General features: G+C 63.2%; 102 protein-coding genes. 48 read left to right on the top strand and 54 right to left on the bottom strand.

What is annotated here, in order from left to right; translation table 11 throughout:
* Positions 1–104: 104 nt before the first annotated feature.
* From KUV45_RS00510 to KUV45_RS00455, 12 genes are all read left to right on the top strand, one after another.
* Positions 105–1,829: a nitrite reductase gene (locus KUV45_RS00510; RefSeq protein WP_222162428.1), complete on the top strand. Its 1,725-nt coding sequence runs from the start codon at positions 105–107 to the stop codon at positions 1,827–1,829.
* A gap of 62 nt (positions 1,830–1,891) precedes the next feature.
* Positions 1,892–2,383, top strand: a complete 492-nt coding sequence (locus KUV45_RS00505; protein ID WP_224851949.1) for an Lrp/AsnC family transcriptional regulator — start codon at positions 1,892–1,894, stop codon at positions 2,381–2,383.
* Positions 2,380–3,000 carry an Lrp/AsnC family transcriptional regulator gene (locus KUV45_RS00500; protein ID WP_222162429.1) on the top strand — a complete coding sequence of 207 codons (621 nt, stop codon included), beginning with the start codon at positions 2,380–2,382 and terminating at the stop codon, positions 2,998–3,000. Before KUV45_RS00505 ends, KUV45_RS00500 begins: the two co-directional genes overlap by 4 nt.
* 38 nt (positions 3,001–3,038) lie before the next feature.
* On the top strand, positions 3,039–3,548 hold the full coding sequence (locus tag KUV45_RS00495) for an Lrp/AsnC family transcriptional regulator (RefSeq protein WP_222162430.1): 510 nt from the start codon (positions 3,039–3,041) through the stop codon (positions 3,546–3,548).
* On the top strand, positions 3,523–4,080 hold the full coding sequence (locus KUV45_RS00490) for an Lrp/AsnC family transcriptional regulator (protein ID WP_222162431.1): 558 nt from the start codon (positions 3,523–3,525) through the stop codon (positions 4,078–4,080). Before KUV45_RS00495 ends, KUV45_RS00490 begins: the two co-directional genes overlap by 26 nt.
* Entirely contained in the window at positions 4,068–5,243 is a 1,176-nt protein-coding gene (gene nirJ / locus KUV45_RS00485) for a heme d1 biosynthesis radical SAM protein NirJ (protein ID WP_222162432.1), read from the top strand. Before KUV45_RS00490 ends, nirJ begins: the two co-directional genes overlap by 13 nt.
* Before the next feature lie 13 nt (positions 5,244–5,256).
* Positions 5,257–6,060, top strand: coding sequence for a uroporphyrinogen-III C-methyltransferase (gene cobA, locus KUV45_RS00480; RefSeq protein ID WP_222162433.1), 804 nt, complete (start codon positions 5,257–5,259; stop codon positions 6,058–6,060).
* Positions 6,057–7,625 (top strand): nitrite reductase, encoded by a 1,569-nt coding sequence (locus KUV45_RS00475; RefSeq protein ID WP_222162434.1) that lies wholly within the window; start codon positions 6,057–6,059, stop codon positions 7,623–7,625. Before cobA ends, KUV45_RS00475 begins: the two co-directional genes overlap by 4 nt.
* 237 nt (positions 7,626–7,862) lie before the next feature.
* Positions 7,863–8,900 carry an amino acid ABC transporter substrate-binding protein gene (locus KUV45_RS00470; protein ID WP_206943790.1) on the top strand — a complete coding sequence of 346 codons (1,038 nt, stop codon included), beginning with the start codon at positions 7,863–7,865 and terminating at the stop codon, positions 8,898–8,900.
* Between the two features lie 153 nt (positions 8,901–9,053).
* Positions 9,054–10,229, top strand: coding sequence for an amino acid ABC transporter permease (locus tag KUV45_RS00465; protein ID WP_222162435.1), 1,176 nt, complete (start codon positions 9,054–9,056; stop codon positions 10,227–10,229).
* Positions 10,230–10,323: 94 nt separating this feature from the next.
* On the top strand, positions 10,324–11,400 hold the full coding sequence (locus KUV45_RS00460; RefSeq protein WP_222162534.1) for an amino acid ABC transporter permease: 1,077 nt from the start codon (positions 10,324–10,326) through the stop codon (positions 11,398–11,400).
* A 115-nt stretch (positions 11,401–11,515) separates the two neighbouring features.
* The gene (locus tag KUV45_RS00455; RefSeq protein WP_206943953.1) at positions 11,516–12,244 is read left to right on the top strand and encodes an amino acid ABC transporter ATP-binding protein; all 729 of its coding nucleotides are present in this window, start codon (positions 11,516–11,518) and stop codon (positions 12,242–12,244) included.
* On the opposite strand, the gene KUV45_RS00450 is transcribed toward KUV45_RS00455, so the two are convergent.
* The gene (locus KUV45_RS00450; RefSeq protein WP_206943794.1) at positions 12,222–13,145 is read right to left on the bottom strand and encodes a LysR substrate-binding domain-containing protein; all 924 of its coding nucleotides are present in this window, start codon (positions 13,143–13,145) and stop codon (positions 12,222–12,224) included. The genes KUV45_RS00455 and KUV45_RS00450 overlap by 23 nt on opposite strands.
* A gap of 194 nt (positions 13,146–13,339) precedes the next feature.
* Between KUV45_RS00450 and KUV45_RS00445 the strand changes: the two genes are divergently transcribed.
* The 7 genes from KUV45_RS00445 (at position 13,340) to KUV45_RS00415 (ending at position 25,423) form a co-directional block, all read left to right on the top strand.
* Positions 13,340–14,677, top strand: a complete 1,338-nt coding sequence (locus KUV45_RS00445) for a VOC family protein (RefSeq protein ID WP_222162436.1) — start codon at positions 13,340–13,342, stop codon at positions 14,675–14,677.
* A 159-nt stretch (positions 14,678–14,836) separates the two neighbouring features.
* Positions 14,837–15,598, top strand: coding sequence for a sulfite exporter TauE/SafE family protein (locus KUV45_RS00440; protein ID WP_222162437.1), 762 nt, complete (start codon positions 14,837–14,839; stop codon positions 15,596–15,598).
* Between the two features lie 173 nt (positions 15,599–15,771).
* The gene (locus KUV45_RS00435) at positions 15,772–18,669 is read left to right on the top strand and encodes an HD domain-containing phosphohydrolase (protein WP_222162438.1); all 2,898 of its coding nucleotides are present in this window, start codon (positions 15,772–15,774) and stop codon (positions 18,667–18,669) included.
* 136 nt (positions 18,670–18,805) lie between these two features.
* Positions 18,806–21,844 (top strand): HD domain-containing phosphohydrolase, encoded by a 3,039-nt coding sequence (locus KUV45_RS20220; protein WP_224851950.1) that lies wholly within the window; start codon positions 18,806–18,808, stop codon positions 21,842–21,844.
* 142 nt (positions 21,845–21,986) lie between these two features.
* The gene (locus tag KUV45_RS00425; RefSeq protein ID WP_222162439.1) at positions 21,987–23,447 is read left to right on the top strand and encodes a serine hydrolase; all 1,461 of its coding nucleotides are present in this window, start codon (positions 21,987–21,989) and stop codon (positions 23,445–23,447) included.
* Between the two features lie 444 nt (positions 23,448–23,891).
* Positions 23,892–24,767, top strand: a complete 876-nt coding sequence (locus KUV45_RS00420; RefSeq protein ID WP_206943799.1) for a DMT family transporter — start codon at positions 23,892–23,894, stop codon at positions 24,765–24,767.
* A gap of 122 nt (positions 24,768–24,889) precedes the next feature.
* Positions 24,890–25,423 carry a cytochrome b/b6 domain-containing protein gene (locus KUV45_RS00415; protein WP_222162440.1) on the top strand — a complete coding sequence of 178 codons (534 nt, stop codon included), beginning with the start codon at positions 24,890–24,892 and terminating at the stop codon, positions 25,421–25,423.
* 30 nt (positions 25,424–25,453) lie between these two features.
* On the opposite strand, the gene thiE is transcribed toward KUV45_RS00415, so the two are convergent.
* From thiE to KUV45_RS00390, 5 genes are all read right to left on the bottom strand, one after another.
* Entirely contained in the window at positions 25,454–26,101 is a 648-nt protein-coding gene (gene thiE / locus KUV45_RS00410) for a thiamine phosphate synthase (protein WP_224851951.1), read from the bottom strand.
* Positions 26,102–26,147: 46 nt separating this feature from the next.
* Positions 26,148–26,966, bottom strand: coding sequence for a hydroxyethylthiazole kinase (thiM, locus tag KUV45_RS00405; RefSeq protein WP_222162442.1), 819 nt, complete (start codon positions 26,964–26,966; stop codon positions 26,148–26,150).
* Positions 26,967–27,098: 132 nt separating this feature from the next.
* A complete protein-coding gene (locus KUV45_RS00400; protein ID WP_222162443.1) occupies positions 27,099–27,413 on the bottom strand; it encodes a hypothetical protein in 315 nt (104 codons plus the stop codon).
* Between the two features lie 265 nt (positions 27,414–27,678).
* The gene (locus KUV45_RS00395) at positions 27,679–28,164 is read right to left on the bottom strand and encodes a C40 family peptidase (RefSeq protein WP_222162444.1); all 486 of its coding nucleotides are present in this window, start codon (positions 28,162–28,164) and stop codon (positions 27,679–27,681) included.
* 215 nt (positions 28,165–28,379) lie between these two features.
* On the bottom strand, positions 28,380–28,724 hold the full coding sequence (locus tag KUV45_RS00390) for a hypothetical protein (RefSeq protein ID WP_206943808.1): 345 nt from the start codon (positions 28,722–28,724) through the stop codon (positions 28,380–28,382).
* A 205-nt stretch (positions 28,725–28,929) separates the two neighbouring features.
* Here KUV45_RS00390 and KUV45_RS00385 point away from each other — a divergent pair, with 205 nt between their 5' ends.
* The gene (locus tag KUV45_RS00385) at positions 28,930–29,907 is read left to right on the top strand and encodes an ABC transporter substrate-binding protein (RefSeq protein WP_206943810.1); all 978 of its coding nucleotides are present in this window, start codon (positions 28,930–28,932) and stop codon (positions 29,905–29,907) included.
* A gap of 139 nt (positions 29,908–30,046) precedes the next feature.
* Here KUV45_RS00385 and KUV45_RS00380 read toward each other — a convergent pair whose 3' ends face one another.
* The 4 genes from KUV45_RS00380 to KUV45_RS00365 are packed head-to-tail and all read right to left on the bottom strand — an operon-like array spanning position 30,047 to position 33,089.
* On the bottom strand, positions 30,047–31,285 hold the full coding sequence (locus KUV45_RS00380; RefSeq protein WP_222162445.1) for a metal ABC transporter solute-binding protein, Zn/Mn family: 1,239 nt from the start codon (positions 31,283–31,285) through the stop codon (positions 30,047–30,049).
* A gap of 41 nt (positions 31,286–31,326) precedes the next feature.
* A complete protein-coding gene (locus tag KUV45_RS00375; protein ID WP_222162446.1) occupies positions 31,327–32,229 on the bottom strand; it encodes a metal ABC transporter permease in 903 nt (300 codons plus the stop codon).
* Positions 32,230–32,949, bottom strand: a complete 720-nt coding sequence (locus KUV45_RS00370) for a metal ABC transporter ATP-binding protein (protein WP_206943816.1) — start codon at positions 32,947–32,949, stop codon at positions 32,230–32,232. It lies immediately after the preceding gene.
* A complete protein-coding gene (locus KUV45_RS00365) occupies positions 32,949–33,089 on the bottom strand; it encodes a hypothetical protein (RefSeq protein WP_206943818.1) in 141 nt (46 codons plus the stop codon). Before KUV45_RS00365 ends, KUV45_RS00370 begins: the two co-directional genes overlap by 1 nt.
* 287 nt (positions 33,090–33,376) lie before the next feature.
* On the opposite strand from KUV45_RS00365, the gene KUV45_RS00360 reads away from it, so the two are divergent.
* The 3 genes from KUV45_RS00360 (at position 33,377) to KUV45_RS00350 (ending at position 35,193) form a co-directional block, all read left to right on the top strand.
* Positions 33,377–33,925 carry a porin family protein gene (locus tag KUV45_RS00360; protein WP_222162447.1) on the top strand — a complete coding sequence of 183 codons (549 nt, stop codon included), beginning with the start codon at positions 33,377–33,379 and terminating at the stop codon, positions 33,923–33,925.
* A 255-nt stretch (positions 33,926–34,180) separates the two neighbouring features.
* The gene (locus tag KUV45_RS00355; RefSeq protein ID WP_222162448.1) at positions 34,181–34,552 is read left to right on the top strand and encodes a hypothetical protein; all 372 of its coding nucleotides are present in this window, start codon (positions 34,181–34,183) and stop codon (positions 34,550–34,552) included.
* A 56-nt stretch (positions 34,553–34,608) separates the two neighbouring features.
* Entirely contained in the window at positions 34,609–35,193 is a 585-nt protein-coding gene (locus KUV45_RS00350; protein WP_222162449.1) for a DUF4202 domain-containing protein, read from the top strand.
* Between the two features lie 88 nt (positions 35,194–35,281).
* On the opposite strand, the gene hydA is transcribed toward KUV45_RS00350, so the two are convergent.
* The 5 genes from hydA to KUV45_RS00325 all read right to left on the bottom strand — a co-directional run bounded on the left by hydA (position 35,282) and on the right by KUV45_RS00325 (position 40,709).
* A complete protein-coding gene (hydA, locus tag KUV45_RS00345) occupies positions 35,282–36,724 on the bottom strand; it encodes a dihydropyrimidinase (protein ID WP_222162450.1) in 1,443 nt (480 codons plus the stop codon).
* Positions 36,725–36,782: 58 nt separating this feature from the next.
* The gene (locus tag KUV45_RS00340) at positions 36,783–38,084 is read right to left on the bottom strand and encodes a TRAP transporter large permease (RefSeq protein WP_222162451.1); all 1,302 of its coding nucleotides are present in this window, start codon (positions 38,082–38,084) and stop codon (positions 36,783–36,785) included.
* A complete protein-coding gene (locus tag KUV45_RS00335) occupies positions 38,081–38,782 on the bottom strand; it encodes a TRAP transporter small permease subunit (protein ID WP_222162452.1) in 702 nt (233 codons plus the stop codon). Before KUV45_RS00335 ends, KUV45_RS00340 begins: the two co-directional genes overlap by 4 nt.
* Positions 38,783–38,844: 62 nt before the next feature.
* Positions 38,845–39,918: a TRAP transporter substrate-binding protein gene (locus tag KUV45_RS00330; protein ID WP_206943831.1), complete on the bottom strand. Its 1,074-nt coding sequence runs from the start codon at positions 39,916–39,918 to the stop codon at positions 38,845–38,847.
* Between the two features lie 56 nt (positions 39,919–39,974).
* The gene (locus KUV45_RS00325) at positions 39,975–40,709 is read right to left on the bottom strand and encodes an aspartate/glutamate racemase family protein (RefSeq protein ID WP_222162453.1); all 735 of its coding nucleotides are present in this window, start codon (positions 40,707–40,709) and stop codon (positions 39,975–39,977) included.
* Between the two features lie 254 nt (positions 40,710–40,963).
* Here KUV45_RS00325 and KUV45_RS00320 point away from each other — a divergent pair, with 254 nt between their 5' ends.
* The 6 genes from KUV45_RS00320 to KUV45_RS00295 all read left to right on the top strand — a co-directional run bounded on the left by KUV45_RS00320 (position 40,964) and on the right by KUV45_RS00295 (position 46,582).
* The gene (locus tag KUV45_RS00320; RefSeq protein ID WP_206943834.1) at positions 40,964–41,662 is read left to right on the top strand and encodes a GntR family transcriptional regulator; all 699 of its coding nucleotides are present in this window, start codon (positions 40,964–40,966) and stop codon (positions 41,660–41,662) included.
* A 358-nt stretch (positions 41,663–42,020) separates the two neighbouring features.
* Positions 42,021–43,016: a TRAP transporter substrate-binding protein gene (locus tag KUV45_RS00315; RefSeq protein ID WP_206943835.1), complete on the top strand. Its 996-nt coding sequence runs from the start codon at positions 42,021–42,023 to the stop codon at positions 43,014–43,016.
* Complete coding sequence (locus tag KUV45_RS00310) at positions 43,013–43,621, top strand: TRAP transporter small permease (RefSeq protein ID WP_222162454.1); 609 nt, start codon at positions 43,013–43,015, stop codon at positions 43,619–43,621. The genes KUV45_RS00315 and KUV45_RS00310 overlap by 4 nt, the downstream gene beginning before the upstream one ends.
* On the top strand, positions 43,618–44,898 hold the full coding sequence (locus KUV45_RS00305; RefSeq protein WP_206943837.1) for a TRAP transporter large permease: 1,281 nt from the start codon (positions 43,618–43,620) through the stop codon (positions 44,896–44,898). Before KUV45_RS00310 ends, KUV45_RS00305 begins: the two co-directional genes overlap by 4 nt.
* An 80-nt stretch (positions 44,899–44,978) precedes the next feature.
* Entirely contained in the window at positions 44,979–45,737 is a 759-nt protein-coding gene (locus tag KUV45_RS00300; protein WP_222162455.1) for an aspartate/glutamate racemase family protein, read from the top strand.
* A gap of 137 nt (positions 45,738–45,874) precedes the next feature.
* Positions 45,875–46,582 carry a GntR family transcriptional regulator gene (locus KUV45_RS00295; RefSeq protein WP_222162456.1) on the top strand — a complete coding sequence of 236 codons (708 nt, stop codon included), beginning with the start codon at positions 45,875–45,877 and terminating at the stop codon, positions 46,580–46,582.
* Positions 46,583–46,597: 15 nt separating this feature from the next.
* On the opposite strand, the gene KUV45_RS00290 is transcribed toward KUV45_RS00295, so the two are convergent.
* The 6 genes from KUV45_RS00290 to hemP all read right to left on the bottom strand — a co-directional run bounded on the left by KUV45_RS00290 (position 46,598) and on the right by hemP (position 52,771).
* Positions 46,598–47,341 (bottom strand): ABC transporter ATP-binding protein, encoded by a 744-nt coding sequence (locus tag KUV45_RS00290; protein WP_222162457.1) that lies wholly within the window; start codon positions 47,339–47,341, stop codon positions 46,598–46,600.
* The gene (locus tag KUV45_RS00285; protein WP_222162458.1) at positions 47,335–48,459 is read right to left on the bottom strand and encodes an iron ABC transporter permease; all 1,125 of its coding nucleotides are present in this window, start codon (positions 48,457–48,459) and stop codon (positions 47,335–47,337) included. The genes KUV45_RS00290 and KUV45_RS00285 overlap by 7 nt, the downstream gene beginning before the upstream one ends.
* A complete protein-coding gene (locus KUV45_RS00280; RefSeq protein ID WP_222162459.1) occupies positions 48,456–49,334 on the bottom strand; it encodes a hemin ABC transporter substrate-binding protein in 879 nt (292 codons plus the stop codon). Before KUV45_RS00280 ends, KUV45_RS00285 begins: the two co-directional genes overlap by 4 nt.
* 11 nt (positions 49,335–49,345) lie before the next feature.
* Positions 49,346–50,386 (bottom strand): ChuX/HutX family heme-like substrate-binding protein, encoded by a 1,041-nt coding sequence (locus tag KUV45_RS00275; protein ID WP_222162460.1) that lies wholly within the window; start codon positions 50,384–50,386, stop codon positions 49,346–49,348.
* 10 nt (positions 50,387–50,396) lie between these two features.
* A complete protein-coding gene (locus KUV45_RS00270; RefSeq protein WP_224851952.1) occupies positions 50,397–52,454 on the bottom strand; it encodes a TonB-dependent receptor domain-containing protein in 2,058 nt (685 codons plus the stop codon).
* A gap of 116 nt (positions 52,455–52,570) precedes the next feature.
* Positions 52,571–52,771 (bottom strand): hemin uptake protein HemP, encoded by a 201-nt coding sequence (hemP, locus tag KUV45_RS00265; RefSeq protein WP_222162461.1) that lies wholly within the window; start codon positions 52,769–52,771, stop codon positions 52,571–52,573.
* Between the two features lie 347 nt (positions 52,772–53,118).
* Between hemP and KUV45_RS00260 the strand changes: the two genes are divergently transcribed.
* Positions 53,119–53,364 (top strand): hypothetical protein, encoded by a 246-nt coding sequence (locus tag KUV45_RS00260; protein ID WP_206943848.1) that lies wholly within the window; start codon positions 53,119–53,121, stop codon positions 53,362–53,364.
* Between the two features lie 46 nt (positions 53,365–53,410).
* Here KUV45_RS00260 and KUV45_RS00255 read toward each other — a convergent pair whose 3' ends face one another.
* From KUV45_RS00255 to KUV45_RS00245, 3 genes are all read right to left on the bottom strand, one after another.
* A complete protein-coding gene (locus tag KUV45_RS00255; RefSeq protein ID WP_222162462.1) occupies positions 53,411–54,484 on the bottom strand; it encodes a C45 family peptidase in 1,074 nt (357 codons plus the stop codon).
* A gap of 55 nt (positions 54,485–54,539) precedes the next feature.
* Complete coding sequence (locus tag KUV45_RS00250) at positions 54,540–55,793, bottom strand: dicarboxylate/amino acid:cation symporter (protein WP_206943851.1); 1,254 nt, start codon at positions 55,791–55,793, stop codon at positions 54,540–54,542.
* Positions 55,794–56,035: 242 nt separating this feature from the next.
* Positions 56,036–56,827, bottom strand: a complete 792-nt coding sequence (locus KUV45_RS00245; RefSeq protein WP_222162463.1) for a dienelactone hydrolase family protein — start codon at positions 56,825–56,827, stop codon at positions 56,036–56,038.
* A 287-nt stretch (positions 56,828–57,114) separates the two neighbouring features.
* Here KUV45_RS00245 and KUV45_RS00240 point away from each other — a divergent pair, with 287 nt between their 5' ends.
* Entirely contained in the window at positions 57,115–58,320 is a 1,206-nt protein-coding gene (locus tag KUV45_RS00240; protein ID WP_206943959.1) for an ABC transporter substrate-binding protein, read from the top strand.
* Positions 58,321–58,625: 305 nt separating this feature from the next.
* Here the strand turns inward: KUV45_RS00240 and KUV45_RS00235 are convergent, their stop codons facing one another.
* From KUV45_RS00235 to KUV45_RS00200, 8 genes are all read right to left on the bottom strand, one after another.
* Positions 58,626–59,942: a branched-chain amino acid ABC transporter permease gene (locus tag KUV45_RS00235; protein WP_222162464.1), complete on the bottom strand. Its 1,317-nt coding sequence runs from the start codon at positions 59,940–59,942 to the stop codon at positions 58,626–58,628.
* Positions 59,942–60,946, bottom strand: a complete 1,005-nt coding sequence (locus KUV45_RS00230) for a branched-chain amino acid ABC transporter permease (RefSeq protein WP_206943855.1) — start codon at positions 60,944–60,946, stop codon at positions 59,942–59,944. Before KUV45_RS00230 ends, KUV45_RS00235 begins: the two co-directional genes overlap by 1 nt.
* A 28-nt stretch (positions 60,947–60,974) precedes the next feature.
* On the bottom strand, positions 60,975–61,679 hold the full coding sequence (locus tag KUV45_RS00225; protein ID WP_206943856.1) for an ABC transporter ATP-binding protein: 705 nt from the start codon (positions 61,677–61,679) through the stop codon (positions 60,975–60,977).
* Positions 61,680–61,756: 77 nt separating this feature from the next.
* A complete protein-coding gene (locus KUV45_RS00220) occupies positions 61,757–62,527 on the bottom strand; it encodes an ABC transporter ATP-binding protein (protein WP_206943857.1) in 771 nt (256 codons plus the stop codon).
* Between the two features lie 59 nt (positions 62,528–62,586).
* A complete protein-coding gene (locus KUV45_RS00215; RefSeq protein ID WP_222162465.1) occupies positions 62,587–64,035 on the bottom strand; it encodes a sodium-dependent transporter in 1,449 nt (482 codons plus the stop codon).
* A 176-nt stretch (positions 64,036–64,211) separates the two neighbouring features.
* Complete coding sequence (locus KUV45_RS00210) at positions 64,212–64,517, bottom strand: hypothetical protein (RefSeq protein WP_206943859.1); 306 nt, start codon at positions 64,515–64,517, stop codon at positions 64,212–64,214.
* A gap of 249 nt (positions 64,518–64,766) precedes the next feature.
* Entirely contained in the window at positions 64,767–66,593 is a 1,827-nt protein-coding gene (typA, locus tag KUV45_RS00205) for a translational GTPase TypA (RefSeq protein ID WP_206943861.1), read from the bottom strand.
* A gap of 550 nt (positions 66,594–67,143) precedes the next feature.
* Complete coding sequence (locus tag KUV45_RS00200) at positions 67,144–67,662, bottom strand: glycosyltransferase family 2 protein (protein ID WP_206943862.1); 519 nt, start codon at positions 67,660–67,662, stop codon at positions 67,144–67,146.
* Positions 67,663–68,175: 513 nt separating this feature from the next.
* Here KUV45_RS00200 and glnA point away from each other — a divergent pair.
* From glnA to KUV45_RS00175, 5 genes are all read left to right on the top strand, one after another.
* Positions 68,176–69,582: a glutamate--ammonia ligase gene (gene glnA, locus KUV45_RS00195; protein WP_222162466.1), complete on the top strand. Its 1,407-nt coding sequence runs from the start codon at positions 68,176–68,178 to the stop codon at positions 69,580–69,582.
* Between the two features lie 151 nt (positions 69,583–69,733).
* The gene (locus KUV45_RS00190) at positions 69,734–70,420 is read left to right on the top strand and encodes a hypothetical protein (RefSeq protein WP_222162467.1); all 687 of its coding nucleotides are present in this window, start codon (positions 69,734–69,736) and stop codon (positions 70,418–70,420) included.
* 405 nt (positions 70,421–70,825) lie between these two features.
* On the top strand, positions 70,826–71,875 hold the full coding sequence (gene glnL, locus KUV45_RS00185) for a nitrogen regulation protein NR(II) (RefSeq protein WP_222162468.1): 1,050 nt from the start codon (positions 70,826–70,828) through the stop codon (positions 71,873–71,875).
* Positions 71,868–73,280, top strand: a complete 1,413-nt coding sequence (ntrC, locus tag KUV45_RS00180; RefSeq protein WP_206943869.1) for a nitrogen regulation protein NR(I) — start codon at positions 71,868–71,870, stop codon at positions 73,278–73,280. Before glnL ends, ntrC begins: the two co-directional genes overlap by 8 nt.
* Positions 73,281–73,478: 198 nt before the next feature.
* A complete protein-coding gene (locus KUV45_RS00175) occupies positions 73,479–74,450 on the top strand; it encodes a hypothetical protein (RefSeq protein ID WP_222162469.1) in 972 nt (323 codons plus the stop codon).
* Between the two features lie 108 nt (positions 74,451–74,558).
* On the opposite strand, the gene KUV45_RS00170 is transcribed toward KUV45_RS00175, so the two are convergent.
* A complete protein-coding gene (locus KUV45_RS00170; protein WP_222162470.1) occupies positions 74,559–76,376 on the bottom strand; it encodes an aminopeptidase P family protein in 1,818 nt (605 codons plus the stop codon).
* 2 nt (positions 76,377–76,378) lie between these two features.
* Positions 76,379–77,962, bottom strand: coding sequence for a peptide MFS transporter (locus KUV45_RS00165; protein ID WP_222162471.1), 1,584 nt, complete (start codon positions 77,960–77,962; stop codon positions 76,379–76,381).
* A gap of 325 nt (positions 77,963–78,287) precedes the next feature.
* On the opposite strand from KUV45_RS00165, the gene KUV45_RS00160 reads away from it, so the two are divergent.
* From KUV45_RS00160 to KUV45_RS00135, 6 genes are all read left to right on the top strand, one after another.
* Positions 78,288–79,502 (top strand): CaiB/BaiF CoA-transferase family protein, encoded by a 1,215-nt coding sequence (locus KUV45_RS00160; RefSeq protein WP_222162472.1) that lies wholly within the window; start codon positions 78,288–78,290, stop codon positions 79,500–79,502.
* Positions 79,503–79,774: 272 nt separating this feature from the next.
* A complete protein-coding gene (locus tag KUV45_RS00155) occupies positions 79,775–80,761 on the top strand; it encodes a tripartite tricarboxylate transporter substrate binding protein (protein WP_206943879.1) in 987 nt (328 codons plus the stop codon).
* Positions 80,758–81,243, top strand: a complete 486-nt coding sequence (locus KUV45_RS00150; protein WP_206943881.1) for a tripartite tricarboxylate transporter TctB family protein — start codon at positions 80,758–80,760, stop codon at positions 81,241–81,243. Before KUV45_RS00155 ends, KUV45_RS00150 begins: the two co-directional genes overlap by 4 nt.
* 1 nt (position 81,244) lies before the next feature.
* Entirely contained in the window at positions 81,245–82,741 is a 1,497-nt protein-coding gene (locus tag KUV45_RS00145; RefSeq protein WP_206943883.1) for a tripartite tricarboxylate transporter permease, read from the top strand.
* A gap of 123 nt (positions 82,742–82,864) precedes the next feature.
* Positions 82,865–84,202 (top strand): deoxyguanosinetriphosphate triphosphohydrolase, encoded by a 1,338-nt coding sequence (locus KUV45_RS00140; protein ID WP_222162473.1) that lies wholly within the window; start codon positions 82,865–82,867, stop codon positions 84,200–84,202.
* Between the two features lie 149 nt (positions 84,203–84,351).
* Positions 84,352–86,067, top strand: a complete 1,716-nt coding sequence (locus KUV45_RS00135) for a BCCT family transporter (protein WP_222162474.1) — start codon at positions 84,352–84,354, stop codon at positions 86,065–86,067.
* Positions 86,068–86,105: 38 nt separating this feature from the next.
* Here KUV45_RS00135 and KUV45_RS00130 read toward each other — a convergent pair whose 3' ends face one another.
* On the bottom strand, positions 86,106–86,885 hold the full coding sequence (locus KUV45_RS00130) for a RimK family alpha-L-glutamate ligase (RefSeq protein ID WP_222162475.1): 780 nt from the start codon (positions 86,883–86,885) through the stop codon (positions 86,106–86,108).
* 97 nt (positions 86,886–86,982) lie between these two features.
* On the opposite strand from KUV45_RS00130, the gene KUV45_RS00125 reads away from it, so the two are divergent.
* A complete protein-coding gene (locus tag KUV45_RS00125) occupies positions 86,983–87,831 on the top strand; it encodes a ribonuclease I (protein ID WP_222162476.1) in 849 nt (282 codons plus the stop codon).
* A gap of 11 nt (positions 87,832–87,842) precedes the next feature.
* Here KUV45_RS00125 and KUV45_RS00120 read toward each other — a convergent pair whose 3' ends face one another.
* Positions 87,843–88,760, bottom strand: coding sequence for a nuclease-related domain-containing protein (locus KUV45_RS00120; protein WP_206943893.1), 918 nt, complete (start codon positions 88,758–88,760; stop codon positions 87,843–87,845).
* Between the two features lie 142 nt (positions 88,761–88,902).
* Here KUV45_RS00120 and KUV45_RS00115 point away from each other — a divergent pair, with 142 nt between their 5' ends.
* Positions 88,903–89,772, top strand: a complete 870-nt coding sequence (locus KUV45_RS00115) for an NAD-dependent protein deacetylase (protein ID WP_222162477.1) — start codon at positions 88,903–88,905, stop codon at positions 89,770–89,772.
* 163 nt (positions 89,773–89,935) lie between these two features.
* On the opposite strand, the gene KUV45_RS00110 is transcribed toward KUV45_RS00115, so the two are convergent.
* The 10 genes from KUV45_RS00110 to dksA all read right to left on the bottom strand — a co-directional run bounded on the left by KUV45_RS00110 (position 89,936) and on the right by dksA (position 101,267).
* Entirely contained in the window at positions 89,936–90,310 is a 375-nt protein-coding gene (locus KUV45_RS00110; RefSeq protein ID WP_222162478.1) for a translation initiation factor Sui1, read from the bottom strand.
* An 8-nt stretch (positions 90,311–90,318) separates the two neighbouring features.
* Positions 90,319–91,167, bottom strand: a complete 849-nt coding sequence (gene panC, locus KUV45_RS00105) for a pantoate--beta-alanine ligase (protein ID WP_222162479.1) — start codon at positions 91,165–91,167, stop codon at positions 90,319–90,321.
* Positions 91,168–91,176: 9 nt separating this feature from the next.
* Complete coding sequence (gene panB, locus KUV45_RS00100) at positions 91,177–91,968, bottom strand: 3-methyl-2-oxobutanoate hydroxymethyltransferase (RefSeq protein ID WP_222162480.1); 792 nt, start codon at positions 91,966–91,968, stop codon at positions 91,177–91,179.
* Positions 91,969–92,114: 146 nt separating this feature from the next.
* Entirely contained in the window at positions 92,115–92,633 is a 519-nt protein-coding gene (gene folK, locus KUV45_RS00095; RefSeq protein WP_222162481.1) for a 2-amino-4-hydroxy-6-hydroxymethyldihydropteridine diphosphokinase, read from the bottom strand.
* A gap of 5 nt (positions 92,634–92,638) precedes the next feature.
* Entirely contained in the window at positions 92,639–94,042 is a 1,404-nt protein-coding gene (pcnB, locus tag KUV45_RS00090; RefSeq protein WP_206943904.1) for a polynucleotide adenylyltransferase PcnB, read from the bottom strand.
* Between the two features lie 1,088 nt (positions 94,043–95,130).
* Entirely contained in the window at positions 95,131–96,528 is a 1,398-nt protein-coding gene (locus KUV45_RS00085; protein ID WP_222162482.1) for a sigma-54 dependent transcriptional regulator, read from the bottom strand.
* Complete coding sequence (locus KUV45_RS00080; RefSeq protein ID WP_222162483.1) at positions 96,506–99,499, bottom strand: ATP-binding protein; 2,994 nt, start codon at positions 99,497–99,499, stop codon at positions 96,506–96,508. Before KUV45_RS00080 ends, KUV45_RS00085 begins: the two co-directional genes overlap by 23 nt.
* Positions 99,489–99,665: a hypothetical protein gene (locus KUV45_RS00075; protein ID WP_206943910.1), complete on the bottom strand. Its 177-nt coding sequence runs from the start codon at positions 99,663–99,665 to the stop codon at positions 99,489–99,491. The genes KUV45_RS00080 and KUV45_RS00075 overlap by 11 nt, the downstream gene beginning before the upstream one ends.
* A 137-nt stretch (positions 99,666–99,802) precedes the next feature.
* Positions 99,803–100,705 carry a tRNA glutamyl-Q(34) synthetase GluQRS gene (gene gluQRS, locus KUV45_RS00070; protein WP_222162484.1) on the bottom strand — a complete coding sequence of 301 codons (903 nt, stop codon included), beginning with the start codon at positions 100,703–100,705 and terminating at the stop codon, positions 99,803–99,805.
* Positions 100,706–100,829: 124 nt separating this feature from the next.
* Complete coding sequence (gene dksA, locus KUV45_RS00065; protein ID WP_206943914.1) at positions 100,830–101,267, bottom strand: RNA polymerase-binding protein DksA; 438 nt, start codon at positions 101,265–101,267, stop codon at positions 100,830–100,832.
* A gap of 297 nt (positions 101,268–101,564) precedes the next feature.
* Between dksA and KUV45_RS00060 the strand changes: the two genes are divergently transcribed.
* Positions 101,565–102,728, top strand: a complete 1,164-nt coding sequence (locus tag KUV45_RS00060; protein ID WP_222162485.1) for a pyridoxal phosphate-dependent aminotransferase — start codon at positions 101,565–101,567, stop codon at positions 102,726–102,728.
* Positions 102,728–103,486: a DNA/RNA nuclease SfsA gene (gene sfsA / locus KUV45_RS00055; protein ID WP_222162486.1), complete on the top strand. Its 759-nt coding sequence runs from the start codon at positions 102,728–102,730 to the stop codon at positions 103,484–103,486. Before KUV45_RS00060 ends, sfsA begins: the two co-directional genes overlap by 1 nt.
* A gap of 25 nt (positions 103,487–103,511) precedes the next feature.
* On the opposite strand, the gene KUV45_RS00050 is transcribed toward sfsA, so the two are convergent.
* From KUV45_RS00050 to KUV45_RS00020, 7 genes are all read right to left on the bottom strand, one after another.
* Complete coding sequence (locus KUV45_RS00050; protein ID WP_222162487.1) at positions 103,512–104,846, bottom strand: sigma factor; 1,335 nt, start codon at positions 104,844–104,846, stop codon at positions 103,512–103,514.
* The gene (locus KUV45_RS00045; protein ID WP_206943921.1) at positions 104,836–105,279 is read right to left on the bottom strand and encodes a DUF4426 domain-containing protein; all 444 of its coding nucleotides are present in this window, start codon (positions 105,277–105,279) and stop codon (positions 104,836–104,838) included. The genes KUV45_RS00050 and KUV45_RS00045 overlap by 11 nt, the downstream gene beginning before the upstream one ends.
* 73 nt (positions 105,280–105,352) lie before the next feature.
* Positions 105,353–105,949 (bottom strand): methionine biosynthesis protein MetW, encoded by a 597-nt coding sequence (metW, locus tag KUV45_RS00040; RefSeq protein WP_206943922.1) that lies wholly within the window; start codon positions 105,947–105,949, stop codon positions 105,353–105,355.
* Positions 105,939–107,114, bottom strand: coding sequence for a homoserine O-acetyltransferase (locus KUV45_RS00035; RefSeq protein WP_206943923.1), 1,176 nt, complete (start codon positions 107,112–107,114; stop codon positions 105,939–105,941). The genes metW and KUV45_RS00035 overlap by 11 nt, the downstream gene beginning before the upstream one ends.
* A gap of 55 nt (positions 107,115–107,169) precedes the next feature.
* A complete protein-coding gene (locus tag KUV45_RS00030) occupies positions 107,170–107,763 on the bottom strand; it encodes a YggT family protein (RefSeq protein ID WP_206943924.1) in 594 nt (197 codons plus the stop codon).
* A gap of 20 nt (positions 107,764–107,783) precedes the next feature.
* Positions 107,784–108,608 (bottom strand): pyrroline-5-carboxylate reductase, encoded by an 825-nt coding sequence (gene proC / locus KUV45_RS00025; protein WP_222162488.1) that lies wholly within the window; start codon positions 108,606–108,608, stop codon positions 107,784–107,786.
* Positions 108,609–108,737: 129 nt separating this feature from the next.
* Positions 108,738–109,433 carry a YggS family pyridoxal phosphate-dependent enzyme gene (locus KUV45_RS00020; protein ID WP_222162489.1) on the bottom strand — a complete coding sequence of 232 codons (696 nt, stop codon included), beginning with the start codon at positions 109,431–109,433 and terminating at the stop codon, positions 108,738–108,740.
* A 65-nt stretch (positions 109,434–109,498) separates the two neighbouring features.
* On the opposite strand from KUV45_RS00020, the gene KUV45_RS00015 reads away from it, so the two are divergent.
* Positions 109,499–110,581, top strand: coding sequence for a type IV pilus twitching motility protein PilT (locus tag KUV45_RS00015; RefSeq protein WP_206943927.1), 1,083 nt, complete (start codon positions 109,499–109,501; stop codon positions 110,579–110,581).
* A gap of 72 nt (positions 110,582–110,653) precedes the next feature.
* Here KUV45_RS00015 and KUV45_RS00010 read toward each other — a convergent pair whose 3' ends face one another.
* Positions 110,654–111,787 carry an anhydro-N-acetylmuramic acid kinase gene (locus KUV45_RS00010; protein ID WP_222162490.1) on the bottom strand — a complete coding sequence of 378 codons (1,134 nt, stop codon included), beginning with the start codon at positions 111,785–111,787 and terminating at the stop codon, positions 110,654–110,656.
* 174 nt (positions 111,788–111,961) lie between these two features.
* Between KUV45_RS00010 and tyrS the strand changes: the two genes are divergently transcribed.
* Positions 111,962–113,164: a tyrosine--tRNA ligase gene (gene tyrS, locus KUV45_RS00005; RefSeq protein ID WP_222162491.1), complete on the top strand. Its 1,203-nt coding sequence runs from the start codon at positions 111,962–111,964 to the stop codon at positions 113,162–113,164.
* The last annotated feature ends 832 nt before the right edge of the window (positions 113,165–113,996 follow it).

The raw sequence follows: 113,996 nt of genomic DNA, 5'->3' as shown, positions 1-113,996 counted from the left end.
TAGCGCGCACAAAAAGAGTGGCAAACACCTGGCGACATTTTCACCTTGTGGCTCAGCCGAGGCCCCGGGTGAAAGACACGTGGATCATGACTCGAGGTGAAACGATGACCAGCAGCGTCACGACTCTCAAGCCCCTGGCCGCAGCGATCGCCATAGTGATCGCCGGCCTGGGCAGCGCCTACGGCGCCGACAAGACCCTGTCCCCGGAGGAGTCCGCTTATCAGGGCAGCCCATCGGGTATCGACCCTGCTGCGGTGATGATGCCCGACGAGGAGGGCGCCCCCGCCATGTCGCGGGAGGAATTCGAACACGCCAAGGAGATCTACTTCGAGCGCTGTGCCGGTTGCCACGGTGTCTTGCGCAAGGGGGCCACGGGCAAGCCGCTGACGACGGATATCACCCGGGAACGGGGCGTCGACTATCTCAAGACCTTCATCACCTACGGCTCGCCCGCCGGCATGCCCAACTGGGGCACGTCAGGCGAGCTCAGCGACGGCGAGATCGACATGATGGCCCGCTATGTCATGCACGAGCCACCGGTGCCCCCGGAGTATGGCCTGCAGGACATGAAGGACACCTGGACGGTATTCGTCGCACCGGAAGATCGTCCCACCGAGCAGCTGAACGACCTGAACCTCGAAAATCTGTTCTCGGTCACCCTGCGTGATGCCGGCCAGATCGCCCTGATCGACGGTGACAGCAAGGAGATCGTCAAGGTCATCGATACCGGCTATGCGGTGCACATTTCCAGGATCTCTGCCTCGGGGCGCTACCTGTTCGTGATCGGCCGGGATGCCAAGGTCGACATGATCGACCTGTGGATGGAAGAGCCCACCACCGTTGCCGAAATCAAGGTGGGCCTGGAAGCCCGGTCGGTCGAGACCTCCAAGTTCGAAGGCTTCGAAGACCGCTACGCCATCGCCGGCACCTACTGGCCGCCCCAGTACGTGATCATGGACGGCGAGACCCTGGAACCGATGAAGATCGTCAGTACCCGGGGCATGACCGTGGGTACCCAGGAGTACCATCCGGAGCCTCGTGTTGCCGCCATCGTCGCCTCCCATCAGCACCCGGAGTTCATCGTCAACGTCAAGGAAACCGGCAAGGTTCGCCTGGTCAACTACGAGAACCTGGACGCCCTTTCCAGTGTCGAGATCGAGACCTCTCGCTTCCTGCACGATGGGGGCTGGGACAGCACCGGTCGTTACTTCCTGACCGCCGCCAACCAATCCAACCAGATCGTGGTGATCGACGCCAAGGAGCGCGAGCTTGAAGCCATCGTCGACGTGGGCAAGACCCCGCATCCAGGACGCGGTGCCAACTTTGTCGACCCCGAGTTTGGGCCGGTGTGGGCGACCAGCCACCTGGGCGACAACACCATCTCGCTGATCGGCACCGACCCGGAGGGTCACCCTGATCAGGCCTGGCAGGTGGTGCGCACCCTGGAAGGACAGGGCGGTGGTTCGCTGTTCATCAAGACCCATCCTGAGTCCGAGCATCTGTATGTGGACACCGCGCTGAACCCGGCCGAAGCGATCAGCCAGAGCGTTGCCGTGTATGACGTCAATGCGTTGGAGGAGGGCTTTACCGTGCTGCCCATCGCCGAATGGGCCGATCTGGGTGAGGGGCCCAAGCGGGTGGTTCAGCCGGAATACAACCGCGCTGGCGACGAGGTCTGGTTCTCGGTGTGGAACACCGCCGATCAGACATCTGCCCTGGTGGTGGTGGACGATGAAACGCTTGAGCTTGAGGCGGTCATCAAGGACGAGCGACTGGTCACTCCGACCGGCAAGTTCAACGTCTACAACACCCAGCACGACGTCTACTGACGTCAGGGTGGGCCGCCGTGATGGCGGCCCGCCTGTCATTGAGCCTAGCTCGGGAGGTGACCATGACATCCGACGGCCTGGTGGCATGTCTGGACGACGTCGATCGCCGACTGCTTGATCGTTATCAACGCGGGCTGCCCCTGGTGGAGCGACCCTATGCGGCCATGGCCGAGTCCCTGGGGGTGACGGAACAGGCGCTGATCGAGCGTCTGGCCCGGCTGACCGAGATGGGCATCATCGGACGCGTAGGAGCGGTATTCAATCACCGTCAGGCCGGTGCCAGTGAGCTGGTGGCCGTGTCCGTGCCAGACCATCGCCGCGAGGCGGTGGCCGCCATCATCAGCGCCTGCCCCGGGGTCAACCACAACTACTGGCGCGAGCACCGCTACAACCTGTGGTTCGTGGTCACCGCACCGGATGACACCAGCCTCGAGCTCAGACTGACGCGGCTCGAGGCCCAGCTGCACACGCCGCTGCTGCGCTTACCCATGGTGCAGAGCTTTCATATCGATCTGGCGTTTGCTCTGCCCTGGACAGAACTGGAGGACGCATGACGGAGGTCACGGCAGGGCGATTCCAGGGGCTGTCTCAAGTGCTGTCTCAAGGGCTATCCCAAGGGCTATCCCAAGGGCTGTCCCGAGAACTGCTGGAAGGGCTAAGCGAACATGCCCTGGCGGGGGCGCCACACGAGCAGGACTGGCGTCACACCAGGCTGCGAGCCTGTCTGGAGCAGGGCCTGCCGCTGGTGCCTGAGCCGTTCAAGGCGCTGGCCGAGGAAACGGGACTGAGCGTCGGCGAAGTGCGCGCGCTGATCGGCTATTGGCAGCACAGTGGCCTGATCAAGCGTGTCGGCCTGGTGGTGCGCCACCGCAGCCTGGGCCTCACCGCCAATGCCATGGTGGTGTGGAATCTGCCGGACGAACGCGTCAATGAGGTAGGTCGCCGCCTGGCCAGTGAGCCCCAGGTCACGCTGTGTTACCAGCGCCTGCGCCGTCCGGACTGGCCCTACAACCTGTACTGCATGATTCACGGGGTCCGTCGCGAGCGCGTCGAGGCCCAGATCGCTGCTCTGATCCAGCGCCACGCGCTTGAGCACGTCGAGCACCAGATACTTTTTAGCCGCCGCGCCTATTGCCAGCGTGGCGGTCGCTTTACCCCAGAGATGCCCTGAGCGGTATCGCCCCATCCACTACCGGAGGAGCCATGAAGATGACTGCCTCGAATCACGGCTCCACGGACGGAACCACCAGTGCCCACGTTGATGTGGTGGCCAAGCTGACCCAGCAAGAGCGCGACATCATCAACCGGCTGCAGCGGGGCGTACCGCTGACGCCAGACCCCTACGGTGACCTGGCCCAGGAGCTTGGCATCACCTCTCGGCAACTGCTTGACAGCCTGCGCGACTTGCTCGAACGCGGCGTGCTCAGTCGTTTCGGGCCGATGTTTCAGGCTGAACGCATGGGCGGCGCGCTGAGCTTGGCCGCCATGGCGGTGCCCGAGCACGATGTCGAGCGGGTGGCAGCGATCGTCAATGCCTGCCCTGAGGTGGCGCACAACTACCAGCGCGAACACCGCTTCAACCTGTGGTTCGTGATCGCCAGTGATGAGCCCAGGCGTACCGCCGAGGTGATCACGGCGATCGAAGGTGCCAGCGGTTACGAGGTCATTCATCTGCCCAAGGAGGAGGAGTTCCATGTCCATCTCCATCTACCGGTCTGAGGATCCCATGGCGACAAGAGGAGGGCATCGTCTGGACGATGCTGACCTTGCCCTGATCGAGGCGACCCAGGACGGCTTGCCCCTGGTGGCCGACCCCTGGACCGCAGTCGGCGAGCGTATCGGCATGTGTGGCGAGGAAGTGCTGGCGCGCTTCCAGCGACTGCTGCTCACGGGAGTGCTGCGGCGCATGGCGGCGGTGCCCAACCACTACCGGCTGGGCTACTTGGCCAACGGCATGACGGTGTGGGATATCGATGACGCGCGGATAGCTGATATCGGTCGTCGTCTGGCGGAGTGGCCCGGCGTCAGCCACTGCTACCGTCGACCCCGCCGCGGCCCCGACTGGCCCTACAACCTGTTCGTGATGCTGCATGGCCATCAGCGTGACGAGGTCGAGCGCCAGGCCGAGCAACTGCGCGAGCTGATGGGAGACGCCTGCCGTGACCATCAGATCCTGTTCAGCACCCGCATTCTCAAGAAGACGGGACTGAGGCTGACGCGTCGGCAGCGGGAGGCATCATGTTCCGAGTAACCCGCTACATCGACAGCCTGCTGCATCCGGCACCGTTGCCTCCCGCGCGCCAGCCGCCGGGGCCGGTGGTGATCTGGAATCTGATTCGCCGCTGCAACCTGACCTGCCGCCACTGCTACACCGTGTCGGCGGATATCGACTTCGCCGGCGAGCTGACCACCGACGAGGCGTTGGGGGTGCTCGATGACCTCAAGGCGTTTCATGTGCCCGCGCTGATTCTGTCCGGGGGCGAGCCGTTGATGCGGCCGGACATCTTCACCCTGTCCCGCCATGCCAAGGCGCTGGGGCTCTATATTGGGCTATCCACCAACGGCACCCTGATCACTGAAGACAATATCGACGCCATCCAGGACGCCGGCTACGACTACGTCGGCATCAGCATTGATGGGCTTGAGGCGACCCATGACCAGATTCGCCAGCGCAAGGGCGCCTTCCGCGATTCCCTGGCCGCGGTGCGGCTGTGCAAGGATCGCGGCATCAAGGTGGGGCTGCGCTTCACCCTGACCCGGGACAACCATGCCCAGTTCGATGACATTCTGGCGCTGACCGCCGATCACGATGTGGACAAGTTCTACCTGTCCCACCTCAACTACGGGGGCCGCGGGCATCGTCATCGCAAGCACGATGCCTGGCACGACATGACCCGGGATGCCATGACGCGGCTGTTCGAGCGCTGCCGGGATGAGCTGGTCGCCGGTATCACCCGCGAGTACGTCACTGGCAACAACGATGCCGATGGGCCCTTCCTGCTGCGCTGGGCCAGCCAGCACTACCCGGATCGAGTGGTCGATCTCGAGGCGCGTCTGCGCGCCTGGGGCGGCAATGCCAGCGGTGAATACATCGCCAATATCGACAACCTCGGCAACGTTCATCCTGACTCCTTCTGGTGGGATCACCACCTCGGCAATGTCCGCAGCCGTCCCTTCTCCGAGATATGGCGCCAGGCCGACGACCCCTTGATGCTGGGATTTCGCACCCGACCAAGGCCGCTCAAGGGACGTTGCGGTGCTTGCCGTTACCTGGCGATCTGCAATGGCAACACGCGGGTACGTGCCTTCAAGACCCAGGGGGATGCCTGGGCCGAGGATCCGGGCTGCTACCTCGGCAACGACGAGATCGGCGTGGCTGACGCCTCTTCCTCGATGATTCTGACGTCCGCCTGAACGGGAGACCACCATGTTTATCCAAGCCCTCAAGGAGCAACTCGGTGAAGCGTCACTCTCCCCGGGAGAAGTCGCTATCGTGGGCGCAGGCCCCGGCGACCCTGGGCTTCTCACCCTGCGAGCTCTTTGCCTGCTCAACCAGGCCGACTGCCTGGTCTACGACCGCCTGGTGTCACCCGATGTCATGGCCTTGGCGCCGCAGGCGGCCCAGCGCTTCTATGTCGGAAAGGCGTCGCGCTGTCATGCCCTGACCCAGGACGAGACCAACCAGCTGCTGGTACGCCTGGCGGTGACCGGCAAGCGCGTGGTGCGTCTCAAGGGTGGCGACCCCTTCATCTTCGGTCGCGGCGGTGAAGAGGCCGAGATGCTGGTGGACAACGGTATTCCGTTTCGCGTCGTGCCGGGCATCACTTCGGCCCAGGGCTGCAGTGCCTACGCGGGCTTTCCATTGACCCATCGCGACTACGCGCAGGGTGTGACCTTTGTCACTGGGCATGCCCGTGCCGATGGCAGCCTGAACCTGGACTGGCCCGCGCTGGCCAGTCGTCGGCACACCCTGGTGTTCTATATGGGGCTGACCAATGCCGAGCTGATTCGCCAAGAGCTGCTGGCCAACGGCATGCCGTCACGGCTCCCGGTGGCGTTGATCGAACGCGGCACCACGCCGCAGCAGCGACGGATCATCACGACCCTGGACCGCCTGCCGGACACCATCCGCGACGAGTCGCTGACGCCGCCTACGCTGATCGTGGTGGGTGAAGTGGTGTCACTGGCTGCACGCCTCGACGCAGGCTGTCTGGCGGAGGCGGTGGCATGAAGCTCGCAGGGCTGCTCGGTGCGGCGCTCCTGGGTGTGATGCCGGGGCTGGCCATGGCGGCGACCACCGCCGGCAGTGCGGCACCGTCGCCGCTCTATCAGGAACACTGTGCCAGTTGCCATGGGGCCGACCGCCTGGGTGCCATGGGGCCGGCGCTATTGCCTCAGAACCTGGGGCGGATCAAGCCCGAGGAAGTGCGGCAGGTGATTGCCGAGGGACGCCCGGCCACCCAGATGCCGGGGTTTGCCGATGTTCTGGACGCCGCACAGGTCGATACCCTGAGCGACTGGGTACTCAGTGATCCGCCGGTAACGCCGGACTGGACGCTGGACGACATCCGTGCCAGTCAGGTGGTGACGCATCCCTTGGGGAGCCTCGACGACAGCCCCGAGTTCGACGCTGATCCCCAGAATCTGTTTGTGGTGGTGGAGACCGGCGATCACCATGCCAGCGTGCTGGACGGTGACACCTTCGAGCGCTTGGCCCGCTTTCCTACCCGCTTTGCCCTGCACGGCGGCCCCAAGTACAGCCCCGATGGTCGCTATGTCTATTTCGGCTCCCGCGATGGCTGGATCACCAAGTTCGACCTCTACCACTTTGAGGTGGTGGCAGAAGTGCGCGCAGGCATCAATATGCGCAATATCGCGGTGTCTGCCGACGGCCTTTATGTGATGGCCGCCAACACCCTGCCGGGCAATCTGGTGCTGTTCGATGCCCACGAGCTTGACCCACTGCGGGTCTATCCCGCCGTCGATAGCGAGGGTCATGGCTCCCGGGTCAGCGCTGTCTATGCCGCACCGCCCCGTCATAGTTTCATCGCCGCGCTCAAGGATGTGAAGGAAGCGTGGGAAATCCCCTGGCCGGTCGCCCCGGAGCCGGTGGTGGCCACCGGTCATATGGCTGAGCCGATCAGTGATGCGGGCCTGCCCGCGACGGACAGTTTCGAGGTGCGCCGGATACCCGTGCCGGACTACCTGGACGACTTCTTCTTTGACCCCGAGTACCGGCGCCTGATTGGTGCCTCCCGGGGCGGCAGCGGCGCCATGGTCATCGATCTGAACAGTGGCGCCAAGCTCGCCGACCTGCCGCTGTCCGGGATGCCGCATCTGGGCTCGGGGATTACCTGGGAGACCGGCGGTCGCCGGGTGATGGCGATTCCCCACCTGGCCAAGGCAGAAGTGTCGATCATCGATATGGACGACTATTCACTGGTGAAGACGCTACATACCGATGGCCCCGGTTTTTTCATGCGCAGTCACGCCAACTCCCGCTACGCCTGGACCGATGTCTTCTTTGGCCCGAACCGGGACCGCGTCCACGTGATCGACAAGGACCGCCTCGAGATCGTCGAGACGCTAATCCCTGAGCCCGGCAAGACCTCTGCCCACGTGGAATTCGACCGCAACGGCGAGACGCTGCTGCTGAGCCTGTGGGAGCGCGATGGCGCGGTGATCGCCTACGACGCCGACTCCCTGGAGGAAATCACCCGCATTCCCATGGACAAGCCATCGGGCAAGTACAACGTGTGGAACAAGACCCACTACGAAGAGGGCACCTCGCATTGACTGGCCAGGCCCTCCGCCGGCGCCAGGCGGCGCCGCTGGGCCGGCTATCGGATGGCTGACAGGCTTGGCCGAAAGGCGCCTGCTTCAATCCAACGTTTAAAACAATCGTCGCAGTCAGGATTGACCCGCCAGGGTCGGGCTCGGATAGTGGAAAGGTGCATTACGCCCACACGGAGACCCCGCGTGACCAGTGCATCGGCTCACGCCGGGCTTCCATACACCTCTGGAGCTGAATCCATGCGACACAATAACAAGACGTTGCTGAACCTCTCTCTTGCTGCAGCTGCTGCCATGGCGCTTGGCGCTGCCAGCAGTGCCTCTGCGGCCACCCTGGACGACGTGTCCTCTCGCGGTGAGCTGCACTGTGGCGTCAACGTGGGCCTGTCGGGCTTTTCCTCGCCGGATGAAAACGGCAAGTGGCAGGGTCTCGACGTAGAAACCTGCCGAGCGATTTCCGCTGCGGTATTCGGTGACGCCGACAAGGTGGTCTACACCCCGCTGACCGCCAAGGAGCGCTTTACCGCGCTGCAGTCCGGCGAAATCGATGTGCTCTCGCGCAATACCACCTGGACCGCGACCCGTGACAACTCGCTGGGACTCAATTTCACCACCACCACCTTCTATGACGGTCAGGGCTTCATGGTGGCCAAGGATCTGGGTATCGGCAGCCTCGAGGACCTGAACGGCGCCTCTATCTGCATCCAGTCCGGCACCACCCACGAGCTCAACCTGGCGGATTACTTCCCGGCCAAGGGCATCGACATCAACACCGTGACCTTCGATACCCCGGACCAGACCGCGTCGGGCTTCGCCAGCGGCCGCTGTGACGTGCTCACCTCGGACACCTCTCAGCTCAGCGCCCTGCGCCTGCAGCTGCCGGAGCCTGACAGCGTCGAAATCCTGACCGAGCTGATCTCCAAGGAACCGCTGGGCCCGGTCGTCGCCCAGGGTGACGATCAGTGGTTCGATATCGTCAAGTGGACGGTCTTCGCCATGGTCAATGCCGAGGAGCTGGGAATCACCCGCGACAACGTCGAGCAAATGAAAAATGATCCGCCCAACCCCCAGGTGGCGCGTCTGCTCGGCGTTGATGGCACCTACGGTGAGCAGCTTGGTCTGTCCAATGACTGGGCCTACAACATCGTGTCTCAGGTCGGGAACTACGGTGAAGTGTTTGCCGATACCGTCGGCGAGAACTCTCCGTTGGGCATCAGCCGTGGCATGAATGCGCTGTGGAACGAGGGTGGCATCCTCTACGCGCCGCCGATCCGCTGACACCAGGGCGGGCCTGACCAGGCCCGTCTTGACCCTGCGGGGTTGCTAGCGCCCTGAGCGAGGGCGGTGAACGGCCTCGCTCAGCCCCTCGTACGACGCGGCCCTGGCGAGTGCCGGGGCCGTCCGAGTTCCTGCGGATCGAGTGATGCCACCATGTCCACCCCCCCAATTGAACGGACGCCGCTGTGGCGGCGCCCCGCCTTTCGTGCGCTGATCATTCAGGCGCTGCTGCTGGCAGGCCTTGTGGCACTGATCGCGATGATGATTGGCAACGCCCTGACCAATCTGGAGGCCAGGGGTATCACCACTGGCTTTGCGTTTCTTGGCGAGCGCTCCGGCTTCTCGATTCCCCAGACGCTGATCGACTATTCCGGCGACAGCAGCTATGCCCGTACCTTCGTGGTGGGGCTTTTGAATACGCTGCTGGTGTCGGCGCTCGGGATCATTGCGGCCACCCTTATCGGCTTTGCCGTGGGCATCGCCAGGCTGTCGCCCAATTGGCTTTTGGCCCGTCTGGCCGCTGCCTTTGTCGAGATCTTTCGTAACATCCCCCTGCTGGTACAGATCCTGTTCTGGTACTTCGCGGTACTTCAGGCCTTGCCCAGCCCACGTCAAAGCCTGTCGCTGTTCGAGGCCTTCTTTCTCAACGTGAGAGGGCTGATCGTACCGGCACCGGTGCCGGAGCCGGGCTTTGGACTGACCCAGCTGGCTGTGCTGGTGGCAGTGGTTGCGGTTGTGGTGCTGGGACGCTACGCCAAACGCCTGCAGCAGCGCACCGGCAAGGCTCTGCCCGTCTACTGGCTCGGTGCCGGGTTGATCATCGGCCTGCCTCTGGTGGTATTTGTCGCCAGCGGTACGCCGCTCGGCTGGGAGACGCCTGCCCTCAAGGGCTTCAACTTCGCCGGTGGTGTCACCATCATTCCTGAGTTGATGGCGCTGTGGCTGGCACTATCGATCTACACCGCATCGTTCATCGCGGAAATCGTGCGCTCCGGCATCCAGTCGGTCCCCAAGGGGCAGGTCGAGGCGTCCCGGGCCATCGGCCTGCCAGGCAATATCACCCTGCGCAAGGTGGTGATTCCCCAGGCCATGCGGGTGATCGTGCCGCAGTTGACCAGTCAGTACCTGAACCTGATCAAGAACTCGTCGCTGGCCACCGCCATCGGCTATCCCGACCTGGTGGCAGTGTTCGCCGGGACCAGCCTGAACCAGACCGGCCAGGCCATCGAGATCATTGCCATGACCATGGCGGTCTACCTGACCATCAGCCTGGTGGTGTCGGCGTTGATGAACGTCTACAACGCCCGCACCCTGTTGAAGGAGCGCTAAGATGACGGACCACCCCAAGCCTCCTTCCCAGTCGCCGATCCATCCGCCGAGCGACGATTCGCTCGTGCCGGGCGCGCTCTCCACCGAGCACACCATGATCGCGGCCCGGCCAGCCCCCGTGTCGCGGCACGGTGTCAGCGGTTGGCTGCGCAGTCGGCTATTCTCCACCCCGCTGAATTCCGTCGTCTCGCTGATCACCCTGGTGGTGATGCTGTGGGCACTGGCGCCGCTGGTGCAGTGGGCCATCATCGACGCCGACTGGATCGGCACTACCCGCGACGCCTGTACCGGTGAGGGCGCCTGCTGGGTCTTCATCAGCGCTCGCTTCGAGACCATCGTCTATGGGTTCTATCCCGTGGCGGAACGTTATCGGGTGGATATCACCCTGGCGCTGCTGGTGGCGACCATTGCTTGGCTTGTGATCCCGCGGATGCCGGCCAAGCGCTGGGTCGTGATCTTTGCCCTGGTCGGCTTTCCGTTGGTCGCCTGGGTGCTGCTGCTGGGCGGCAGCTTCGGTCTGCCTGCCGTCCCTACCCGGCAGTGGGGCGGCCTGATGCTGACCCTGACGGTGGCCATCGTGGGGATTGTCGGCTCCTTGCCCCTGGGCGTGATCCTGGCGCTTGGGCGTCGCTCGCAGATGCCTCTGGTGCGCAGCCTGTCGGTGGTGTTCATCGAGTTCTGGCGAGGCGTGCCGTTGATCACCGTGCTGTTCATGGCCTCGGTGATGTTGCCGCTGTTCGTGCCCAGCGAGGTGGAGTTCGACAAGCTGCTGCGGGCGCTGATCGGCATCATGTTCTTCTGGAGCGCCTACATGGCCGAGGTGGTGCGAGGTGGCCTGCAGGCCATTCCACGCGGCCAGGAAGAGGCGGCCAAGGCGCTGGGGCTTGGCTACTGGCGGCGGATGGGGCTGATCATCCTGCCCCAGGCGCTGAAGCTGGTGATTCCCGGCATCGTCAACACCTTCATCGCCCTGTTCAAGGACACGTCCCTGGTGTTGATCATCGGTTTGTTCGACCTGCTCGCGATCATTCGCGCCGGGCTCACCGATACCAACTGGCTGGGTTTTGCCACCGAGGGCTATGTGTTCGCTGCGTTGATGTTCTGGATCTTCTGCTTCGGCATGTCCAGGTACAGCCAGTACATCGAACGTCGCCTGCATACCGGGCACTGACAACAGCGGGCCGGAGGCACCGTGTGGGGTGTCTCCTGGCCGATACCAAGACAAGTGACAGGGGGACGCCGCCATGACGGCCCAAGCGACCAGTGCAGCCACCAACGATGCGCCGATGATCGAGATCAGCGGACTCAACAAGTGGTATGGAGATTTTCACGTGCTCAGGGATATCGACCTGAGCGTCAAACCGGGTGAGCGCATCGTGATCTGCGGCCCTTCCGGGTCCGGCAAGTCGACGTTGATTCGCTGCATCAATCATCTGGAGGAGCACCAGCAGGGCAGCATCACGGTGGGTGGGGTTCACATGACCCAGGACGTCAAGCGTATCGAGCAGATTCGCCGCCACGTGGGCATGGTCTTCCAGCACTTCAATCTGTTTCCCCATTTGTCGGTGCTCGACAACTGCTGCATCGCTCAGACCTGGGTACAGAAGAAACCCCGGCGCGAGGCCGAGGCGACCGCGATGGAGTTTCTCGAACGGGTGCAGATCGCCAACCAGGCCCACAAGTATCCCGGTCAGCTGTCCGGCGGCCAGCAGCAGCGCGTTGCCATCGCCCGTGCCCTGTGCCTGCGCCCGGAGGTGATGCTGTTTGATGAGCCCACCTCGGCGCTGGACCCGGAGATGATCAAGGAAGTGCTGGATGTGATGATCGAGCTGGCCCGGGAGGGCATGACCATGCTCTGCGTGACCCACGAGATGGGCTTCGCCAAGACCGTGGCGGATCGGGTCATCTTCATGGATCAGGGGCAGATCATCGAACAGGCACCTCCCGAGGAGTTCTTCAACAACCCCCGGTCGGAGCGCACCCAGCTGTTTCTCAGCCAGATTCTGGGTCACTGACGGGGTCTCCCACCGCATGGTCCTGACGGCCGTCGGCGGCGGTCGTCAGGTGCTCGATGAAGCACCGAACGCGGGCCAGTTCGCCCAGTGGTTCCGGCGTCACCAGGTAGTAGGCATCGGCACTGCTCATGACCCGTGGCGAGGCGAGGGCGAGGCGTCCATCGGCGAGCTCCGGCTCGATCAGCAGGCGTGGAATCAGCGCCAGGCCAGCGCCCTCGATGGCCAACCGAATCAAGGTATGAAAGGTGTCGACCCGTACGCCGTGGTAGCTTCGCTGACGATGGATGCCCTGGTCCGCGAACCAGCGATGCCAGGCGTCAGGCCGCGTCGTCAGATGCAACAGCCGAGCCTGATCCAGCTGTGGGGTACGCGGCAAGCGCGATGGTGCCCCAACCGCTACCACCTCCTCATCGCAGAGCCAGTGGCAGTCCAGCCCCGGCCAGCGCCCGTGGCCGTGAAACACGGCCACATCGATACCGTCGCCGGTCAGGTCGAAGGCTTCGCTACGGTCGCTCAGATGCAGGGTGATGTCGGGATGAGCCTGCAGAAAGTCAGGTAATCTCGGCGCCAGCCAGCGACTGCCGAAGGTGGGCAGGGTCGCGACTTTCAGCACGTCACCGGCACCGTGGTAGGTCAGGATGGTGTTGGTCGACATTTCCATCTGCGCCAGGATCTTGCGCACCTCTGAGAGGTACAGCGAGCCCTCCGGCGTCAGCACCAGCTGACGTCGCAGACGGCGGAACAGGGCGTGCTGTAACAGGGTTTCCAGCTGGGCGACCTGTTTGCTCACGGCGCTCTGGGTCATCGCCAGCTCCTGGGCTGCCCGGGTAAAGCTCAGATGGCGGGCCGCCGCTTCAAAGCACAGCAGGGTCGTGGTAGAGGGAAGGTGTCTGGGTTTCATAAGTTTCTGGACTGACAAGGCCGAGCATGACGATGGCCGCGGTCGATATGGCCCGCCAACTGCCCTATCAGGGGTTCGGCGCGGTTTTTCGCATTCCTTTTTTTCATGCTAGCAGCGTTTTTTTTCGTTTGTCGCGGCTATTTGTCTCTGGTCTCATCGCAGGGTCCATCGCTCTAGTCAGGAGACTTGCCGGAATGTCAGCCGATATCGTGACCGCCAACGAGATTCGCCAGCGCTTTGCCAGCGCCATGTCGGACATGTATCAGGCAGAGGTACCACAGTATGGCGCCCTGCTGACCCTGGTGGCCGAGGTGAACCGGGACACCCTGGCCGCCGACCCGGCACTGGCCGCAAGACTTGAGGCCAGCGGTGAGCTGTCGCGCCTGGACGTGGAGCGGCATGGCGCCATTCGGGTGGGTACCGCCGAGGAACTGGCGACGTTGAGGCGGCTTTTCGCGGTGATGGGCATGTTCCCGGTGGGCTACTACGACCTGTCCGAGGCCGGGGTGCCGGTCCATTCCACCGCTTTTCGGCCGATTGACGAGTCCGCCCTGAGCCACAACCCGTTTCGCTTGTTCACCTCGCTGCTGCGCCTGGATCTGATCGAAGACGCCGAACTGAGGGACTTGGCCAGCGATATCCTGAGCCAGCGAGATATCTTCACCCCTGGCGTGCGTGAGCTGATCGCCATCCACGAGGCCGAGGGCGGGCTGACCGATGCCCAGGCTGACCGCTTCGTGGCTGAGGCGCTGGAGACGTTTCGTTGGCATCATGACGCGACGGTGGATCGCGCTACCTATGATCGCCTGCACGCGGCACATCGTCTGATCGCAGACGTGGTGTGTTTCCGCGGCCCGCACATCAACCATCTGACGCCCCGCACCCTGGATATCGATGAGGCGCAGCGGCGGATGCCCGCCCATGGCATTACACCCAAGGCGGTGATCGAAGGACCGCCTCGGCGCCAGGTGCCGATCCTGCTGCGCCAGACCAGTTTCAAGGCGCTGGAGGAAACCACCCACTTTCTCGGCGCTGATCAAGGGGCGCATACGGCGCGGTTTGGCGAGATCGAGCAGCGAGGCATTGCTCTGACGCCAAAGGGCAGGGCGCTCTACGATCGGTTGTTGGCCGAGTCTCGCGAGGCCACAAAGGGATTGGACAACGAGGCCCACCAGCGTCGCCTTGCCGAGGTCTTTGCGGACTTCCCCGACGATGACAACGTGCTGCGCCGGGAGGGGCTGGCCTACTTTCACTACCGTGCCGTGGCGGAGCTTGACGACGGAGCCGGTCTCGAGCAGTGGATCGCTGCCGGCAAGGTCGTGGCCGACCCCTTGACCTACGAGGACTTCCTGCCGGTGTCGGCGGCCGGCATCTTCCAGTCCAACCTGGGCGGTGAAGCTAGCGCCGTGACCCAGGGCAATGCCAATCGCGAAGCGTTCGAGCTGGCGCTGGGGGCATCGGTCATCGATGAACTCGACCACTATGCTCGCCGGGAGCGTGCGTCCTTGGCTGCCCTGGGCGTTGATGCTTGAGCGATCGATGTCTGGCCGTTTGATGTGCCTGCACGATTTGTGTTCGGTGTCTGTTCGATGTATGGGTGCGCCGTGAGCTGACTCGCGAGGCGTGCGCCACGACCCTGCGATCTAAGGTAGGCTAAGGGACCCTGCCTCATCTTGCTGGAGTCCCTTGCCATGGATTGGCTTGCCATCCTGTCGCCCTTGCCGCCGCTCGTCAGCCTGGGGCTGATTCTGCTGTCAGGGTTCACGTCGCTGATCAGCGCCTCCCTCGGGGTAGGCGGAGGCACGCTGCTGATCGTGACCATGGCGCAGGTGATGCCGGCAGCTGCGCTGATTCCCGTCCACGGCATGGTCCAGCTCGGCTCCAATGGGGGGCGCCTGGTCATGAGCTGGCGTCACCTCCACTGGCCGCTGCTGCTGGCGTTTCTCCCGGGTGCGGTGGTGGGGGCCCTGGTCGCGAGCTGGCTGCTGATTCGCTTGCCGACAGGCCTGCTGGAACTGACCATCGCCGCCTTCGTCCTTTACACCCTGTGGGGTCCCGGCCTGCCCAAGCGGGCGCTAGGGCGCTGGGGTACCGGCATCGCTGGCGCTGTCACGACCTTGTTGTCCAGCTTTGTCGGCGCCAGCGGCCCGATGGTGGCGGCCTTCATCAAGCAGCATGGCAATCCTCGCCAGACCACCGTGGCCACCTTTGCGGCCTGCATGACCTTCCAGCATCTCACCAAGGCATTCGTCTTCGGGGCGGCTGGCTTTCTGTTTGCCGATTGGCTGGCGTTGATCGTCGCGATGGTTGCCATGGGCGTGGTCGGCACCTGGCTGGGACTGCGCCTGCTCAACCGGCTCTCTGAGCATCGCTTCGATCATGGCTTTCGACTGGTGCTGACGGCGCTGTCTCTGCGCCTGGTGTGGTTGGGTCTGTCACGCCTGCTGGCGTGAGCGATGAAGGCGCCCAGGTGGCCCTTGGGACGCTCTGTCCCAGTACCTGCAACGACAAAAGAAGCGAGCGATATACCGCCGAGTAGGTAGTCTCTCCTGGCCCTCAGGACGGCGAATTGGCATAGAGTGATAGATTCCTGTCACCCAGCCACAGCCTCTTTCGAGTCGTCTTGATGCGCCTGCCTTTCCATCGAGAACAGCCCATACAGCTACTGATCGCTGCCTCCATCGTCGGCATGATGCTGGTGCTGGCGGGGCTGTTGCTGTGGCAGTCGTGGTACCAGGCGAGAGCCTCGCTGGTGCAGTCGCTGGAGCGGACCAGTCAGCAGCTGTCGACGATGGTGGAAGTGCGAACGCAGGCTCTGCTGGAGCCCGCTCGCGCCATGCTCGGGGTGCTGGTCAGCGAAGCGGACGTGGACAAGTTCCACAGCACCAGCGGCGCCAATATGCTGCAGCTGCTGGCGGCCGCGGTAGGGGCCCAGGAGGTACTCGGCAGCGCCTACATCGGCAGCGATACCGGCGACTTTCTGATGGTGCGGCTGATCGAGCGTATTTCTCCCACGGCCATTCCTGCCGAGGTTGACCTGACCGGCGGTATCTACCTGACACTGGTCCTGCACGGCGACTCCGGGGAGCCGCAGGGCTTGGCCAGTCGCCGGCAGGAGGAAGGGTACTGGCAGGTGCTGGATGGCCAGCTGCGCGAGATGCGTCGGTATCCGGTGGTCGACTACGGCTTCGACCCGAGGACGCGCCCCTGGTATCGCGACGCGGAAACCGATTTTCTGCCGCATCTGTCGGATCCCTATACCTACTTCACCAATGGCGAGCAGGGAGTCACCCTGTCGCAACGTTCTCACAGCGGCCGGGCCGTGCTGGGTATCGACATGACCTCAGAGGACCTGGGCCGCGAGATTCAGCGATTTTCCACCGAGCCCGGGTCTCGTCTGGCCATCACCACGCCGGATGGGCTCTTGTTGGCGCATGACATCGATCAGGGCCAGGCGCCGCTGCCGGGTACCACGCTCAGCGATCTTGGCGATACCCCGTTGGTGACGCTGAGATCGCTGAATGTCATTGAGCGGCCAGTACGCTTTGCTCACGGCGACCAGCAGTGGTGGGGGCTGGCGCTATCATTCGACATGCTGGGCAGTCGCCTGGCCTGGCTGCTGGTGGCCACTCCAGAGGCCGAGCTGATGGCCAGCATGCGGGAATCACTGTGGCATCGCCTGTTGCTGTCTCTCGGTCTGGTCACGCTGATGGTGCCGATGGGCATCCTGTTGGCTCATCGCCTGGGACGACCGCTACGGGCCCTGGCCCAGCAGGTGCGCACTATCTCGGATTTCAACCTGGAGGCCTATCGTGGCGTGGAGTCATGGGTGAGTGAGGTATCGCACCTGTCCCGGGCTCTGGACACCCTGGTGCACCGAGCGGGCAAGTTTCAGCAGATCAACCGGATACTGGGGCGCGAGCAGGGCCTTGATGCCATGCTCGAGGCGATACTCGGGGAGCTGCTCAGCGTGACCGGTAGCCACCATGGGATGATCTATCTGGCCGACGAGGTTCGGGCTGATCGCTTCGTGGCTACCGCCGAAGCAGGATGCGCTGATGCATCGGAGCCGCTGCCCGAGGCCCTCGAGATTGCCACCGCCAGTGGCCCACTGGCCGAGGTGCGCGAACAGCTGGAGGCGAGAGGGTATCTGGTGCAGTCGCTGCGTGATCGTGCCGACAAGCGCCTGGGCGTGCTGTTGCTGGCTCGCCCACGGCGCGATCACAACGATGGTCGCTGGCGCAACTTTGTCGCCGAAGTCTCCTCGGTGGCGGCGGTGGCGATCGATATGCGGCGCCTGCTGGAAGCCGAGGCTCGCCTGTTGGATGCGATGATCCAGCTGGTGGCCAAGGCCACGGATGCCAAGTCTCCCCATACGGGAGGCCACTGTTCACGAGTGCCGCAGCTGGCCGAGATGCTGATCGACGAGGTGGACAAGGCTACCCAGGGGCCTTTCGCCGCTATCAGCCTGAGCGATGACCAGCGGGCGACCTTTCATCTGGCCGCCTGGCTGCATGATTGTGGCAAGCTGACCACCCCTGACCACATCATGGAAAAAGCCACCAAGCTGGAGACCCGCTATAACCGGATTCATGAAGTGCGGACCCGCTTTGAAGTGCTGTGGCGGGACGCCGATGTGGACTATTGGCGGGGGCTGGCCGAGGGCCGTGATGCGACAACCCTGGCAGCGACGCGTTTACAGCGCCGCCAGGAGCTTAGCGATGCCTTCGCCTGTGTCGCCAGGGCCAACCAGGGCGGCGAGACGATGGGAGAAGCGTTGCAGCAGCGCCTGGTGGAGATCGGCAGCTGGTGCTGGCAGCGGCATTTCGATGATCGGCTGGGGCTGTCCAAGGCCGAGCTGGCCCAGCTGGTCGATGAGCCGGTGCACCCGCTGCCAGCCCAGGAGCAGCTGCTCGCTGATCAGCCCCGTCATCGCCTGGCCTGGCAGCGCGCCTGTCCGCCGGTGCACCCGGAAGATCCCCTCAACCGCTGGGGCTTTGCCATGCAGCCCCCAGCCCTGGCCGAGCACCAGGGCGAGTTATACAACCTGAGCGTGCCTCGCGGCACCCTCAATGATGTCGAACGCTTTCGTATGCAGGAGCATGTGATCCAGACCATCATCATGCTCGAGTCGCTGCCGTGGCCGGCCCACCTGCGGCGGGTGCCGGAAATCGCCGGCAATCATCATGAGCGCATGGACGGCCGCGGCTACCCGCGCCAGGTCAAGCTCAGCGAGGCCAGCATTGAAGAGCGCGTCATGGCGCTGGCCGACGTGTTCGAGGCGCTGACCGCCTCTGATCGTCCCTACAAGGTCGGGCTCTCCCTGTCCCGCGCGCTGGAGATCCTGGCGGACATGGTCAGCGAGGGACACCTGGATGCCCAGCTCTTCCTGCTGCTGCTGGATAGCGGCGTATGGCGTCGCTACGCCGACAGCTTTGTCGCCAGCCGACAGCGCGATGATGTCGATCTTGCGGCGATCAAGGCGCGTGCCACACGGTCGGCGTCCTCCCACCTGGGGTGCTGACCCCCTACCCCCCCTTCATGGCGGTGTAAGCAGGCAAAAAGTATCGATGCTGCATATAGTTGTAGGAGCCCGTTGCGCCCTTGCGCGCGAGGATTCCCCCTAGGCAGCCGCCCCGGCGTACATACGAGGCTCGATCATGCACCGTCAGCGTTTCGTCGTCTCGATGCAGTGGCTGATCGGCGTCGTTATCGCGGCCGTCATGACGGTCATGGCGGTCGCGCTGCTGTGGTTTTCCTGGCATCAGTCCCAGCGCACCCTGGGCGCGACCCTGGAAGAAACGTCGCATCAGCTGGTCAGCACCCTGGAGGCACATACCCAGGCGCTGGTCAGGCCGTCCCAGGTCGCCATCGACATGCTGGCAAGTGGTGTCACCGATAGCGCCAGCGACTGGCTGGAGCAACGTCCGCTGATGGCGTCTGCGCTGGCCGCCCACCGCCTGATTGACGCCGTCTACTTGGCCAATGGTGACGGCGACTTCGTGATGTTTCGGTCCGTGGAGCGGATGATGGAGAGCGTGCGGCCGGAGCTTGCCCATCACCCCAACGCCGCTTACCTGGCGTTGGTCGTGCCGGGGGATGCCAGCGCCGCGGACGCCAGCGAATGGCGACTGTACGATCAGCGGCTGAGTCCGCTTGGGCGAGAGCCTCTGGCTCAGTACTTCTTTGATCCGCGTACACGTCCCTGGTTTCAGCGGGCCAGCAGGGAAGGCACGTCTTACCTGACGGCGCCCTACGCGTTCTACTACACCGGCGAGATCGGCATCAGCATGGCACGACGTCATGGCGAGGTGGTGGTGGGGCTCGATGTGGCCTCCCAGGACCTCGGCCTGGGAATGGACAGCCTGCGCCTGACTCCGGGCACCCGCATGGCGATCGTGACGGACACGGGGCAGGCGCTGGCGACCACCACCCACAGCGCTGAAGACGACACTCTCAGTGCCTCAGCCAGCAACCCTGCCAGCAACACACCCAGCAACCCAGCTAACTCCTCCTCCAGCGCATCCACGACCTCCAGCTCGCCCTTGATCGCGACGCCTGGCATTGCCCCGCTCGATCAGCCAGGGTCGAGCAGGGCGGTCTCGGATGGCCGCCTGGCATCGATCGACGAGCTGAATTTTCCCGTGCTACGAAAGTTGAGAGCGCTGGAACAAACGAGAGAGCACCTACCGTCGGGCGAGCAAAGCCCTGTGCGACTAGAGCACGAAGGGCGTCATTGGTGGGGGCTGGTGCTGCCGTTTGCGCGTCTGGGGGACCAGCCCACCCAGCTATTGGCGGTGGTGCCTGAGGAGGAGCTGTCCGCCGGTGCGGGGCAGATGATCATCGAAAGCTCGGTACTGGCCGGCATGGTGACGCTAGCGCTACTGCCGCTGGGGCTGGTCCTGGGACGGCGTCTTGGGCGGCCGCTGCAGCGCTTGTCCGAGCAGGTGGAAGCGCTGGGCCGCTACGACTTCGCCGGTTGCCACGGAGTGAGCTCGCGAGTGTCGGAGGTCAGGGGGCTGAGTCTGGCCCTGGGGCGCTTGTCCCGGGGAGTGGAAGGGTTTGGGCGCATCACCCGCGTACTCAACAGCGAGCCGCAGCTGGCACCGATGCTGACCAGCATCCTCGAAGACTTGCTGCAGGGTGCTGGCAGCCGCTCCGGCGCCATCTATCTGGCCGATGAACATAACGAGAGGCGCTTTGAGCGCGTGGCGCAGTCGGGTGAGGCCCGTGACCCGGACAGCGACCCCAGGGCAGCGGAGCTGGCACTTGAAGGGTCTCCCGAAGGTGCCCTGGCGCGGCTTGAGGCTGACTTTGATCAGCACGGCTATCTGCTGCAGCCGCTGTGCAATCGAGAGGGGGCGATTCTGGGACTGCTGGCGGTGGCCTTGCGTTCGACCGACGACGATGACCTGCACTGGCGTGCCTTTGTGAAGGAGGTGTCGTCCGCGGCGGCGGTGGCCATCGACCTGCGCAGGTTGCTCCAGGGCGAGGCGCGTCTGCTGGACGGCATCGTCAAGCTGGTGGCCCGTGCCATCGATGCCAAGTCACCGCATACCGGCAGTCATTGCTCGCGGGTCCCCGCCCTGGCGGAGTTGATCGTCAATGCCATAGAGCGAGCGGATTCGGGGGCCTTTGCCGAGGTCCACTTTGATCAGCGCCAGCGCAGTGCCTTTCATCTGGCCGCATGGCTGCATGATTGCGGCAAGCTGGCCATTCCCGACGAGGTGATGGAAAAGGCCACCAAGCTGGAAGCCCGACATGATCGCATTCATGAAATCCGCACTCGCTTCGACGTGTTGTGGCGAGATGCCGACGTGGCCTATTGGCAGGGCCGGGCTCACGGTGGTGATCCGGTCATTCTCGAACGGCGGCGGCATGCCCGCCAGCAAGAGCTTACCGCCGCTTTCGAGTGCGTAGCCGAGGCCAATCGTGGCGGCGAAGCCATCAGTGACGCCTTGCTCGAGCAACTGGCCACGATCGCCGAGTGGCGCTGGTGGCGCCACTTTGACGATCGCCTGGGGCTGTCTCGGGATGAGCTGGCACGCATGGCGCGGGAGCCGGTACGTCGTCTGCCCGCTGAGGAGCGCCTGCTTGCTGATCTGCCGCGCCACGAGATTCCCTGGCATCGCTCGCGGCCCGCGGTGGAACGCGGCGATCCGGACAATCGTTGGCAGTTTGACATGTCACCCTGTCCGCTGGCGGGTCATCACGGCGAGCTTTACAACCTGTCGGTTCGCCGCGGTACGCTCAATGATGTCGAACGCTTTCGCATTCAGGAGCATGTGATCCAGACGATCATGATGCTCGAGGCGCTGCCGTGGCCGGCGCATCTGCGCCAGGTGCCCTCGATTGCCGGCAATCATCATGAGCGCATGGATGGTACGGGGTATCCTCGGCGCCTGAAGCTGAAGGAAGCGAGCCTCGAGGAAAAAGTGATGGTGATGGCCGATGTGTTCGAGGCGCTGACCGCAGCAGACCGTCCCTACAAGGCCGCCATGACGCTGTCGCGGGCGTTGGCGCTGCTGGCGGACATGGTGCGCGATGGCCATCTGGACCCCGACCTGTACCGGCTGCTGCTGGAGCAGCGAGTCTATCGGGATTTTGCCAAGCGTTTCCTCAAGCCGGGGCAGTGGGACAAGGTGGATCCACAGGCGCTGCTGGTGCGCGCGGGCCTCGAGGGAGACGCTGCGGATTGAGGGCTGGCGAAGGCGCCTGCACAAAATAGGCAATGTCATACCGCTATTGATGGCAAAGCCACGTTAATTGGGCCTGTACAGTCGGTGTAAGTGGGTCATAATGCCGTCAGTGCAGTCGGATAAATCGCAGGGGTTTTGGATAATGGTGACCACAAGGTATTCCGTGTGGCGGTCGCTGACCATGCTGATAGCGCTGGTGGTGACGTGCCTGATGGTACAGTCGGCTCACGCCGGCAATCCGCGCTACGCCGGTATCGTGGTAGACGCCGAGACGCATGAGATCCTCTATGCAGAACATGCCGACGAGTCGCGTTACCCCGCCTCGCTGACCAAGATGATGACGCTCTACATGCTGTTCGAGTCGCTCGAGGGGCGGTCCATGAGTCTGGGGCAACCGCTGCCCGTGTCGTCCCATGCGGCGTCAATGCCAGCGACCAAGCTATGGCTCAAGCCCGGGGATACCATTCCCGTGGAAAAGGCCATCCAGGCGCTGATCGTGCGCTCGGCCAATGACGTGGCCGTGGTGGTGGCGGAGTCGCTGGGCGGCACCGAGTCCCACTTTGCGGAAATGATGACGCGCAAGGCGCGTAGTCTCGGGATGAACAACACCACCTTCCGCAACGCCTCGGGCCTGCCGGATTCAGGGCAGGTGACTACCGCCCGGGACATGGTGATCCTGGCCCGGCGCTTGATGCTGGACTTCCCCCAGTACTACCCCTACTTCTCGCTGACGGAATTTACCTGGCGCGGCACACGGCATACCGGCCATAACCGGCTGTTGACCAAGTACCCCGGAACCGATGGCCTGAAGACCGGTTTCATCCGTGCGTCAGGCTTCAATGTGGCGACGTCGGCGACCCGCAACGGACGCCGCATGGTGGCCGTGGTCATGGGGGGGTATACCGCCGCGTCCCGGGATGAACAGATGATGAGCGTGCTGGATCGTGGCTTTCTGCGTGCTTCCCTGTCGGATGGCCGCGGCTTTCTTGCCAGCACTGATGTATCTGGCGGCGAGTTGATGGCACCACGTCAGCGCGGATTGATCTCAGCCCCTGTGCCAACGTCATCACGCCTGGCCCAGACCTCGTCCACTGCGGTGCAGCCGTCGCGGGTCGAGACCATCGTGCCGCCTGCCCAGGTTGCCAGTCGCCAGAGTGCAGGGACGCCCGTGCGCTTCGAGTCGTCGACGCCGGTGATCTCTGGCACCCGGCCCCAGACGGACCCGCTGCGTCGACTGATGGATGATGCCCCTAGCTCGGCCCCTGCGGTGGCGTCCATTCCTGTCGCCGCCTCGGTGCCGACCGCGACTCGCCCAGAGCCCAGGGCAACGGCGTCGTCGGCACCCAGCGTTGCGCAGACCGGCGACTGGGGGGTTCAGGTGGGCGCGTTCAGCGACATGGACAGCGCCCGCAGCCAGGCCAGCCAGGCGGCCAATCGCCTGGCAAGCGAGATGTCCCATGCTCGCGTGGCTGTCGCCAGGGCGGATAACGCCAACATCTATCGCGCGCAGGTCCTGGACCTTCAGGAAGGGCAGGCGCGTTCGGCCTGCCGTCGCCTGATGGAGCAGGGCATGGACTGCATGGTGGTGCAGGCGAGTCTGTAAGCACGTTGGTGCAAGCCCCGCCTGTCCAGTGAGGCCCGCTTCGGCGGGCCTTTTGCATGGCGCGTGACCCCGGTGTCTACGCACTTGCACAGTCATGGTGCAAGATGCTTGCCTCAAAAGCGTTATCCCCCTAACGTTAATGAGCACTGCCTGAACGGCGTTACGTACTGTTGTCCGTTCTTCTACCCGTTCTTCCATAAGCACTCCGCCGGCCACCGGGTCGGGGGCCGCCGTAGTACCGGAAAGCCAGTACCGGAAAGCCAGCACCGGAAAGCCAGTACCGGAAAGCCAGTACCGGAAAGCCAGTACCGGAAAGTGAGCACCGGACAGTTGGTGACGGACAGCGAGTGACTGGCGATGACTGACCGGCGGCTTGTGACGAGTGACGGGTGCTATCCAGGCGGGTATCCAAGCGTCGCATTTTCAGTCCAGCAGGGAGGTCGAATGGCATCGTCAGTGAAGGGAATCGGGTTCATGTGCCTGGGGGTATTGTGCCTGGCATTGGGGGATGCCATCTCGAAGTGGTTGGGAGAGGTGCATTCGCCGGTCCAGATCATCTTCTTCCGAACCCTGGTATCGCTGCCGATGATCATGCTGCTGGCGTGGAGGGGAAGCGGACTTCGCACGCTGGCCACCCGTCGCCCTGGTGTGCACCTGGTGCGAGGGCTGATCTATACCGGCACGATGGGTTGCTTTGTGCTGGGGCTGACCCTGATGCCGCTGGCGGAAGGTACCGCCATTGCCTTCGCGGCTCCGCTGTTCGTGAGTCTACTGTCGGTGCCGCTGCTGGGTGAGAAGGTCAGCATGCCCGTATTGTGTGCCTCTCTGGTGGGTTTTGTCGGCGTTCTGGTGGTGGTCCGGCCAGGTAGCGACGGCATCTCTCTGGGCGCGCTGGCCATGTTGGGGGCAGCGGTGTTCTACGCCCTGATGATGATCACCGCACGTCGCTACGGCGCTCGTGAGCATCTCTGGGCGATGGTGTTCTACATGACCCTGGTGCCTTTTGTGATCACCGGGCTCGCATTGCCGTTGGTTTGGCAGGCGCCGGAAGCGGCGCACTGGCCGGCCTTTCTGATGGCGGGTGTGCTTGGGGTGGGTGCCACGGCGTTCATCACGCTGGCATTTCGTCACGCCCCTGCGGCCATCGCCGCGCCCTTCGACTACACCGCCATGCTATGGGCGGTGCTGCTGGGCTGGCTGTTCTGGGGAGAGCTGCCGGATTGGGGCGTATGGGTCGGCGGCACCTTGATCATCGCCAGCGGCCTGGCGATTGCCTACCAGGAAGGGCGCACCAGCCTCAAGCGCCGCCCAACGGCATAAAACGATCGGTAGCGACTCGTCTGCTCCCACTCGCGCGAGGGCGCACCGCGTAAGCGAGGCTTAAGGGTTGAATGCCAGCCTACTTCCGCGCGATGTCGCGTACCTTCGACGGGAGTAGCGAGATGACAACGGCAGCAAGGACCCCGACCCCACAGCGCATCATGGTGTGGGATCCGCTGGTGCGAGTCTTTCATTGGGCGCTGGTGCTCGGATTTGCGCTCAACTACGCAGAGATAGGCCCTCACCGCTATATCGGCTATACCCTGGTGGGGTTGATTGGCCTTCGTATCCTGTGGGGCCTGGTGGGCCCCTGGTCAGTGCGCTGGACGAGTTTCTGGCCGACGCCAGCGCGACTCAAGGCAGCGATTCGCGGTCACGCGGCAGAAGGCGGTCGCATCACCCACACGCCGCTGGGGGCGCTGATGATGATCAGCCTGCTCGCCTTGCTGCTGGGGCTGGGAACGACGGGCATGCTGATGGTGCACACCGAACGCTTCCACGACCTGCATTGGATGGAGGAGCTGCATGAAGGGCTGGCGACCGCCGTTCTCTGCCTGGTGCCCGTGCATGTGCTTGGTGCGGTGCTGGAAGGCCGCAAACAAGGCGATAACCTGATCGCGGCGATGGTCCATGGGCGTCGGCGACCGCAACCTTAGTGGTTGCGGCGTGCCGGATCCCTGGGCGACTTACCCTTGCCAGGCCGCCAGCAGGTCCTGGGCGGCCTGGCTCGGGTCGGGTTGGCCGCAGATGGCGGAGACCACGGCCATGCCATCGGCACCGCTTGCCCGTATGGCGGCGGCATGTTCTCGCTTCAGCCCGCCAATCGCCACGCTGGGCAGCGGGCTGGCCGCCACCAGCGAGGACAGGCCAGCAACGCCTAGCGGGGTCGCGTGGTCGCGCTTTGTGGAGGTAGCGAATACCGGGCCCAGGCCGAGATAGTCCAGCGCCCGCACGTCCAGCTGTGTCAGCTGTTCGGGACGCTGAACCGACAGCCCAATGATCGCCTCGTCGCCCAGCAGGCGGCGAGCCTCGCTCACGTCGCCATCGTCCTGGCCAAGGTGTACGCCGTCGACCTTGGCGGCAACGGCGACCTGAACCCGATCATTGATGACCAGGGGGATGCGGTGCTCGGCAAGCAGCGGTTTCAAGCGCAGTGCCAGGGCCATCAATTCCTCATCGCTGGCCCCCTTGTCGCGAAGCTGGACCAGGGTCACGCCGCCGTTGACAGCCTGGATCACGGTGTCCTCGATTCCCCTCTCAGCGCACAGCTCGGGGTCTGTCACCAGATAGAGGCGCAGGGCCTGTCGGTCGAATCGGCGGGGAGATCGCGTCACGTGCAGCATCCTTGAAAAGAGTGAAGTGGCAGGCGGGAAAAGCGGGTCATGGGAGAGTGCTGATCTCCAGGGGCGTGCGGTTGGCCAGAGCATCGGCAGACAGCTGGTGCAGCGCGTCAATGAAGGCCACCGCAAAACTACCAGGCCCCGGCGCCGTCTGCCCGGCCTGAGCACCCGCCTCAGCGTAGCAGGTGAGGGCGCAGGCCGTAGCCAATAGTGGGTCCTTCTCACAGGCCGCGAAGGCCGCTACCACTCCGGAAAGAGCGCAGCCAAGGGCCGTGACTCGCGGCATCAGGGGATGACCTCCCACAATGCGGACACATCGCTGGCCATCCGTGACCAGGTCGACCTCGCCGGTGACGGCGACCACTGCCTGCTGACGTCTGGCCAGGGCCACCGCCGCCGTGAGCGCCTCGTCACTGGCTGCGGTGGAATCGACGCCTCGTCCGCCCAGGGCGTCGCCGGCGAGGGCGATGATCTCTGAGGCGTTGCCGCGGATGATGGTCGGAGAAAACTCGAGCAGGCGGGCACAGGCGTCACGTCGAAAGCGTGTAGCGCCAATCGCCACAGGATCCAGCACCCAGGGGGTCTGTTGTTGTTGAGCGGACTCGGCAGCGCTCAACATGGCATCGACCCAGGGGGCAGAAAGGGTACCGATGTTGATGACCAGAGCATCGGCGATCGCCGCGAACTCGGCCGCCTCCTCGGTGGCGTGCACCATGGCGGGCGATGCGCCCAGGGCCAGCAGCACATTGGCGGCGGGGTTCATGGCCACGTAGTTGGTAATGCTATGTACCAGTGGCGTGGACTGGCGCAGTCGCGTCAGCGTGGCGCCAATATCGGCGCCGGCAAGGGCGGATGTCATGTGAGGCCTTTGTCTCGGCTGCGCAGCGGATGCAGGGCACGCTGCGGCAATCAGATAACCAGGGCCTCATGATCCGGGCATGGCGCGCGGCTGTAAAGCCACGATGTTCTTACGCCGCTGGATGGAGCGTCATCAGGCCAGCAGTTGCAGGGCGACCAGAATACCCACCGCCGCGAGGGCCAGGTGCGTCAGCGAGAATGCTGTCTTGGCGTGGGCTGTCTCGGCAACGCGAGCCTCACGATCCAGGTCTGCCTCTGTGTGGGCGGCGCTGGAACGCGGCCACAGCGCCATGCTGCCCAGAATCAGGCTGAGCGTGCCAAGCGACAGGCTGATCGGCGACCAGAATGCCATCAGGGCCATGCCGCCGAGTATGGCAACGCTGACCGACAGCCATCCGCGCAGGGAGAGGCGGGCGTGGGATCTGCTGACCTGTTGCAGGAAAGGCATGAAGACGGTTCCTTATCGTTGCTGGGTAAAGGGTCGATGCCATCGTAGCGGCGCCACCTTAACGAGTGCTTAAGCTTTGTTGACGACTATGTGACATCTTCTGATGCTCGAAACAGCATAGCGTTCATTCTTCTTGATGCGACCTTGGTCGATAGCGGCGGACGGTGGCGCATGCAACAGAGCGGCGGACGGCACAGAACGGGAGAACGGGAGAACGGGAGAACGCGAGAAGGAGAGAAGGAGAGAGATCAGCGCTGCGCCCCGTTCAAGGCGCGGCGGCGGCGGCGCCGACGAAACGCTCTTGCCAATAGTCGAGGGTCAGCGATGTCGTGGTGACCTGGCGGCCCCGGCCCGGCGCATGAATCATGACGTCGTTACCGGCGAAGATGCCGACATGGCTGACCTCGGAGCCCTTGCCGGTGGCGAAGAACAGCAGGTCGCCCGGGCGTGGCTGGTCAATCGCCGGCAATTGGTGATATTGCTCCCGTGAGGACCGGGGGACACTGATGCCGGCCCGGGAGTAAGCCATCTGCACCAGGCCGGAACAGTCGAGTCCGCGTGGGTCATTGCCGCCAAAGCGATAGGGGGTGCCCAGGGAGCCCCTGGCTTCCGACAGGATCAGGGCACGCTCCATGGACAGCCCCTTGTTGCCGCCGCTGGTATCCAGCTGTGGCGACGCACAGCCGGCCAGTATCAATAGCAGCGTGCACATCAGGGACCATCTGGCCAGGTAAGGCGTCAATGTGCTCATTGCGGCGTGCTCTGCACAGACATGATGAGGCTTACGGTACTCTGTCATGACGTGCAGGCCAATAGTCCAGGGCTGGTCTGAAAAGGGCCTGCGCCTGGTGATACGGCGTTTAATATCGGCTTAACGTGCTCGTTCACCTCGCGTAAGCTGCTATTTCTCAACGACTTTTGCCTTGCCTCACCGTTGCTCTTCGACGTCTCGGACAACGCCTCGCCTCAGCGGAAGGCAATACGAGTGCCGTTGGCCAGCATCTCATCCGGTGTCATGGCCTTGCCTTCCACCCCGATCATTTCATCGCCGCATTGATCCGACCAGGTCAGCACGCCGTGGGTAAGGCCGACGCCGCCCAGCAGCTCACGAATTTCTCCGGTGCCGAGGAAGGTGCGTGTGCGGCCCTTGTCGTCGGCCAGCTCCGATGCTCCGTTGGCATGGTGGAAGCGCACCGTGTAGATGCCATCCATGGACTCGACTTCGACGATCGGAGAAAAACCGTGGGCCAGCGCCCTGGCTAGCGCCTTGATGGTGATCTGGCGCTCGAGAGTGTAGTCGATATCAGCCATCTACTTGCCTCCTCCCACGGGGGGATATAGGGGACCGGCGGGGCTCTTGGTGAGGGGCGTTTCACCAGTGTGCCGTTTCCTCTTAAGACTGGATCAGCCCGGCATTCTTGGCAAACTCCAGCAAAGGAGCCGTTGAAGGCGCCGCCTTGAGGCACAGCGCTGAGAGGGTATGGTAGAGACCTCTATCGCAATCTACAGGTGCTTCATGCCGTATTACACGATGTCTGCTGCTGTGCTGGCTGCCTTGATGGCCGCTACACCATTGGCCGCCCAGGCGGAAGCAGAGCGCTCGACTCAGGAAGATGCCCAGGTTCGTTTTTCCGTTCCCGCCTGGCCGGGAGTGACGGTCAAGACGGCCCTGGCATCCACCCTGCTGGAGACGCTCGGCTATCAACCCGTACAGGAAGAGCTTGGCTCCACCATTACCTACCAGGCCCTGCGCCAAGGCGAGCTGGATGCCTTTCTGGCGGCCTGGCTGCCTGCCCAGCAGGGGATGTACGACGCCAGCTTCGAGGGCGACGAGCCCACCCTTGAGGATCTCGGCAACAACGTTGATGGCGCCCGGCTGGGGTTCGCCGTTCCTGCGTATGTGTACGACGCGGGTCTGACATCGGCAGAAGACCTGGACAAGGAAGAGTTTGCCGAGCGTCTGGATCGCACGATCTACTCCATCGAGGTCGGCTCCGGCATGAGCGACTCGCTGAATGCCGCAGTGGACGACGACAGCTATGGTCTGGGCGACTGGGAGCTGTCGGAAACCTCCACCCCTGGCATGCTCAGTGCCGTGGATGCGGCCATCGATCGTGAAGAGTGGATTGTGTTCGCGGGCTGGACGCCGCACTGGATGAACATTGAGTTCGACGTTCGCTACCTCGATGATCCGAACGACATGTGGGGGCCGGAGGGCGGTCGCAGCGACGTGCGGACACTGGTCCGTCGCGAGTTCGCGCAGAGCCATCCCAATGCCACACGCCTGCTGGACCAACTGGTCTTCAGCGCCGATGACCAGAGCGCGATGATTCGTGGATTCAGCTACGAAGAGCGTGAGCCGGAGCAGGTGGCGCTGGAGTGGCTACAGCAACATCCCGAGCAGACCCGGTCGTTCGTCGAGGGAGTGACCACGCGAGATGGCGAAGAAGCCTGGCCGGTGATTCAGCAGGCGCTGGAGATTCCTGACGCCTGATAGCGCTGGCTGGACTGCGGGCGCCTGGCGTCTCGGCAAGCCCGGCTGATGTGTTCAGCGCTTCGCTGATGCGTTCAGTGCCTCGCTAAAGGACCGCCCCCGGGCGGTCCTTTGCATGCTGGCGGATGCGCAAGAGTGATCAGTGCTGGTGGTCGTCATGCGCTGCATGATCATGATCATGATCGTGGTCATGGTCATGGTCTGATGATTCGGAGGCATCCTGGTGCAGCAGGCCTTGGTGCAGCACCTCGGCGTTGTGCAGGATCATCCCCACGTAGTGGGAGGTCATGCCGTCTTCCGACAGCGCTCCGTTATACAGCGTACCGGCGATGGGCACCCCTGTTTCCTCGGACAGCTGTTCCATCAGCGCCGGGCTGGACATGTTTTCAATGAACAGCGCGGGGATCTGGCGCTCGCGAATGATGTCCACCATCTGGGCGATATCGGCGGCTGATGGTTCCGCTTCGGTGGAAAGGCCCACCGGCGACAGGAAGTCGATCCCGTAGGCACGCGAAAAGTGACCGAAGGCGTCGTGGCCGACAATGACCTGAGCATGGTCTGGCAGGTCGTCCAGCAGCGTCAGCACCTGTTGGTGAGCCGCCTTGATGTCCGCCATGTAGCTATCGGCCCTGGCGGTGTAGTGGGCGCTGTTGTCGGGATCTACGGCGATCAGGCCATCGCGGATATTGGCGACGTAGAACAGCCCTGCCGACAAGTCGAGCCAGGCGTGGGGATCATACTGTCCATGGTCATGGCCAGCGTGGCCGTCATGATCCGCGTGGTCATGCTCGTCGTGGCTGTCATGGCCAGCGTGGTCGTCGTGATCCGCGTGGTCATGCTCGTCGTGGCTGTCATGGCCAGCGTGGTCGTCGTGATCCGCGTGGTCATGCTCGTCGTGGTTGTCATGGCCAGCGTGCTCTGCGTGGTCATGCTCGTCATGGCCTGCATGCTCAGCGTGGTCGTCATGACCCTGGTGTTCGCCGTGGTCGCTCTGTTGATGCAGCGACTGGCCGCCATAGGCCAGCACTGGTACGCCCTCAGTGGCGACAACGGTTGTGCCTTGGTAGCCACTGGCGTCCAGCAGGCGTGTCATCCAACCCTCGAACTGCAGGCCGTTGAGCACCACAAGGTCGGCCTCTGCCAGGGCTCTGGCATCGGTGGGGCGAGGAGAGTAGACGTGGGGGTCGCTATCTGTCCCGACCAGGGAGGTGACCTCAACCCTGTCACCACCGACGTTGCGAACCATATCGGCCAGTACACTGAAGCTGGTGACCACCTGCGTAGGTTCGGCCGCCAAGGCCTGGGGGCCGAGGGCGAGTCCCGCCAGCGCCATCCAGGCGTGGCGTTTGATGAGAGCGTGAGGCAGTGACAGGGGCATGAGTGTCGTTCTCCGGTGGCGGTTGGATGGGCGTGGTCAGGTCAGGCGCGTTCGTCGGCACCCAGCGGCATGGCGCGGCGTCGCAGTCGCGCGGCAAGGCTGTGCTGGCGTCCAAACACCGCAGACAGCAGGTAGGCGACCCCCGCCAGCAGTATGATGGCAGGGCCTGAAGGTAGGCTGAGGTGGTACGACAGCAGCAATCCACCAAGGCTTGCAGCCAGTGCAATGATCACCGACAGGCCCATCAGGCCTTCCAGGCGAGTGCTCCAGAAGCGCGCCGTGGTGGCCGGCAGCATCATCAGGCCAACCGCCATCAGAGTGCCCAGGGTCTGGAACCCGGCGGTGAGATTGAGCACCACCAGGCCCAGGAAGATCCCGTGCACCAGGCCGCCCTTGACTCCCTGGCTGCGAAGAAACAGCGGGTCGAGGCATTCCACCACCAGCGCACGAAAGATGACGGCCAGGGTGATCACGATCAGGCTACTGATACTGGCGATCAGCACCAGAGCGGTGGTGTCCACCGCCAGGATGGAGCCGAACAGGACATGGGTGAGGTCGACGCTGCTGCCGCCCAGGGCGACCAGCATGACCCCTGCTGCCAGGGAGATAAGGAAGAAACTGGCCATGGCTGAGTCTTCGCGATGGCCGGTCAATTGAGACACGCTGCCCGCCAGCAGTGCTATCAACAATCCTGACAGCATGCCGCCAAGGCTCATGATCGGCAGCGAGAAACCCGCCATGAGAAAGCCCAGGGCAACGCCGGGAAGAATGGCGTGGGACATGGCGTCGCCGATCAGGCTCATGCCCCGCAGCATCAGGAAGACCCCCAGTGGCGGTGCGGCCAGCGACAGGGCCAGGCTGGCGACCAGGGCGCGGCCCATGAAGGCATAGTCAAACGGCGCAATCAGCCAGGCGTGCAGGGTCGAAACAAGTGCGTCAAACATTCAGACAGATCCAGGAAACGTCAGGGGCAGGCGCGGTGGGCGCGTCAGCTGGCCGGTGTGGCGCTCGACCAGAGCGTCGGGGGTGGCCCAGCGGCCATGTCCCTCGGTCAGCACCAGCACGTCATCGGCCAGGCGCGATAGCTGCGTCATGTCGTGCAGGACGATGACTAGAGTGGCTCCCGCATCGGCCATTTCGCGAAGCACCGTCATCAGCATTTCCACGGTGTCGACGTCGACGTTGGCAAACGGCTCGTCGAGCAGCAGCAGCTCGGCTTCCTGCATCAGCGTGCGCCCGATCAAGGCGCGCTGGCGCTGACCGCCGGATAGCTCGCCGAGGGGACGGTGTGCGAGGTGAGAGATGCCCAGTCGCTCCATGATGTCCCGGCCCCTGCGGTAGTGCGCACCACAGTAGCCCTTGAAGGCCCCGTGGCTCGGCCAGGTGCCGGTCATGATCAGTTCTTCGACACTCATCGGGAAGCTGAGGTCCAGTGCCAGCTGCTGGGGCAGCCAGGCGCGCCGGGCGGCGGGCACGTCACATTCCACTCGTCCGGCGACCGGCGTCAGTGTGCCCATGATGGCCTGAATCAGGGTGCTCTTGCCGGCACCGTTGGCGCCTATCAGCGCGGTGATGGCACCGTCTTGGAAGCGGCCTTCCAGGTGCTCGAGCACCGTTCGGCCGCCGCGTGCCAGCTGCAGGTCATGGAGGGTCAGGCGCGACATCAGTGCCACCACCCTGCTGACCAGCTAACGGCCAGCCACAGCGGCAGCAAGGGGATGGCGACCAGGCCGAGGCGACGCTTCATGGACAGCGACATCAATGAGAAATGGCAAGGCCCCTCGGGACGATGGCGATGGGACATGCGGAACTCCGGAGTGGTGACGGGCGTGCGGAATCGGCTGGAGGGTATAACATAACACTACCGCGGTTTCCATGACTTCACCGCGTTGGATCGCCGGATGCCGGCACCTCGACGACACCCGCGCAGGGAACTTTCCCTGAATCGATACTGCAAAGAATGTCGTCTCACGATAAACTTGTACAAGGTGTCATGTGCGAGAAACCTCGCACAAAGGACGCACTGCAGACCTGGTCGAGCACGCACGCGCTGTGCTCCTGGGGTGGCGAGGGTTCCAGGGAGTGTATGACATGTCACGGATCATGCGGCGAATGATGCTGGCAGGGGTGGTCATGGGACTGGCACTGATGGCATCGACTCACTGTGTAGCGGGCGGCAGTACAGGCCTCTACGTGGGGATAGGTGCAGGCCAGATTCAGGGCGACGATGATTTTCACGATGAAGCGTCAGCGGCAAAGGTATTTGCGGGCTACAACTTTGGCTGGCTGCCTTTCCTGGACCTTGGTGCGGAGCTGTCGTACCTGAACGGCAGCGAGCTCGACGGCGATGTCGATGGCACCTCCGCCACGTTGGATATTGAAAGCCTGCAGGCCATGGGTATCGCAGGCTTCAGCTTTGGCCCCTTCGGCGTCTACGGCAAGGCAGGCATGGCCGACTGGGATGCCGACCGTAATGGCCGCGGGGTGAGCAAGGATTACTCCGGTACTGACCCTGTGTATGGGTTTGGCGCCAGGGTTCAACTGTTCGATGTGACCGGTCGACTCGAGGTGGAACGCATCGACGCGGATCGTATCGGGCATGTGGATACGCTGACCGGAAGCGTGGTCTACACGTTCTGACAGACACATCTTGTCTGCCTGGCGAGCGGTAAATTGACGAAGGGCCGGCGCGAAAGCGTCGGCCCTTCGCCGTAGTTGGTCGTCACTGCGGGCCTTGTACGGCGCAGCAAGAGCGTTGGGGAAGCAGCGAGCAGCAAAAAACCTTGATCTGGATCAAGCTGACGGCCGCGTAGGTGATCGCGCACAAATGTCTAAGTCAAAAGGGGTAGGTAGCGTTCAGTATACAGTGTGTATCTCGTCACACTTGGTGTCCTTATGGCTAGCCTGCTCCTTGCCTCACCTTCCTCCTTTACCGGGGCGCCTCGGTTGCGCGCCGTCTGTGTGCGGGTGGCTCTCGGCGCTCTCTTGCTGCTGGCGATCATCGGTCTGATCCCCCATGGAGAGGTCGTCGATGTGGCGATCTGGGCAGGGATGTGCAATGCCCTGCTGCTGTTCGGCATGGATGCGGTGCTGGGGCTGTTGCTGGAGAGCCTGGGTATCTCGTCGGCGGTGACGGAACGGTCATGGCCACGGACCTTGCTGGCGGTGATGGTAGCCGTGGTCATGTGGGTATTTGCCATCTTCCTGCTGCCACTGGCGCTGGCCTGCCGCCACTTGCGCGGTCAGTCCTGCCACAAGGGCTACTGAGATCGGCACATCGTCGTTACCATAGGGCAATGTCGTGACGTCACCCGAGGTAGCCCATGAGCCCTGCACCCTTTGACCTAGCCTGTTCCAGACTCGATGCCATGCATGCCGATGATCCTCGCCGCATCGAGGTCGACGGTCAGCAGCAGCCGCAGGAGCTGTGGCACGCCGGTCGCATGTCGGCGTGGCTCGAGCGCCTCGATCCCAAAGCCCCCGAGCTGGTCCGGCTAGCGGTTCGCAACCAGCACCTCAAACGCTGGGAAGTCCCGCGCAGCGACTACGAAGAAGGTCGTATCGGCTACCTGACCTGGCGCCGCGACCAGGGCAAGCGTGCAGGTCTGCTGGCGGCCGAGGTTATGCGCAGCAGCGGTTACAGCGACGCCGATGCCGACGAAGTGGCGCGGATGATCCGCAAGCAGGGACTGGGACGTGATCCTGGTACCCAGGCAGTAGAGGACTGCGCCTGCCTGGTCTTTCTCGAGAATTACTTCGCAGACTTTTCCCGCCAGGTCGACCACGACCACCTGATCCGCATCGTCCAGATGACCTGGAAGAAGATGTCCCCCGCCGCCCATCAGCTGGCGCTGGGCCTGCCCATGAGCGACGAAGCCCGCGCCATCGTCGAGGAAGCGCTGGGCTAGGAGGCGGATGACTCGTGCCGACGTGCGGCAGCGGTGACAGGCCCCGGGAGCGCATCTACACGCCCAGGGCTGTTGCTTCGCGTCCCCCTCAAAACCCCTTGGCCTGGCCTCTGGGTCGCGCCGGGGTGGGAGTGTCGCAGCGCAGGAACTCGCCGCCATCCGGTGGGCCACAGGGTTTGCCATCGCGGGCCACGATCCGGCCTCGGCTCAATGTCATGACGACCTTGCCGGTGAGTTCGAGCCCTTCGTAAGGGGTGTAGTCCACGGCGTGGTGCAGATCGGCGTTGCGAACGGTGACGCGGGCATCGGGATCCCACAGGGTCAGGTCGGCGTCACTGCCCACGGCGATGGTGCCCTTGCGCGGATACAGTCCATAGATCTTGGCCGGGTTGGTGGCGGTCAGCGCGACGAAGCGGGTGGCGTCGATGCGCTGCTTGATGACGCCCTCGGAGAACAGGATAGACAGGCGCGTCTCGAGCCCGGGAATACCGTTGGGAATGCAGGAAAAGCTGGCATCCTCGCCGTTAAGCTTCTTGCCTTTGTCGTCCTCGTAGCGGAAGGGCGCGTGGTCCGAGGAAAAGACCTGAAAGACCCCGCTTTCCAGCGCCTCCCACACCGCCTGCTGTGCGGCTGGGTCGCGCGGTGGTGGGCTGCACACGCACTTGGCGCCCTCGAAGCCATCCTGGTCCAGGTCGTCGGCGGTCAACATCAGATACTGGGGGCAGGTCTCGCCATAGACCCTGAGGCCTCGGCTCTGGGCCCAGCGGATCTGCTCGATGGCCTGGGGGCCGGAGACGTGCACGATCAGCACCGGGACGTCGATCAGCTCCGCCAGGGAAATCGCGCGGTGGGTGGCCTCACGCTCGGCAATGGAAGAGTGGGCCTCGGCATGATAGCGCGGGGCGGTGTGGCCCTGGGCCTCCAGCAGCTCGGTCAGGTAGGCGATGCAGTCGGCATTCTCGGCATGCACCATCACCATGGCGCCCTCGCGACGGGCCAGCGCCAGCACTTCCAGCACTTCGCGGTCGTTGAGCTTCAGATCATCGTAGGTCAGGTAGATCTTGAAGGAGCTGTAGCCTTCCTTGATCAGCGCCGGCAGCTCGTCGCGCAGTACCGTCTCGCTGGGGTCGGTGACGATCATGTGAAAGGCGTAGTCGATCATCGCCTGGCCATCGCTTTCCCGGTGATAGTCGTCCACCGCGGCACGCAGCGACTGGCCCTTGAACTGGGCGGCGAAGGGAATCACCGTGGTGGTCCCGCCCGCCGCGGCCGAGCGAGTTCCCGACGCGAAGCCATCGGCCATTACCGCGCCGTCGCCCAGGGGCTGGGCCAGGTGGCAGTGGGCGTCGATGCCGCCAGGCATGACCCACAGCCCGGCAGCATCGATGGTGTCACCGGTCACCTCAGCGGTGGCGGCGAGCCCTTCGCCCAGGGCGACGATGCGTCCGTCGCGAATGCCGATATCGGCGCTGAAACGGTCGGCGGCGGTGATCACGTTGGCATTGGTGATCAAGGTATCGAGGCGTTGCATCTTGCGTTCTCCCGAGGCCGACGGGGTCGGCAAAGGTCATTGTTGTTGGTGTAAAACGCTACCCCATCACCCCTGGCAACCACAGCACGATGGCCGGCCAGGCGGTGATCAGGGCAACAAAGCCGAGCATGACGGCCAGGAAGGGCAGGCTGCCCAGCATCACGTCGACGATGGAGCCGCGCCCGCGCACTCCCTGCACCACGTAGAGGTTCATGCCGATGGGCGGAGTGATCAGCGAGATTTCCATCATGATCACCAGAAAGACGCCAAACCACACCGGGTCGATCCCGAACTGCACCACCATGGGCACCACGATGGGCACGGTGGCGATCATCATCGATAGTGTCTCGAGGAAGCAGCCCAGTACCAGGTAGAACACCACCAGGGCCAGGATCAGCCCAAGCGAGCTCAGACCTAGCTCAGACACCCATTGGGTCAGGGCGAAGGGAATGCCCAGGATGCCGACGATGTAGTTGAGAAAGAAGGCCGCAGCGATGATCAGCATGATCATGGCGGTGGTACGGGCCATCGAGAGAAAGCACTCGTGCAGCATGGTGAGCGATAGCTTGCGATTGATCGCTGCCAGTACGAGGGCCGCGATGACCCCCAGGGCGGCCGCCTCGGTGGGGGTCGCCCAGCCGCTGTAGATGCTGCCGATGACGATGGCAAAGACGAAGGCCGGCGGCAGTAGATCGACCAGCGAGCGTAGCCGCTGGGCCAGCGGCACCCGTTCCTCGCGGCTGCCTGCCACGCCAGGACGCAGCAGGCTGATGGCCATGATCACCAGCATGAAGGCGGCGGCCAGGGCGAGTCCCGGCACGATACCGGCAATGAACAGGGCGCCGATGGAGGTATTGGTGATGGCCCCGTAGATGATCATGTTGATGCTGGGAGGAATCAGGATGCCCAGCGTTGCCCCGGCCGCCAGGGTGCCCAGCGCTAGTCGCTCGCTGTAGCCGCGCTCATTGAAGGCCGGTAGCGCCACGGTGCCGATGGTGGCTGCGGTCGCCACCGACGAGCCGGACATCGCGGCAAACACGGAAGAGGCGCCGATATTGGTGTGGAGCAGGCCTCCGGGCAGACGGTTGAGCCATACCGACAAGGCCGAGTACATGCGTTCGGTAATGCCCGCACGCAACAACAGTTCTCCCAGCAGGATGAACAGCGGAATCGCGGTAAGAATAAAGTCGTTGAGGGTGCCCCAGAGCAGATCGCCGAAGGAATAGAGGAGCGGGGTGCCCAGGTAGAGCAGGGCACCGAGGGCAGCGGTGACAAAGATGGCCACGGCGACATGGATGCCTACTGCCATCATGGTGATCATCAGGGCAAAGCCCAGCAGCACTTCGGTGATGGATATCATGACGGTGTCCCCCGGTCATGGATCTGGGGGGAATGCCCTTTGTGCCGAGCCTGTCCTGCTGCGGCGACACTGCTGGCGGACCCAGCGTCCACGTAGTGGCGCTTCGCCTGGTCGAGCTCGTCATCGGCGCTGGGCGGGTCGCAGTCCGCATTCAGCTGAGAGAAGCGTCCGCGACACAGCTGGGACAGCGCCTTTCCGGCGGCGCGCAGCGTGACCAGGGCGAAGATCGAGAGCCCGATGAGCCACAGCGACTGCGGAATCCACAGCGGCGTCTGCAGCGGTGTACTGGCGAGGCTCGAGAACTCGATGGTTTCGCCCAGGGTAGCGGCCCCGCGCCACAGCATGAACAGCGAAAAGCCACATAACAGCAGCTGCGCGACGGCGTTGAGCAGCGCCCGCATGCCCTGGGGCAGCCGGGTCAACAGCACGTCGACCCGGGTGTGAGCACGCTGGGTCAGGGCAAAGGCGAAACTGGCGGCGACGCCGATGGCCAGCACATAGCCGCCTATCTCATCGACCCCTTGTAGCGAGAAGGCGAAGAACTTGCGGGCCAGCACCTCGAAGGTGATCAGTCCGGATAACACCAAGGCACCGTATCCGGCCGCCAGGGCGGCACCACGAGACAGGCGGGCAAGGCGTGCATCGAGGCCCTGGGACCTGTCCGACGCTGGCGCATCAGCATGACGAAGGTGAGGCATGGGAGCTCCTTGGGGGCCGCCAGGCGGCCCCACCACCAGGAAAGGACAATGACGAGACGGCGTCAGGGGGCTTCAGCGGTCAGTCCGGTGACCTCGCCAACGCTTGCGTTCCAGAGCGCAGTACATTCGGGGTAGCGCGCATCACAGGTGTCCGCCCACACCGGCAGTACCGCCTCGGTGGTGATCTGCTCGATACGCGTGCGGGAGTCCTCGTCGATCTCCACCAGGGTCATGTCGTAGGCGGTGTGATTTTCGCAGCTCGGCTGGCCGGTGTTGCAGGCGATGGCATCGTCATTGACGCTATAGGCCAGCTCCCACATCTGGTCCTCCAGGCGGGCGAAGGCCTCGGTCAGGGAAGCCTGCTGCTCGGCGTCGAAGCCGTTCCAGGTATCCAGGTTCATGAAATGCCCCTGGACCGAGTAGGACAGCGGCAGCGGCACGAAGTGGTCGGTCACCTCTGGCCATTTGCCATTGCTCCCGGCGGAGGGTGCGGTGACGCCACAGTCGGCCACGCCGCGCTGGAGGGCCAGGTAGACCTCGCTGAATTGCAGCGTCACCGGCACCGCGCCGAGCCCTTCCACCAGGCGTGACATCGACGGGGTGAATACCCGCACCTTCTTGCCAGCCAGGTCGTCGGCGCTGTCGATGTCGCCATTGCAGAACATCATCTGCGGGCCGAATGGCCACAATGTCATCAGCTTGGCGTTGAAGCGTTCCTGCAGGCGGGCGTCGAAGTCGGCACGGAAGGCGTCCACCGCCTCGCGTTGCTGGTCCAGATCGGCGGTGACGCCGGCCAGGTCGATACCTTCGAAGAAAGGCTCGTCTCGTGAGGCCATGCCGATCTGCACCGACATCACGTCAAAGGCGCCTGAGCGGATGTTGCGCAGGGCGTCGGCGGCCTCCACTCCGATGGCATCCATCGGGTTGTAGCTGACCGTCAGGTCGTCACGCGCGTCCAGCTCGGCGAAGAAGGGGCGTTCCACGCTGTCGACGTGAAGCTTGTTGCCGGAAAAGTTGCCGGCGACACGCAGCAGGGTGTCGGCCTGAGCCTGACTGGTGGCGATCCATAGGGGGGCAGCGACGAGCGCACCAAGCGCCAACCGGCCGGTTCGTGTTGCCAGGGGAAATGTCATCATCGGAGCACCTCAATGTTGTTGTTGGATAGGGTGTTGGGTGGTTCGCAGGACGGGCGTCAGCGCAGTCGAGGGTCGTGGAACAGCTGGCCCCAGCCGCGGATGTCGGCGGGGTTGCGGCCAGCCAGCGCCAGGCATTTCCATACCGTGACGCTGACCGAGTCATAGATCGGAATGCCGATCTCGGCCTCCAGCGCTTCGACAATGCCGGCACCACGCAGATTGGTGCAGAGAATGGTGATGGCATCGGGCTTGGCCCTGGCGACGTCGCGCACCATGTCGGCAAGGGTGTCTTCGCTGTACTCGGAAAACGAGAAGTTGCCGCGATCGTTCAAGTGGCGTTCGGCGACCACCTCGATGCCTTCCTGCCGATAGTTGGCGACGATCGCCGCCTGGATATCGTCCAGGTAGGGGGTGACGAGGCCTAGCCGCGTGACGCCGGTGCGCTGGAGCACCTCGTTGAGTGCCAGCACGCTGCTCGTTGCCGCAACGCCGGTGGCATGGGTGATGGCCTCGCATAGCCGACGATCGGCGTCGAAGCCCAGCCAGCTTGATGACGTGCCGTTCCAGGCGATGACGTCCATGTGGGCGTCATGCAGAAGGCGGGCGGCGTCCAGCTGCGGCTGTGGGTCGAACTGAGCGAGGGCCGCTTCGCTCAGCGAGATTTCCTTGACCGTGAAGCGCTGAAAGTGCGCGCTGACATGGGGCATCAGGTCGTGAAGAATCGCGCTGGTATAGGGTTCCAGTACGGTATTCGACGACGGGGTCAGCATCCCCAGGAGTGTGCGGTGCATGGGCGGTGGTTCCTTGCCGGGAGTGGCGATTGCCAGGTGTTGTTATTGTCGTGCAGCAGCGGATGCGGTCTGGCATCTGGCGTTGCGCTCCCGTCAGGACGCGACATGCTACACTCAGAGTCATTAAGGAATTCGGAATTCCAAATTTCTACGACCTTTTCAGCATTGCACAACGCCAAGTTTTTGCAAGTACACTGCGATGTCCTGGCGTAAGTGATGTGTGACGTCGACCGCTGTCAATGCAAGGAGCAAGCATGAACGAGCCCGCGAAAAAGGAGGTGCTGTCGGCGCCAAGAGCCGCACCACTCAAGCGTTCCAGCCTGTACGAGGCCGTTGCAGAGCGCCTGCGTGACATGGTCATGGAAGGCGAGCTGGCGCCGGGCAGTCGCATTGCCGAGAAGTCCTTGTGCGAGGCGTTCGGGGTGTCACCAACCCCACTGCGACAGGCGCTCAAGGTGCTGGCAAGTGAAGGACTGGTCGAGATGCTGCCCCATCGAGGCGCCCGGGTGACCACGGTGGACAGGGAGGAAGTGAGGGACCTGTTCGAAGTGATGGCGGCGCTGGAATCCCTGGCGGGCAACCTGCTGGTGGTGCGCGCCAGCGATACGGACATCGCACAGGTGCGTGCGCTGCATGATGAGATGATGGAACACTTCAACGCCAACCGTCGTCCGCAGTACTTTGCCCTGAACCAGCAGATCCACGCTCGCCTGGCCGAGCTGTCGGGTAACCGCGTGCTGAAGGATCTTGAGCAGTCGCTGACGCTGCGCATCACCCGCGCACGCTACGTGGCCAATCTGGATTCGGCCCGCTGGGAAGAATCCGCCAGGGAGCACACCTACTTTGTCGAGGCCCTTGAAGCGCGGGACGCCCAGGCACTGTCGGAGGCGCTGAGCCTGCATATGCGCAAGACAGGCCAGGCCATCCTGCAAGGCCTGCCCGCCAGCCCCTGAGCGCGGTCGTCGCGCGTCCGCTTTTTTCTTGTCTCTTTCTGCTCCTCACGGCTAGCTCCGTTCGCGCCCTCCGTTCGCCCTGCCTCCTGCAGACGGTCTCTTCGGTCTGCGGGATGGCGGCCCTTTGGCGTCCGTGAACCGGGTCGTTCTGTGCGGTCGTTAATTTTTTAAAACAGTAATTAATTGAAAAATATAGAAATATAAAAAAATAGTATTCAAGATTTGGAATTTTCAAAAACATTCGACTAAGGTCAAAGCATGGTCGCTCGGGAGGCTCCATGGTGGGCCTGCCTGGTGGCTCTGCTTCGCTAGCGTGCTTGTGCATGACGCCAATAACGCCAATAAAAAGGATTGCCTGATGTCGATGATCTTCCGCTCCCCCCTGATGACCGCTGGCGCACTCGCGCTGGGACTTTGCACACCCTTGCTGGCCCAGGCCGACAACCTGCGTTTCGGCGGTAACTTTGCCACCGACCACTCCAGTAGCCGCGCCATGGAGCGCTTTGCCGAAAACCTGGCTGAGCAGAGCGATGGCGAATTGACGGCCCAGCTGTTTCCCAACATGCAGCTAGGGGGTGCCGGAGAGAACCTTGATCAGGTCAGCTCCGGCGCCATCATGGGCAGCTGGATCGGTATCTCGTATCTGTCGCGGACGGTGCCGGAACTTGAGGCCCTGAGCCTGCCCTTTGCCTTCGACAGCCGCGAGGATGCCTTTGCCCTGATCGACGGTGAGGTCGGAGACCTGCTCAACGAGAAGTTGGCTGAGGCGGGTTTCGTGGCGCTGGGTTACATGGAGCTTGGTTTTCGCCATGTCACCAACAACGCGCACCCACTGACCTCCATCGATGACTTTGCCGAGCTGAAGATTCGCCTGCAGCCCAATCAGACGCATCTGGATACCTTCCGTGCTATCGGGGCCAACCCGGTGTCGATGGACATCAAGGAAGTCTACGGTGCCCTGCAGCAGGGCGTGCTCGACGGTCAGGAAAACCCCTACAGCATTATCGAGACCAAGCGTCTGGACGAGGTCCAGTCCTACCTGTCCGACACCGGACACTTCTATGACTACATCGTGGTGGTCGCCAACCGTGACAAGGTCGAGGGCCTCAGCGACGACCAGCGCGAGATGCTGATGAGCGCCATGGACGAGGCGGTCGCCTGGCAGCGTGAAACCGCCGCGGCAGAAGACGACCAGGCCCGTGAGACCTTGATCGAGCGGGGCATGCAGTTCACTCCCATCAGCGACGAGACCCGTGAGCAATTGCGCGAAGCGAGCCAGGGCGTAGTCGACGAGTTGAGAGACAAGATCGGCGCCGAGCTGGTCGACAAGGTCATCGAGGAGCTGGGGGCATGACACGGGCCTGGCAACGTCCGGAGGCCCACGCCCATGCATCCGGCCGTCGCCACTTGCTGCAACTGCTGGCCTGGATGGATCGGGGCTCCTACTACGCCATCCTGTTGACCATGGGGCTGATGACGATCCTGGTGTGTGCCCAGGTGGTGGCACGCTACCTGCTGGGCACCAGTATCGACTCCGCCGATGAACTGTCGCGACTGTGTTTTGTCTGGGCGATCTTTCTGGCCATACCCCATGGAATCCCGCGCGGCGTGCATGTCGGCATCGATGCCCTGGTCAGCCACCTCCCCACCGGCGCACAGCGCCGGCTGGGCCGGCTGATGGCCGCCCTCGGCGTGCTGCTGATGGTGGTGCTGGGGGTGGTCAGTCTGGGAGCCGTGATCGATAAGTGGCCTCAGCTGATGCCCACCATGCCGGTCACGGCAGCCGTGTTCTACGTCGCGGTGCTGGTCTCGGCGATCCACTGTGCCTTGCACCTGCTGGCTCAGGTACTGGAACTGACGCCCCTGCAGGCGCTGCCAGGGGCGTCGCCGGAGCAGCCCTCGCAGGTGATCGATGGGCAGCGCTCATCGGCTGATCCGAATCAGGAGACGCGCCCATGACGACCGCGATTCTGGTGAGTTTTGCGCTGCTCGCGCTACTGCGGATGCCGCTGGCCTTTGCCCTGGGGCTGGCCTCGTTGGTGGGACTGCTGGTGGGCGGCATGGACCTGGCGGTGCTGCCCCAGCGCATGATGCATTCGGTGGACAGCTTTCCGCTGATGGCGATTCCGCTGTTCATGCTGGCAGGGGAGCTGATGGTTGCTGCAGGCATCCTCCAGCGCCTGGTCGATTTCGCCAACTCCCTGATCGGCCGGGTGCACGGCGGTCTGGCCCATGTGGCCATCGTGGCCGGTATGGTACTGGCAGCGGTCAGTGGCGCCGCGGTCGCCAGTGCCAGCGCCCTGGGCAGCTCGCTGGTGCCGTCCATGCGCCAGCAGTACGACACGGGCTACAGCAGTGCGGTGGTCGCCTCGGCGGCCAATCTCGGCGCCATCATTCCCCCCAGCAACGCGATGATCGTCTACGCCTTGATGGCGGGCTCCAGCGTCTCGGTGGGCGGGCTGTTCATGGCCGGTATCGTGCCTGGCGTCGTGCTGGCGCTGGGATTCATGGGCCTGGCCAGCTGGCTGTCGATGCGACGGGGCTATCCGCTGGCGGGGGGAGTCATCGGCCTGCGACATGTGCTGGTGCAGACCTGGCGGGCGCTGCCCATCCTGTTGATGCCGATCGTGGTGGTGGGCGGCATCGTGGCCGGCGCCTTCACTCCCACCGAAGGGGCCGGCATCGCGGTGCTCTACGCCTTGCTCATCGGCTTCTTCGTCACCCGACAGCTACGCCTATCGCATCTGCCCAAGGCCATGTTCAACGCCGCGGTAACGGCAGCCATGGTGGGAGCGCTGATCGCCTTTGCCTCGACCATGACCTTTGCCTTCACCATTGATCTGGTGCCGATGCGCCTGACCAGCGCGCTGCAGGGGCTGACTAGCGACCCGCTGATGTTCCTGCTGCTGGTGATGGGGCTCTTGATCCTGGTCGGCATGTTCGTCGAGTCCAACGCCGCCTACATCATGCTGGTACCGCTGCTGGCGCCTATCGCCCTGTCCTACGGTATCGACCCGCTGCTGTTCGGCTTTCTGTTCGTGATGAACCTGGTGGTAGGCATGATGACGCCACCGGTGGGCGTGCTGCTGTTCGTGATGTGCGGCATTTCCAAGATCAGTCTGCACGAGCTGATGAAGAGCGCCTGGCCTTTCATCGTCTTTCAATACGTCGTCCTGGTGGCCTGCATCGCCTTCCCCTCCCTGGTGACCTGGCTGCCGCGAACGCTGGGCTATTGACCGGCCTACGGCCACGCTGGGTCACCCTTGCCGGTGATCGCTGTGGCCATGGCCATGCGTGACAACAACAAGAGACTGCTATGAAACTGCTGGTCATCAACCCCAACATCTCCGAGAGCGTCACGACGCTGATCGAGCGAGAAGCACGCCTCAGCCTGCGGGCTGGCGTCCAGCTCAGCATGGCCACCGCGCCCTTCGGCGTGGCCTATATCGAAACCCGTGCAGAGGCCTTGATTGGCGGCTATGCGACCCTGGGAGTTGCCGCCGAGCGCTACCCTGGCCACGACGCCGTGGTGGTGGCGGCCTTTGGTGATCCGGGGCTTGCCGCCTTGCGTGAAGCGCTGCCAGTGCCCGTGGTGGGATTGACCGAGGCGGCATTGATGAGCGCCTGCCAGCTGGGGGGACGCTTCTCCATCATCGCCATTTCCCAGCGCATTCAGGCCTGGTATCGCGAGACCGTGGAGAGCCACGGCCTGTCTTCGCGGCTGGCCAGCATCCGCGCCCTGGACCAGCCGCTGCCGGATATCGGCAACGTGCAGCTGGATCAGGGCACGCGCCTGATCGAGCTGGCAGAACGGGCGGTCAGGGACGACGGTGCCGATGTCCTGATACTGGCGGGCGCCCCGCTGGCCGGACTGGCCCGCGACGTCGCCGACCGACTGCCTGTGCCGGCCCTGGATGGAGTGAGCTGTGCCATCGTCCAGGCCCAGGCGCTGGTCGAGCTTGGTCGGGGCAAGGGTGGTGTCGCCAAGGCAGGTAGCTATGCCCCGCCGCCGAGCAAGGCCAGCCTCGGGCTCGGTGACGCGATGACGGCTCTGATCGGACGGCAGCCGACGTGACAGCCCGACTGGGCGCGCAGCACTGCGGCTGCCTTCCAGCAGCCCCTCGGGCGCCCTGACGTCATTCGCCTTGGCGTCGGGTCGCTCGCTATACTCCTCGCTCGGCCAATCTCTCCACCTGCTTCGGACATCGGTCAATGGATGCGACCCAGGATGACAGCTCCACCGCGCCAGCACGCTCAAGCGCGCTTCACCGGCGCAGGATACAGGCGCCATCGTTGGCGGATGAAGCCTACGAACTGCTCAAGGGGCTGATTGTTCAGGGCGAGCTGGCGCCGGGTGAGCGCCTGCTGGAGCCTGCGCTGTGCCGTCGCCTGGGTATCTCGCGCACGCCGCTGCGCGATGCCTTGAACCAGCTGGCCGGTGAGGGACTGGTGACCTTGCGGCGTAATCGTAATGCGCTGGTGACCCGGCTGGACGGCGCCGAGTTACGTCATCTGTTCGAGGTCGAAGCCGGGCTTGAAGCCATGGCCGTCGAGCTGGCCGCCCTGCGCATGACGGCGACCGAGCTCAAGCGCCTGACCAACCTGCAGGAGCGTCTAGAGAAGCAGCATGCCAAGGGGGACCGGGACGGCTACTTCGCGACCAACACCCGCATCCATGCACTGCTGGTCGCGGCGGCGCGTAACCCGGTGCTGGTGGAGACCCATCAGCGCCTGCTCGGTCGCCTGGAGCGGGCGCGCTACCTCGCCCTGGATAAGCTTGGCCGCTGGCAGGAATCCACCGACGAGCACCGCGCGATCCTCGACGCGCTTCACGCACGTGATCCGGATCTTGCGCGACGGCGCATGCACGATCACGTGATGCATACCGGGGTGGCCATCAGCGGCCTGCTGGCTCCCTGAGTGCCGGGTGCAACGTCAGTGCTTGAGCGCCAGCCAGTGGCCCCCACTATGGTCCAGTTCATCCAGCTCGGCGTGGTAGAGCTCTGACAGGGCGTCTGCCCGCAACACCTCCGACGGTGCGCCACTGGCAATGCGAGTGCCCCTGTCCATCAGCCACACCCGGTCGGCGTAGGCATTGGCCAGGTTGAGGTCGTGCAGCACGCAGATCACTGCCAGGTCCTGCTGTTGCGTCAGCCGCTCCAGGCAGCGCATCAGCGCCTGGCTCTGGCCAATGTCCAATGCGCTAGTGGGTTCATCCAGCAGCAGGTAGCGAGTGCCCTGACTGGGGCCCGCCAACTGGCACAGGGCGCGGGCAATCATCACTCTCTGCCGCTCCCCGCCAGACAGCGTCTGCACATTGCGCTGTGCCAGGTCGCTCAGCTCGAGTCGTTCGAGCCATCGCGCGACCTCATCTTCGTCACATTGGGCGCCAAGGGCGGCCAGCTGATCCACCCGCCAGGCAAACACCGGGCTTTCCTGCTGGGCCACCAGGGCGCGACGCTGGGCCAAGTCGTGGGGGTGCCAGTCATCTAGCGGGCGCTGATCCAGTGTCACGCTGCCCTGGGCAGGCTTGCGAAAACCGCTTAACAGCCCCAGCAGGGTACTCTTGCCCGCGCCATTGGGCCCAAGAATGGCCAGAAAGTCACCGCTGGCGACGCTGTCACTGAGGCGTTCCACCAGTGGCGGTGTGGTCAGGCTGGCAGCATGCAGTGTCAGCATGAGGGGCGCTCCCGGATCAGTAGCCAGAGAAAGTAAGGGCCGCCGATCAGGCTGGTCAGCAGGCCTACCGGAATTTCGGCCGGATTGGCCAGTCCCCGCGCGAGTCCGTCGGACACGATAAGCAGCAGCGCGCCCCCCAGCATCGAGGCCGGAATCAACAGCCGGTGGCCTGGGCCCAGCCACAGCCGCAGGCAGTGGGGGATCAACAGGCCGATGAAGCCGATGATGCCGGCCAGCGCCACGCTGGCTCCGACGCCCAGCGCGGTGGCCACCACCACCCGCCGACGCAGGCGCGAACTGTCGAGTCCAGCGGCGTGAGCGGTGATATCCCCCAGCTGCAACAGGTCCAGATCACGGGCGCTTCTGAGAAGGATGATGATGACGACCGGCGCCACCAGCCACAGGCCAATGACCGCTGGCCACAAGGCATTGGCCAGACTGCCCATGCCCCACAGGCTCAACTGCCGAAGCTGTTCATCGTTGGCGATAAAGGCCAGCACGCCGCCTCCGGCGGCGGCCAGGGTGTTGATCGCCAGGCCCGCCAGCAGCAGGGTGAACAGGGCACTGCTGGAGGCCGCGCCCATCAACCCACGCTGACTGATGGCGAAGACCAGAAGGCCGACGGTGAAGGCACCGACAAAGCCCGCGATGCAATGGCCATAGAGGCCAAAGGGCGAGCCTTCAGCCTCCAGCAACACGATCCATAGCGACACCGCCAGCCCCGCGCCGCTGGCCATGCCGAGCAACGTCGGATCTGCCAAGGGGTTGCGAAACAGGCCCTGCATCGCCGCGCCGCTTCCCGCCAGCAGCATGCCCACCCCCAGCCCGAGCAGCAGCCGGGGTAGCCGTAGCTGCCACCAGATGGTCAGGGCCTGCTGGTCGACGGCAGGTATCAGCTGGTCCAGTGACAGCCCCAGCGGGCCGGTACAGGAGAAGATCACCAAGGCCAGCAGCACGGCCAGGGCCAGGCCGGTGATGGCCCGGTGCGGGTTTCTATGGGGTCCTGGTTGAGGCGCGCTGGCGGCCGGGGCCGGGGTGACGGCAGCGGTGCTCCTGGCCGATGTCACCGCTGACTTGCGATGACCACCGGTGACGGTACGCCAGGGTATGGATCTCATGGCTGGTGGTCTGGCGTGAGTGACTCAAGCGCGCCGTGCAGTTGCACTAGCGCCGCAGGGGTGCGCGGCCCCATCGACAGCAGCGCACTGCTGTCGATGGCGACGAGGTGGTGCTGACGCCCGGCCGGTGTCTGTGCGAGCCCCGGCAGTTGCCATAGTCCTTCGTCGCCGCCCAGCGCATCGAGCCCCGCCTGGGGCACGATGACCACATCCGGCGCGGCAGGGATAATGCCTTCCGCCGAGACCGGCTTGTAGCCGGACATGGCGGCGAAGGCATTGGTGGCGCCGAGCGCCTCGATCAGGGTCTGGGCCAGGGTATCGTGGCCACCGACCATGGGTGTCATGCCGCCGTGATGCAGTAGAAACATCACCTTGAGACCACTTAATGGCGGCAGCGCCGCCAGTTGTTCAAGGTCCTTGTCGAGTTGCTGGGTCAGCTGTTGACCCTGCTCCTCCCGGGACAGCGCCGTGGCGATGGTGTCTACCTTGTGGGCGATACCGGCAAGTCCCTGCTCGCCGGGTACGCGGATCAGTTCGACACCGCTGGCGTCGAGCTGAGCCAGGGCCTGCTCGGGGCCGGCGGCATGTGCCGCGATGATGCGCTGGGCGCCAAGACCGAGCACGCTCTCCGCCGATAGCCTGCGCAGGTAGCCCACCGATGGCAGGTCGGCGAGGGCGGGTGGGTAGCTGACAGTGTCGTCCCGAGCGATGATCGACGCCCCGGCACCCAGCGCCGCCACGATTTCCGCCACATCACCTCCCAGCACCAAGGTGGCGGGGGCCTCCGCCTTGGCCTGGCTGAAGGCGCCAAGCCAACACACCAGGGCTGCGCTTAGCAGGGTGCAGAATCGCCGGGGCAGGACAAGCGTCAACATGATGCGCTCCTTCAGGCGGCCTGGTGATGGATAAGTCGATCGAGCAGGGTGCGCCACAGGCGAGATTCGGGCTCACCTTCACGGCGCTCGGCGTAGATCTGCAGGGCCAGCTCACCGTGCTGGTCAAAGGCTTCGAGACTCGTCACACCGCCGTCCCGGTTGGGCTTGTGCACCGTCCAGACCTGGTCGATGCAGGTGTCGTTCAGGTGCAGGGTGGCGTCATCCATGAACAGGTTCAGCCAGCCTCGCATGCGTTGGGGGGGCACAATATCCCCGGTGCGAATCTGCACACAGCCACGGCTACTGACGAACAGCATGAGCGGCAGCGCTTCAGCCGCTGCCAGGTCGAGCAGGCTAGCGACGCTGGATGTTGGCAGCGCCTGGGTAAATTCCCCTTCCATCAGGCGGTTGGCATCAAGGCGGCTGAGGTGGTGACGACGCAACAAGGCAAAGAACTGGTGCACATCGGTCATGCTGCCCCAGTCCTGCTTGAGGCCCTCGCGCGCGGCCGCCGGGATCTCGCTCGCGCTGGGTGTCGCTTCGTCGACGAAGCAGGGAGCGTCGCTGGTGCCTTCTTCCCATATCTCCTGCCAGCGCGAGAGATGACGTTCGCTGACCGAGAAGGCCTTGTGCACGGCGTGGCCGGATTGGTCGAATACCTGCAGGCTCCAGCGCTCACCCTCCGGCAGTTCATCACGAATCAGGCAGGCCCAGTGCCAGCGGGAGAAGATCAAGCGCAGGTCGAGGCCACGCGGCGCCAACAGCAGTCCCGCATGGGGGCCGCCCTGCAAGCGGGGGTACTCGCCGGTCTGTTCCAGTACCGCGAGACGGGAGCGGGTCAACGCCTTGACCGGGCCCAGGGTGTGCAGCATTCCGGCGACGGTGGTCGCAGCGTAGGGCAGGGTCATGACGTCCTCGCCCAGACGCGAGGCTTGCAGGGCGCCTTCGCTGACGCCGATACACTCCGCCATACTGATCGCCGGGGTGCGTGGGTTGGTCTCTCGCAGTGCGCGGAAGGCATCGAGAATGGCGTTGCGTTGATCATCACTCATGGCGCATCTCCTACCACTGATAGCTGATATTGGCGAGCAGGCTGCGGCCGTCGCCGAGACTGCCGTCGGGGCGATACCACTGCTGGTCGGCGACGTTGGCCAGACGCAGCGAGGTCGATATCGCGTGACTTGGCTGCCAGGCCAGCTGCAGGTCGTTGAGCCCATAGCCAGGCAGGCGACTGCCGTCTCCGGTGTCATCGAAGTCACGGGCAAAGCGGCCTCGCCAGCCGACCGTCAGGTCAGCATCGGAAAAGTGCCAGTCGGCGCCGAGGGTGGCCTCCAGCGGCGTCTGGCGCTCCAGGTCTTCGCCGCTATCACGGTCCTTGCCCGAAACGCGTGATACCGACACAAAGGTGTCCAGGGGCGGCAGGGCGCTGGGCTGATAGCCCAGTCTCAGGTCGTAGCCCCACAGGTGCGCGCGGGAGACGTTGACGGCCTGGGTAGTCCCGGCGAACAGGTCGACGCTGGTATCGATGAAGTCGTCGGCCTTGATATCGAAATAGCTACCGCGCACCGACCAGTCTCCCTGCTGCCAGCCAAAGCCGGTCTCCCAGGTATCGCTGGTCTCAGGGTCCAGGTCGGGATTGGGAATCCAGAAATTGTCGGGTACGCAGAAGAAAGGACCACCGCAAAAGCCCGCGAAGTGGCGATCGTTGGCATACAGCTCATTGAGTGTCGGGGCGCGGAAGGCCTCGGCATAGCCGGTATAGATCACCCAGGCGTCGGTCGGGCGCCAGGACAGACGAACCTTGGGGGAAAGCTCGTCTTCGTCGCTATCTCGGCCAGCATTATCCTCGGCGTCATAGCTGTCGTAGCGCAGGCCCAGGCCCAGATCGAACTGTCCTATGCCGCCGTCGTGCACATAGCGTCCGACCGTCAAGGTATCGTCGAGATAGACCGACGACGTATCGATATCGGCATCGGGGAAGCCCGTCGCACCGCCTGACGGGTCCTGTTCGGCGCGCTCGAACTCGATGCCAAAGGCCAGGGTTTGATCGAGCCATCCATGGCTCAGGTGGTGCACGCCATCGCTCTGGATGCCATAGCGCTCAAGGGTACGATCACTTTCGTCATCGATGTCCTGGCGGCTGAGGCTGAGGCGTGTTTCGAGGAAGCTTGTCTCGCTGGGTGTCCAGCGGTGGGCCAGCTGGGCGTTGTCACTGGTGACCTCACGGTCGATCAGTGGATTGCTGGGGTCAGGATCGATGACCTGCGGATTCGATGGCTGGCGGCTGTCCTCGTCGTAATGCTGCCAGCTGGCGGACAGCTCCTGGTGGTCGGCAAACTGCCAACTGCCCTTGGCCAACAGGCTGGTCAAGTCGGCATCTTCTTCTGCCTGCTGGCCGCCGGCACGGCGAATGTCGCCAGCGTCGGAATAGCCGATGGCTACCAGCCCCTGACGCGCTCCTGTACCACTACCCTGCCGTCCAAACAGGGTTAGCTGAGAGCCCAGCTCATGGGAGGCCGTGGCGCCGGAGACCGACAGCCGAGCGCCGCTGTCCTCCCCTGGTGCGAGCAGGTCCTCGGCGTCGACGGTGGTGACGCTGACCACACCCCCCATGGCGTTGCCCCCATACAGGCTGGACAGAGAGCCACGGGCAATCTGTACCTGCTGGATCAGCCCGGGATCGAGAAAGACGTTGCCAATATGGCCGGTATCGATGTCCTGGCGCACCCCATCCAGCCGGATCTGAACGCCGTTTTCATCGAAGCCTCGCATGGTCAGGAACTGGCCGTTGCGGCGGCCGCTCCCGGCAACATGAACGCCCGGCTGCTGTGCAATGACGTCTTCCCAGCGGGTTGCCGTCGACAGTGCCGGGTCATCGCGCTCGATCACGTCAATGATCATCGGCGCCCGATGGACGTCGCCAGGCAGGCGCGTACCGGTGACTACCATGGGATCGAAGGCAGGGTGATCCTCCCCGTTGCCACTCGTTGGGGAAACGAGAGGCTGAGCCGATAGCGGTGATCGGGTCGGCGTGGGCGCGTCGGCGCTGTCGGCGAGGGCAAGCGTAGGTGCCAGCAAGAGCACGGGGAGCCAGCCAGCGCCCGTCGAGACAAGTTTCATGGGCTTTCCTGGTCAGTTTGCTGGCTTGGGCGATGGCCCTGGCTGGCAGATAGCGGATAGAGAAATGGGTGAGTCGATGTGTGAACGGTATTACGCCGCCTTGGCGGCTTCGGTCGTTACAAGGTCAGGATCAACTTGTTGTTACGTGTCCTGGTGAGCTGGTAGTGGCGCCCGTCCAGAACGATAAACAACCGACCATCAGCACCAAGCAGGCGTTCAGCCGAGACACAGTCGTCGGTCACGGTCACCTGACGTGACGTGGCGGCAGACTCCCGGGCGGGGCTGGGCGTGGTACTGGGTCTCAAAGGGTGTTTCATCATCTCATTCGTTGTAAATGATAATTCTTCGCATAAGATATCAATGCTCATTCCCTTGCACAAGCCTATCTCCCTTGCCTGTTAGCTGGCAGCGGGTTCAGCACAGCTGGAGTGGGCGATGGCAGAGCCGGGGAGAGATCCAGGATGGCGGCGCTGGATGACGTTGTCCTTGGATGGCGTTGACTTTGGATGGCGGGGCCATCAGCAGCGCAGGGGTTGTGATGGCTCACTGCTGGCGGTGGGCAGGACGGAGATCAGGGCTTTCTTGACAGTCTTTGAGAACACGACTATATTGCAAACGGTAATGATTCTCATTGTTTTGAGTTGTCCGTCTGCAGGAGGTCGTCATGTCCTATCGCATCAAGACTGCACTTCACGGCGCCAATCCGACGCTGGAAATCTTCGATGTCAGCTCCGGCTCCATGCGTATGGCCTGGGAGTACCCCAAGGAGATGGCGAACGCAGACACCGATCCAGAGCTCGCCGCCATGCGCCGCGAAGAGGCCATTCACGAGCTGTTTCGGCGACTGTTTCTGCTGACCACCGAACAGTATCTGAAGGGTGAGCTTGGCAAGGGGGCTTCTGGTAAGTGAGGTATCTGTTTCGTGAAGTGTCTGCCCGGCGCAGTATCGCAGTGGCTCAGTGCGAACGGGGTGCCAACTGCATGGACGCCAGCGGCTGACATGGCTTGCCATGACGAAGCCACAGCACCTTGTCGGTCAGGTCCATGACCACGCTGAACAGGGTTTCCATTCGCTCGGCCTCGGGCACGCTGGGGTCGAAGTGGCGACACAGGCTTTCTTCCCCCGGGGAGTGGTCGCCCAGCAGGTCAAACAGACGATCGGGATCGAGCCCTGTCGCATCGTCATCGGCAGACGGCTGCGCTGCTACCAGGTGCTCGATCTGCTGATCAAGGCGGGTCAAGCGGGACCAGGAGTCGGGCTTGGGAAAGTCCTCGACCCAGTGGGTCGCGGCATCGCTGACCAGGTGATTGGTGTGGGTGATGGCACCGCGGCGAGGAGACAGCTGCCCCGGCGGGCCCGGATGAACTTCAAGCCCCAGGGCGCGACCATCGCCGTCGGCCAGCAGCAGGTGAGCCGGGGCGCAGACGCCGTCCTGGGCCACGGCCAGGGCATTGTCGAAGTCTTCGCTCTCGAGCATCTTGCGCAGCGCCAGGTGGATGGGCAGTCCCTCGCCACAGGTGGCTGAGCGAATGGCATTGAGGCCGACGCCGATGCCCTGAGTGTTGAGACCGATCTTGGCGACCATGCCAGCTTCACCAATGCTGATGAAGGCAGGTACCCCCGGCGCCTGAACATCCAGCACGACCAGGTGGTCGAGTTGGTCAGCGCGCCAGTCCCAGTTCTGGGCCAGCCATTGATGTCCCCCCCGGGCCAGGCTGAAGGCCGAACAGCCGCCGCTGGCACGGGTCAGCGAAATCTCGCTGCGACAGTTGAGGGTCAGGATATCTGTCAGCTCTCCCCCGATCCCCTGGGCAATGCCATCCATTTCCTCGAGGATCGCGGGAAAGCGTGACTCGATCATCGGCATGAAGCGCTCGGCATCGCGCCGGGCTTCATGCCATCTCAGTCCTGCAAGATCGTGGAACAGGCGATCATACACATCGATACTGGCGAGGATCGCCTCGCGATGCTGACGGCCATGTTCTCGCCCGATCTCGAGCCGACTGCCGGATAGTCGAGTGAGCTGCATCGTCCCTGTCCTGCCGCTGTGTGGTTACTGTCAGCGTAGCAGGTTATGGCGACGCTCAGGTCTTGTTGGCGGCGTTGTAGACGTCCTCGTCGAGCTCGCCTTCGCTCTTGCCGACCAGGGTGGTGACCATCAGGTCCCCCGCCACATTGACGCTGGTACGAGCCATGTCGAGGATTCGGTCGACGCCTGCCACCACTGCCAGAGCCTCTAGGGGCAGGCCGATCTGGGCCATGACGATGGACAGCATGACCAGGCCAGCGCCAGGCACGCCGGCGGTGCCAATGGAGGCCAGGGTGCCGGTGACGATGATCATGCCGTAGTCTGCCAGGCTCAAGTCCACGCCGATCAGCTGAGCGATGAACACCGCGACCACCCCTTGATAGATGGCGGTACCGTCCATGTTGATGGTCGCGCCCACCGGCAGTACGAAGCCGGCAACCCCCTCCGAGACCCCCAGGTTCTTGGTCGCACAGCGCAGCGACACCGGCAGCGTGCCGGAAGAAGACGCCGAGGAATAGGCCACCACCAGGGCGTCGAGTATGCCCTGCAGATAGCGCATCGGGTTGAGACGGCCCAGCAGCGACAGCAGTCCCGAGTAGACCACCAGCACATGGACCACGCTGGCAAGGTAAGCCACGCCGATCACCTTGACCAGCGGCAGCAGGACCTCAGCGCCGTAGCTGCCGGCGACGTGGGCGATCAGGCCGAACACGCCGAAGGGCGCCAGCGCCATCACCAGGCTGGTCAGCTTGACCATGGCCTCGGCGAAGCTTTCGAACACCTTGACCACCGGCTCGCCTTTTTCCCCTATCAGGGTCAGCGACACACCGAGGCCGATGGCAAATACGATGATCTGCAGAATATTGCCGCTGGCCAGGGCGTCAACGGGATTCTGGGGCACCAGACCGACCAGAATCTGGATCAGGCTGGGCGCTTCCTTGGCCGCTTCAGGATTCGCCTCGAAGGACATGTCCAGGCCGACCCCAGGCTCGAACAGCCAGGAGGCAGCCAGGCCGATGGCGATGGCGAAGGCCGTCGTCAGCAGATACAGGCCAATGGTCCGGGCGCCAATGCGTCCCATCTTCTGGGGATCACGCATGGCGGTGATCCCGACCACCAGGGTGGAGAACACCAGCGGCACGATCAGCATCTTGATGGCGCTGATGAAGATATCGCCGATGGGCTTGAACACGCTGGCACTTTCGCCCATCAGGGTGCCGACGAGGACGCCCAGGGCGAGACCAACAAGGATCTTCTGCCACAGCGGAATGCGCCGCCAGAGGCCGGGGGAGCTGCTGGTGTGGGACATGAAACGTCTCCAGGGAAGGGGGAGGCGACACCCGCCTGCCTCCTCAAGGTGAATCGAGCATCGGCGCCCGGAACGGCCTAGCAAGATAGTCTCGTTGGGCCGTTCCTATCAGGCGATCGACATGATGGATGCGGATTCTATCGAAAAAACGTCTGCCGCGTTTTCATCCCTGGGACCCCAAGCGCTCGGCGACGTGAATTGGGCTGCCCCATGCTTCGCTGCTGAACCTTACCCTGTGCGCCTTACCCTTCGTTGTTGCCTTGGCCATTGCTCAATGTCCGCGAGAGCAGGTCGTGGAAGGCGGCCCAGGATGCCTCATCAGCCCGCTGCTGGTAACGCTCGCTGTCGAATACGGTGAAGGCATGGGGGGCACCGGAATACACCTGAATCTCGTAAGGGGCGCCGGCGGCTTCCAGTTCCTGTGATAGGGCGGCCACCTGATCCATGCTGATGGAGGCATCGGCGCCGCCATGGGCGATCAGCAGCGGCGGGGTGTCGGCGGAGTAGTCCTGGCCCTCGGGGGTGTCGAGGCCGCCATGGAAGCTGGCAAATCCGTGAATGGCGTCATCGGGATTGGCGCGGGCCATCTCAAGCACCACGGCACCACCGAAGCAGTAGCCCATGACCACGGTATCGGTTGCCGCACCTTCGTCCCGCGCCTTGGCCAGCCCCGCCAGGGTCAGGCCCCGCATGCGCTCGCGGTCGTCATACAGCGCTGCCATCTCGGCCTTGCGGGCGTCGATCTCGGCGGGACGGTTGCCCTTGCCGTAAAGGTCGATGGCGAAGGCGTCATAGCCGTCCTCGGCCAGCATGTCGGCGCGGCGCTTCTCATAGTCGGTCAGGCCATCCCAGTCGTGGATGATCAGCACGCTGCCCTTGGCGCTGGACGAGTCAGGGCTGGCGGGGGCGAAGTACCCCTGAAAGGACTCTCCGTCGACCTGATAGTCAACGTTTTCCCCCGCGACAACTGACGTCGCCGCCAGGAGCATGGAAACGCTGATCAAGGGTGGGGTGAGACGGGAAATTCGAGGCATGACGGACTCCTTGTGGTCGGAATAGCGCGCCTGGTGAAACACGGCTCAGTGCGTGCTTGGTGCCTGTCGAGCCTAGGGCGCACGACTCATGAGTATAGAAGTGATCGCCAAGATGCCAGTGTGGTGACGCTGGCTGGGTCGTCATCCATCCACAGCGTTGGCAAGGCAGACTTGAGTTTTTAATGCCTTCCTTCCAGATTGGAGGTATGAAGACTCTGGGGCCAGGCGTGCAATCCATGTCGCTGCGCTTCCAGCTTCATCTCAGGACAACCAGAGCGAGACCAACAATCATGAAAAAGCGCGTACTGGCGACCGCGGTGGCCGCTACCACCCTGGCGGTCGGTTCCATGGCCCACGCAGAGGTCAAGATCGGATTTCTCGGTGGTTTCACCGGCGGTATCGAGAGTCTGACGCCCCCCATCTATGACGGCGCCCAGCTCGCCGTGGACCACATCAACAACCAGGGCGGCATCCTCGATGGCCAGGAAGTGGTCATGCCGACCGGTGATACCACCTGTGGTGATGCATCGGCCGCCTCCAACGCAGCGGACCGCATGGTCAACACCGAACAGGTGACCGCCATTGTCGGTGCTCTGTGCACCGGGGCGACGATTGCTGCGGCCAATAATGCCGGTATCCCCGGCGGGGTGACCATGGTGTCGCCGGCCTCCACGGCGCCAGCAGTCACCGACCTGGACGACAACGACCTGGTGTTCCGCACCGTGCCGTCCGATGCCTTCCAGGGAGAAATGCTGGCCAAGCTGCTGCTCGACAAGGGAATCGAGGAAGTAGCGGTCACCTACGTCAACAACGACTACGGACGCGGCTTGTCCGACGCCTTCAGCTCGGCCTTCGAGGACGGCGGCGGCAGCGTGCTGGAAAACCTCGCCCATGAGGACAACCGGGCAGACTATCGCAGCGAACTGGGCACGCTGTCGGCGACAGGTGCACAGACTCTGGTCGTGCTGGCCTACGCCGATACTTCAGGCCAGACCGTGGTGCGTCAGGCCTACGAGAGTGGCATGTTCACACAGTACGTCGGGGCCGACGGCATGGTGGGCGACAGCCTGGTCGAAGCCATCGGTGCCGACGTGCTCGACGGCATGATCGCGACGCGGCCAGGAAGTCCTGACCTGCCTGGCACCGAAATCTTCACCGAATTGGCCAACAACGCCGGCATTGACCCCACCGCCGTATTCGCCGCCCAGGCCTATGATGCCGCCTTCCTGCTGGGACTTGCGATTCAGCAGAATGGCAGCGCCGAGCGCGAGGGCGTATCGGCCGCGCTGCGCAGCGTGTCGTCGCCCCCGGGCGAAGTCATTCTGCCGGGTGAGTGGGAGAAAGCGGTGGAGCTGATCGCCGCCGGCACCGAGATCAACTATGAAGGTGCTTCTGGCACCCAGGACTTTGACGATAACGGTGACGTGCCAGGCGTGGTCCAGGAAATGACCGTGGAAAACGGCACTTTCACCGGCAAGGGCTTTGTTCAGTAGCCGCCTTGACGTAAAGTAAGGCGAGTCGTCGACGGACGACGCTGCATCCGGGCGGTCGCCTCCGCCCTATGACCGCGCCAATGCTCGCAACTGAGGCGCTTAAGGAAAGCCCCCGGCCATCTGGTTGGGGGCTTTATCATTATGGGGCGTTAGCCTCCTGGGCCTGCATGGTCTCCTGTAGCAGTGTGGTGGGAGCCTCCTCCTTCAGGGACCGTCACCTGCCAGCGAAACAGATAACACGACAAGGGCGGCCCGCAGGCCGCCCATGTCAGGTGCTGTAACGCCAAGCTGTCGTCGTGGCGCTATCAGTCGTGGTGCTTGACCTTCTCGGGCAGCAGGCCTTTCGGGGCCACCCGCAGCACGATGGTGATAAGCAGCCCGATGACGAACACTCGTGCCTGCAGGGCGCGACTTTCGAGGCTACTGGGGACCTCCCAGCCGAAGCTGGCCTGACCGAAATGCGCGGCAAGCTCCATCACGTAGAGCGCCAGCGGCTCCGACATGATCCAGATGATGTAGACCGCCACCGCCCCAAACAGCGTTCCCAGGTTGTTGCCCGGCCCACCAAGAATGACCATGACCAGCACCAGGAAGGTATGGTTGAGCGGCAGGTAGCCGTTGGGGTCAAAGATGCTGTTGAAGCTGCCCAGCGCCGCCCCCCCGATACCCATCAGCACACAGCCGAGCACGAAGATCTCGAGGCGGCGGCGGTTGATGTCCTTGCCCATGGCCGCAGACGATACCTCGTTGTCCCGGATGGCGCGGATCATGCGGCCCCAGGGCGCGTTGTAGGCGCGGTTGAGTAGAAAGAAGATGGCCAGGATCATCACCGCGGTGACCGACAGGTACATCGCCCTGGCCAGGGTGAAGCCGACCTCGCCTGGGGCAGGCACCGGCCAGGGCAGCGGCGACACAGTGGCGGTGCCTCGGGTCAGCCAGTCGGAGTTCTTCAAAAATGCCTTGATGATCTCGGCGATCCCTAGCGTCGCGATGGCCAGGTAGTCACTGCGCAGGCCGAGGCAGACGTGGCCAATGAAATAGCCCACCCCACCGGCCAGCGCGCCGCCGACGATCCAGCCGACCCAGACCGGCAGGCCCAGTCCGCCGACAAAGCCCATCTGGCTCTCGATGGCGTCGGTGACCTCGCGGAATTCGCTGATGACCACCATGTAGACGACCACACCGACCACCAGGGTGATCACGGTCCTGAGCCAGGAGGGCAAGCCCAGTCGGGTCAGGCGCGACAGGCCGAACACCAGGGCAATGCCAGCGACCACATAGGCCAGTACTCGCGCCAGTTCTCCCGGCAGGGAGCTGTCCCAGAAGGCGGGATTGACCGGCACGCTGAAGGTCATTGCGCAGAAGCCGCCAAGAGCCACGAAACCCATCACGCCAGCGTTGAACTGGCCCGCGTAGCCCCACTGAATGGTCAGCCCCAGGGCCAGGATGGCATAGCAGCTGGCCTCGACCAGCATGCGTGTCGAGTAAGCGGAGCCCATGACCATGAACACCGCGCTCACGGCAATGGCCAGCACCACCAGCAGGCTGAGCTCGCGTACCGGAAAGCGGCTCTGGGGCGCGCTATTGGTGTCATCACGATGATGAAAGTCGTTGGTCGTCATCAGATCACCTTGCCCTTGAAGATGCCGGTAGGACGCCATACCAGGATGGCAACGAGGATGAAGAAGGGCACCACGATCTTGTATTCAGTGCCGACGAAGGCCAGGTTGTTCGGCAACTCCAGCCACTCGGGAAGGCTGTCGCGGAAGGGTCTGAGCAGCACGTTCCAGTTGAATACCGCCAGGGTTTCGGCGAACCCCACCACGAAACCGCCTGCGATCGCGCCGAAGGGGTGGCCCACGCCGCCGACGATGGCTGCGGCAAAGATGGGCAGCAGCAGATGGAAACTCAGATCAGGCTTGAAGGTGACGTCCATCGACAAAAGCGTGCCGGCGATGGCCGCCAGACCACCGGCGATGACCCAGGTCACGGCCACGATGGTGTTGGTATTGATGCCAGAGGCGCGGGCCAGGTCGGGGTTGTCTGACATCGCGCGCATGGCCTTGCCCAGGCGAGTACGCGACAGAAACAGCTGCAGGCCAATGACCGCGACCAGGGTCAGCACAAACAGGTAGATCTGGGGTTCGGTGATCACCACCGGCACTCGCACGCCTTCTATCGGCAGGGCCAGGCGGAAAATTTCCTTGCGGTCATCGACGTAGAGGCTCTGTCCGCCGGTGCCGGAAAACAGGCGAATCAGCCCCTGCAGCATCAGCGTCACGCCCAGGGAGCCAATGACCATGACGATGGGTTTGACGCCATGGGCGCGCAGCGGCTTGTAAAAGGCCTTGTCGATGCCGACCGCCAGGGCCGCGGTCAAGACCATGGCAAGCGGCAGCATGACGATGGCCGTCGGCACCCCCAGTGCCGCGCCAGCATTGGGGAACAGCGTTGCCAGCAGCAGCACCATGAAGGCACCGAAGGTCATCATGTCGGCGTGGGCGAAGTGGGCAAAGCGCATGATGCTGAAGACCAGCGTCACCCCAACCGCGCCAATGGCGTAGATCGACCCGGTGACGCTGCCGGCGATCAGCACGTTGTTGATGAAGAACACGAATTCGTTCAAGGCGATATCTCCGCACTGGTGTCTGGCGTCAGCCGCCGAGGAAGCTCTTGGCCACGTCGGGATCGGCCAGCAAGGCCTGTCCCGAGTCGGTGAAGCGATTCTGGCCGGCGGCCAGCACGAAGCCCTTGTCGGCGATGGCAAGCGCCTGTTTGGCGTTCTGTTCCACCATCAGGATGCCGACGCCTGCCGCGTTGACCTCCTTTACCCTGTCGAAGATTTCGTACATGTACTTGGGCGAGAGGCCTGCCGTGGGTTCGTCCAGCAGCAGCAGTTCGGGTTCCGCCATCAGCGCCCGGCCCATGGCGACCATCTGGCGCTGTCCTCCTGACAGCTCGCCGGCGGGCTGGTGTCGCTTGTCATAGAGCGGGGGGAAGAACTCATAGGCCTTGGCCAGCATGCGCTTGATATTGCCGGGCTTGAGAAACGCGCCCATTTCGAGGTTTTCCTTGACCGTAAGGCTCGGGAAGACGTTGTGTTCCTGAGGTACAAAGCCCATGCCCAGCTCCACCAGACGATTGGTCGGCAGGTTGTGGATAGGTTCTCCGCGCAGCAGAATATCGCCCTGAGTCACGTTGAGCTGGCCGAAAATGGCCTTGAGCATGGTGGATTTTCCGGCGCCGTTGGGGCCGACGATGACGCCGATTTCATCGGCTTCGATGGTCATGTCCACCCCGTTGAGGATGTTCATCCCGCCGTAGCCACCGTGCACCTGGCGTGCGTCGAGTAGAGGCATAGTCCTGTTCTCTGCATTGGGCGCTCAGTGCGCCTCGGTCGTTGTTATTGCCCCCCTTGCGCGCAAGGAGGAGGAGGTCAGGCCGCGCCTGCACCGAAGTAGGCCTCGATGACCTCCGGATTGTTCTGAATCTCTTCGATCGACCCTTCCACCATCACCGAGCCCTGGGCCAGTACGATGACCGGGTCGCAAAGTCGGGCAATCATGTCCATGTCGTGTTCGATGACCAGGAAGGTGTAGCCGAACTCACGGTTCATGCGTTCGATATTGCCGATCAGGTCGCCCAGCAACGTTCGGTTGACCCCGGCGGCGATCTCATCGAGCAGCACCACGCGGGCGTCGGTCATCATGGTGCGGCCCAGTTCCAGCAGTTTCTTCTGGCCGCCAGACAGGTTGCCCGCCAGCTCGTTGCGCACGTGATTGAGCCCGATGAACTCGATGACTTCCTGAGCCCGACGCTTGATCTCGGCCTCATGCTCGCGCACCGCGCGCGGCGCGAACCAGGCCTTGGCCAGAGATTCGCCGGGCTGTGCGGGCGGAACCATCATCAGGTTCTCCAGCGCTGTCAGCTGGGAAAACTCGTGAGCGATCTGGAAGGTGCGCAAGAGCCCCTTGTGGAACAGTTCGTTGGCAGGCCGATTGGTGATGTCTTCACCGCTTAACAGGATCTGCCCCGAGTCCAGCGGCAGCGCGCCGGCAATGATATTGAACAGCGTCGACTTGCCGGCGCCATTGGGGCCGATCAGGCCCGTGACCGAGCCTTCTTCGACCTGAATGGAGCAGTCGTTGATGACCCGCAGGCCGCCGAAGGCCTTGTTAACGTGACGCACATCGATGATGGCTGACATCCTGATACCTGCTGTGTTCGTTGTCGTTATTGTCGTGATGGGCGCCGCCCAGGCGGCGATCAACCGCCGTGATGTCCCTCGTGCTCGCCCAGCGTGCGGTAGGCGGCAAAGGCGCCTACCGTGACGATCGCGACGATGGCCGGTAGCCAGTAGCCCTCGACGTAAGGCAGAGCACGGAGGAACACGAAGGCCACCCCGGTGGGCGCGATGAAGCGCACCAGAAAGCGCCACAGGCTGAGCCAGCCAGCGCGCGTGTGCATCTCTTTCATGGATTCGGTCTGGGTCAGTGACCAACCGGCAAAGAGCGCAATCAGCAGGCCGCAGAAGGGCAGCGTGATATGCGTTGTCAGTTCCAGCACCTCGAAGGCGCTGCGACCGAAAAGATCATGGAAGGGGCTCTGTTCGGCCCAAAGATTGAAGCTGGCGACGGTCGCCAGTCCCAGCGCCCAGGCAACCCCCACGACGACCAGGACCGCCGTCACCCGGCTCAGCGAAAAGCGTTCTACCAGATATGCCGCTACCGGCTCGATCAGCGATATGGCAGAGCTGACGGCAGCCCCCAGCACCAGCACGAAGAAGATGGCGCCGATCAGCGCGCCGGAAGGCATGGCCGTGAAGGCTAGCGGCAGCGACACGAACATGAGTCCAGGGCCTTCATCGGGAGACAGGCCTGCTCCGAAGACCAGCGCGAAGATGGCCAGCCCCGCCAGAATGGCGACCAGGGTGTCGATCAGGGCCACGGTAAAGGCCGTGAGGGTCAACGACGTCTCGCTTGGCATATAGGCGCCGTAGGCCATGATCGCCCCCATGCCGAGGCTCAGGGTGAAGAAGGACTGGCCCAGGGCAACCAACCAGCCTTCCAGGCTCAGATCGGAGAGCGAGAACGATAGCAGGAAGTCGCTGGCAGCGAGCATGTCGCCTGCGGCCGCTGCATAGAACAGCACGACCAGCAGGATCACCAGCAAGGTAGGCATCAGCAGGCGCAGGCCGCTTTCGAGGCCTCGGTGGACGCCGCGCGCCACGATGTACGCGCAGATCACCAGGAATAGCGTGTGATAGAGCGTCAGCTTGACCGGTGAGCTGATCAGGCTGGCAAAGTCACTGGCGAGGGTGGCTGCGTCGGCACCTCGTAGCGAGCCCGTCAGCATCTCTCCCAGATAGTGGATCGCCCAGCCACTGATGACGGAGTAGAAGCTGAGGATCAGTAGTGCCGAGACACCCCCCAGCCAACCGATGATTTCCCAGGCCCTCGAGGTCTTGTGACAGCGTGTCAGGAAGCGCATGCCCATGATCGGGCAGCGTCGGCTGTTGCGGCCCAGCATGATCTCGGCGATCAGAATCGGCACGCCGATGGCAAACACACACAGCGCGTACACCAACAGGAAGGCACCACCGCCATGCTCGCCCACCAGATAAGGGAAGCGCCAGAGGTTGCCAAGCCCCACTGCTGAGCCAACCGCGGCCAGCAGGAAGGTGCCTTTGTGGGTCCAGATGTTGTCGCTGCTCATGGGGCATCCGTCGACATGTCAGACTTGTCAGTCGGACTGACCGGGCGATGGCCCGGTCTCACATGCCAACTTTGCGATACAAACGTATGCCTGACTAGAGGGGGTGCGTTTAGCAGGCGTTGGTGGGGCGTGATAGTGGCAGGCTTTTCATCTTGTCGACGATAGCCGTCGGGGTCTTAGCTGCCGACTCGCGGCGCCAGCGAGCGGTGGTCGTCGCCCAGGCGTACCGTATCACCGACCGACAGGTCACCGATGGACTGAGTGCGCTCCCCGGTTCTGACCGAGATAAGTGCCACCACGTCGCCAATGCTCGCGGTATCGTCATCGACCCGAGCTTCCACTTTTACCCTGACCGAGTATCCGTGATAGCGGCCGGCAATGATGCTGCCGATGTGGGCGGTGGGGTACTCGTCAGGCTTGTCGGCAAAATAGCGTTGTACGCTGTCGGCGCCGGGATCATCCCATTCGACATGCTTGTGCATTCGCGTGGCTCCTCGTTCGCGAAAGATGATGTTCTGTCCTTAGCATAGACCTGTCGGGGCAGGGTCGCCGACGGACCCCTTACTCCGAAGCCATACTCCTGTGGCAGCTTATGGGCGGAGAAGTTCCTTTATCAAGCCCAGGCTGATAAATGCTCCATGGGGGGCGAGTCGGCCAATATGGCGGATGTCCCGCTACAAACGACGATGCCCGCCAGAGGGCGGGCATCGAGGCAACGGAAAGCGGCGCGATTACTTCTTGCTGGCGCGCTTGCGTTCGTTTTCTGTCAGGAACTTCTTGCGCAGACGGATATGGTTCGGGGTGATCTCGACCAGCTCGTCGTCATCGAGGAATTCGATGGCCTGTTCCAGGGTGAAGCGCACCGGCGGAGTCAGCACGATGTTCTCGTCGTTACCGGAGGCGCGCATGTTATCAAGCTTCTTGCCCTTGGTCGGGTTTACCACCATGTCGTTGGCACGGTTGTTGATGCCGACCAGCATGCCCTCATAGACCTCGGTGCCGTGGTCGATGATCAGCTTGCCGCGCTCCTGCAGCGCATACAGGGCGTAGGCGAGGGCCTTGCCCGGTACCATGGACACCAGCACGCCGTTGCGACGCTCGATGGAGGCGTCGGGCTTGAGCGGGCCGTAATGATCGAAGCGGCTGGTCAGGATGCCGGTGCCTGACGTCAGGGTCAGGAATTGACCGCGGAAACCGATCAAGCCGCGCGCCGGAATGATGAAGTCAAGGCGCACGCGGCCCTTGCCATCCGGATTCATGTTCTTGAGCTCGCCCTTGCGGTAGCCGAGCTCTTCCATGATGGCGCCCTGATGCTGCTCTTCGCAGTCGATGATGACTTCTTCGTAGGGCTCCTGCTTTTCGCCATCGATCTCGCGGATGATGACTTCAGGACGACCGACGGCCAGCTCGAAGCCTTCGCGACGCATGCTCTCGATCAGCACCGACAGGTGCAGCTCGCCGCGACCGGAAACGATGAACTTCTCCGGTGATTCACCCTGCTCGACGCGCAGCGCGACGTTGTGGATCAGCTCCTGGTCCAGGCGATCCTTGATGTTGCGGCTGGTGACGAACTTGCCGTCCTTGCCTGCAAACGGTGAGTCGTTGACCTGGAAGGTCATGGAGACCGTCGGCTCGTCGACCGTCAGGGCCGGCAGTGCCTCGACCGCAGCCGCGTCACAGATGGTGTCGGAGATGGCCAGTTCGTCGATACCGGTGATGCAGACGATGTCGCCGGCGGTGGCCTGCTCGGTCTGGACACGCTCAAGGCCCAGGTGAGTCATGACCTGGCCAATCTTGCCCTTGCGGGTCTGGCCTTCCTTGTTGATCACCACGACCTGCTGGTTCGGTGACATGGCGCCGCGGGTGATGCGACCAAGGCCGATGACGCCGACGTAGCTGGAGTAGTCGAGGGCCGAAATCTGCATCTGCAGCGGGCCATCGAGTTCAACCTTGGGCGGCTCGACGATGTTGACGATGGACTGGAACATCGGCGTCATGTCCTCGGCCAGCTGGTCCGGTTCCGGACCGGCAATGCCGTTGAGCGCCGAGCAGTAGATGATCGGGAAGTCGAGCTGCTCGTCGCTGGCACCCAGGTTGTCGAACAGATCGAAGATCTGATCGATGACCCAGTCAGGACGTGCCCCGGGGCGGTCGATCTTGTTGACGACAACGATCGGCTTCAGGCCCTGGTCGAAGGCTTTCTGGGTGACGAAGCGAGTCTGCGGCATCGGGCCGTCAACGGCATCGACCAGCAGCAGGACCGAGTCCACCATGGACATGACGCGCTCGACTTCGCCGCCGAAGTCAGCGTGTCCAGGGGTGTCCACGATGTTGATGTGGTAGTCCTGTCCCTCGGGAGAGCTCCAGCGGATCGCCGTGTTCTTGGCCAGGATCGTGATGCCACGTTCCTTTTCCTGGTCATTGGAGTCCATGATGCGCTCCTGCCCCTCGGCCTTGCGGTCCAGAGTGCCGGACTGGCTGAGCAGCTTGTCGACCAGGGTGGTTTTGCCGTGGTCGACGTGAGCGATGATGGCGATGTTGCGAAGATTCTCGATCACGACGGGATCCTGCTGGAAAAAGTGGGGCCGCATTATAGGGCCTGGGTGATGACAACGACCAGCATTGTTGCGGTCAATCTATCCGTGAATTCTCAAGATGCTGAACTTTCAAGCACCTGCGTGACGCTGACTTGACGCGTTAGGCCCCATTTTCAGGCGTTTTTGCGCGAGAAGGCGACAAGAAAGGAGTGGCTTGAGGTGCCATCTCTTGTGTGTCCGCCTGTTTGAGACGGCGTTTTTCGACGCCACGGCATAACAACGTCTACACGACAACGTCTATATGACTACGTCTTTGTGACGCCTTGATGAGAGGGCTCTCCACGACGGTGTTCTATCAACATGAGTACCAGCGTCATCCAGCGGGTCGCTGAGGGGCCTGCCCCTGGCTGGCGTTTGGCAGGAGTGTACGGGGCTGCTGCATGGGAGCCGCTGCATCAGGGCCGCTGCATCAGGGCCATGGCATGAGGGCCGCAGTAGAGGCATGCTCAGGATGGCATGGGCCAACTACGACATAACAGCCGTTGCGCGGCGGCTGCTGAGTAGCTGTCCCTCAGGCGCGCTGTACCAGCGCATTGGCCCGACAGGCCTTGAGCCGCGTGGCCAGGTCTTCTACGGCGCTCAGGTCCAGCGATGGATCAAAGCCTCCCAGGCGCTCGAACCAGTTGCGCTCTACGCCAAGTGCCCGTGTGGGCGTCTGTCGCAGAAGTTGGAACAGGGCCAGCGGACAAGGCCGAGATGGCCTGACCATGGGGCGTGATTCGTCGGCAGCCGCGGCCATCATGCGTTCTACCCAGGCTGAGTCCAGTGGGCCCAGGCAGAAGCCGAGCATTCGCCCATTGCAGTGAGAGGCTGCCAGGTTGAAGCGTCTCCCCATCGGCGCCGGACGGACGCGCACCAGCCGATAGTCTTTCGCGTGCTCGCCGAGCTGTTCAGAGGTGATGCCACCATCGTCGATGACTATGATCTCGCTGCGCCCCTGGAACAGGGCAATCTGCTGGCGTGCCTGCGTCAGCCGACAGGACAAATCCTTGCCGGTCAGGCGGGCATCGATGATCAGGCTGATATTCACGACGACACTCCGAGGCGGGTGACGCCGACCGTGACGGGAGGGCCGGCGACAAACGTAAGGAAGTGTATCCGCGCGTTGCAGAAGGTTCCAGCGACCCCTTACCCCTAGCGATCGCCTCGGCAGACTTCAGCGTCGAGATGGTTGAGGGTTATCTTGGTGCATAAAAGTTTCTGGCGCTTCATTTTGGTGCACAAGTGGGTCTTTGACGCGATGGCCGTGAGCCAATGCGCTATGCTGGAGCAGCAGTGGCGAGAACTTAAAATCGATGAAAAACATTGGGTTGAGATTTTTTTGATCAATGCTGGTGCAATGATGGCACGCAACCTGCATTGTTTCTGACAGTGTCATCGTGTCGAGCACGTCACCATGGGAACTGTCCCGGGAGCGTGCTACAAAGGATCCCGGTACCCCTTTTGCTCCCTGGATCATCCCCCAATTCGAAGTCGGTGACATGGGATTGGTGCCGTCGCCCCAATGCTCGAGTCACGAACAAGTTTCACTCTGGAGGACCACATGTCAGACAAGACTCTCGCCCTGATCAACGAACATGACGTCAAGTGGGTTGACCTGCGTTTCACCGACACCCGCGGCAAGGAACAGCACGTCACTATTCCGGCCTCCGAGGTCGACGAGGAATTCTTCGAGAACGGCCAGATGTTCGATGGCTCCTCCATCAACGGCTGGAAGGGCATCAACGAGTCCGACATGATTCTGCGTCCGGAAGACGGCACCGGCTTCCTCGACCCCTTCACCGAAGACGCGACCCTGATTCTGCGTTGCGACATCATCGAGCCGGCTACCATGCAGGGCTACGAGCGCGACCCGCGTTCCATCGCCAAGCGCGCTGAGGCCTACCTGCAGTCTTCCGGCCTGGGTGATACTGCATTCTTCGGCCCCGAGCCCGAGTTCTTCATCTTTGATGAAGTGCATTGGAAGGCCGACATCGAAGGTGCGATGTACAAGATTTCCTCCGAAGAGGGTGCCTGGTCAACGGACCGCGCCGTCGAAGGCGGCAACCTGGGCCACCGTCCTCGGGTCAAGGGCGGCTACTTCCCGGTTCCCCCGGTGGACAGCTTCCATGACATGCGCGGCGCCATGTGTAACACCCTGGAAGCCATCGGCCAGAAGGTCGAGGTGCACCACCATGAGGTGTCCAACGCCGGCCAGAACGAAATTGGCGTAGCCTTCAACACCCTGGTCAAGAAGGCCGACGAAGTTCAGGAAATGAAGTACGTGATCCACAATGTGGCCCACGCCTACGGCAAGACCGCCACCTTCATGCCGAAGCCCCTGGTCGGCGATAACGGCAGCGGCATGCACGTGCACCAGTCCTTCTGGAAGGACGGTCAGAACCAGTTTGCTGGCGACCAGTACGCTGGCCTGTCTGAAATGGCGCTGTTCTACATCGGCGGCATCATCAAGCACGCACGTGCGCTGAACGCCTTCACCAACGCTTCTACCAACTCGTACAAGCGTCTGGTGCCGGGCTTCGAAGCACCGGTCATGCTGGCCTACAGTGCCCGTAACCGCTCTGCGTCGATCCGTATTCCGTACACCGCCAGCCCCAAGGGCAAGCGTGTTGAGGCGCGTTTCCCTGACCCGACCGCCAACCCCTACCTGTGCTTCGCGGCCATGCTGATGGCGGGTATCGATGGCATCAAGAACAAGATCCATCCTGGCGATGCCATGGACAAGAACCTCTACGACCTGCCGCCGGAAGAAGGCAAGTCCATTCCGACCGTGGCGGAAAGCCTCGACCAGGCGCTGGCGGCTCTCGACGAAGACCGCAGCTTCCTGACCGAAGGTGGTGTCTTCACCGACGACATGATCGATGCCTACATCGAGCTCAAGAACGAAGACGTGGAGCGCCTGCGCATGACCACGCACCCGATCGAGTTCGACATGTACTACAGCTGCTGATCCAGCGACGACGACACCGCGTCGTATATCGGCCCCGCCTTGAGCGGGGCCGATTTTTTTTGGCCTGGCCTTGCCCTCGAGCAAGCGATGCCCTTGGCCTGGCAGGACAGGCATCGCATGCTTGCCAGGACACCCCCATCAAGGAGCCACCGTGAAGCTACCACCGCGCTGCCGGCAGGCCATGTCGCCACAGCCGTCGGGCCGCCTGCCGGCTCGGCGATGCCGGTTGGAGCTGATGTGGCTGGGGTGGATATGGCGGGAGCGGATATGGCTTTGGCGAGTATCGAGAGGCCTGCTGCTGACGATACTGCTGCTGTATGGCTCCCAGGGGAGTGCCGCCGATGCCCTCTATCGTCGCGTCGAACGTCATGGCGGCGTCACCTATAGCGATCGGCCGCTGGAAGGTGGAGAGCGCTTCGTGCCAGGGGCGCTCTCCCATGTGCCGAGTGCTCCTCTGCCCCCGGCACTGTCCCAGCTGCCGGGGGATATCAGCGCTGCTGCGCCGGGCTACCTGGCACGGGATGTGCTGGCCATTGCCCGTCCGGCATCTGGCAGCGTGCTGCCCAGCGGCGCTGGCGGCAGCCTCGAGGTCGCGGCGGCCGTCAGCCCGCCTCTTGACGCCGGTTATGTGCTGGGGCTTGAGGTCGATGGCGTGCTGGTGACGACGGGGGATTCTCCACTGACCCTGACTCAGCTCGAGCGGGGAGAGCACCGCATCGTCCTGGTCGTGATCGACCCTGATCGCAAGGTTCGCCAGCGCAGCGACGCTGTCGTGCTGCACGTGCAGCGAGCCCGCGTTGCGGTGCCCGCGACTTCCCGCCATGGGCCGTCATCGTAGATAGCGAATGCTCGCTGTCTCCCTTGTTCCCGTTCCCCCCGGTCCCCCTGTCCCCCTGTCCCCCTGGCAGCTCAGACATCTGGCCAGAGTCACGTCGGTCCCGGGTGGCGCGCTGGCGTGGCCCCAATCCCATTCGGCATAAGCCCTAAACCAGTGCAGTGCACCAGCTTGGTGCAGTAGCATGTCCATGGGGAGGAGTGTCCAGGCTCCCCCGTGGGACGACAGCGGGTACACGGCGCACCACGGTGGTCATCGTCTGGGTGAAAGCGAGTCTGGCCCGCTTCTTGCTTGCATTAAGGAAGTGCACTCGCTGACGACGCCTGCTTCGGGATGGCGCCTTCAGCGCCTCGCAGGGGGGTGCACCTCACGCTCGGCTGAACGACTTCATCTGCTCAGGATACGCTCATGGCGTCAGGCATCATCGAACACCTCACCACGGCGGTTGTACTGCTTGATGAGGACTTGCGTCCAACGTGGATGAATCCCGCAGCGGAAGCCCTGCTGGCTGTCAGCGCTGCCCGAGTGATCGGCGTACCGCTGGGAGATTGGGTCGGCGGAGAAGACGATATCGCCGACGTGCTGGCGCGTGCCAGAGACGGTTTGCACCCCTATACCCAGCGTGAGGCGCGGCTGACCCTCGGCGGTGGCGAACCCTTGACGGTGGACTACACGGTGACGCCGTTGGCCCGGGATAGCCTGCTGCTCGAGCTGGAGCCGCGGGACCGGCTGTTGCGGATCTCGCGAGAAGAGGCCCTGCAGTCGCGCCAGGAGACCATGAAGGTGCTGGCGCGAGGGTTGGCTCACGAGGTCAAGAACCCGCTGGGCGGCATACGTGGCGCCGCACAGTTGCTGGAGCGTGACCTCGAGCAGACACCCGCGCTCAAGGAATACACCCGCATCATCATCGAGGAAGTGGATCGACTCAGGGACCTGGTCGATTCCATGCTCGGGCCGAACCGCGTGAGCCGCCGGGAGCCTCTGAACATCCACCGGGTGCTGGAGCGTGTCCGGGCACTGCTGCTGGTAGAGCAGCCCCAGGTCCGCATCGAGCGAGACTACGATCCCAGCCTGCCCGAGCTGATCGGTGACGAAGCACAGCTTATCCAGGCCGTGCTCAACGTTGCGCGCAATGCAGTGCAGGCTCTGGTCGAGTCGGACACCCCAGACCCCTTGATCAGCCTGCGGACCCGCGCCAGACGCCAGTTCACTCTGGGGGCCCAGCGTCATCGCCTGGTCTGTGATGTCAGTGTGATCGACAACGGGCCAGGTATTCCCGACACCCTGCGTGACACCCTGTTCTATCCAATGGTATCCGGACGGGCCGAGGGCAGCGGCCTGGGGCTGTCGATTGCCCAGTCGGTGCTGCATCAGCACGACGGGCTGATCGAATGCGAGTCCGCCCCCGGACACACAGAATTTCGCTTGCTGATTCCCCTGGAGATGAGTCATGACTGATGCCGCTCGTATAATGATCGTCGATGACGATCGCGCCATTCGCTGGGTGCTGGAGCGGGCGCTGGCTCAGCCTGACTTGCAGGTGGAAGCGGTCGAGCGTGCCGATACGATTCTGGATCGTCTGCTCTCCTCACCCCCGGATGTTCTGGTCACCGATATTCGTATGCCGGGCATCGATGGACTGGATCTGATGGCAAAGGTGCGTGAGGTGCACCCCGATCTTCCGGTTATCGTCATGACCGCTCACTCCGACCTGGACAGTGCGGTAGCCTCCTATCAGGGGGGCGCCTTCGAATACCTGCCCAAGCCCTTCGATGTCGATGAGGCACTTGCCCTGGTGCGCCGAGCGGTCGCCCACGTGCGAGAACGCCAACGGCCCGTCAGCGTTCCCGAAGGCCTGGATGCAGAGATCATTGGTGAAGCGCCGGCCATGCAGGAGGTCTTTCGTGCCATCGGCCGACTCGCCCACTCGCACATCACCGTGCTGATCAACGGCGAGTCAGGGACGGGCAAGGAGCGGGTGGCACGCGCCCTGCACCAGCATAGCCCTCGCGCGGGCAATCCCTTTATCGCCCTCAACATGGCCGCCATTCCTCGGGATCTGATCGAATCCGAGCTGTTTGGTCACGAAAAGGGAGCCTTTACTGGTGCCAGTGCCAGTCGTCAGGGGCGCTTCGAACAAGCCAACGGCGGCACCCTGTTTCTCGACGAGATCGGCGACATGCCGTCGGAAACCCAGACTCGGCTGCTGCGGGTGCTGGCCGACGGCGAGTTCTATCGGGTCGGGGGACACACGCCGGTCAAGGTGGATGTGCGGATCATCGCCGCCACCCACCAGGATCTGGAGACACTGGTGGCCGATGGGCGTTTCCGTGAGGATCTGTTTCACCGCTTGAACGTGATCCGCGTTCATCTACCGCGGCTGTCCCAGCGGCGTGAGGATATTCCGCGGCTGGCCAGGCACTTCCTGGCCGAGGCCGCCAAGGAGCTATCCACCGACGTCAAGGTACTGACCCAGGACGCCGAGGAGTTTCTGACCCGGGTGGACTGGCCTGGCAACGTGCGCCAGCTGGAGAACACCTGCCGCTGGCTGACCGTGATGGCCTCCGGGCGCGAGGTGCTGGTCGAAGACCTGCCGCCGGAGCTGCGTGGGGGGGATGACGTGGCTGCCGGAGGGGACTGGCGTGAGGCGTTTCGCGCCTGGGCTGACGGTGCCTTGGCCGCTGGCCATACCCACTTGCTGGAAGAGGCCGTGCCTGACTTCGAGCGCATTCTGATCGAGACAGCGCTCAAGCACACCGCGGGACGCAAGGGCGAAGCGGCAGAGCTGCTTGGCTGGGGTCGCAACACGCTGACGCGCAAGCTGAAGGTGCTGCTGCCTTCGCTGGCCGAGGACCACGATTGAGCGTGGTGGCCGTAGCAAGGGCATAACCTCTCTGTTGAAATTGACCTACCTCAAGGGGCGTATCACAAACGGCCAATGAGTGATCTAGAGTGATGGCGGAATAGCATATTCTCTCCAAACATTGTTTGAGCCGCCACGCTCTTGTCACCACGTTTGCAGCTTCAGCAGTGCTGCTGCGCTTCTGAGAGGGTCTTTCCCATGTCTTTTTCGCGTATTGGTAGGTTTAGCCTGCTGAGCTTGTGTTTCTGTGCCTTGGCGACGGGCGCTTACGCTCAGGATTCCGGCCGTCCGGTCACGGTCCCCGCTCACAGCGAGCAGACCCCAGCCGCTGGTGATGACCTCGCTGCCATTGCCAAGGAAACCACCAACCCGGTCGGCTCCGCCTGGATGCTGTGGATGCAGAACGACTACACCCATCTCGATGGTGATGACTTCGATGGGCGCTGGTCGAACTCCTTCAAGTTCCAGCCCGTCATGTCCTTCCCGTTCGAGCTGGCCGAGGATAACTGGAACCTGGTGGTGCGCCCCGTCTTCCAGTACAACTCCTCGCCCATGGACGAGAGCTTCGGGACCTTGGCTCGTGGTGGCAGTCCGCTGGATATCGACCCAGATGAATGGAGTCGCAATGCCCCCCATCGGGGCAGGACGGAGGGGCTAGGTGACACGGCGCTGGTCACCTTGGCCGGCCCCGCTCGCAGCGATGGCGTGATCTGGGGGCTGGGGATGACGCAGATTTTCCCGACCGCAGAGCACGATGTGTTGGGGCAAGGGAAGTTCCAGGCCGGTCCTGCGGCGCTGATTGCTCGCCTGGCGCCGAATCCTGGTGGCTGGAACATGGGCCTGCTGGCCCAGCATTGGTGGTCCTATGCCGGTGAAGATGATCGGGAGCACACCAGCCAGACCGACCTTCAGTACTTTCTCAACTATCGACTCAGTGGCACCGAATTGGTGGGCATGACCCCCAACGTGCGGATCAACTGGGAAGCGGACAGTGGAGAGAAGGTCAATTTCCCGATTGGCCTGGGGTACTCCAACGTGATCCGCATGGGCAATACGCCGGTTCGCCTGGCCGCCGAGATTCAGCGCAGCGTGATTCGCGGTGACGAGTGGGACGCCGACTGGAATCTGCGCTTCATGTTCATCCCGGTGGTCAAGAACCCCTTCCTGTAAGGACGTTGTCGCCTGCCATGAAACGACAGAAGGGCTCCGCCATGGCGGAGCCCTTCTTGGTTTGCTCTGACGCTAAGCGTGTCGGCGTGATCGCCGGCGAGGTTGCGATCAGGCCAGCGTCAGAGGCTCGGTGCGCGCCTCAAGCCAAGCCAGCGCCGGGCCATCGAGCAGAGGTGCCAGCCGGCGACGTACCTCGGCATGATAGGCGTTGAGCCAGTCGAGCTCGCCCTGGTCAAGCATCAGCGGCGCCAGGCAGCGGCTATCAATGGGACACAGGGTCAGCGTCTCGAACTCCAGGAAGTGACCGAACTCACTCGCGGGAGCGGGGCGGTTGGCGACCAGATTCTCGATCCGCACGCCCCACTGGCCAGGCCGATATACGCCAGGCTCGTTGGACGTGATCATGCCCGCACGCATGGCGGTATGCTCGGCGACGGACGCGCCGGAACTGATCACCTGAGGGCCCTCATGCACATTGAGGAAGTAGCCTACTCCATGGCCGGTGCCGTGACCGTAGTCACGCCCGGTGGCCCACAGCGGCGCCCGTGCCAGGGCGTCTAGCCGCGAGGCGGCGATACCCTCTGGAAAACGCGCTCGGGACAGCGCAATCATGCCCTTGAGCACCAGGGTGCAGTCTTCGCGCTGCGCCCGGGACACCTCGCCCACCGGTACCATGCGGGTGATGTCGGTCGTGCCGCCACGGTACTGGCCGCCGGAGTCGATCAGCAGTAGTCCGTCACCCTCTATCGTCGAGTAGGCCTCGGCGGTGGCGCGGTAGTGGGGCAGGGCACCGTTGGCATTGAAGGCGGCAATGGTGTTGAAGCTTTCGCAGACGAAGTCAGCGTGCTGGGCACGCTGTTCGCGCAGACGGGTTTCCACATCGAGCTCGCTGACCGGTTCCTGGCGGGACAGGCATTCCTCCAGCCAGGCAAAGAAACGGCACAGTGCTGCCCCATCTGCTTCCATGGCCTGGCGCACGAACGCCAGTTCATGATCCGTCTTGATGCCCTTGGCCAGGGTGCTGGGCTGAAACGCCTCGACCACGTTCATCTCCGCCGGCAACGCCTGACGGGTGCCGAGGGTCACGCGAGCCGGATCGATCAATGCCGTCTCGTCCCGGGGCAGAGCCGCCAGGCGCGGTGCCCAGTCAGCATAGTCGGCGACCTCGATACCGTCTTCGGCGAGCGCCTGAGTCTGTTCGGCGTCCAGCTTGCCGGGTGCGACAAAGAGGGTGGCTGTCGCCCGGCCAACCAGCAGGTGGGCCAGAAACACGGGGTTGAAGCCCACGTCCGAGCCACGCAGGGTGGTCAGCCAGGCGATGTCGTCGAGGGTCGAGATCAAGTGCCAGTCGGCGGCGTGGTCGGCCATGGCCTCGCGCAGATGGGTCAGCCGTTCACCACGTGTCTGATCGAGATAGCGCGGGTCGTGGGGTTCGATGGGCTCCAGCGGCAGGCGTGGACGGTCGGCCCAGATCTCGTCGAGCAGGTCCTTGTCGCCACGCAGGTTCACCCCCTGCTGGCCAAGCAGTTCGTCCAGCTGGCGGCCGTGTGCCAGCGATACCACCTGGGCGTCATAGCCGAGCGTGTCGCCCGCGGCGAGCCGCTCACTGAGCCACTGCATCGGCGCGGCAGCCTGCCCCTGGGTCAGCTTCTGCATGGCAATGCCGCTGCCAGCGAGCTGGGCCTCGGCCTGCACAAAGTAGCGGCTATCGACCCACAGCCCCGCCTCGTCCTGGGTCACCACCAGGGTGCCGACAGAGCCATCGAAGCCGGAAAGCCACTCGCGCCCGGCCCAATGCTCGGGCAGGTATTCGCTGTTGTGGGGGTCGCTGGAAGGTAACCACCAGGCGTCTACCTGATGGCGACGCATCGCGTCACGCAGTTCGCTGAGACGTTGGCGAGCGGTCTCGGCGCTGGTTGAGGACATGCTCAGACTCCTGTTTTGACGATAGCTTCGGCGTCCGCGCGATGCGCGGACGCTGGATCGATGAGGCGGTGGTGCTTCAGCATGCGCTTGAACACGGGTACGAGCAACAGCAGCACGGCGGCGAAGATGACCAGGGCGATGGCCGAACGTCCGAACAGCTCGGGCAGCTGCTGGATTTCTTCAGCATTGACGTGGCCGCCGATCAGTCCTGCCACCAGGTTGCCCAGCGCGGCGCCGGTGAACCACAGTCCCATCAGCTGGCCTTGGGTGCGTTGGGGAGAGAGCCCTGACATGGTCGACAGCCCCACCGGTGACAGGCACAGCTCGCCCAGGGTCAACAGCAGCATGCTGCCGACGATCCACAGGGGAGAGACCAGCCCAGGTCCACTGAGTACCTGCTGTGCAGCCAGCACCATCAGGCCGAAGCCCATGGCCGCCAGCAGCAATCCCAGGACGAACTTCATGGGGCTGCCGGGTTCAAGGTGACGGCGGCCGAGGGCCGGCCACAGCCAGCCGAACACCGGGCCCAGCAGCACGATGAAGACCGGGTTGAGGGACTGGAACCACAGGGTGGGGATGTCCCAGCCCAGCACATTGCGGTCGGTGTAGTTAGCGGCGAACAGGTTGTAAGAGGTGGGCTGCTGCTCGAAGGCCGCCCAGAAGAAGGCCGCGGCCACGATCAGCACGAAGCAGATGGTCACACGGATGCGCTCGTCACGGTTAAGGCCGGAGAACAGCATCAGGTATGCAAAGAACCCTACCGCAGCCACGATCAGGACGCTGGTCATGGCTTCTGCCACGGCGCGGGCATCGATGCTGATCACCCCAGTGGCGACCAGCGCGACCAGGGCGGCGAGGGCGGCCAGACACAGGCTGACGATGGCGCCCACATGCCGGCGTCGCTGGGCCGGAGCGTCCCAGGTGGAGGCCCGGCCACGCTCGGCATCGGCACGCTGCATGGCCGGCACCGCCCACAGGCGAAACAGCAGCAGGGCAATCAGCATGCCGACGCCCCCCATGGCAAAGCCCCAGTGCCAGCCCATGGAGTCCATCAGCAATCCGGTGAACAGCGGGGCAAACAGGCTGCCGATGTTGATGCCCATGTAGAAGATGGCAAAGCCTCCATCCCGGCGCACATCGCTCTCGTCATAAAGGCTGCCGACCATCACCGAGATGCAGGTCTTGAACAGGCCGGTCCCCAGCACGATGAAGATCAGCCCGACAAAGAAGGCAACCGCGCCGAACAGGGCGGACAGGGCGATGGACAGGTGGCCGAAGGCGATCAGGATGGAGCCGTACCATACGGCACGGCGCTGGCCGAGCCAGTTGTCCGCCAGCCAGCCGCCGGGCAGCGCGGCAAGATAGATGGCGCCACCATAGATGCCCACGATGGCGGCGGCGGTCTTGGCGTCGAAGCCTAGACCACCGTCAAACAGGGAGGCGGCGATGAACAGTACCAGCATCGGCCGGATGCCGTAGAACGAAAATCGCTCCCACATCTCGGTGAAAAACAGCGGGCCAAGGGCGCGTGGATGCCCAAAGAACCCCTTGTCGGCGTGGGAGCCGGGTGAGTGGGTGGATTGCATGAGACCAGACCTTTTCGGGGTGGGAAGGCGTGCTTACGCCTCTACTTCAAGCGCCTCGAGTCGAGAGGGCATTCGGGAAGATTGCGAGCAATAGACACAATAATGTGCCGATAGTCGTAAGAAATTGCTGTAGGTCAGCATAAAGGCAGCGAATTTTAGGGAAATCGTCCTTCGAGGGAAATACCCCAGGCGGTCTGACTGGCCGCGTACCCCCTGTCATCTCAGCGAAAAGGCGTATGTCCAACATGCGGGGTCAGCCTCTATATTGTCGAAATGTCGATGTTTCTCGGCAGAGCCCCTTCGCTGAACGGACAGGATGAGCGTCATGGAAGCACCCGTGCAGGACAGTACGCGATTGTCAGGGAGCCTGGCTGGCATCAGGGTCATCGACCTGACACGCGTGATTTCCGGCCCTTTTGCCAGCCAGATGCTGGGGGATCACGGGGCAGAGGTGATCAAGGTGGAAACACCGGGCGAAGGTGACGTGGTGCGCCAGCAGGGCAACATGGTCAACGGCTTCAGCGCCTACTTTGCCCAGTTCAACCGCAACAAGCGTTCCATCACCCTCAATCTGCGCACCCCCGAGGGGCGTCAGGTGCTTGACCGCCTGCTCGAGGATGCCGATGTCCTGGTGGAGAACTTCCGACCAGGGGTGCTGGCGAAGATGGGGCTTGATGATGACACCCTGAGGACACGATTTCCTCGGCTGGTGGTCGGCCGTATCAATGGATTTGGTTCCACCGGTCCCTACCGTGACCGGCCCGCCTATGACTTTGTGGCCCAGGCCATGAGTGGCTTCATGGGCGTCAATGGTGCCGAGGGCGGCGAGCCAATGCGAGCGGCGCCCCCCATCAGTGACATGGTCGCCAGTCTCAACCTGGCCTTCGGTGTCAGCGCCGCACTGGTAAGGCGGGAGCGAACCGGGCAAGGGGAGATTCTGGAAACGGCGCTGACCAATGGCCTGGTGGCAATGTTGGGGTATCTGGCGGCGGAGTTCTTTGCCACGGGCAAGGTCCCGACGCGGACCGGCAATGATCACCCGATGCTCTACCCTTACGGACTGTTCGAGGCTGCCGATGGCGAGGTGGCCATCGCCCCCAGCAGTGAAGTGATGGTGCGCAGGCTGCTGGAAGCCCTGGGACAGCATGCGCTGCTCGAGCAGCCCCGCTTTGCCGACAATCGCCAGCGCATGGCCAATCGCGACGCCCTTCGCGAGATACTCAATGAAGTCACGCGACAGCGCAGCGTGGCCGAGTGGATTGATCATCTCAATGCTGCAGGAGTGCCCTGCGGTCGCGTTCAAGATCTTCGCGAGACTTTCTCCGACCCTCAGATTCTGGACCAGCAGATGCGCCTGGAGCTGGATCAGGGCGAGGCGGGAACGATCGCAACGACCGGCTTCCCGATCAAGATGCGTGAGGCCCCGGCCGCGCTGCAGCGCCCGGCCCCTAAACTGGGCGAGCATACTGCCGAGGTGCTGGCGGAGCTGGGTTTTGACGAAACACAGTGCAAAGACCTGCGCCGTCGTGGCGTTGTCTAGCCTGGCCACGGAGCGGCCTCTGCTCGGAGCCGTCGACAGGCGAGCGCGAAAAGGAAAGGCGCGATAGGAAAACGCGAAAGTTAACACGCTGCCGTGTAGAAGATGCCGACCCGCTTGGTAGCGGTCATCCGCAACAGCTGTCCAGGTGATGGGAGGACAGCGGCGACCCAGGTACCTGTCGCTTCACCGCAAGCAACGCTGACACCGGTGGCGGTGGCCACCACAACACGACATACCCCAATAATCAACAAACGCTGCAAGGAGCCCTGCTCATGCCATTCTCGCTCAAGCCTCGTATTGGACTGCCGCTGCTCGCGCTGGGTCTTGGTCTGTCCTCGACCGTCAACGCCGTGCCCATCGATGAGTGCATTGCCCCGGCAGACCCCGGCGGTGGCTGGGACTTTACCTGTCGTAGTGTCGGCAAGTTGCTGACCGACCTCGAACTGACGGACGGCACGGTGCAAGTCACCAACATGCCGGGCGGTGTCGGTGCCGTGGCCTTTTCGAATGTGGCGGCCAAACGCGCCGATGACAGTGATTTGATGGTGGCGACCAGCACGGTGGGCATGACCCAGATTGCCCAGGGCCGCTATCCCGGCGGTGCCGAGACCATGCGCTGGCTGGCGATGCTGGGTACCGATGTCGGGGTCATCCTGGTCGATGACGAAAGCGAATACGAAAGCCTCGAACAACTGCTCGAGGCCATCGTGGCGGACCCCTCTTCTGTGGCGGTAGCCGGCTCCAGCGGTGCGGGTGGATGGGACCACATCCGGGCCTTGATGCTGGCCAAGGCAGCGGGGCTGCCTGGGGACCAGGTAGGCGCCCTGCGTTGGGTGCAGTTCGATGGTGGCGGTCCCGCGGTGACCCAGATGATGGGCAACCATGTAGATGTGGTGTCGACAGACCTGGGCGAAGTGGCAGGTTTCATCGAATCGGGTGACGTGCGTGTGCTGGGGGTGCTGTCAGAAGATCCGCTGCCGGCGCCCTTCGACCAGCTGCCCACCGCCGTCAGCCAGGGTTACGACGTGACCGGCTACAACTGGCGCGGTTTCTACACCGGTGGCGACGTCTCTGACGACGACTATGCCAGCATGGTAGAGGACCTCGAAACCCTGTACGCCAGCGACCAATGGAAAGAGGTTGCTGCCCAGAATGGCCTGGTTCCGCTGTGGCGCGGTGGCGATGAGTTCTCCTCCTTCGTGGTCGAGTCCATCGAGCGGGTCGAGGCGATCTCTCGGGAGATCGGGGTTATTCAATGAGTCACACCGATGACCTCGAGCTGAATCATGATCGCCGGCCGGCACCGGTCGGTGATCGTATCGCGGGGGCGGTGTTGCTGCTGCTGGCGCTGGGCGCCTGGTGGCATTCGCACAGCTTCGTCACTGGCTTCATGCAGCCGGTAGGGCCGGGGGCTTTCCCCCGGCTGGTCAGTCTGCCGCTAGGCGTATTGTCGGCGTATCTGCTGTTTCGGCCGGGCTTTAACGAGCGCTGGCCGGACCGTGCTGGGCTTGCACGTCAGCTGGCAGTGCTGCTGTTGCTGGCTGCCTATGCGGGCGTGCTGGAAGCGCTGGGCTTCCTGCCCGCCACGCTGGTCGGTGCCGTCCTGCTGACGCGGCTGTTTGGTGCCCGTTGGCAGCAGGCCATGGTGGCCGGGACCGGACTGGCGGTGGGGCTCTATGTGCTGTTCGAGTTTGGCCTCGGCATGCCGTTGCCCAACGTACCCTGGTGGGGAGCTGCCTGACATGGATACCTTAGCGTTTCTTGCCCAGGGCTTCGCGGTCGCGACTCAGCCGGAATTTCTGCTGCTGGCGCTGATCGGTTGTGCGGTGGGCACCCTGATCGGCGCCTTGCCGGGACTCGGGCCGGTCAACGGGGTGGCCCTGATGATCCCGCTGGCGTTCAACTTCGGACTGGAGCCCACGGCGGCCCTGATCCTGTTGGTCAGCGTCTACTACGGCTGCATGTACGGGGGGCGTATCAGCTCCATCGTGCTCAATATTCCCGGTGACGAGCCGGCCATGATGACGACCCTCGACGGCTACCCCATGGCGCTGAAAGGCCGCGGTGGTGAGGCCCTGGGGCTGTCGGCGGTGGCGTCCTTCGTGGGGGCAACCATCGCCACCATCGGCTTGACCCTGTTCGCCCCGCTGCTGGTCGATCTGGCCATCAAGTTTGGGCCAGCGGAATACTTCGCGCTGTTCCTGCTGGCGTTTGCCACCATCGGCGGCGTGACCAGCGGTAGCTTCACCAAGAGTTTCATTGCTGCGTGCCTGGGACTGTTGCTGGGCACCGTGGGCATCGATCCGGTGTCCAGCGTCGCCAGATATACCTTTGGTACCTTCGAACTGTATGACGGCATCGATTTCATCGTAGCGCTGGTCGGCCTGTTTGCGATCTCCGAGTGTCTGGTGTTTCTGGAAAAACGCCACGATGCCGACAAGCCTCACGTCCAGCTGGGTTCGGCCTGGCCGGGCATGACGTCGTCGCTGTCCTGCAAGGGCAGCATTGGACGCGGCTCGCTGATCGGCTTCGTGTCGGGGGTGTTGCCCGGAGCCGGTGCCTCCTTGGGTAGCTTTCTCTCCTATATGCTGGAAAAGCGCTGGCTGGGGGCGAAAGGCGATTTCGGCAACGGCGACCCTCGCGGCGTCGCTGCACCGGAAGCCGGCAACAATGCCGCTGCCGGTGGTGCGTTGATTCCGATGCTGTCGCTGGGGATTCCTGGAAGCGGCACCACGGCGATTCTGCTGGCGCTGCTGCTGTCGATGAACATCACCCCGGGGCCGCTGCTGTTCGCGCAGCAGCCGGAGATGGTGTGGGGGCTGGTGGCGGCGCTGTTTATCGGCAACATCATGCTGCTGATCCTCAATGTGCCGCTGGTCGGACTGTTTGCTCGTGTGCTGCAGGCGCCCAGCTGGCTGCTGATGCCGATGGTGGTGCTGATCGCCTTCGTGGGCGTCTATTCGCTCAACAATAGTCCCTTCGATCTGTACATGATGCTGGCGTTCGGGGTGCTCGGCTATGTCCTGCGCAAGCTGGAGATACCGACCGTGCCGGTGGTGCTGGGCTTGCTGCTGGGCGGTCAGATGGAGTTCAACCTGCGGCGTGCCATGTCGATCAGCGGTGGCGACTGGAGCATCCTGGTGAACAGCGGGATTTCCATCGGCATCTATGTCTTCGCGGTGACGTTGATCATCGCCGGGGCTGTCTACGCCATGTTACTCCGGCGCCGCCTCAAGTAAGCCAGGAAGGCGCCAGGGCTGATGAGCGGCGGTATGCCCTGGGAAATTGGCTGAGCTCTCGGTGAGCGTGGCCTTGATGAGGGTGCTGGTGTCAGAATGGCGGTTCACAAGGAGGGAGCCGCCATGAAAACCATGAACTGGGAACGCCTGCTGGATCCGGTCCGATTGCACGATCCACGTGGCAGCACCCACGATGAAGTGGGGCGCAGTCCCTTTCACAAGGACCATGACCGGATTGTCTTTGCGGGTTCCTTCCGTCGCCTGGGGCGCAAGACCCAGGTGCACCCGTTGACCGACAATGATCATATCCACACCCGCCTGACGCATTCGCTGGAGGTCGGCTGTGTAGGCCGCTCGCTGGGCATGAGCGTGGGCGAGCTGCTGCGTGATCGCCTGCCTGCTTGGATCACCCCAGCGGATCTCGGCGTCATCATCCAGGCGGCGTGTCTGGGCCATGACATCGGCAACCCGCCCTTCGGTCACGCCGGCGAGTATGCCATCCGTGACTGGTTCAAGTGTGCCGAGAACAATGGTAGCGGCTTGCTCGACGGGCTGACGCCGCTGGAGCGTGAAGACCTGCTGACCTACGAAGGCAATGCTCAGGGCTTTCGCATCGTGACCCAGATCGAATACAACCAGTTTCGTGGCGGCATGCGCCTCAGCGCGGCGACCCTGGGCACGCTGTTGAAGTATCCATGGACAGTGACCCACGGTGGCCAGGCCGGCAAGTTCGGCTGCTATCAGAGCGAGCTTCCCGCGCTGGCACAGGTGGCGGAGCACCTGGGCCTGATCCCCCAGGGCGAGCATCGCTGGTGCCGTCATCCCCTGGCCTGGCTGGTAGAGGCGGCAGACGACATCTGCTACGCCTTGCTGGATCTCGAGGACGGGGTGGAGATGGACATCCTGGACTTTGACGAGGTGGCGGAAATTCTCACCCAGATTGCCGGGGGAGAGCCAGCGGACTATGCCGAGATGTGTCGCAATGGCGTGTCTCAGCGACGCCGTATCGCGGCGCTGCGGGGGGCGGCCATGGAGCGGGCCGTCACCGATGTTGGCAAGGTCTTCGTCGAACACGAGCAGGAACTGCTGTCAGGCACGCTGCAGCAAGACCTGTTGGAGCTGTGCCACCCGGACCTTGACTGGGGGGTGAAGCTGGCCAAGCAGCTGGCGCGCAAGCGGATCTTCCAGAACACGCGCAAGGCCAAGCTGGAAATCGGCGCCTACACGACGTTGGGCATCCTGCTGGAGGCGTTTATCGGTGCGGCGCATGAGCTGCATCACACCGGGCATTCGAGCTTCAAGCATCAGCGGGTATTGGCGTTGATCGGCGAGAATACGCCGCTGCCGTCCTGGTCCTTGTATGACAGCTACCGTCGTATGCTGGACTTCATCGGCGGCATGACCGATCACTACGCGGTAGACCTGGCCCAGGAGATGGGCGGCAAGCTGCGCGGGGATTAGGCGGACTTGCCCAGCGGCTTGCTGTCGGTGCAGGGCACCGCGGCGTTGACGCAGGCGCAGGTAGCGTGGGCCACCGGAGGTGCCGGCACGGTGGCGCCACGCGGTTTTCTCGTATACTGAGGGGGAAAAACATAACAAGGGATTGATTTGTGAAAACGCAGACGCCCCCCCACAGCGATCATGGCTTCGACGTGATCGACAAACCGACCTTCTTCGGTTCGCTGTTCCTTCTTCTTGCCGTCACTGTGCCCCTGGTGATCTTCCCCGAACAGGGCGCCACCTGGGTGCTGGCGGCCAAGAACTTCATTACCAATGAACTTGGCGTGCTCTATCTGGCGCTCGGGCTGGGCGCGAGCGGCTTCATGCTGTTTATCGTGTTCAGCGATATTGGGCAGATCAAGCTCGGAGACCCTGAAGAACAACCCGAGTTCTCGACGGTATCCTGGGCAGCGATGCTGTTCTGTGCAGGGATCGGAGCCTCGATCCTGTACTGGTCGATGATCGAGTGGATCTACTACTACCAGGCGCCACCGTTTCACGCCGACCCTCTGTCGCCGGATGCCGCTCGGTGGGCGGCGGCCTACGGCATTTTTCACTGGGGCCCGGTGGCGTGGTCAATCTATCTGATTCCGGCCATCCCGATCGCCTACTTCTACTATGTGCGTAATCACAGCGTGCTCAAGATCAGCGAGGCCCTGATGCCCGTGCTGGGTGAGAGTCGCGCCCATCGCTGGCCAGGCAAACTGATCGATGTGCTGTTCGTGTTTGGCATGCTCGGCGGCGGGGCCACCACGCTGGGCTTGGCGGCCCCGCTGATCAATGAAGGGCTGTATGAGCTGTTTGGTGTGCCCAAGACCCTGGCCGCGCGAATCTTCGTGCTGATGCTGTGCACCGCGATCTTTGGCTACAGCGCCTTTGTGGGGCTCAAGAAGGGGATCAAGGTGCTCTCCGACATCAACTTCTGGTTGGCCACCGGGCTGCTGGTCTTCGTCTTCGTCGTGGGGCCCACCGAGTTCATGGCCAGCACCGGATTGGACGCCTTGGGGCGGGTTCTCAGCAACCTGGTGCACATGGGCACCTGGACCGAGCCCTTTGCGCGATTCGAGAATTTCCAGTCCACTCACTTCCCCCAGGACTGGACCATCTTCTACTGGGCCTGGTGGCTGGTGTTTGCGCCCAGCGTGGGGCTGTTCATTGCGCGCATCTCGCGTGGGCGGACCATTCGCTCCATGGTGGCGGGATCGATCTTCTTCGGCTCCCTCGGCTGTGCCCTGTTCTTTATCGTGCTCGGCAACTACGGCCTCTACCTGCACCTGTCCGGCACCCTGGACCTGGTCACCATCCTCAACGAAGAGAGCGCCACGGCGGCCATCTTTGCCACCCTGTCGACCCTGCCGCTGAGCTATCTGGTGATTTTCGCCTTCACCTTGCTGGCCCTGATTTTCACGGCCACCACCTTCGACTCGATTTCCTACATCCTGGCAGCAGTGGTGCAGAAGGAGGTCGATGAAGAGCCGATGCGATGGAATCGACTGTTCTGGGCCTTCGCGCTGTCGTTCATGCCGGCGGTACTGATGTTCATCGGAGGCCTGGAGACCCTGCAGACAGCATCCGTCGTGGGTGGGGTGCCGTTGCTGCTGGTGGCGCTGCTGCTGTGTATCTCGACGGTGCGAGCGGCGCACTACGACCTGCGCTATCAGCCTGACTATACCGACAAGGAAATCTATATCGAGGAGTTCCCGGAGGATGACCCCTGGACCGAGGAAGGCACCTGGGAGCTTCCGGAAGGTGAACATCATGGCGTCAGCCATGATGATCGTCCCCATGTGGAGGGTGACCCCGGCAGTCATCCTTCTCGCCTGTAGTGGACGCGGCGCGGCGGCCCTTGTTGCGAGGGTCGTCGTCAGGCTGCCTGCGGCAGTGAGGGGGCGCCCAGATGCTCGAGAATGGCGGTTGGGACGGTGGTTTCAGGCGCGTCGATGCCCTGATTTCCGAACAGTCGGTTGAATTCGAGTACCATGGGGCGCCCCTCGACCATGGCAATGTCGAAGCCCGCGTGGTCGATGCCCAGCCGTGACGACAGGCGCTTTACCAGCGCTAGCGCCGCATCGGGCACTGGGTCGTGGCGGATTTCTCCACCTCGCGCCACATTGGTGCGAAAGTCATCCAGCGGACTCTGGCGCCAGTAGGCGGCCAGGATACGCTTCCCTACCACCACGATACGCAGGTCTCGGTCGATCGGCAGATAGCGTTGGGCGTAGAGCAGGTTCTCACTGGACAGATAGTCGATCAGCGCTTGCCGAGAGCGAATCAGGCTCACACCCTGCCCCATGGCACTGCGCACCCGCTTGGCCACAAAGGGGTAGCCAAAGCGTGCCTCCACGTCGTGTATCGCCTGGGAATTGACGCCCAGGATGGCAGTGTCTGGCGTCGCTTCCGGACAGCAGGCGCGGAAAGCGCGCGTCTGCTCTATCTTGTCATGGCCCAGGTGATAGGTTGCCAGGCTAGGGAAGACTCGTTGGCCAAGGCCATAGGCCAGGGCGTTGATCTGCCAGTACTCGGGGAACAACAGGGCGTCAGCTTCCGCCAATTCCTGGCGGTGCTCGTCCATGTGGTCAGGCTTGATATAGCGCGCCTGCGAGATCCCCAGGCTCCGTAACGGATCAAAGGTGATCAGCTTCATGAAACAGTTATCCAGAAAGACAACAGAGTGGAAATATCGAGGGCGCGCACCTTGCCAACTGTGGCGCGCCTTTGCAAGTCGCCTGCGGGGAGCTCGGATGACCTACGCGACGGTGGTGGCCGACAAGCCAGGTCAGCGTTGGGCTCTGTCCCTGTCCCTGTCCCTGTCCCTGGCGCTGGCCTTGGCCCTGGCAATGTTGGGGAGCGCGGTCGAGGCCCACGACGCGGAGGAGCAGCGTGCAGCGCTGCTGGATCTGGAGCAACCGCATTTTGACCATTATGTCCTGGCCTTGACCTGGCATCCCGGCTTTTGCGGCAGCCGTCGTCAGCCGCCGCGGGAATGTCGTGACCCCGCGTTGCTGGCGGGTACCGATGAGGGCTTTGTCTTGCACGGGCTATGGCCGTCTCGCCCAGATCGCTGGATCGCCCAGGGACTGAGTACGCAGGAATGGCAGCGGCAAGGGTGTTTCATCGAGCGTCCGAGACCGGCGGGAGACTTCTGTCAGGCGGGCCCCGCGATTGCACTGTCCGACAGTGCCCTGGAGCAGGAGCTGACGGCCGCCATGCCTGGTAGTGCCAGCTGTCTGGATCGCTACGAATACGCCAAGCACGGGGCCTGCATGGGGATGACGGATGACCAGTACTTTGATGGCTCGCTGGCCCTGGTGGAGATCGTCAACGACAGTGCGCTGGGAGCATTGGTGCGAGCACAGCGCGGTCGTACCGTGGCACGCCGCGATCTGATCGCTGCCTTCGAGGAAAGCTTTGGTCGGGGGAGCGGCCGTGCACTGGCGCTGGTGTGTGGTGGGCCAGGCAATCGCCTGCTGACGGAAATACGCGTCGGCATCGAGGCCGAGCACGTCGACGACTTCCCTGCCAGGCACAGCCTCGCGTCGGTGGCCTTCGGGCGCTGTCCGGCCCGCATCGAGCTGCGCCGCAACAGCTAGCGTTGCTCCGGTTAGACAGAGGGGCCCTCCAGATGGCTCAGCTCTCGCGTCAGGGCACGTTTCTGGAGGGCATCGATCACGCGGTCGTGGAGGACGGGGTCCATGGCCGTGTTAGCGGGGCGGGCGTCGGTCAGATGGGCTGCCAGGCCTTCGCCGCTGACGACCTGGAGGTCATCTGCGCTCACTTCACGCTCGATCTTCCAGCCTGGCAGCGCCAGGATCCCCTGTACCGGCACGGGCTGTCCCAGCTCACGGCACAGCCAGGATGCCACCCAGCGTGTGGCTTGCCGAGCCTTGCGCTGCGGACGGCGCTCTAGCCAGCCGGGGAAGCGCAGGCGCTCGTGCTCTACCACGACGGTATCCTGAACGTCGCCCGATGGACTGATACCCGGCGTACGTGCCCGCGTCTCGACCACGAAGACGCCGTAGGGAGTGATCGCGATATGGTCGATCAGAAAGGTGTCGGCCGGCACATCATGGAAGACGAAAAAGGGGTGAGCTTCAGGCCGGATAAGGCGTTCCAGCTCCTGCCCGACCGCCAGCTCACACGCCAGACCGAGCTTGATCCGGCGAATGCGTTGATAGTCACGCATCAAACGGAAACTGAATACGATGGCAAGCAGGGTGCACAGCACGCCGTAGAAGGCCCATTCCAGCCAGTTCTGGTGGCGTGAAAACAGCATGCGGCCCATGCCGTAGACGAGCGGAGTCAGCACCAGCACCGGCCCCAGGGCCGCATTCAAGAATAGACTGGCGAAGGCTCTGTCGAGGCGATCGCGCAGCAGCTGCCCTGGCTCTCGCAGGGGGTGTGCATCAAACGGGGAATGCACGCGCGGATCGTGCAAGCTGCGCAGCGCCACCACCACCGTCGCGGCGGCGGCCAGTGGAAACAGAAAGAACAGTGGCAGCAGGTAATCCAGCCAGGCCATCGGCACTCCTTGCCCGTAGCAGAATGTTGTCCATTGTAGACAATGAAGGGGCATCCGGGCCATGCGACCCTTGGACATGTAAACTGGTGGCGCCGGATAGCCAGGCAGATCCGGCCTTTGTTGTCTCTGATGAGGAGCCATCATGCCGGACGCTATCCGCCCGACATTGCTGCCAGCAGCTTTATCACCCAGCGCCCTGGTCGACTTCTGTCACCGTCATCGGCGCATTGCCGTGCTCAGTGGTGCGGGTATCAGCACGCCCAGCGGGATCCCCGACTATCGCGATGCCAAGGGGGACTGGAAACGCTCCCCGCCGATCGATCATCGTGACTTCATGGCCCACCATGGCGCAAGGCAGCGGTACTGGGCGCGGGCGCTGATCGGTTTTCGTGTGCTCAACGACGCCAAGCCTAACCTCGCTCATCGTGCCCTGGCCGAACTGGAGCGGCTCGGCAAGGTGTCCGGCATCATCACCCAGAACGTCGATGGCCTGCATCAGCGCAGTGGCTCCCGGCGTGTGATCGACCTGCATGGCCGCGCCGATCAGGTAGTCTGCATGCAGTGTGGTGCCCGCCAGATGCGGCATGCACTGCATACTGAGCTGGCGCGCCGTAACCCTGACTGGACCTTCGACCACTCCGGGATCGCAGCCGCCCCTGACGGAGATGCGGATCTGGAAGCCGACTTTTCACGCTTCGATGTGCCTGCCTGTGGGCGCTGCGGTGACGGTATCTGGAAGCCAGACGTCGTGTTCTTCGGTGACAATGTGCCTGCGGCTGTTGTGGCTGACGCCCGTGCCCTGCTCGATGACAGCGACGCCTTGCTGGTGGTGGGGTCGTCGCTGATGGTGTTTTCTGGTTTTCGCTTCGTGCGCGAGAGCGTCAAGGCCGGAAAGCCCGTCGCCTGCATCAACCTGGGCAAGACCCGTGCCGATGACCTGTTTACCCTGAAGCTTGATGGGGCCGTCGATCAGGTATTGCCGGCATTGGCAAGCCAGCTGGGTTCTGGCTAGCCGCGGTCTGGTTGTCAGGGCTGTGGTCATCAGGGCTTAGGCTATCAGGGCTTAGGCTATTAGGGCTGTCGCCAGCAGCGCGGTGTATCGTCAGAGGGGCGCCTAGGCTGCCACCTCTTTCTGCCTCTGCTCGCGGCTACCTCTCGTCGCGCACCAGGGATGCTTAGCCACCGGCCAGCTTGACCTTGAAGCCTTTTTTCTCGAGGGCTTCCTTCAGCACCTGACGATGATCGCCCTGGATCTCGATGATGCCATTCTTCAGGGCTCCCCCGGTACCGCAGCGCTTCTTCAGCTCCTTGGCCAGTGCCTTCAGTTCCTTTTCGGCCAGTGGCACACCGCTGATGGTGGTGACGCCCTTGCCCTTGCGACCGCTGGTTTCCCGGCGGATGCGCACGATCCCGTCCAGCTCTTCAAGGCGTGCCTGGTCAGCGATCTCATCACAGCGGCAAGCCTCCTTGGGCGCTCGACACTGCGGACAGATATCACCGTGCTCGGTGGAATAGACGAGCGATCCAAGTTGGTCCTTGAGCGATGGCATACGGACTCCTAGCGCGGCAGTGTCACAAACAGGTTGTCGATCAAGCGTGTGGCGCCGAGCCGAGCGGCCACCAGCAGAACGGCCTCGCGGGTATCGGCAGCCACGTGACCCAGATCACGACGGCGTAGCTCCAGATAGTCGGGCCTGAAACCCAGTGACTCAAGGCGTGTCTTGCCGTTTTGCAGGGTGCGAGCGACGTCTTCGCCCTGCTGCAGCGCCTGTTTCAGCTGCACCAGAGTGCCCTGCAGCTCAGCCGCGGTGGCGTGCTCGGCAGCGCTGAGATAACCATTTCGCGAAGACATCGCGAGGCCCGACGCCTCGCGTACGGTGGGGACGGCGACAATCTCGATGGGCAGGTGGAGATCGCTAACCATGCGCTGGATCACCGCGAGCTGCTGATAATCCTTTTCGCCGAAGCAGGCGACATCGGGCTGGACGATGTGAAACAGCATGCTGACCACGGTCGATACGCCGTCGAAGTGCCCGGGGCGGGAACCTCCGCACAGACCTTCGCTGACCCCGGGTACGCGAACCAGCGTCTGGCCTTCGAGTCCCTCGGGATACATGATCGCCGGTGTCGGGGTGAACACCATATCGCAGCCCGCCGCTTCCAGCTTGGCCAGATCGGCTTCCATGGTGCGCGGGTAGTTGTCCAGGTCCTCACTCGGGCCGAACTGCAGCGGGTTGACGAAGATCGAGGCGACGACCAGGTCACAGCGCTCTCGCGCTGCCTCGACCAGGGCCAGGTGGCCTTGATGCAGGTTGCCCATGGTCGGTACCAGGCCGATTCTGGCTCCGGCCAAGCGATGAGGTCGCAGCGCCTCGCGCAGGTCCGCGATGGCGGGGTGGACGTGCATGCTACTCTCCTAGAAACAGTGCTCTGCAGCGGGGAATTCGCGGCTGAGCACCGCTTCGTGGTAGCGCCGGAAGGCACCCTCGATATTTTCAGCCTCGGCCAGGAAGTTCTTCACGAAGCGCGGCGTGCGCCCGTGAGTGACTCCGAGGATATCGTGCATCACCAGGATCTGGCCGTCGGTGTCTGGGCCCGCGCCTATACCGATAACCGGGACCTCCAGGGCCTCGCTGACCGCGCGGCCCAGGCTGGCAGGCACGCATTCGAGCAGAATGACGGAAGCGCCGGCGTCGACCAACAGACGCGCGTCTTCCAGAATACGGGTGGCGGCTTCTGCTTCGCGGCCTTGAACCTTGTACCCGCCCAGTTGGTGCACGGTTTGCGGAGTGAGGCCGAGATGGGCGCATACCGGCACGCCACGTCGGGTCAGCTCGCGGATATCGTCCGCCATCCAACCCTCGCCCTCGACCTTGACCAGCTCTGCACCGGCGCGCATCAGCGCGGCGGCATTGTCGAGCAGGCGCTCGCGGCTCGGGTTGCCCATGAACGGCAGGTCGACCATCAGCAGGCTGTCACCCTTGCCGCGTGCGACGCAGCGAGTGTGGTAGAGGATGTCGTCCATGGTGACGGGCAGGGTACTGTCGTGTCCCTGCAGTACCATGCCCAGGGAATCCCCGACCAGCAGCACGTCGATACCGGCGCGGCCGGCGCTGGCGGCGAAGGACGCATCGTAGGCGGTCAGGCAGCTGAAGGGTTCACCGGCGCGCTTGCGAGCCTTCAGCGAGCTCAGGGTGACAGAAGTCATGGCGTGTTCTCGTGTTGGCAACAGGGCGTGCATCGTGGCCGCCCCTGAGTGATTACCGCGGATTGTTACCGATGGGTGAATCTGTGTCGATAGGTAACATTGACCAAGCGGGGGAGAGTCTTCAACTGTGTCTTAGTGAACCGGCGTCAACCGTCTACCGGGGAAGCCGTCAGCAGTTGCAGGTCGCCGCGGTGCAGGGCCTCCTCCATCTGCTGAGCAAGGCTGTCGAGGGTCCGCCCATCTGCCAGGGACAGCGCGGGATCGAGTTCGGCCAGCGGCAGGACGACAAAGGCACGGTGGGCGAGCTCTGGATGGGGCAATGTCAGCCGCGGGAGGGCAAGCGTGATGTTCGCCATCCACAAGAGATCCAGGTCCAGCGTGCGAGGACCCCAGTGGCGCTCTCTTCTGCGTCGATGGCGCTGTTCCAGCGCTTGCAGTTGATCCAGCAGTGCCAGCGGCGACAGCGCGGTCTCAAGCGTAGCAACGGCGTTGACGAAATCTGGCTGATCCTGGGGACCGACAGGCCGGCTGGCGTACAGGCGCGAGGCCGCCACGCGCCGGGTAAGCGGCAGGCCGTCGAGTTCAGCCAGTGCTGTCTCAACCTGCCTGCGCGGGTTTTCCAGGTTGCTGCCGAGGCCGATATGAGCGATGTAGCGTGCTGCCATCGGGCTCACTCATCCGAAGAAGGCGGGGTGCTGCGCGGCTTGCGACGGCGACGTCTGCGCTTGCGCGGTGCTGCGGTGCCAGCAGGGTCGGCTCCCACCTTGCCAAGCAGCCGGCGTTGTTCGTGCTCGTCGGCCTCCTGGAAGGCCGTCCACCAGTCACCCAGGCCCGGTGCGATCTCACCCGCGGCCTCGCGCAGCAGCAGGAAGTCGTAGGCCGCACGGAAGCGTGGGTGGTCGCGGGTCTGAAAGGCACGCTTGCCGCGACGCATGGGCAGCCGTTGCTGCAGATCCCAGATGTCTCGCATGGGCATGCTGAAGCGCTTGGGCAGGGACACATGCTGAAGCTCGCGGCTGATGACTTGCTGGGCAGCGGCCTGCAAGGCGGGCACGGGCGGCATGCCTTCGGCTTCAAGGTCCCGCTGGCGGCAGTATACCGGCCCCCACATAAAGGCAGCGAGCAGGAAGGCGGGCGTGACGGGACGATCATCGCGAATGCGGCGATCGGTACTTTCCAGTGCCTGTTCGATCAGCGCCTCAGCCCAAGGCAGCTCTTCCATGCACTCATCGGCCTCGGGGAACAGCATGGCGAACAGGCCGTAATCACGAAGTAGCCGGAAGGTAGCGAGCCCCTCTCCTGAGAGGAACAGCTTCAAGATCTCGTCGAACAGGCGCGCGGGCGGAATCTGCAGCAACAGCGGTGCCATCTCGGCGATGGGCGCTTCGGTGTCCGGCGCGATATCGAAGTCGAGCTTTGCCGCGAAGCGAATGGCGCGCAGCATGCGCACCGGATCTTCACGGTAGCGTGTTTCGGGGTCGCCAATCAGGCGCAGCGTGCGCGAGGCGATGTCATCGACGCCGCCGGCAAAGTCATGCAGCGTGAAGTCGGCAATGTTGTAGTACAGCGCGTTCACGGTGAAGTCGCGGCGCAGGGCGTCTTCCTCGATATTGCCCCACACATTGTCGCGCAACAGCAGACCATCATCGGATTGTGAGGCGAGGTGGTCGCCATGGTCATCACGCGGCTTGCCACGGAACGTGGTGACTTCGATGACCTCACGGCCAAAGCGCACATGCACGATGCGAAAGCGGCGTCCGATGATGCGTGAGTTGCGAAACAGCTGCTTCACCTGCTCGGGAGTGGCATCGGTGGCGACGTCGAAGTCCTTGGGGTCGATGCCCAACAAGGAGTCACGCAGACAGCCACCTACCAGGTAGGCTTCATAGCCTGCGTTGTGCAACCGGTACAGTACCTTGAGGGAGGCTTCGCTGAACTGGCGACGGGACACGGGGTGTTCGTCACGAGTGAGTACGCGTGGCATCGGCGGTCCTGCGACGGCTTCCTGAGCTCCAAACAGGGACTTCAAGTGTTCTCCTGGGCTCTGCAGAAAGCGGGTAAATCCTTTGATCATGCGGCGATATGGACTCGCGGGGGTCTGAAAGGTGTTGAGTGTAGCGGACGCTTTCTGCCTTGCAAAGCGCGGTCGCCTCAACGTCATGAGTCAGCCATAAGGGGCTGGCGCCGAAGTGGGCTGCCCAGCAGGCATGACGGTGGTGATTGCCGGATAGCAGAAGGGGAGGCCAAGGGCCTCCCCATCAAAGCAGGATGCAGCGTCCGTGCTGCTGATTCTTCTTCGTGATGGCGCATCGCCTTGAATACGCACCACAGTCACCAAGGAGGTTCAGGCAAGCAATGATATTGTTGTTATTGGCGCTCCTGACGGCGACCGCCTCGTATTCAAAACAATAATCCAACCACGACGGCATATGATGCCTCCCCTCGGCTTATTGTCATTGTTGCCGAGAGTGCGCTCTGACGACCTTGTTGCTTTTGTTGGTCGGTCGTCTGGGGCGCGTCGCGTCCTGGTACTCCGGGCTTCGTCGTATTGTTGTTGTTCGACGAATGTGCGCTGCGCTGGTCCCGTGTTGTTCTTGTTGTGGGGCCGCGTCGCCTAGTGCCCAATCCGCCTGCTTCATCATGAAGCGTTGTTGTTGTTAGGGCGGCGGATCTGATCGTGTTCTGACAGATTGTTGTTGTTGGCTGTCCACGATCGCCGGAATTTGTTGTTCTTGCCCAGACTTACTGCAGTTGTCGTGCCTACTTTGATTTTTTTCTTTTTAAACAGCGGCTTGTCCCTTTGTAGTTGGTTCGAGGCAAGCCGCCGGGTTGTTTGTGTTACCTCGGGCTACCCATTTTGGCGCACTCTTTTGGGTTGGATGGTAACAACCGGTGCATCAAGAGGTAGCTGGCGTGCAGGGCCTACAATGCCTGTATTGATCGCTACAGACACTTGCACCATGGTCGAATGAACCAAAGCAGGGGGCACGACAGGAGATCAGCGACATGCTGGCAGTGGAGTGTCTGGCGCCGATGAAAGCCCATTAGGCGCGACATCGGGCGCCATGTAGAGAGCGGCGCGGCATCGCGCGCCGGGTAGAGAGCGCCACGGCGTTGCCTCCAGCGCTGAAGGAAGACGTCACCTGGAGCGTACGCTGGTCATCACTGGCGTCGAGCAGGACGCTTTCGAGGTATACCGAGCCGTTGACGCCTTTCCCACAGGCATTTGCGAGAGATGCCCAGCTTGTTGGCGAGCTCGGTCTCGTTCATCTGGTCCTGGTGCTCCAGCACAAAGTGCTGAAAGTAGTTTTCCAGCGACAGGTCGTCGGCGTCACCCTGGACGTCGCTGCGCGCGACGTCATGCTCCGCCAGGTTGGCCGCCGTCGGCAGGGGATCGGCAAGCGAGCGTGGTGTGACGGGCATGGCAAGGCCCAGGTCATCTGGATGGATCAGCTGGCCCTCGGCCAAGATGACCCCTCTTTCCAGGGCGTTTTCCAGTTCCCTGACATTGCCGGGCCAGGGGTAGTCCGCGATATCCCGACGTGCGGCACGCGATAATCTCAGCTCCTCCCTCGCATGACGCTTGCAGGTCTTCGCCAGCAGGGCATCGGCGATCTCGAGGATATCGTCCTCGCGCTCCCTCAGCGGAGGAAGGTCGATCTGCATCACATTGAGGCGGTAGTACAGGTCGAGCCGGAAGTCACCGCTTCGCGACAGCGCCCGCAGGTCGCGATGGGTCGCTGCGACAAGCCGCACGTCCACGTGCCGGGTCTCCACCGAGCCGATGCGGCGAATCTCTCCTTCTTGCAGCACCCTGAGCAGGCGCGCCTGGGCATCCAGGGGCAGCTCGCCAATCTCGTCCAGAAACAGGGTGCCGCCATGGGCGGCTTCAACCAGGCCGGTGCGGGCTGCGCTGGCGCCGGTAAAGGCCCCTTTTTCGTGGCCAAACAGCTCCGACTCGATCAGCGTTTCAGGAATCGCTGCGCAGTTGACGCAGATGAGCGGCGCGTTGGCACGCCGGCTTTGCTGGTGCAGTGCTCGGGCGACCAATTCCTTGCCGGTCCCGGATTCGCCCAGGATCAGTACCGTGACATCCGCTGGTGCGGTCTTGCGGATACGGGTATAGACCGTCTGCATGGCAGGGCAGTTGCCGATCATGGTGCGCCGCTGGCCCGCCTCGTCGGCAACCGCGGGCGGGCTGCTGCGCTGGCTGGACTGGCGGTGGAGGATGCGGGCAACGGTTTCCAGCAGCTCATCATGATCGAACGGCTTGGCCACGTAGTCGACAGCGCCTTGTTTCAGGGCCTCCACGGCGGAGCGCATGCTGGCGTAGCTGGTCATGATCAGCACCGGGCATGGCGAGGCCAGGGCAATCAGCTCGGTGCCGGGGGCTCCAGGCAGGCGCAGGTCGCTGATAATCAGGTCATAGGCCTGCAAGTCGCGCTGCTGGGCCTGTTCGACCGAGTCGGACTCCTCGACGTGGTGGTCATGTCGCGCCAGCAGGCGATGCAGCGCGGAGCGGATGATGGCTTCGTCTTCAACGATCAGGATTCGGCTCATGGGGTGCGGCGTCCTGGGCGGATCGATGGACAACGGGTGAACACAACCATACCTGAATTCGGGTCCCTCTGGCCTGCCCTGGCAGAGGCGATATGACCTCTACCTTGCCGTCATGTTCGGCGACGATGCTGACGACCAGCGCAAGCCCCAGGCCGGTTCCCTGGCCGGGAGGCTTGGTGGTGGCGAACGGTTCGAACAGTCGTTCGCGGATCTTCGGGTCGATCCCTGGTCCGGCGTTGGTCACGCTCAGCCACGGACCTTCTTCACCCTGGCCTGCATCGATGAAGATGCTGTCGGTGGTGGGGCAGGCATCGCAGGCATTGGTGAGCAGGTTGACCAATACCTGTAACAGGCGTTGCTGGTCGCCATACACCTCGACGTGCGGGGCGCAACGATTGGCGTGCTCCAGCGTGGCGTCGGGGCGGGACAGGCGAAGCAGGTGCAGCGCCTGGTCGGCCAGCTGCCTGGCTGACACCGTAGTGAATGCGTTGCCGCCGACATGTCTGCCGCCGTGGGCAAACCCCACCAGCGAGCCGACGATTCGCGAGACGCGTTCGGTCAGCACCTGGATCTGCTGGGCCGTCTCCAGCACGTGAGGGTCCGAGGTGTCGTAGCGCAAATTCTGAGCCAGTGAGGAAATTCCGGTGATTGGATTGCCGATCTCGTGGGCGACCCCCGCGGACATCTGCCCGATGGACGCCAGGCGGGCGGCATGGATCAGCTCGTTTTCCAGCCATTTCATCTCGCTGTGGTCTTCTATCAGAATGACGGTGCCACCGGCGCTATCCGCGGGAGCCTCGGTATCCAGTCGGGCCCGAAGCAGGCTGATGTAGCGTTCGCCCTGGGGCAGCGTCATGGCGTGGTGATAGACCCGTTCACGCTGTCCTGCCAGCACGTCCCCAAGCAGCGTGTTCCAGGGTGTCGGCAGGGCTGCCCGGTGCGCCCCGATCACCTCTTCTCCTGCAATGCCGGTGAGCTCGCTGAGGGCGTCGTTCCACATCAGGATCTCGTCATCGTCGCCGAAGGCGCACAGACCAACCGGAAGTCGGGCCAGCATGTGGCGGTGATGACGACGCAGCTCGTCCAGCTCACGGGCCATGCCGGTAAGGCGCGAACGGTAGTCCTCCAGCCGGTGTTCGACGAAGTGGATATCCTCCCGGGCCGGGGGGCCATCATGGCGGTAGGGAAGGTAGTGATCGACGATATCCTGGGCAATCGATGGCCCCATCAGGCCCGAGAGATTGGCCTGGATCCGCTCGCGCAGTCGTCTCAGGGCATAGGGCCTGGCATCATTGGCCGACAGACGCAGGCTGGCCAGGGCCTGGTTGACCTCGCGCTCGGCGACGTCTTCACCCAGGGCGCTAGCCAGGCGCTTCTTGGCGTCATCACCATCGGCGATGGACAGCGGCAGCCGCTTGTGGCGAATGACCGCATCGACCGAGCAGGCTTCGGCAGCGGCACGCTCCTGTGGGGACGTGGACGAGGCCAGGGACACCAGAATCAGGCTCAGGGCATTGAGCCCCAGCGAGGTCAGCGATACCTGATACCAATCGGGTAGAGGGGCAAGGCTGTCGCTACCCAGCAGACTCAGCAGGAGGTCAAGCGGTGCCAGCAAGGGGGGCAGCGGGGTAATCAAGGGCAGCCATAGCCCCAGGCACCATACCAGGGTACCCAGCCCGAGCCCCGTCATCACACCCTTGCGGTTGGCTCCCGGCCAGTACAGCAGCGCCAGCAGACCAGGCAGGCATTGAGCCATACCAATCACCGAGACCAGGCCCAGACGTGTCAGTTCGGTGGAAGCATCGACCGCCTGAGAGAAGCCCCACCCTGCGAGAATCACGGTGGCAATCAGGGCGCGTCTTAACCATCGCAGGCGACGGTAGAGATCGGGCTGTTCCACCGGGGGGTGGGCGATCAAGGCCAGATGGTTGAGCATCATTCCGGCCAGGGCCAGTGCGGTGAGAATCAGCGTGCCGCAGGTAGCGGCCAGCAATGCAATGAACGCTATCGCCAGCACGCTCGGTGATGTGGACAGTGCGAAGATGGCGTAGGTGGCGGTCTGAGCGCTATCGGCGACTCCCAGCCGCTGTGCGCCCCACAGGATCAGTGGCACCGGCAGGGCCAGCAGCAGTAGCAGCAGTGGCACTCCCCAGCCTGCCGCCAGCAGAGTGCGGCGACTCAGCGGCCGAGCGAAGCTGATATGGAACATGTGGGGCATCAACAGGGCGGAGCCAAAGAACAGCAGCAGCAGGGTTCGCCACTGGGCAGCATCCAGCTGGTGCGCCTGCTTCAGGTCGGCAGCCGGGCCTGATAGCCACTGTTCCAGCTCCCCTGGACCGGAAAAAATGGCATACAGCGCATAGGCCCCGAGCGCGAGGAAGGCGGCCAGCTTGATCAGCGATTCGACCGCCATGGCAGCGGTGAGACCATCGTATCTGCGGTGCGCGTGGGTGTGACGGGCACCGAAAAGAATCGCGAACAGCGTGATAATCGCGCAAAAGCACAGTGAGAGTAGCCAGGCGGGGGCCGCTGCGGTGACATGCTGGATGGCTTGTCCCATGGCCTGCGCCTGCATGGCCACCAACGGCATGGCGGCGGTCAGGCTTAATAGCGTGACGCTGGTGCCGACCCAGCGTGAGCGAAAGCGAAAGGCAAACAGGTCGGCCAGGGACGACAACTGATGGGTGCGTGCCAGGCGCTGCAGCGGGACCAGCAGCACAGGGGCGAGCAGAAAGCTGCCGGCGGCCCCAAGCGAATATGCCAGATAGCCGTAGCCCCACTGCCAGGCGACACCGATGCTTCCCGCCAAGGCCCAGGCATTGGCGTAGACCCCCAGGGCGAGAATGCCGACGAGGGGGCTTCGACTCCAGCCGGCGGGAACCCAGTGGCGTTCTACTGCGGTGGCGACGGCAAACAGCACCACCAGATAGCCGAGACCCAGTAGCGTGACGGCGGCAGCTTCAGCGTTCATCCAGGGCCCGTTTCTGCTCCAGCCACAGGGTCAAGGCGATCAGCACACCCCAGATGAGAAACGGGCGGTACCAGGCACTGCCCTGTTGGCCCCAGCCGGTCATTAACAAAGGGGACAGCAAATAGCCACAAAACACCAGCAACAGCATGACGCGATAGACGTACACGTTAGTCTCTCCGTCCCGGCAATGGGCGATGCGCTGCACGGATCAGGCCCATGGCGCCGAGCCCTGAACCCTGAGCACTCTCCTCTGAGCACTCTCCTTCAGGTCCAGGGTGTGCCCGTGCCCGCGCGTGGCCACCGTTACTCGGACGCTGTCACACCCAGCAGATCAGCGGATATGGCATGCGTCTCCATGGCGTCAGGGCGCCATGCCCTGCAGGCGCTGAGGAGCTGTTCGGCCACCGGCGCTGAGCGTGAGGCCGGGTCAGGGCGTTGGCCCAGGCAGGCCAGGGTGGCGTACAGCAGCTGGCGAATCTCGCGCTCAGTATCAGGTAGCGGCTTGGCCAGGTTCTGTTTGGACAGCTTCTGCCCATCCTGCCCCATTACCAGCGGCAGGTGAAGATAGCTCGGCGGCTCAACCCCCAGAGCATGATAGAGCTGGAGCTGCCACGGGGTGTTGTCCAGCAGGTCCAGGCCGCGCACCACGTCGCTGATGCCTTGGTCGATATCATCCACTACCACCGCGAGCTGGTAGGCCCACAGGCCATCCTTGCGCTTGAGCACCACATCGCCCAGCGCTGCGGGGTCGAAGCGCTGATAGCCCTGAACACGGTCCTGCCAGCTGACAGGGCGCGTGCCCAGATCACTGCGCAGCCGCCAGGCACAGGCGATGTCGGGGCGTCGAGTGCCTTGGCGGCACCAGCCTGGGTAGATCCCGTAATCTCGCCATTGGCGACGCGAACAGCTGCAGCGGTAGGCCATGCCCTGCTGGGTAAGTCTGGCAAGCGCGGCCTCATAGGCGTGATCTCGTTGGCTCTGATAGCGAACCTCGCCGTCCCACTCGAGGCCAAAGGCTTCCAGCTGCCTGAGGATGGTGTCGGCAGCGCCAGCCGGGCAGCGCGGTGGGTCAACGTCCTCGATCCGCAGACTCCAGCGCCCTGCCTGGTGACGTGCATCCAGGTAGCTGGCGACGGCTGCGACGAGTGAACCCGCATGCAGTGGGCCTGAAGGTGTGGGGGCAAAGCGACCGTGGACGTGGGGCATGGAGCATCAACCCTGGTCGAGTGAAGGGCGAGAGGGATAGCGTGAGCGCGGCACGTCGCGTTCGGCAGATACGCAAGCGGGCACCCGCAGGTGCCCGCTTGGCGAAGGGACCGGCCCGGGGGGGTCAGCCGCCGAGCTGTTTTTCCTTGAGCTCGGCCAGTGTCTTGCAGTCGACGCACAGGGTGGCGGTCGGACGGGCCTCGAGGCGGCGGATGCCGATTTCGACGCCGCAAGCCTCACAGAAGCCGTAGTCGTCCTCGTCGATCGCTTCGAGGGTTTCGTTGATTTTCTTCAGCAGCTTGCGCTCGCGGTCGCGGGTACGGAGTTCAAGGCTGAAGCCTTCCTCCTGGGTAGCCCGGTCGGCAGGATCAGCGTAATTGTTGGCTTCTTCCTGCAGATGACGAACGGTGCGATCAACCTCTTCCATCAGCTCCTGCTTCCAGCCCAGCAGGATCTGTCGGAAGTGCTCGAGCTGCTTCTCGTTCATGTACTCTTCGCCCGCGGCCGGCTCGTACGGGATGAACTTCTTGGGCGCTTCCGGCTTCTTCTGTGCAACTGGCATGGGATTGCCTCATTACTTTAGTGACTGCTGATCAATACCCCACGCAAGGCTAAGGTATCTCACGCCAAAGGGAAGGTTGTTTAGCTGATATTTAGCCTGAGTGCAACACTTTTGAGCGCTGTCCGCCGGTTTTGTGCCCAAAGTCTTAGGGGTTTCTCGATCAGGACAAGGAAGCCCCGTTTTCTGGCGGTGGGGAGGTGGCGACGGACGGCGCCGTGATTCCATGTTTCAATATGTGAGTTGGACCATGGGAAGTTGCCCAGGTTCGCCAGCAACCCCCTTGTTGGAGAAGTCGTCATGAGCTGGAATGCCCGGGTCGAGGGTGTAGCGCCGTTTCGCGTGATGCGTTTGCTTGAGTTGGCACAGCAGCGTGAAGCCGCCGGAGAAGATGTGATTCACCTTGAGGTCGGTGAGCCGGATTTTGAGACGCCCGCGCCGATACGCGAGGCCGGCGCCCGAGCGCTCGAGCAAGGCCATACCCGCTACACCCCTGCCACCGGCATTCCCGCCCTGCGGGAGGCGATCGCCCAGCACTATGCCGAGCAGTTTGCGGCCGAGGTCTCACCGCAGCGCATCATTGTGACCCCGGGGGCTTCCGGGGCCCTGCTGCTGGCCAGTCAGCTGCTGGCGGGGGCCGGAGATCGGGTGTTGATGGCAGACCCTAACTATCCCTGCAACCGGCACTTCATGGCGTTGGCTGGGGCAGAGGTCGATGCGGTGCCTGTAGGCCCTGATAGCGCGTGGCAGCTGAATGCCGCTCTGGTTGAGCGCCATTGGCAGACGTCGACGCGGCTGGCCATGCTGGCATCCCCCTCCAATCCTACTGGCCACGTGCTTGATCGGCAGGCGCTGGCGGACGTGGTGAGCTGCGTTGCCGAGCGGGGCGGGGAGCTGTTGGTCGATGAGATCTACCAGGGGCTCAACTATGGCGTAGCGCCGCAATCGGTGACCTCGCTGACGGATCGAGCCTTCGTGGTCAACAGCTTCTCCAAGTACTTCGGCATGACCGGCTGGCGCCTGGGGTGGTTGGTCGCGCCTGAGTCGGCCGTGGAGCCGCTGACACGATTGGCGCAGAACGTCTTTCTGGCGGCGTCTACGCCGGCACAACATGCTGCGCTGGCGGCCTTCACACCGTCCTGCCTGGCATTGCTCGAGGAGCGTCGGCGCGAGCTTGGCGAACGGCGTGATGCCTTGCTCAAGGGACTGGCGACGCTTGGGCTGGCACCCTCTTTGCCTCCCCAGGGAGCGTTTTATCTGTGGCTGGATATTTCCGCCTACAGTCACGACAGTGAAGCCTTCTGCCGGCGTCTGCTGGAGGAGGAAAATGTCGCCATTACCCCAGGCACCGACTTTGCCCTGAGCGGGGGGGAGCATCATGTCAGAATCGCTTTCACCACGGGGATTCCGCGCCTGCATGAGGCGGTCGAGAGGCTGTCGCGGTTTCTGGCGAGGCACGGCTGATGGACTATCCGCCGCTGGTGGGGGGCACCCTGCTTCGACGCTACAAGCGTTTTCTGGCCGACGTGCGTCTCGATGATGGCCGAGAGGTGGTGGCGCATTGTCCCAACACCGGGTCGATGCGCGCCGTGAACGTTCCTGGGGCTCGGGTGTGGCTGTCGGCCAGCGACAATCCGGCGCGCAAGCTGGCCTGGACCTGGGAGCTGATCGAACTGCCTGATGGTGACGGCGGCTCAGGAGTGTCACTGGCCTCGGTCCATACCGGGCGCGCCAACCGGATCGTCGAGGAGGCATTGGTCGAGGAGAAGGTGGTCGAGCTGAGGGGCTATGCCCAGTTGAAGCGTGAGGCCAAGATCGAGGATGCCCGCCTGGATTTCAGGCTGGATGACCCGGCTCGCCCACGCTGCTACGTCGAGGTCAAGCAGGTCACGCTGCGCGAGGATGATGGGCATGGTTACTTTCCCGACGCCGTCAGCGAGCGCGGACGCAAGCACCTTGAGACCCTGGCGCGGCTGGCCTCCCAAGGAGAACGGGCGGTGCTGCTGTTCCTGGTGGCCCATGAGGGCATCGATGACGTGGCGCCGGCACAACACCTGGACCCAGGCTACGCCAGCACCCTGCAACGGGTGACAGGCACTGGCGTCGAAGTGCTGGCCTATCGGATCTGTGCCTCACGGGATGTGCAGGGGAGGCCTCTGGCGCTGTCGCTGGACACGTCGTTGCCGGTGCGTGTCGACGGTCGCTACCCGCAATCCCGTTAGGCGACGCTGGGGCGTCTCGCTGGCGTCATGGTGACGGAGCCGGCTGGCACTCTGGCAGGGCCGCCAGAAAGCGTTCTATCGCAGAGGACCCGCGGGCATCGCCTGTGACCTGCTGCCACCAGTGACGGTGAACGCCCCTGATTCTGACCTGTACCTCAGGTATGCCGATGACCTGCGCCATGGCCATGCGATGCAGGCCCTTGTTGATCTTGACCAGATGCCCGTGGCGGTTGATGGCCGCCCCCAGCCGGTCTTTGCCCAGCCCCGCGTCAAAGCCAAAGCAGGCCATGGCCTCCATATACAGCAGGTAGCGGCGCAGGTAGGCCAGAATTCTCTCCGGGCGATCCAGCACCATGCCATCCGAGTGAGAGGCGACCGGTTTGCCGTGTGCCAGGCGCTCGGCCAATTGGTGGTAGCTGCGGCTGCCGCTGGGGGCGCGGCGGTGTTCCCAGATATCGGCGATAAAGTGCATGCGTCGGCTCGACAACGCATGGGTGGTGGGAATATCCCAGTCCCCATCCCATAGCAGCTGGTCGCTGATGCGATGGCGTTGACGTCGGTCGGGGAAGGACCGCGGATAGTGCACGTGCTGCAGCAGCCGGCGAGGATCCACGTTGACATCCAGGGCATCGGCGTAGCGAGCTTCGATGCCGCGACGGGGCAAGCCCCGCTGCTCTATACGTTGGCTGCCGAGTGCCTGGTTGAGCCAGGCGCTCAGCGCTAGCTGCTCCATCGGCAGCGTCAGCGAGCGGTTGACGACAACTTTGGCACGTTGCGCCAGCCTGGACAGACTCATGCGTGGGCCGAGGCTGGGGTCGAACAGGCTGGGGTCTGCCGGTTCGCCGCTGGGTGTAAGAGGCATGTCCCGCCCCGCATTCAGCAGGCTGATGGCCGTGCAAAGCCGCGCTTTCAGTGCGCTATCCACCGCTGCCGGGGGAAGCTGCTGATACAGCGCCAGCAGGCTCTCAGGCGACGGCGATGGCGGCCGGCTCAGGGCCACCGGCAGGCTCACTTGATCCACATCCAGCTGCCATTGGGTGAGCGTGGGTGGCGCCGCGATGGCTTGGCATTGACTGGCAAGGCGCGAGGCGAAAATCTTGATCAGCCACTGGTGAGGCGACTCGAGAGAAGGCTCGAACCGCCAGACGTTATGCCAGGCAATGACCAGGGTGTCATGAATGACGTCTTCCACGTCCTGGGCGGTCTCGAGAAACTGCTGGGACACGGCGCTGAGGTGAGGAACGACCAGGCACGCCAGGGACTCGAGGCCCTGCGTAGCGCCTGCAGCGCACTCATTCAGGGCATCGCCTAACGCTGTTGTTACGGGCGGCGCAGGTTGCTTGTCAGTATCACTGGTCACGATAGAACCGTTGTACAAAGCTCAGGGTTTCAGGAGCGGCGTTGCGATCCAGCTGGAGCAGCAGGCGAAAACGCATGGGGGCGCTGGTGTCGATGCTGAAGGTGGCGTAGCGCGAGATACCGTTACCTTCGCGCAGGGTACGAAAGGCCAGAGGGGTGTCATGGCTGGTGCCGACCACCGAGACGCTACCCTCCGTCGCGACGTTCAGCGCCTCGCCATCAGCGTCTCTCACACTCAGGGTAATCAAGCCCTGGTGAGGAGAGCGCTGGATACCGAGACGCCGTGACACTTCCTCGGGCAGGGCATTGCTGGCCATCACCCCGTAGTGAGCCTCGACATCGCCAAAACGCTCGAACTGCTGAGCGCTTGCCGTGGTGGTCAGGATCAACAACAGTGCCAGGGTTGCCGCGTAACGCCAGCCTCTGCCCTTCATGCTTGCCTCCTTATGTCGCAGTGGCTCCGTGTCGCACTAGCTCAGTGCCACAGTAGCCCAGTACCGCGATGGCTCAGTCGTTGCGAGTCACGCGGAAAATGGCAATCTCTCCAAACAGGTTGGGCCACAGCCGCGACAGGCGTCTACCCTCGTGATCCTTGATGCCGACCGCGCGATCGATAATGGTTAGTCCCTTGTCCCGGCACAGCGCTTCGAAGTCGTTGAAGGTGGACAGGTGAATGTTGGGCGTGTCGTACCAGGCGTGGGGCAGCGACTTCGATACCGGCATGTAGCCGCGAAGCCCCAGGTGCACGCGATGACGCCAGTAGGCGAAGTTGGGGAAGGTAATGATGCACTCTCGAGCCACACGCATCATCTCATCCAGCATCAGGTCAGGCCGCCGCAGGGCCTGCAGTGCCTGGGTCATGATGACCAGGTCGCAGGCATCATCTTCGAAGTTGGCCAAGCCATCGTCCAGGTTCTGTTCGATGACGTTGACGCCCTTCTCGACGCAGGAGGTGATGCCGTCCGGGTCAATCTCCAGGCCGTAGCCGGAGACGCCTTTGTCGCGCGCCAGGGCGTGGAGCAGCGTGCCATCACCGCAAGCCAGGTCGAGCACATGAGCCCCTTCGGGGACCCAGCCGTGGATCAAGGTCAGGTCAGAGCGCATGGTCGTTCTCCTGGCGGGAGGTCAGTCCAAGGTCGTTGGCGACACGCTGCATGAACCCGGCGAAGACCGCCTGATAGCGGGGTTCCGGCATCAGGAAGGCATCGTGACCGTGGGGTGAGTCGATATTGGCAAAGCTGACCGATTTGCCGGCCCGAATCAGGGCGTTGACCAGCTCCTTCGACCGCGACGGCGGGAAGCGCCAGTCGGTGGTGAAGCTGACCACCAGAAAGGGACATTGAGCCGGGGCCAGCGCCTTGGCCAATTCGCCCTGGTGGGGGGCGGCGGGATCAAAGTAATCCAGGGCCTTGGTCATCAGCAGGTAGGTGTTGGCGTCAAACGAGGTGGAAAAGGCGTCGCCCTGATAGCGCAGGTAGGACTCCACCTGAAACTCGACGTCGAAGCCGAAATTGAGATCATCGCTGCGCAGGTCTCGACCGAACTTCGAGCCCATGGCGTCTTCCGACAGGTAGGTGATATGTCCCACCATGCGCGCCAGCTTCAAGCCGCGGCGTGGCAGCGTGTCATGATCAGCGTAGTGGCCGTCATGAAAGTCCGGGTCAGAGCGGATGGCCTGCCGGGCCACCTCGTTGAAGGCGATATTCTGTGCCGACAGTTTCGGTGTAGCGGCGATGACGACCGCATTGGCGATACGCTCTGGATAGGCGAGCGACCATTGCAGTACCTGCATGCCTCCCAGGCTACCCCCTACCACGGCTGCGAAGCGGGTGATACCGAGGCGGTCGGCAAGGCGTGCCTGGCTGTCGACCCAGTCGCATACCGTGACCATGGGAAAGTCGGGGCCCCAGCGTTGACCGGTTTCCGGATTGATGCTGGAAGGACCGGTGGAGCCATGGCAGCCGCCGAGATTGTTCAGCGAAATCACGAAGAAACGGTCGGTATCGATGGACTTGCCGGGGCCAATGTGGGCATCCCACCATCCTGGCTTGCGGTCGCTGTCGTCGTGGTATCCCGCTGCGTGGTGGTGACCTGACAGGGCATGGCAGATGAGGACCGCATTGCTGCGGTCTTCATTGAGCGTGCCGTAGGTCTCGTAGACCAGATCATAGGTCGTGAGCGTCTTGCCGCAGACCAGCGGCAGTGGGTCGTCGAAGTGCGCCATTTGCGGCGTCACCAGTCCGACCGAATCGCGAGTAGGCTCGGGCATCAGTCGTATGTGTCCAGTGCAAGTTGGTGTTGTCGTGGGCCTGACGTCTGCGGTACTACAGACCGACCAGCATGCCGGAAATACCGGCAGCGCGAACCAGCGAGCCCACCACGATCCCATCGATCAGATTGATGCCGATGAAGACCACAATGGGTGACAGGTCCAGCATTCCCAGTGGCGGAATGACGCGACGGACCGGTGACATGATCGGCTCGACCAGTTGCATCACCAGCAGCGCGCCGGGGTGGCTGGCGTTAGGCGCGACCCAGCTTAGAATGATCATCACGATCAGCGCGAAGAAATAGATCTTCAGAATGGCGCTGGCCAAGGCGGCAACGCCGGCAATGGCAAGTCCGTCCAGGTTGGGCATGCCCACGCCAGCCAACTGCAGCAGAATGACGATACTGATCACCTTGACCAGAAAGCCTGCCGCCAGCGTCGCCAGGTCAAAGCGCCCCATCACCGGCCCAAGAACGCTTTGAAAGGGGCGGACTACGGGCTGGGTGATCTTGACCACCGACTGGCTCAGCGGGTTGTAGTAGTCGGCCCGTGATGCCTGCAGAAGAAAGCGCAGCATCAGCAGGAACATGAAGATGTTGATCAGGGTGTTGACCAGCAGCAGGCCGGCATTTCCCAGTTGACTGCCCATGTGGGCTCCTCCGTCTTGGTTTAACTCTTGCCGAGTTCGGCGGACATTTCCTTGGCACGCTGGGCGCAGGCCTGCATGGCGCCATCGACCGCTTGCCGCAGTCCTGACTGTTCGAGATGCTCTATGGCCTTTTCTGTGGTGCCGCCCGGCGACATCACGTTGCGCTTGAGCTCACCCGGGGGCTTGTCACTGCTCATGCCCATCGCGGCAGCACCGTAGGCGGTCTGCATGGCGAGTCGGCGTGCAGCATCGGCATTGAGCCCCAGCTTGATGGCCGCTTCTTCCATCGCCTCGAACATCAGGAAGAAGTAGGCAGGAGCGCTGCCAGATACCGCCGTGACGGCTTCCAGTAGCGACTCCTCATCGACCCACTCGACGATACCAACAGCGCTCATCAACTCACTGACCGCGTCGCGTTGTTCGTCGGTGACGCGCGAGTTGGCATAAAGACCCGAGGCGCCCTTGCCGACCAGCGACGGAGTGTTGGGCATGCAGCGCACAACAGGCAGGTCGCCACCCAGCCATTGTTCCAAGGTCTCGGCGCTGAGGCCAGCGGCGACCGACATGATCAGCGGTTTTTTCGCTTGAATGCCGTCTTTCAGGGTCTCGCATACCTGTCGCATGATCTGTGGCTTGACCGAAAGCACCACCACATCGGCATCCGCGATGGCGGCCATGTTATCGGTGGTGGTGCGAATGCCCAGGGTGTCGGCGAGGGGGGCAAGGGTACTCTCTCGTGTGGCGGTGGCGGTGATGGCGTCGGCGGGATAGCCGCTGTGGACCATTCCGCCGAAGATCGCGCTTGCCATGTTGCCGGCGCCGATGAAGGTCACGTTACGGGCCATGCGGTGCTCCTTGGATGTTGAGCCGATGTTTGTGCCGGTGTTGAAACCGGTGTGGGAACCGCTGTCGACATCTCGAGCGATGCAGATGCCGTGCCGCAGTCCAGGGGCTGAGACCTGTGCTGCTGTTCGCTACTGGCGCGAGCCAAAGATGGCCGTGCCCAGCCTGACCATGGTGGCGCCTTCTGCGATGGCGGCCTCCAGGTCTGCGCTCATTCCCATGGATAAGGTATCAAGTGGCGCTTGCGGCAGCTGTTCGCGCAACCTAGCGAGTGCCGATGCCAGCTGTCGAAAGGGCTGGCGCTGGGCCTTGGTGTCGTCACAGGGGGCCGGTATGGTCATCAGCCCGCGTAGCTGGAGGCCGGGCAGGGCGGCGACCTGCGCCGCCAGCTCGGGAAGATCCTCAAGGCCTACGCCGGACTTGGACGGCTCGTTGCTGACGTTAACCTGCAAGCAGATGTTCAGGGGCGGCAGGTGTGCAGGGCGCTGCTCGCTCAAGCGTCTGGCGATCTTGACGCGGTCAACGCTGTGAACCCAGGCAAAGTGCTCGGCAACGTCACGTGTCTTGTTGGACTGCAGCGGCCCGATGAAATGCCAGCAGATAGCGTCACAGTCTGCCAGCGCCTTCTGCTTCTCCAGCGCTTCCTGCAGATAGTTCTCGCCGAAATCGCGCTGACCCTGCTCATAGGCCTCACGGATCATGCTGGCGGGCTTGGTCTTGCTGACAGCCAGCAACAGGGCATCGTCAGGCCCACGCTGAGCCGCTTCAAGCGCCCGCAACATGCGTGTTTGGGCTGAGATCAAGGATTCAGTGATCGTCGTGGTCATCGGCCTGGGTCTGTCCTATGGTGGGGCTCCCTGCCCTGGATCAGGGCGTAAAGCCTGGTAAGCCCATGGATATTACCGAACTGCTGGCACTCTCGGCAAAGCAGGGCGCCTCGGATCTTCACCTGTCCGCGGGGTTGCCGCCCATGATGCGGGTCCATGGTGTCCTGAGTCGTTTGCCCGGCCCGCCTCTTGACGATGCGCTGGTCAGGTCCCTGTTGGATGCGGTCATGGCAAGCGACGTGCGCGACCAGTTTGCACGCACCCAGGAGGCGGACTTCTCTCATCATATTCCTGGCCTGTCGCGCTATCGTGTTAACGCTTTTGTGCATCAGCGAGGGGCTGCTGCGGTACTGAGGGCGATTCCTGATCGAGTTCCCTGCTTGAGTGACCTGGGGATGGGGGAGGTCTTCGAGCGATTGGCCGCACTGCCACGAGGCCTGGTACTGGTGACAGGTCCTACCGGCTCCGGCAAGAGCACGACCCTGGCGGCCATGATTGATCACATCAATCGACATCGCCACGACCACATCCTGACCATCGAAGACCCTATCGAGTTTATCCACCAGAGCCAGCTGTCGTTGGTGTCACAGCGGGAAGTGCACCGTCATACCCAGAGCTTTGCGGTGGCGCTGCGCAGTGCTCTCAGAGAAGACCCCGATGTGATTCTGGTGGGAGAAATTCGCGACCGAGAAACAGCACATCTGGCGCTGACCGCTGCCGAGACGGGCCACTTGGTGTTTGCCACCTTGCATACGGCGTCGGCGGTGAAGACGATCGACCGTCTTATCGACACCTTTCCAGGCGACGAAAAGGATGCCGTGCGTGCCATGCTGTCGGAGTCATTGCAGGCCGTCATTTCCCAAGCCTTGTTGCCAGGCACCCAGGGAGGGCGAGTCGCCGCGCGAGAGATCCTGCTGGTCAACCAGGCCATCCGCCATTTGATTCGTGAAGGCAAGCTGGCACAGGTGTATTCGGCCATGCAGACCGGCGGACAGGCCGGCATGCAAACCCTGGATGCCGACCTGGCGACACTGGTGGCGAAGGGCAATGTGTCTCGGGAGGTTGCGCAGCGTTTGTCGCGTGAGTCGCTGGCACCCCAGGGCGACTCAGCTGGCAGTTGGGGTGAGCCGCGGGGCGGATGGTCCTGAGTCTGCCTGAGGGACGGGACGAGGCATCCCTTGTGCCAGCGGGAACGCCCTCGTCCTCGGAGCGGTATGACGTCAGCGTGAGTAGATGCCGCCCAGCACCCGCGCTCCGCTGGCGCCGGTGACAGAGGGCAAGTTACCGGCCAGGTGTTCAATCCTGGCATAGGCTAGCCAAGCGAAGGCTGCGGCCTCGAGCCAGTCGGCGGGCCAACCCAGGGCGTCGCTGTCGAGGACCCTGGCCTGCGGTAGACGCCGTTCAATTCTGGTCATCAGGTCGGTGTTGCGCGCGCCACCTCCGCAGGGGATGAGGTCGATATCACGAGGAGCATTGAGCTGCTGGCATGCCATCTCGATGCCCATGGCCACACTGGCGGCGGTCAGCTCAGCCAGCGTGGCTTGAACGTCCTGAGCAGTTTCACGGCCGCTGAGACGAGACTCGGCCCAGTCCAGATGGAACAGCTCGCGACCGGTGCTTCTGGGAGGCGCCAGATGGAAGTAAGGCTCCGCCAGCCAGCGCTCCAGCAGCTCTGTGTCTACCGTCCCACCAGCCGCCCAGCATCCTTGGGCGTCGAACGGCTGCTGGTGGTGGCGTTCGTGCCAGGCATCGAGCAAGGCGTTGGCGGGACCTGTGTCAAAGCCCAAGGGGGCGTCCTGCAACGTCAGCGGGGGAAGCAGGGTCAGGTTGGCGATGCCGCCAAGGTTCAGCACCAGGCGCCAGCGCTCGTCATGGCGAAAGACCTGCTGGTGAAAGATGGGCGCAAGGGGAGCGGCCTGACCGCCAGCGGCAAGGTCGCGGCGACGAAAATCGGCGACAACACTACATTGGGTCAGCTCGGCCAGGCGGCTGGGATTGTCGAGCTGCAGCGTGTAGGGCGGGGCGCCGCTAATGTGGCCGTAGGGTGCGTGTTCGATCGTCTGGCCGTGGCTGCCTATTGCGGTAATATCGGCGGCGACCAAGCCTTGCTGCTTGAGTAGCGCGCTGACGGCGGCGGCCTGACACTGGCAGAACGCTTCCTCGGCAGCGGCCAGGTCGGCGAAGGCGACGCAGTCGGCATGGGCCAATTGCCACAGTTGACGGCGTAAAGCGTCTGGCATGGGGTGGCCCAGGCTTCCTTCCAGAGAAGGCACGCCTTGGTCATCTATGTGCACCATGGCGGCATCTATACCGTCCATGCTGGTACCTGACATCAGTCCGATGAAGCGTTGCATGGTGTCGTCGTCTCAACCGCTGGAAAGGTTCATGGTAACATCGCCGCCACTATTGAAACCTGGTGCTGGCGCAACCTGCTGTTGGCGTCGCGCCGCTGTTTGGTCATGAATGAAGGGCCCCGCTGACACAAGGGGGTGGCCGACATAGCTGAAGTGAGGAGTGGAGTGGATACCATGAGCGAAGTGGACGAGGCCCTGGCGCTGATACAGCGCGGCACCCACGAGATTCTTCTGGAAGACGAGCTGAAGAAAAAGCTCGCCTCCGGTCGCAAGTTGCGGATCAAGGCGGGCTTCGATCCTACTGCGCCTGACCTTCACCTTGGTCATAGCGTGCTGCTGACCAAGATGCGCCAATTCCAGGACCTGGGCCACGAGGTCATTTTCCTGATTGGTGACTTCACTGGACGTATCGGTGATCCGACCGGCAAGAACGTGACGCGCAAGCCTCTCACTGAAGATGAGGTCAAGGCTAACGCTCAGACCTATAAAGAGCAGGTCTTCAAGATTCTCGACCCCGAGAAGACGGAAGTGCGCTTCAATGCCGAGTGGTTCTCCCAGATGAGTGCAGCCGACATGATCGAGCTGGCCGGGCAGACCACGGTGGCGCGTATGCTCGAGCGAGACGACTTCGAGAAGCGCTACAAGGGTGGGCAGGCGATTTCCGTGCACGAGTTTCTGTATCCGCTGGTACAGGGCTACGACTCGGTCGCGCTGAAGGCGGATATCGAGCTCGGTGGGACAGACCAGAAGTTCAACCTGCTGATGGGGCGCGAGGTCCAGAAGCATTTTGGACTTGAGCCTCAAGTCGTGATCACCATGCCGCTGCTGGAAGGGCTGGATGGTGTGCAGAAGATGTCCAAGTCACTGGGTAACTATGTTGGCGTGGATGAGGCTCCCGGGGCGATGTTCAACAAGCTGGTGTCGATGCCTGACAGCTTGATGTGGCGCTATTTCGAGCTACTGTCGCTCAAGGACAACGCTGCGATTGAAGACTTGCGTCAGCGTATCGAGCGCGGAGACAACCCTCGTGACATCAAGATGGAGCTGGCTCGCGAACTGATCGCTCGCTATCACGGCGAAGAAGCCGCTGCCAACGCGCACAGAAGTGCCGGCAATCAGTTGGCAGAAGGTGAGTTGCCTGAAGACCTGCCTGAAGTCGAGGTGAGCTTCGAGGACAGCGAGCAGGCGCCTATCGCCGCGGTACTGAACCGTTCAGGTCTGGCCAACAACAGTGCCCAGGCGAAGGACATGCTGGGCAATGGCCGCGTCAAAGTCGACGGTGACGTGGTGGCCAAGGACACCATGTTGGCGGTCGGCAAGAGCTATGTCATTCAGGCTGGCAAGAAGCGTTACGCCAAGGTGAACTTGACGCGCTGAACACACACTGTGTGACTGTGGATGTACACGACGCTCGCCGATGGCGAGCGTCGTGCGTTGGTAGCTTTTGCAGAGTACGCCTTGCGCCACCGACGCTATGGACCTGCCTGATATGGCCAGATGTCATTTCGGCCTGCCGGCCGGAGTGCGAAGCGCCGGGGCCACCGCTCCGAAGGTCTCGTAAGGCAGAGTGAAGACGTTCGACCAACACTCCTGTAGCGGTAGATAGTGTCTGGTGGTTCTTCCGCTTCGGCTGTTCTTCCGCCTGGGTAGTTCGTCCACAGGTGGTGAGCGAGACATGGGTGTGGATAAGTTGCCATGGAGGGCTGTTCACTTTTTTTACGTCAGGCTATTGCCAAGCTGCCTCGAGATCCGTAAAGTACGCATCCGCTGCCGGCGACGAGCAAACGTCACAGGCGGTGAAGAGTGGTAAAAATAGTTGATTTGAAAAGGCTTTTTTAAGCTTCTCGGAAAAATCACTGCTTGACGAGCAACGAGAAATCGGTAAAATGCTCGCCACTTGATCGGAGTCGCCGACAGGGCATCGAAAGATGCACTGAGGTACGCTTCGCTCTCTTTTGAAGTCTGCGAGCATCGCTTGCGGGGCGCAAAAGAAAGCGCTTGACGAAACGCTTCGATTCTGTAGAATACGCCTTCCTCGCAGGGCGCTGAGCAAAGCGCTCGGCAACAGCGAGGCGCTCATTGAACTCGCTAGAGTCAAGAGCACGCTCTTTAAAAATTGATCAGGTAATTCATGTGGGCGCTTGCCGATGAGTCAGTGACAATGTCACTGAAATATCAAGGCAAGCGACTCGTCAAACGAGACGTTTGA

The sequence above is a fragment of the Halomonas sp. DP3Y7-2 genome, from assembly GCF_019800795.1.
GTDB lineage: Bacteria > Pseudomonadota > Gammaproteobacteria > Pseudomonadales > Halomonadaceae > Halomonas > Halomonas litopenaei_A.
Note: the sequence above shows the minus strand (reverse complement) of the source record. Positions and strands in the feature narration are given on the sequence as shown.

What these genes read in the sequence shown, in the direction of transcription:
- KUV45_RS00380 (WP_222162445.1), bottom strand. Translation starts at nt 31,285, where the DNA reads ATGCCCCTGTCACTGCCTCACGCTCTCATCAAACGCCACGCCTGGATG.
- dksA (WP_206943914.1), bottom strand. Translation starts at nt 101,267, where the DNA reads ATGCCAGTTGCACAGAAGAAGCCGGAAGCGCCCAAGAAGTTCATCCCG.
- KUV45_RS00400 (WP_222162443.1), bottom strand. Translation starts at nt 27,413, where the DNA reads ATGCCTTTCCTGCAACAGGTCAGCAGATCCCACGCCCGCCTCTCCCTG.
- KUV45_RS00155 (WP_206943879.1), top strand. Translation starts at nt 79,775, where the DNA reads ATGCCATTCTCGCTCAAGCCTCGTATTGGACTGCCGCTGCTCGCGCTG.
- KUV45_RS00175 (WP_222162469.1), top strand. Translation starts at nt 73,479, where the DNA reads ATGTCTTTTTCGCGTATTGGTAGGTTTAGCCTGCTGAGCTTGTGTTTC.
- KUV45_RS00120 (WP_206943893.1), bottom strand. Translation starts at nt 88,760, where the DNA reads ATGGCCTGGCTGGATTACCTGCTGCCACTGTTCTTTCTGTTTCCACTG.
- KUV45_RS00030 (WP_206943924.1), bottom strand. Translation starts at nt 107,763, where the DNA reads ATGGGCAGTCAACTGGGAAATGCCGGCCTGCTGCTGGTCAACACCCTG.
- panC (WP_222162479.1), bottom strand. Translation starts at nt 91,167, where the DNA reads ATGCACGTCCACCCCGCCATCGCGGACCTGCGCGAGGCGCTGCGACCT.
- KUV45_RS00320 (WP_206943834.1), top strand. Translation starts at nt 40,964, where the DNA reads ATGAACGAGCCCGCGAAAAAGGAGGTGCTGTCGGCGCCAAGAGCCGCA.
- KUV45_RS00415 (WP_222162440.1), top strand. Translation starts at nt 24,890, where the DNA reads ATGACAACGGCAGCAAGGACCCCGACCCCACAGCGCATCATGGTGTGG.
- KUV45_RS00460 (WP_222162534.1), top strand. Translation starts at nt 10,324, where the DNA reads ATGATCGCGGCCCGGCCAGCCCCCGTGTCGCGGCACGGTGTCAGCGGT.
- KUV45_RS00140 (WP_222162473.1), top strand. Translation starts at nt 82,865, where the DNA reads ATGAAAACCATGAACTGGGAACGCCTGCTGGATCCGGTCCGATTGCAC.
- KUV45_RS00310 (WP_222162454.1), top strand. Translation starts at nt 43,013, where the DNA reads ATGACACGGGCCTGGCAACGTCCGGAGGCCCACGCCCATGCATCCGGC.
- KUV45_RS00245 (WP_222162463.1), bottom strand. Translation starts at nt 56,827, where the DNA reads ATGCCTCGAATTTCCCGTCTCACCCCACCCTTGATCAGCGTTTCCATG.
- KUV45_RS00255 (WP_222162462.1), bottom strand. Translation starts at nt 54,484, where the DNA reads ATGCAGCTCACTCGACTATCCGGCAGTCGGCTCGAGATCGGGCGAGAA.
- KUV45_RS00490 (WP_222162431.1), top strand. Translation starts at nt 3,523, where the DNA reads ATGTCCATCTCCATCTACCGGTCTGAGGATCCCATGGCGACAAGAGGA.
- KUV45_RS00170 (WP_222162470.1), bottom strand. Translation starts at nt 76,376, where the DNA reads ATGTCCTCAACCAGCGCCGAGACCGCTCGCCAACGTCTCAGCGAACTG.
- glnL (WP_222162468.1), top strand. Translation starts at nt 70,826, where the DNA reads ATGGCGTCAGGCATCATCGAACACCTCACCACGGCGGTTGTACTGCTT.
- KUV45_RS00285 (WP_222162458.1), bottom strand. Translation starts at nt 48,459, where the DNA reads ATGAGATCCATACCCTGGCGTACCGTCACCGGTGGTCATCGCAAGTCA.
- KUV45_RS00505 (WP_224851949.1), top strand. Translation starts at nt 1,892, where the DNA reads ATGACATCCGACGGCCTGGTGGCATGTCTGGACGACGTCGATCGCCGA.
- cobA (WP_222162433.1), top strand. Translation starts at nt 5,257, where the DNA reads ATGTTTATCCAAGCCCTCAAGGAGCAACTCGGTGAAGCGTCACTCTCC.
- KUV45_RS00215 (WP_222162465.1), bottom strand. Translation starts at nt 64,035, where the DNA reads ATGAGCAGCGACAACATCTGGACCCACAAAGGCACCTTCCTGCTGGCC.
- KUV45_RS00235 (WP_222162464.1), bottom strand. Translation starts at nt 59,942, where the DNA reads ATGACGACCAACGACTTTCATCATCGTGATGACACCAATAGCGCGCCC.
- KUV45_RS00390 (WP_206943808.1), bottom strand. Translation starts at nt 28,724, where the DNA reads ATGGCTGATATCGACTACACTCTCGAGCGCCAGATCACCATCAAGGCG.
- KUV45_RS00330 (WP_206943831.1), bottom strand. Translation starts at nt 39,918, where the DNA reads ATGATGACATTTCCCCTGGCAACACGAACCGGCCGGTTGGCGCTTGGT.
- KUV45_RS00270 (WP_224851952.1), bottom strand. Translation starts at nt 52,454, where the DNA reads ATGAAACTTGTCTCGACGGGCGCTGGCTGGCTCCCCGTGCTCTTGCTG.
- nirJ (WP_222162432.1), top strand. Translation starts at nt 4,068, where the DNA reads ATGTTCCGAGTAACCCGCTACATCGACAGCCTGCTGCATCCGGCACCG.
- KUV45_RS00290 (WP_222162457.1), bottom strand. Translation starts at nt 47,341, where the DNA reads ATGCTGACACTGCATGCTGCCAGCCTGACCACACCGCCACTGGTGGAA.
- sfsA (WP_222162486.1), top strand. Translation starts at nt 102,728, where the DNA reads ATGGACTATCCGCCGCTGGTGGGGGGCACCCTGCTTCGACGCTACAAG.
- KUV45_RS00350 (WP_222162449.1), top strand. Translation starts at nt 34,609, where the DNA reads ATGAGCCCTGCACCCTTTGACCTAGCCTGTTCCAGACTCGATGCCATG.
- KUV45_RS00440 (WP_222162437.1), top strand. Translation starts at nt 14,837, where the DNA reads ATGGATTGGCTTGCCATCCTGTCGCCCTTGCCGCCGCTCGTCAGCCTG.
- KUV45_RS00375 (WP_222162446.1), bottom strand. Translation starts at nt 32,229, where the DNA reads ATGTTTGACGCACTTGTTTCGACCCTGCACGCCTGGCTGATTGCGCCG.
- KUV45_RS00280 (WP_222162459.1), bottom strand. Translation starts at nt 49,334, where the DNA reads ATGTTGACGCTTGTCCTGCCCCGGCGATTCTGCACCCTGCTAAGCGCA.
- KUV45_RS20220 (WP_224851950.1), top strand. Translation starts at nt 18,806, where the DNA reads ATGCACCGTCAGCGTTTCGTCGTCTCGATGCAGTGGCTGATCGGCGTC.
- KUV45_RS00370 (WP_206943816.1), bottom strand. Translation starts at nt 32,949, where the DNA reads ATGTCGCGCCTGACCCTCCATGACCTGCAGCTGGCACGCGGCGGCCGA.
- KUV45_RS00275 (WP_222162460.1), bottom strand. Translation starts at nt 50,386, where the DNA reads ATGAGTGATGATCAACGCAACGCCATTCTCGATGCCTTCCGCGCACTG.
- KUV45_RS00355 (WP_222162448.1), top strand. Translation starts at nt 34,181, where the DNA reads ATGGCTAGCCTGCTCCTTGCCTCACCTTCCTCCTTTACCGGGGCGCCT.
- KUV45_RS00015 (WP_206943927.1), top strand. Translation starts at nt 109,499, where the DNA reads ATGGATATTACCGAACTGCTGGCACTCTCGGCAAAGCAGGGCGCCTCG.
- KUV45_RS00165 (WP_222162471.1), bottom strand. Translation starts at nt 77,962, where the DNA reads ATGCAATCCACCCACTCACCCGGCTCCCACGCCGACAAGGGGTTCTTT.
- KUV45_RS00300 (WP_222162455.1), top strand. Translation starts at nt 44,979, where the DNA reads ATGAAACTGCTGGTCATCAACCCCAACATCTCCGAGAGCGTCACGACG.
- KUV45_RS00130 (WP_222162475.1), bottom strand. Translation starts at nt 86,885, where the DNA reads ATGAAGCTGATCACCTTTGATCCGTTACGGAGCCTGGGGATCTCGCAG.
- KUV45_RS00495 (WP_222162430.1), top strand. Translation starts at nt 3,039, where the DNA reads ATGACTGCCTCGAATCACGGCTCCACGGACGGAACCACCAGTGCCCAC.
- KUV45_RS00160 (WP_222162472.1), top strand. Translation starts at nt 78,288, where the DNA reads ATGGAAGCACCCGTGCAGGACAGTACGCGATTGTCAGGGAGCCTGGCT.
- hemP (WP_222162461.1), bottom strand. Translation starts at nt 52,771, where the DNA reads ATGAAACACCCTTTGAGACCCAGTACCACGCCCAGCCCCGCCCGGGAG.
- KUV45_RS00225 (WP_206943856.1), bottom strand. Translation starts at nt 61,679, where the DNA reads ATGCCTCTACTCGACGCACGCCAGGTGCACGGTGGCTACGGCGGGATG.
- KUV45_RS00335 (WP_222162452.1), bottom strand. Translation starts at nt 38,782, where the DNA reads ATGCCTCACCTTCGTCATGCTGATGCGCCAGCGTCGGACAGGTCCCAG.
- KUV45_RS00110 (WP_222162478.1), bottom strand. Translation starts at nt 90,310, where the DNA reads ATGCCATCGCTCAAGGACCAACTTGGATCGCTCGTCTATTCCACCGAG.
- KUV45_RS00340 (WP_222162451.1), bottom strand. Translation starts at nt 38,084, where the DNA reads ATGATATCCATCACCGAAGTGCTGCTGGGCTTTGCCCTGATGATCACC.
- KUV45_RS00425 (WP_222162439.1), top strand. Translation starts at nt 21,987, where the DNA reads ATGGTGACCACAAGGTATTCCGTGTGGCGGTCGCTGACCATGCTGATA.
- KUV45_RS00035 (WP_206943923.1), bottom strand. Translation starts at nt 107,114, where the DNA reads ATGCCCGAGCCTACTCGCGATTCGGTCGGACTGGTGACGCCGCAAATG.
- pcnB (WP_206943904.1), bottom strand. Translation starts at nt 94,042, where the DNA reads ATGATCAAAGGATTTACCCGCTTTCTGCAGAGCCCAGGAGAACACTTG.
- KUV45_RS00020 (WP_222162489.1), bottom strand. Translation starts at nt 109,433, where the DNA reads ATGACCACGACGATCACTGAATCCTTGATCTCAGCCCAAACACGCATG.
- KUV45_RS00210 (WP_206943859.1), bottom strand. Translation starts at nt 64,517, where the DNA reads ATGCACAAGCATGTCGAATGGGATGATCCCGGCGCCGACAGCGTACAA.
- KUV45_RS00450 (WP_206943794.1), bottom strand. Translation starts at nt 13,145, where the DNA reads ATGAAACCCAGACACCTTCCCTCTACCACGACCCTGCTGTGCTTTGAA.
- KUV45_RS00470 (WP_206943790.1), top strand. Translation starts at nt 7,863, where the DNA reads ATGCGACACAATAACAAGACGTTGCTGAACCTCTCTCTTGCTGCAGCT.
- KUV45_RS00365 (WP_206943818.1), bottom strand. Translation starts at nt 33,089, where the DNA reads ATGTCCCATCGCCATCGTCCCGAGGGGCCTTGCCATTTCTCATTGATG.
- KUV45_RS00060 (WP_222162485.1), top strand. Translation starts at nt 101,565, where the DNA reads ATGAGCTGGAATGCCCGGGTCGAGGGTGTAGCGCCGTTTCGCGTGATG.
- KUV45_RS00145 (WP_206943883.1), top strand. Translation starts at nt 81,245, where the DNA reads ATGGATACCTTAGCGTTTCTTGCCCAGGGCTTCGCGGTCGCGACTCAG.
- KUV45_RS00445 (WP_222162436.1), top strand. Translation starts at nt 13,340, where the DNA reads ATGTCAGCCGATATCGTGACCGCCAACGAGATTCGCCAGCGCTTTGCC.
- KUV45_RS00305 (WP_206943837.1), top strand. Translation starts at nt 43,618, where the DNA reads ATGACGACCGCGATTCTGGTGAGTTTTGCGCTGCTCGCGCTACTGCGG.
- KUV45_RS00250 (WP_206943851.1), bottom strand. Translation starts at nt 55,793, where the DNA reads ATGTCCCACACCAGCAGCTCCCCCGGCCTCTGGCGGCGCATTCCGCTG.
- KUV45_RS00455 (WP_206943953.1), top strand. Translation starts at nt 11,516, where the DNA reads ATGATCGAGATCAGCGGACTCAACAAGTGGTATGGAGATTTTCACGTG.
- proC (WP_222162488.1), bottom strand. Translation starts at nt 108,608, where the DNA reads ATGGCCCGTAACGTGACCTTCATCGGCGCCGGCAACATGGCAAGCGCG.
- glnA (WP_222162466.1), top strand. Translation starts at nt 68,176, where the DNA reads ATGTCAGACAAGACTCTCGCCCTGATCAACGAACATGACGTCAAGTGG.
- tyrS (WP_222162491.1), top strand. Translation starts at nt 111,962, where the DNA reads ATGAGCGAAGTGGACGAGGCCCTGGCGCTGATACAGCGCGGCACCCAC.
- KUV45_RS00435 (WP_222162438.1), top strand. Translation starts at nt 15,772, where the DNA reads ATGCGCCTGCCTTTCCATCGAGAACAGCCCATACAGCTACTGATCGCT.
- KUV45_RS00500 (WP_222162429.1), top strand. Translation starts at nt 2,380, where the DNA reads ATGACGGAGGTCACGGCAGGGCGATTCCAGGGGCTGTCTCAAGTGCTG.
- KUV45_RS00080 (WP_222162483.1), bottom strand. Translation starts at nt 99,499, where the DNA reads ATGAACGCTGAAGCTGCCGCCGTCACGCTACTGGGTCTCGGCTATCTG.
- KUV45_RS00295 (WP_222162456.1), top strand. Translation starts at nt 45,875, where the DNA reads ATGGATGCGACCCAGGATGACAGCTCCACCGCGCCAGCACGCTCAAGC.
- hydA (WP_222162450.1), bottom strand. Translation starts at nt 36,724, where the DNA reads ATGCAACGCCTCGATACCTTGATCACCAATGCCAACGTGATCACCGCC.
- KUV45_RS00220 (WP_206943857.1), bottom strand. Translation starts at nt 62,527, where the DNA reads ATGTCAGCCATCATCGATGTGCGTCACGTTAACAAGGCCTTCGGCGGC.
- thiM (WP_222162442.1), bottom strand. Translation starts at nt 26,966, where the DNA reads ATGACATCCGCCCTTGCCGGCGCCGATATTGGCGCCACGCTGACGCGA.
- panB (WP_222162480.1), bottom strand. Translation starts at nt 91,968, where the DNA reads ATGACTTCTGTCACCCTGAGCTCGCTGAAGGCTCGCAAGCGCGCCGGT.
- KUV45_RS00085 (WP_222162482.1), bottom strand. Translation starts at nt 96,528, where the DNA reads ATGAGCCGAATCCTGATCGTTGAAGACGAAGCCATCATCCGCTCCGCG.
- KUV45_RS00045 (WP_206943921.1), bottom strand. Translation starts at nt 105,279, where the DNA reads ATGAAGGGCAGAGGCTGGCGTTACGCGGCAACCCTGGCACTGTTGTTG.
- KUV45_RS00115 (WP_222162477.1), top strand. Translation starts at nt 88,903, where the DNA reads ATGCCGGACGCTATCCGCCCGACATTGCTGCCAGCAGCTTTATCACCC.
- KUV45_RS00360 (WP_222162447.1), top strand. Translation starts at nt 33,377, where the DNA reads ATGTCACGGATCATGCGGCGAATGATGCTGGCAGGGGTGGTCATGGGA.
- KUV45_RS00325 (WP_222162453.1), bottom strand. Translation starts at nt 40,709, where the DNA reads ATGCACCGCACACTCCTGGGGATGCTGACCCCGTCGTCGAATACCGTA.
- KUV45_RS00395 (WP_222162444.1), bottom strand. Translation starts at nt 28,164, where the DNA reads ATGAGCACATTGACGCCTTACCTGGCCAGATGGTCCCTGATGTGCACG.
- metW (WP_206943922.1), bottom strand. Translation starts at nt 105,949, where the DNA reads ATGCGCTCTGACCTGACCTTGATCCACGGCTGGGTCCCCGAAGGGGCT.
- KUV45_RS00385 (WP_206943810.1), top strand. Translation starts at nt 28,930, where the DNA reads ATGCCGTATTACACGATGTCTGCTGCTGTGCTGGCTGCCTTGATGGCC.
- KUV45_RS00315 (WP_206943835.1), top strand. Translation starts at nt 42,021, where the DNA reads ATGTCGATGATCTTCCGCTCCCCCCTGATGACCGCTGGCGCACTCGCG.
- ntrC (WP_206943869.1), top strand. Translation starts at nt 71,868, where the DNA reads ATGACTGATGCCGCTCGTATAATGATCGTCGATGACGATCGCGCCATT.
- KUV45_RS00010 (WP_222162490.1), bottom strand. Translation starts at nt 111,787, where the DNA reads ATGCAACGCTTCATCGGACTGATGTCAGGTACCAGCATGGACGGTATA.
- KUV45_RS00260 (WP_206943848.1), top strand. Translation starts at nt 53,119, where the DNA reads ATGTCCTATCGCATCAAGACTGCACTTCACGGCGCCAATCCGACGCTG.
- KUV45_RS00465 (WP_222162435.1), top strand. Translation starts at nt 9,054, where the DNA reads ATGTCCACCCCCCCAATTGAACGGACGCCGCTGTGGCGGCGCCCCGCC.
- KUV45_RS00150 (WP_206943881.1), top strand. Translation starts at nt 80,758, where the DNA reads ATGAGTCACACCGATGACCTCGAGCTGAATCATGATCGCCGGCCGGCA.
- KUV45_RS00125 (WP_222162476.1), top strand. Translation starts at nt 86,983, where the DNA reads ATGACCTACGCGACGGTGGTGGCCGACAAGCCAGGTCAGCGTTGGGCT.
- folK (WP_222162481.1), bottom strand. Translation starts at nt 92,633, where the DNA reads ATGGCAGCACGCTACATCGCTCATATCGGCCTCGGCAGCAACCTGGAA.
- gluQRS (WP_222162484.1), bottom strand. Translation starts at nt 100,705, where the DNA reads ATGCCCCACGTCCACGGTCGCTTTGCCCCCACACCTTCAGGCCCACTG.
- KUV45_RS00420 (WP_206943799.1), top strand. Translation starts at nt 23,892, where the DNA reads ATGGCATCGTCAGTGAAGGGAATCGGGTTCATGTGCCTGGGGGTATTG.
- KUV45_RS00475 (WP_222162434.1), top strand. Translation starts at nt 6,057, where the DNA reads ATGAAGCTCGCAGGGCTGCTCGGTGCGGCGCTCCTGGGTGTGATGCCG.
- KUV45_RS00510 (WP_222162428.1), top strand. Translation starts at nt 105, where the DNA reads ATGACCAGCAGCGTCACGACTCTCAAGCCCCTGGCCGCAGCGATCGCC.